We start from the raw sequence: 115343 nt of genomic DNA, 5'->3' as shown, positions 1-115343 counted from the left end.
CGGCCGGTGCGACGGTGACGCCGAAGGCGGCACCGCTGATGACGAGAGCGAGTGAGGTGGAGGCGACGCCGGCGGATCGCCAGGTCGGCAGGTGGTGACGCAGCCCCATGGGCAGACCTCTTCTCCTGGCGGCGCGACCGGGGGTGTGTCGCGCCGGTGGTGAAACGTGCAGGAGACGTTACAAGCTATCGAGGCATCTGAAAACAACGATGCGTTGCGATTGTCGTTCGGGTCTGTGTCCGATCCCGCTCATAGCGGACGAGCCCGTATTCTGTGATCTTGCCGGTGGGTCTGGCGTGCCGCCGTGGCCGGTCGGGTATGGCGGGTCGGTCGGTCCGGCATTGTGCGATTGTCCGGCGTGGTGCGGCGCGGTGGTACCCCGGTGCGCGGAGCCCGATCGACCGGGTAGAGTGAGGCCCGCCTGCGGGTGTAGTTCAATGGCAGAACATCAGCTTCCCAAGCTGACAGTGCGGGTTCGATTCCCGTCACCCGCTCCACACATGGAAGCCCTGGTCAGGACCGATGGTCCCGCCAGGGCTTCCGTTTTGCTCGTAGGCACCAACGGTCGCGCTCTGGCGGTATTGGACATGGCCCCCGGGGCGCCTGGCCGCCCAGACGCCCCGCGGTCCGGTGCGCGGGCTACCCGGCGGCGCAGCTGACGTTGTTGAGCTTGAACGCGATCGGCACCGCGTCGCTGGCCTGCCAGGTGCCCAGGACGCCGAAGACCACCGAGGCGCCCGGTGCCACCAGGGGGTTGTAGCTGGCGTTCTGGGCCGTGACGGTGGCACCGCTCTGCTGGGCGGTGGCGGACCAGGACTGGACGATGTGCTGGTCACCGGGGAAGGTGAAGCTGAGCGTCCAACCGTTGACCGGCACGGTGCTGGTGTTCTTGATGGTGATCTGGGCGGTGAAGCCTCCCGGCCACTCGCTCCCGGTGCGGTAGCTCACGGTGCAGGGCATCGCCGGCGGCGGGTCGATCGGCACCGTGGCGGTCTGGGCGAGCTGGGCGCCGGTGGCGTCTAACCGGGCCGTGACCTCCAGACCGGTGGCCGTACAGCCGGAGGGCACAGAGTAACCCTCGCGCCAGCTGAAGGTCGCGCCCGGATCGACGGTGACCGCCCAGCCAGGCAGCGCGGGGAGGGTCGGGCAGCCGGTGGGGATGCCGGGGGTGGAGCCGACGAACCGGGCGTAGATCGCCGTGCCGACCTGTTGCTGTTGGGCGGTGCAGTTCTGCCCGACGGCCGTGGCGTGGACGGCCTGGCCCGGAACCACCCGCGGCGGGTCGAAGGTGAGCGACTGGATCTGGACGGTACCGGCGCAGGCGTCGGCCGGGACGGTCGCGCCGGCCGGGGCGGTGCCGGCCGGATCGGCCTGCGCCGCCGCTGCGGGGACGGCCAGTGCACCGGCGGCGCAGACGGCGGCCGCGGCGAGGGTCAGGAGCGTACGCAAGAGGGTCCTCCTGGGTGAGCCGGGGGATACGGGTGTCGCCAGTTGACCGCATCAATTAATGTCTGTCAATTGATTTGATCGGCGGATGTCTGTCAATTGACCGGATCGTCGCCGCCGGGTAGCGGGCGATGTGGGCCATGCGGCGGGCGTGGGCGTCCGCCGGTAAAGCTTCAACTACGCCCTACTGGTGTCGCGTGATTCTGGTTGTGTTATGTCCTGTACGCGTCGAGACTGCACCGTCCGCGCTTAGGTTGCACGTGATCTTGCACCGTTCGGACTGATCTTGCGCATCGCCGCCGGCCATCGGGGCTTCGACGGCGACGAATGTCAAGCTGCCAGTGCTTTCAGTTCTTCCAGCACCTCACGCTCGACCTCGGCTAGTGACCTGTGTTCGTCCTCGGCGATCCACTCGGAGAAGGCCACGCTGAAAACCGTCACGCCGGTTTCCGCCGCGAGGACGGCCGCTCGCTCGGCGACGCCGCGCGCCCGCAACGCGCCGGCTACCACCGCCGCGAGCGATGCCCTCTTCAGCAGCTCGCGTTCCAGTAGGCCGGGGTTCGCCATGATGACCGCGTGGCGCTGACGTGACCAGGGCCGTCGTTCGTCGGCGAAGGACTCCGCCGAGACCGCCAGGGCTGCGGTGACCATCTCCAGTGGCGACGCGGACGGCGGGGCCGCGCGCACGCCGTCCAGGAACGCCTGTTGCAGCAGGTCCTGTCCGTCGAACAGCACCTCGCGCTTGTCGGCGAAGTGACGGAAGAACGTGCGCTCGGTCAGGCCGACGCTCTGGGCGATCTCTTCGACGGTCGTCTTCTCGAAGCCTTGTCGGACGTAGAGCTCCAGTGCCGCCATCTGTAGGCGCTGCCTCGCACCTGGATCCCATCGCGCCATGGCGAGAGCATACTGATGACAGTGGCTGACATCATGCTAAGGTGACGACAGCAACTGACATCACCGGGTGTTGGTTGGCCGGCATCAAGAAGGAGATCCATTCATGCGCGTTTTCGTCACCGGGGCATCCGGCTGGATCGGCTCCGCCACCGTCGACGAGCTGCTCGCGGCCGGTCACGACGTCGTCGGCCTCGCCCGCTCCGACACCTCCGCCGCCGCTCTGGAAGCCATGGGCGTCACGGTCCGGCGCGGCGACCTCGACGACCTCGACGGCATCCGCGCGGGCGCCGCGGACGCGGAGGCCGTGATTCATCTCGCCAACAAGCACGACTTCGACAACCCCGCCGTCTCGAACAAGGCCGAGCGAGCCGCGATCGAGGCAATCGGGGACACCCTCGAGGGTTCGGGTCGGCCGTTCCTGTTCGCCTCGGGCATCATCCCGGTCGGCGGTGGTCGTCCCGTCACCGAAGACGATGCCTCCCCGTTCCACGGCCCCGACACCCCTCGCGGCGGCGGCGAGAACCTCGCACTGGACTACCTCGCCCGAGGCGTGCACGTGGTCGGGGTGCGGTTCGCCCCCACCACGCACGGCGCGGGCGACAACGGACTCATGTCCACTCTCGTCGGTATCGCGCGGGAGAAGGGCGTTGCCTGCTACATCGGCGACGGTACGAACCAGTGGCCCGCAGTGCATCGCTCCGATGCCGCCCGCCTCGTCCACCTCGGGCTGGAGAAGGCACCCGCGGGCTCGCTCCTGCACGCGGTCGCCGAGGAAGGAGTCCCGACACGCCAGATCGCCGAGGCGATCGGCCACGCGCTCGACCTGCCCGTCGCCTCCATCTCGGCCGAGAACGCACCAGCTCACTTCGGCTGGATCGGCGGATTCTTCGGCATGGACATCCCCGCCTCCAGTACTCGCACCCAGGAAATCCTCGGCTGGACACCCACCGGCCCCACCCTCCTGGAGGACCTCAACACAGGCGCCTACTCCCACGCCTGACAACCCGACGACGAGACGTAAGCCGTCGTGCGCCTCAAGGGGCAGGGGCCGCCCCTGTACTTCTCCTCGTACCGTGGAGACTGAACCAAGAGAGGTTGGTTCCGGCGTTGCGACGCACCGGCCGATTCAGCGGCCGGGTGCTTCGTCCGGGGACGTCGGCGGCAGAAGATGTCAGGTGTGACGACGTTACGCGCCGACCGGAGTCCGGTGGTTCGCCCCGACATCGGGACGCTGGACTACTACCTGGTCTATCCGGACGGGCCGGGGAGTACGGGTGTCGGGTCGGCTGGAGCAGATCCCCGGACCGGCGGGCGACGGGTCGAAGGAATCCTGGTGGAGGAGTTTCTGCTGGCCGAGGACTGCACCAGCGTTGCCCTCAGCAGCGCCGGCTGGTCGGCCGGGGGCGATGGCTGGTGGAGTTCGGCGTCCCTGAGTCGCGCGATCCGCACCGACGCCCGGCTCCGGTGCCGGGTGGTCGCCGCCCCCCGTCACGAGGCCGCGGTTGCGTACCGCCAACTCAATGACGGCGACCTGCCCGGGGAGGAGACGCTGCGCACCTTCTTCGGCGCCGCCGAGCCCTTGGCGGTGTCCCCTCCACTGCGGCTGGGTGCGGACGAAACCCCACCTGGATTCCACGAGACGCGCGTCTACCGGATCCTGTTCGCCAACGAGCTGACTCCGACCGGGTTGGCGTACCTCGGTGCGACCTGGCGGATGTCGATGCCCGACAGTCCGGGGGAGCATCGGGGTCGGGTCTTCGGCAGCGCACGCCTCCGGGTCGACGGCGACCTCTTCGCCTGGGATCTCCGGCGGATCGGCACGGGCCTGGCCTGGTGCCTGGACGTGACCGTGAACCTTCGCAGCGACCGGACCGATGCCATCGGCCCGGTGCTGCGGAAGCTGACGACCGGGATGCGCTGGCAGGGACTCATCCCGGTCACAACCGAACGCTTCGCCTGACCGCCAGACCCGTCTGACCCGCCGGGATGGGGCTCAGTCGTGGGCGTGCGGATCGAAGCCCTTCGGCGGCCGGTCCAGGAACGAGGCCACCGAGGTGATCCGACCGTCCGCGTCGAAGGCCAGCACGTCGGTTCCCTCGGCGAACGAGTCCTCGCCGACCACGATCTCCCACCGGAATCGGGCGCGGTCGTGGTGGAACTGCGACTCTGCCCGCTGGCGGAGCGCCGCCGCGCCCACGTGGCCGATGAACTGATCGTGGAAGGCGGCCAGCGCCCGCCAGCCGGTGAGTAGGCCGACCGGTGCGCGGTACTCGACGCCGTCGGCGAAGGTTTCCGCCGCGAGCCGCTGTTGGTCGGCGGGGCTGTCCGCGTTCCAGAACCGCAGGTAGTGGTCGAGGGTGTCCGCGTGCCGGGCCTCGGCCGATCCGCTGGTCCCGGCCGATCCACTGGTCCCACTGGTCCCACTGGTCCCACTGGTTCCAGCCGGTTCGGTGGCGCCGGTGGTTCCGGTCGATGTGGTGATGTCGGTGGTGTCGGTCATGAGGGTTCCATCCCTTCCGTCGCAAGTGCCGGGCCGGCCGGCCGGGGTCGGATCCGGCGGCCCGGCAGCGGCGAACGCCGCACCTGGAACCCTGCGGGCCGGACCCGCGCGCTGTCGATTACCTCCGAGGTCATTGCCGAGGCGCGGGCGGGCGGGCAAAAGTGAGGACATGAGCACCACCGAGCCGGTCGGGATCCTGGTACGTCGCTGGCGGGAGCGCCGGGGTCGTTCCCAGCTCGACGTGTCGCTGTCGGCCGAGTTGTCCACCCGGCACCTGAGCTTCATCGAGACGGGTCGGGCGAGGCCGAGTCGGGACATGATCGAGCGGCTGTGTGACGAGCTTGAGGTGCCGCTGCGCGAGCGCAACGCCCTCTACCTGGCGGCCGGGTTCGCGCCGGCCCACCCCGAACGCGCGTTCGCCGATCTGGGCGCGGCGCGAACGGCCGTGGCCGCCGTACTGGCCGGACACGAACCCAACCCGGCGCTGGCCGTGAACGTACGCTGGGAGCTGCTCGCCGCCAACAACGCGATGACCGCCTTCCTGCGGGACGTACCCGAGGAATTGTTGTCGCCCCCGATCAATGTGCTGCGCGCGACGCTGCACCCGGACGGTCTGGCGGGGCGGATCCGGAACCTCGCGCAGTGGCGGGCGCACGTCCTGCGCCGGGTCCGCCGGCAACTCGCGCGGACCGCGGCGTACGGCCTGGCGGAACTGCTGGCCGACCTGGAGGCGTACCCCGATCCGGAGCGGACCGGCGGGTACGACGGCGTCGGCCCGGCCGATGACCTGGTGGTGCCGCTGCGGCTGGCCACCGAGTTCGGCGAGCTGGCGTTGCTCTACACGAGCACGGTGTTCGGCTACCCGCGAGACGTGACCCTCGACGAGATCTCCATCGAGACCTTCTTCCCGGCCGACGCCGCCACGGCGGACGTGCTGCGCGCGATGTCCGCCGCTGCGTGACGCCCCGGGCCGATCGGGGGCTCGCCGCGCTGGCCGGGGACACGCTCGTCCACCTGGACATCCGGGCCGACAACCTGCTGCTGGCCGCCGACGGCACGGTGAACATCGTGGACTGGCCGTGGGCATGCCGGGGTCCGGCCTGGCTGGACACGTTGCTGCTGCTGCTCAACGTACGACTGGGTGGTGGCGGCCACGACACGCACGCGCTGCTGACCCGGTACGCCGCCGGCGCCGGCGCGGACCTCGACGACCTGCTCGGCGCGCTGGCTGGGCTCGGCGCGTACTTCACCGACGTGGCCCGCCGGCCCGCACCGCCCGGTCTGCCCACGGTACGGGCGTTCCAGCGGGCCCAGGCCGATGTGGTGCTGTCCTGGCTGCGCGAGGCAACCAGGGTTCCCGGGGGCCGAGGTGGCCTAGGCTCTCGATCATGCGGGTAGGCATCGTGATCCTCGCGGACCGGCGTTGGGCCGAGTCCCGGCGGCGTTGGCAGCGGGCCGACGAGTGGGGCTTCGACCACGCCTGGACGTACGACCACCTGGGCTGGCGGGACCTGGCCGACGGGCCGTGGTTCGACGCCGTGCCGACGCTGACGGCGGCGGCCGGTGTCACCTCGCGGATCCGGCTGGGCACCCTGGTCGCCACGCCGAACTTCCGGCACCCGGTACATTTCGCCCGCCAGGCGACGGCACTGGACGACATCTCCGCCGGACGGCTCGTACTCGGCCTCGGCGCCGGCGGGATCGGCTTCGACTCGGCGGTGCTGGGTGGCGAGACGTTGCCACCACGACAGCGGGTCGACCGGTTCGCCGAGTTCACCGAACTGCTCGACCGGCTGCTGCGGACCGACGGGGTCACCTGGCGCGGGGACTGGTTCGCGGCGGTGGACGCCCGGAGCAACCCCGGCTGCGTACAACAGCCCCGGGTCCCGTTCGTGATGGCGGCCAACGGTCCCCGGTCGATGCGGCTGGCCACCCGGTACGGGCAGGGCTGGGTGACCACGGGCGCCGGCGGCGACGACCTGGAAGCCTGGTGGCGCTCGGTGGCCGAACTGGCGGATCGGCTCGACGGGCAACTCGCGGCGGCGGGCCGCGACCCGGCCAGCCTGGACCGCTACCTGTCCCTGGACGCCGCGCCCGTCTACTCACTTTCCAGCGTCGACTTCTTCGTCGAGGCCGTGGGCCGGGCCGCCGATCTCGGCTTCACCGACGTGCTGACGCACTGGCCCCGCGAGTCGAGCTGGTACGCCGGTGACGAGGCGGTGCTGGAACGGGTCGCCACCGAGGTACTGCCGACGCTACGCCCCGCACCCACCGCCTAGCCCCGTACCGGGCCACCCGGTACCGGGCCGCCGCGCCCGACCCGCCCCGACCCGCCCAACCCGCCGCGACTGCCCCCCGCCGACCGCCCGAGCCTGGCTGATCAACTGTCCAGCTTGATCCACCCAGGTTCGGCGATACAGGGGTGTCCGAGCGACTCTGACCCCCCGAGTTCGCCGAACTCGGGTGGATCTTCGGTCGGGCGCGGGGGACGGGGATCAGGGGCGGTCGTGGCGGCCGGCGGGTGGGATGTGCGGGAGGTCGGTGAGCAGGGCCCAGCGCTCGTGGTCCCGCCAGGCGCCGTCGATGAACAGGTAGTCCCGGGACAGCCCTTCGTACCGGAAGCCGTGCCGCTGGACCAGCCGGCGGGAGGGCTCGTTGCCGGGCTGGATGTTCGCCTCCAGCCGGTGCAGGCCCAGGTCCTCGAAGGCGAAGCGGATCACCAACGCGAGGCCCGCGCTCAGAAACCCCTTTCCCGCGTACGGGACAAAGGCGCCGTAGCCCAACGACGCTCCTTCGAGCCGGCCGTGGACGATGGTGTTGATGTTGATCGAGCCGGCCAGCTCGCCGGTGTCCCGGGCACAGACCAGCAGCCCTTCCTTGGTCTGCCGGTCGCAACTGGCGACGTACGCGTCGAACGCCTCGGCGGTGTCCGCGAGGGCGAGCCAGGCGCCGTGCAGCCCGGCACTGGCCCGGACGGCGGCGGCGAAGGCGTCCCGGTCGGCGGGGGTGACCCGCCGGATTCCGACCCGGTCGTCGGCGCGCAGGTACTCGGTAGGCATCGCGCGATCGTAGCGACGGCGTACCGCCGGCTAGACGGGCGTAACAAGGTGCCCTTCCTTACAGCTCGGCGGCGTGGAGTAGGCAGGTCAGTCGGAGTTGCTGGGCGGTGGCGGGTGGGCAGCCGCTGACCACCGCCGCCGCCCCGACCGGCTCGGCACCGCGCCAGCGGATCACCTCGTACAGGGCGCGGAGTTGGGCACCGGTCTCCACCCAGTCGTCGACGACCAGCACCCGGTCCCCGGCGCCGAGCCGGGCATCCCGGACGCCGAGCGCGAGCCGGCGGCCGCGGTGGTCCGGCGCCGTCTCGGCCCAGGTGGTCGGCCCGGGCACCGCCCGACCGTCCCGGGGCTTGTGCGCCGGTACGAGGCCGACGCCGAGCGCGACGGCGACCAGCGGGCCGAGGAGCAGCCCGGTGACCTCGGGGGTGACCACGACGGTGGGTCGGGCCGCCCGGTGGGGTGCGGCCAGTGCCGGACCGAGCGCGGCGAGCAGGTCGGGGTCGCGCCACCAGCCGGACGTGTCGCTGACGAGGTGGCCGGAGTTGGCACCGGGATCGATCCACCGGAAGCCTTCGAGGAGGCGTTTCCGCAGCTCAGTGGGCATATGGGCGCTCTGTTCGCATCTGGACACCTGTTTCGGGAGGTCGACCGACCCGGGGTCGGATGATCGGGTACACGTTCAAGGGCAAATGCCACCAAATCGGGGTGATCGGGTTGACCTTCCAAGGGCTTCTCCGGCTACGGTCCGCCGGTCCTTGTAGTCCCAGGAAGGAAGCGGTCCGTGGCTGGTAGGCACTCGTACCCTCGATTCTTCAGGTCCCCCGTCGGCGTCATCAGCTCGGCCGCGGTCGGCGTGGCGCTGGCCGTGGGCGGAACGGTGGGTGCCGTGCAGCTCACCGCCCAGCCGGCCGGGGTGGCGGTGGGCGACCCGACCCCGACCACCTGGTCGGCGGAGCCGGTGCCGTCCGAGGTGTCGGCCAGTACGCTCGCGCCCAGCCCCAGCCCGTCGGCCAGCACCGCCAGCCCCGTACCGAGCCGGTCGGCGCAGCGGGCCTCCCGGTCGAAGACCCGGACCGCCGCCCCGAAGCCGACCGCGAGTAGGAAGAAGGCCCCGGCGGTCACCGTGCTGAGCAGTGGCACCTGTGGCGCGTCGTTCTACGACGAGGGCCAGATGACCGCCAATGGCGAGACGTTCAACCCCGACGCGCTGACCGCGGCCCACAAGACGCTGCCGTTCAACACCCGGGTCCGGGTGACGAACCCGGCGAACGGCAAGTCCGTCACGGTACGAATTAACGATCGAGGTCCATACGTCGATGGCCGCTGCCTCGACCTGTCCCGCGCGGCGTTCGCCGCCATCGCCTCGGTTGACCTGGGCGAACTCACCGTGAAGTACGAGATCCTGAAGTAGGTCCGGTGCCGTCCGGGGTTCCGGCGATGCGCCGGGTGGGCAGAACCGGCTCAACCGAGGGGCCAAACCCGTTCAGTCCGGACGATCCATCAGGCATGCTGTTCGGCGTACACACTCATCCGCCACGGCCGCTGCGCCGGTCGCTCAGTCCTGGGTCCCGTGCCGGTCTCGGCGCGGCCCTCGCTCTGCTCGCCGTCATCTGCGCGATCGAACTGCTCGACCGCAAGACGACCAGCTATCTCGGCCTCGTGGTGGCGGTGCCGTTCCTCGCCGCGGCGTTCGCGGCCTGGCCGGTGGTGCTCGGGGTCGGCGCGCTGGCCACCGTCGCCGGCGTCGGGTTCGCTCTCGCCGGCCGGATGCTCACCACCGAGGTGGTGGTGAACGTGTTCGGGATCGCCCTGGCCACCACGCTCGCCGCGGGCGTCTCGGTGTTCCGGCAGCGGCAGGCCGAGCGGATCGCCGAACTGTCCAAACTGGCCTCCGTGGCGCAGCAGGCGGTGCTGCGGCCGCTCGGTCCGCAGGTGGGCGCGCTGGCGGTGGCGGGCCACTACATCTCCTCCACGGCGGCGGCCGACATCGGCGGTGACCTCTACGAGGTGCTGGACACGCCGTACGGGGTACGCATGATCATCGGCGACGTCCGGGGGAAGGGCCTGGACGCCGTGCGGCTGGCCAGCATCGTGCTGGGCTCGTACCGGCATGTCGCGTACGAGCGGGCCGACCTGCGGGCCATCGTCACCGACCTGGACCGGGCGGTGGCGCGCAGCGTGGGGGACGAGGACTTCGTCACGGCGGCGCTGGTGGAGGAGCGGGGCGGGACGCTGACGATCGTCAACTGCGGCCATCCGGCGCCGCTGCTGCTGCGCCGGGGGTCGGTGATCCCGCTGGAACCGCCCGCGCCGGCGCCGCCGCTGGGTTTCATGCCGGTGGTACGTCCCCGGGTGGAGCGGCTGGAGCCGGGTGACCGGTTGCTGCTGTTCACGGATGGTCTGGGTGAGGCCCGCCGGGACGGGGAGTTCTTCCCCACCGCCGACCGGGCCTGGCGGTTGCTCGGCCACGGCACCGTCGCGGACGGGTTGGCCTCGCTGGAGACCGCGCTGGTGGAGTGGGTGCGCGGCCGGCTCGACGACGACATCGCGCTGGTGCTGATGGAGTACGGCGGCAGCGAGCAGGCGGGGGCTGCCGCGGTACCGAGCTGGGAGGTCGGCGCCGCCGAGGGCTGACCGCTGGGTTCGGTTAGTTAGTGATCCGGGTCACTGTGTAATTGGCGTCACTTTGGTGTGCCGCTTGTCGGGGCCTACCAGTCGGTAATACAGTTCTGGTTACTGACCGGTAACACCTGTCCCGAATCGGGGGGCCAGCGAGCATGACCCACTACAAGAGCAACCTGCGGGATCTCGAATTCAACCTTTTCGAGGTCTTCGGCGTGGAGCGCGCGTTCGGCTCGGAGCCCTACGCGGACCTCGACGCCGACACCGCCCGCAGCATCCTCGCCGAGGTGGATCGGCTGGCCCGGGAGGACCTGGCGGCCAGCTACACCGACAGCGACCGGAACCCGCCGGTCTTCGACCCCGGTACCCACACCGCACCGCTGCCCGAGTCGTTCAAGCGCTCGTTCCGGGCGTTCATGGAGGCCGAGTTCTGGCGGCTCGACCTGCCCGCCGAACTGGGCGGCACCGGTGCGCCGCGAGCGCTGTGGTGGGCACTGGCCGAGCTGGTGCTGGGCTCGAACGCCCCGATCTGGATGTACGCCTCCGGCCCCTCTTTCGCGCACGTGCTGCACGTCGAGGGCACCGACGAGCAGCGGAGGTGGGCCCGGCTCTTCATCGACAAGCAGTGGGGCTCCACGATGGTGCTCACCGAGCCGGACGCCGGTTCGGACGTCGGCGCCGGTCGGACCCGGGCGATCCCGCAGCCGGACGGCTCGTGGCACATCGAGGGCGTCAAGCGGTTCATCACCTCGGGTGAGCACGACCTGAGCGACAACATCATCCACTACGTGCTGGCCCGGCCGGTCGGGGTCGAGGGCAAGGGCGGTCCGGGCACCAAGGGCCTGTCACTGTTCGTCGTGCCGAAGTACCACTTCGACGCCGAGACCGGTGAGCTGGGCGAGCGCAACGGCGTCTACGCCACGAACGTCGAACACAAGATGGGCATCAAGGTCTCCAACACCTGCGAGCTGACCTTCGGCGAGCACGGCACCCCGGCCAAGGGCTGGCTGCTGGGCGACGTACACGACGGCATCCGGCAGATGTTCATGATCATCGAGTACGCCCGGATGATGGTCGGCACCAAGGCGATCGCCACGCTGTCCACCGGCTACCTGAACGCCCTGGAGTACGCGAAGAACCGGGTGCAGGGTGCCGACCTGCTGCGGATGGCGGACAAGGCGGCGCCCCGGGTGACCATCACCCAGCACCCGGACGTCCGCCGCTCGCTGATGCTGCAGAAGTCGTACGCCGAGGGCCTGCGCGCGTTGGTCTGCTACACCGCCACCTGGCAGGACCGGATCAACATCGCCGAGGTGACCGGCGACGAGAAGACCGCCCGGCTCGCCAAGCGGGTGAACGACCTGCTGCTGCCCCTGGTCAAGGGGGTCGGCTCGGAACGCGCGTACGAGATGCTCGGCCACGAGTCGTTGCAGACCTTCGGCGGTTCCGGCTTCCTCCAGGACTACCCGCTGGAGCAGTACGTCCGGGACGCGAAGATCGACACCCTGTACGAGGGCACCACCGCGATCCAGAGCCTCGACCTGTTCTTCCGGAAGATCGTGAAGGACGGCGGCAAGGCGCTGCTGGCGGTGGCCGGCGAGATCCAGGCGTTCATCGAGTCCGAAGGCGGTAACGGACAGCTCAAGCAGGAGCGGCTGGCCCTGGGCAAGGCGCTCGCCGAGTTCCAGACCATCGTCGGCACCCTGACCGGCTGGCTCGGTGAGGCGCAGGGCGGTGAACCGCGGGCGCTCTACAAGGTCGGCCTGCACAGCCGCCGGCTGCTGCTGGCCGCCGGTGACCTGGTGGTCGGTTGGCTGCTCCAGCGGCAGGCCGAGGTGGCGCTCGCGGCGCTCGGCACCGAGGTGTCCGGCCGGGACAAGTCCTTCTACGAGGGCAAGGTGGCGGCGGCCCGGTTCTTCGCCAGCGAGGTGCTGCCGCGGATCGGCGCCGACCGGCGGATCATCGAGTCCGCCACGGTGGATCTCATGGAGCTGTCCGAAGACGCCTTCTGAGCGCGGTTCCTCCCGGATTTTGACTGGCCGGCGGGCGATTGCCCGCCGGCCAGCCGGCTATTCAGCCCTCGCGGCACGGCGGAACCTCCGGGGGTCTCCCACGGAACTCCACGAGACACCCCTGACGGCACCGCGTCCCGCTGCGGAATGACGAGCGGCCCACAGCAAGCAGTCACCGCGCACAGGGGAGTGCAGTACACATGGGTATCGGTAGCGGAATTCTCCTCATCGCGCTCGGCGCGATCTTCACGTTCGCCGTCCGGGCCAACGTGTGGTGGATCGACCTGCGTGCCGTCGGCTGGGTCTTCATGCTGGCCGGCCTGGCCATCCTGCTGATCACCCTGTCCTACTGGCAGGCCCGCAGGCAGCGCGCCCGGACCCTCATCGTGGAGGAGAACCGGCTGTCGCACCCGACCGCCATGATGCCGCCGCCCCCGGACCCCCCACCACCGAACGCCCCACCCTCCTGACCGGTAAGGAAGGGCACCTTGTTATCGCTTTTCGTATAGCAAGGGCCCCTTCTCAACACACCCGGTGCCGAGCCCGAGGCGGCGCTGCGGCCGGGTCCCGGCGCTGGACGGGGACGGTCAGCCGCGGGCGGTGTACCAGCGTTCCAGCCTGGCGTGGTCGGGGGCGAGGTCCGACCAGCCACCGGTGAGCAGGTGGACGGCCAGCCCGCAGGTACGCAGACCGTCCGGGTCGGCGTGGATCGGGTCCAGCACCTCGGAAAGTTCGGAGATGGTGGGATTGTGGCCGACCAGAAGCACCGTCGACACCTCGTCACCACGGCTTCGTAGCAGGTCCAACAGCTCGTCGGGACCGCCGACGTACGCCCGCTCGTCATAGTGGACCAGCGGGCCGAGGCCGGGCACGGCCGGCGGATCGACGGAGCCCCGGCCGGTCAGCGCCGAGGCCGGGGTGTGCTCGCCGGCGTGCGGCGCGGTCATGCCCAGAGCCACGTCGTGCCAGGTCTGCCGGGTCCGCTTGGCCGGTGAGCAGAGCACCTCGTCCGGACGGTAACCACTGTGGTCCAGCCAGGCGCCCGCGGCCGCCGCGTCCGCGTGACCTCGGGCCGTCAACGGCCGGTCGTGGTCGGCGACGCCGTCGGGCCGTTCCGCCTTCGCGTGCCGCAACAGCACGATCCTGCGTTCGGTCATGCGCTCAAGCTTGCCCGATTGCCGATCGAAGTGGATGGGTAAACCCAGGTGTGCCGCAACCTCGCGGGTGGCGGCGACCGGTGACAGCCGGTCAGCTGGACGCCAAGGAGGGCGACAAGTGGGCATCGGTGGAAGTATCTTCCTCATCGCTCTGGGAGCGATCCTCGCGTTCGCGGTGGACGCCGACCTGGGCTTCATCAACATTCACGTGGTCGGCTGGGTGCTCATGCTGGCCGGTCTGGTGGGCCTGCTCCTGACCATGTGGTTCTGGCAGAGCCGCCGCCGTACCGTGGTGGCCACGCCGGTCCGGGAGACGCCCGTCGTACCGGCCCAGGACGCCCGGGTGGTCGAGGAGTACCGCGAGGTCCGCCGCCCGGGGCCGCCGCCGGTCTGACCCCCGTCGCCGTACGTGCTTCGACGGCGACCGGCCAGCGATGCCCGGTCGTCGCCGAGGCGCGTACGGCCACCGGCAACGGAGCCTGGGGGTGCGGCGCCGGTACGAGCGGTCAGGCGAAGAGCGCGAAGTAGATGGCGATGTGGTGGCAGATGGCCGCCACCAGCGTGCAGGCGTGGAAGAACTCGTGGTGGCCGAAGACCGTGGGCCACGGGTTGGGGCGGCGGAGCGCGTAGCAGACCGCACCCACGCTGTACGCGAGTCCGCCGGCCATCAGCAGCACCAGCGCCGTGACGCCGCCGTTGTGCAGGATGTCCGGCAGCACGGCCACGGCCACCCAGCCCAGCGCGATGTAGAGCGGGGCGGAGAGCCAGCGTGGCGCGTGCGGCCAGATCAGTTTGACCGCCACCCCGGCCAGGGCGCCGGCCCAGACGACCGAGAGCAGGATCGAGCCGCCGCGTCCCGGCAGGAGCAGCAGGCAGAACGGTGTGTACGTGCCGGCGATGAACACGAAGATCATGGAGTGGTCGAGCCGGCGCATCACCTGGTAGCCGCGCTTCGACCAGACCCGCCGGTGGTAGAGCGCGCTGGTGCCGAAGAGCCCGCACACGGTCAGGCTGTAGACGGCGCAGGCGACCAGCGGCGTCCAGCCGGGCCGGCTGGACGCGACGGCGCACAGCACGACGCCACACACGATGGCCACGAAGAAGGCGTAGGCGTGCAGCCAGCCGCGCAGCCGTGGCTTGCCGATGTCGACCGGCTTCATCCGGAACGGGGCCGAGGTGGTCACGCCCATCAGGTTACGACACCGTAGGTTACTTAGGAGTAGTGCATTGCGTCACGCGCGCTCCGGCGCGTACCCCTTGGAAAGGGTTCGGGTCGGACGGCGTCCGTGGCGGACTACCGTGCGAAGGCATGGACCTGAACGCGGACCTCGGCGAGGGCTTCGGCGTCTGGCGGCTCGGCGACGACGAGGCGTTGCTCGACGTCGTCAGCTCGGCCAACGTCGCCTGCGGCTTCCACGCGGGTGACGCGCCGACGATGCGCCGGATCTGCCAGGCGGCGGCCGACCGGGGCGTCGCGGTGGGCGCCCAGGTCGGCTACCGCGACCTCGCGGGCTTCGGCCGGCGCCGGATCGAGTACGGCTACGCCGAACTGCGCGACGAGATCATCTATCAGATCGGGGCGCTGGCGGCGTTCTGCCGGCTCGCCGGCACCCGGGTCCGGTACGTGAAGCCGCACGGCGCGCTCTACAACACGGCGGCCGTGGAGGAGCCGCAGGCCGCCGCCGTGGTCGTGGCGGTCAGCGGGTACGACCCGGACCTGCCGATCCTGTGCCAACCCGGCTCGGTGCTGGCCCAGCTCGGAGCCGGCGCCGGACTGCGGGTGGTGGCCGAGGGCTTCGCCGACCGGGGGTACCGACCGGAGGGCACGCTGGTGCCGCGTACCGCCCCGGGGGCGGTCGTCAGCGACACGGCCGAGGTGGTGGAGCGGGCGGTGCGGATGGCCCGGGACGGCACCGTCACCGCCGTCGACGGCTCGACGGTGCCCACCCCGGTGGAATCGGTCTGCGTGCACGGGGACACCCCGGGCGCGGTGGAGCTGGCCCGGCGGGTCCGGACCGCGCTGATCGACGCCGGGCTGCCGGTCCGCCCGTTCGTCTCCTGACCCGCCCTTTGACCGGCGCCCAGCGTGCTTCGGTCGGGGCGCGCGCCGCTGGCGCCCGGCGCGCTGCCTCTTGACGGCCGTTAAGAAGGGGCCCCTGCTATACGAAAAAGCGATAACAGGGGGCCCTTCCTTTCAGCTCAGTCGAGGCCGCGGAGCACCAGCGGCAGCCGGGCCGGGCCGGCGGCGACCACCCGCACCGGCACGCCCCAGTCCTGCCGGGTGAGGTGGCAGGCCGCGTGCTCGGCCTCCGCGTCACAGGTCGCGGCCTGCGCCACCACCTGCAACACCCCGGCCGGTACGTCGGGGTTGACCACCAGCCGCCGGGACAGGTCGGTGCCGCTGCCCGCGCCGTCGAGCAGCAGTTCGGGCGGGGAGGCCGAGACCACCAGCCGGGTCGACGGACCGAAGGACTCGTCCAGCTTCTGCCCGGGCGCCGGGGTGAAGACCACGTCGAGGGTCACCTCACCGCTGGCCAGGTCGGTCGGCGGGCGCTCGGTCCGGTGCCGTGGCCCGTCCACCGTCGCGCCGGTCGCCGCCACCGCACCCGGGGCGAGTCGGCTGAGCCGGTGCGCCGCCGACTCCACCACCAGGATGCCGCCGTCGTCGGTCAGCAGCACGTCGCTCGGCTCGGCCAGCTCGGCCGCGACCGTCGAGACGAGGTTCGTCGCCGGGTCGTACCGCCGGACCGCGCCGTTGTAGGTGTCGGCGACCAGCACCGAACCGTCGGGTAGCGCCGCCACCCCCAGCGGATGCTGGAGCAGCGCCTGGTCGGCCGGGCCGTCCACGTGCCCGAAGTCGAACAGGCCCTGCCCGACGGCGGTGTGCAGCACGCCGTCCTCGACGTACCGCAACGCGCTGGTCTCGCTGTCCGCGATCCACAGCCGGCCGCCGTCCGGCGCCGTCGACAGGCCCGACGGCTGCGCCAGCCAGACGTCCGGCAGCGGCCCGTCGCGCAGCGCCTCCACCGTCGTACCGGCGAAGACCCCGGTGGTGCGCCGTACCGGGTCGAACCACCAGAGCTGGTGGATGCCGGCCATCGCGACGATGACCTTGCCGTCGTACCAGGCCAGGTCCCACGGTGAGGACAGGTCGACGGACAGCGCGTCGTGCGCGTGGTCGTCGACCGTCGACCGCCACTGCCGGCCACTGCCGGCCACCGTGCTGACCTCGCCGGTCGCCAACCGGACCCCGCGCAGGAGGTGGTTCACGGTGTCGGCGACGACCAGGTCGTACCCGGCGATCTCGGCGGCGTGCGGCGGCAGCAGCACCATGCCCTGCGGCTCGGCGAAACTCGCGGTGGCCGGATCGCCGTCGGCCCGGCCACGGTCGCCCGAACCGATCCGGCGCAGCACCGTCTCGCCGTCGGCCGCCAGCTCCACCAGCGAGTGCCGGGCCGAGTCCGAGACCAGCAGGGTGCCGCCGGGCAGCGCCACGACCTTTCCGGGGAACCGCAGCGCCGTGGTCGGCTCCACCGGCGGTACGTACGGACCGTCGCCCCGGCGCAGCGTCCCCTTCGCCTCGTGGGTGCTGATCAGCTCGTCCACCAGCCGGATCAGCCCCTCGGCGTGTCCCTCCCCGGCCATGGTGGCCACCACGTAACCCTCGGGGTCGATGACCGACAGCGTGGGCCACGCCTTGGCCGCGTACTGCTGCCAGGTAACCAGCTCCGGGTCGTCCAGCACCGGATGCGCCACGCCGTACCGTTCGACGGCCGCCGCCAGCGCGGCCGGGTCCTTCTCGTGCTCGAACTTCGGCGAGTGGACGCCCACGACCACGAGCACGTCGCCGTACTTCTCCTCCAGCGGCCGTAGCTCGTCCAGGACGTGCAGGCAGTTGATGCAGCAGAAGGTCCAGAAATCGAGGATCGTGATGCGACCCCGGAGGTCGGCCAGCTTCAGGTCCCGGCCGCCGGTGTTCAGCCAGCCTCGACCCCGGAACTCGGGGGCCCGGACGCGCGGTGTGGTGCTCATGCGGCAAGCCTGCCACGTCCCGGTACGACCGGTTCGGGCCACTCCTGGGGCGGCGGGTCGCGGCTGGCGCTCCCATGGGTGAGAGTGGGCTGATGACCGGGGCGCGGATCGGGAACACGGACGTCGAAGCGACCGTCGCGGCGGCGCGGGCGGGGGACGAGGCCGCGTTCGCCGCGCTGGTCCAGCGGCATCGGCGCGAGCTGCGGGTGTACTGCTACCGGATGCTCGGCTCGTACGACGAGGCCGAGGACCTGACCCAGGAGACGTTCCTGCGGGCCTGGAAGGGGCTTGGCGGATTCGCCGGCCGGTCGTCGCTCCGGGCCTGGCTCTACCGGATCGCCACGAACGCCTGCCTCGATCATCTCGCCGGGCGGGCCCGCCGGGTGCTGCCGCAGCAGCTCGGCGGACCGTCCGACCCGGCCGTGGGGCTGCCGCCCCGACACGACGTACCGTGGCTCCAGCCGTTCCCGGACCGGCTGTGGGAGCCGGCCGCGCCGGCCGACGAGCAGCCCGAGGCCGTGGCGGTGACCCGGGAAACCATGGAACTGGCCTTCCTGGCGACCATCCAACGGCTGCCGCCGCGGCAGCGGGCCGTGCTGATCCTCCGCGACGTGCTGGGCTGGTCGGCGAGGCAGACCGCCGAACTGCTCGGCAGCAGCGTGCCGGCCGCGAACAGCGCGCTGCAACGGGCCCGGGAGACCATGCGGGTGTACCTGCCGGAACACCGGCTGGACTGGACGCCACCGATGCCACCCAGCGAGCGGGACCGGGCGGTGCTCCGGCGGTACATGACGGCGGTCGAGCGCGCCGACCTGACGGCCATGGCCGAACTGCTGGCCGAGGAGGTACGGGCGGCGATGCCGCCGTACCCGATGTGGTTCCAGGGCCGGGACGCGGTGCTGGCCACCCTCGCCCGGAGCTGGGACCCGGACTCGCCGCACTGGGTGGGTCGATTCCGGTTCGTGCCGACACGAGCGAACCGGGGCCCCGCGCTGGCGGGCTACCTGGGCCGGCCCGGCGCGACGGACCCGGCCGGGCCGGCGTACCGAGCGGCTGTGATCTCGGTGCCCCGGATCGAACGCGGCCGGATCGTCGAGCTGACCGCGTTTCACGATCCCGGCCTGTTCGCGGCGTTCGGTCTGCCCGCGACGCTGCCCCCGGCCTGACCGACGACACTGCCCCGGCGTTGGCCGGCACGTCGCCCACGGCGTCGCCGGCCCCGGACCGATGACTTTTTCCGGGCGGCACCGTCTCAACGCGGGTCAACCGAGCACGCTGGAGGTACGCCATGGCCACCCTGTTGTACTCCGCCACCATGTCCGCGGACGGCTTCATCGCCGGCCCCGACGGCGACATGTCCTGGCTCACCGATCATCTGGGGCCGAACCCGCCGATCGACGCCCTGATCGGGCGGATCGGTGCGCTGCTCGTCGGCAACCGTACGTTCGGCGGTGACGACCCGTACCGGGACGACCCGGAGCGGGCGGGGAAGCCGTTCGGGGGTGGCTGGGACGGGCCGCAGTTCGTGCTGACCCACCGGCCTCCACCGACGCCGGTGCCGGGGGTCACCTTCGTGACCGACCTGGCCGGCGGGATCGCGGCGGCCAGCTCGGCGGCCGGTGACAGGTACGTCAACGTCCTCGGCGCCGACGTCGCCCGCCAGTGCGTCGAGGCGGGTCTGCTCGACGAGGTGCTGGTCCTGGTGGCGCCGGTGCTGCTGGGTGACGGGGTCCGGCTGTTCGAGCACCCGGGCGGCGCGCGGATCCGGCTCGACCGGCTGGATCTCACCTCGATGCCGCACGTCACGAACCTGTGGTTCCGGGTGGTCCGGTAGGCCGGGACACGGAGGTGCCGATGCTGTCCAAGGCCCGCGTACCCGGCCGAACGGCGCGGCCCGGCCGAACGGATCGGACCGGTCCGGCGGATCGGGCTGGACACGGCGCGAGCCCGCCCCCACGGGTGGGAGCGGGCTCGCCGGTGGACGTCAGCCGGTGGCGGGTTGCAGGCAGAGCACCTGATCGCCGCCGTTCGGGTCCTTCACCTGGATGTACGGCTGCTTGGTGTCCGGGCAGCGGTCCTTGCTGGCTTCCTTCGCGGTCACCTTGTAGGCACCCGCGTCGCCGCAGTTCGCCGGGGCGGGCGCCCCGCCGGACTGCTTGACGCAGTCGCCGACCGCCGGGTTGTACGGCTTGTCGTCCCCGCCGCCGCTGAACAACCACACCGCGCCGAGCGGGATGACCAGCAACAGGACGGCCGCGGCGAGCACGGCGATCAGGACCCGGCCGTTGCGGACCTGCGCGGGCGGTGGCGTCGGCTCCGGATTGGCGGGGGCCGCCGCCTGGGTGGTGTCCGGTTTGAAGGAGTTGAAGCGGTCCTGATCGGGGTCGCTGACCGTACCGGCGCGACCCGGGGCCGCGTTCGGGCCGCCGAAGCCGCCAGGCCCCCCTGGGCCACCCGGTCCGCCGCCGAAGCCGCCCGGACCACCGGCACCGCCCGGTCCGCCGCCGAAGCCGCCGGGGCCACCGGCACCGCCCGGTCCGCCGCCGAAGCCGCCCGGACCACCGGCACCGCCGCCGAAGGCGGGGCCACCGGCACCACCGGCCGGACCGCCGGGACCAGCCGGCCCGCTGCCGAAACCGCCGGGTCCGTTCGAGCCGAATTCGCCGGGACCGGCGGGCGGGAAGACCGTGGTGCTCGTGGACCTGCCCTCGGGCCCACCGCCACCGCCGGCGGGGCCGTCGAAACCACCGGGTCCCCCGGGGCGGCCAGGGCCGCCGCCGAAGCCACCGGAACCGCCAGCGGGTCCGCCCGGTCCGCCGAAGCCTGGACCGACGGGTGGGAAGGCCGGCGCGGTCCCCGGGCCGCCGAAGGGCGGCGGGCCGTCCCGGAAGTCCTGCTGGTCGCGCGGCCGGTCCGGGAAGCCCAGCCCGTCCGACCGGTCGCCGGGGGCGTCCGGGAAGGCGGGACCGATCCGGGTCTGGTCCACCGGTCGCTGCTCGCCGCGCTCGTCCGGGCGCGGGCCGAAGGGCTGGCCGCCCGGACCACGTCCGCCGGGCTCGAAGGCGGCGGGAGAACCGGGCGGGAAGGTACCCGGGCCGTCCGACTCGTACGGTGCCGGCGCGGCGGCCGAGGCGCGTCGCGGGTCGTTCCGGTCGCTGTCCACCAGGTCGCCGAACGGCGCGGCGGGACCGGCGAACCCGGCGGGCGAGCCGTCGGAGAAACGGCCCGGACCGTTGCCGAGATCTCCCGGCTGGTTGGCGTTGACGTCCTCGTCGTCCTGTCGGCTGCCGTAGGTCGTCGGCCGGCCGTAGACCCCCGGCGCCCGCTGGGCCGGGACGGCCGGGGCCTCGACGTCGGCCGGGGCCTCGTCGGCCGGGTCCGTCTCGGGCGCCGACGGTCGTCCGTACACCCGGGGTTGCGGTGCGGGCCGGGACTCCGGCCGCGCCACGAAGTCGGTGGGTGGCATGACCCGGCTGGCGAGCGGGACGGAGGCGCTGGCGGTGACGGCGATCCCGCCGGGCTGCTCACCCGCGCCGTCCGCCTCGGCGCCGGAGCGCGGCTGTGGCACGGGCGCTCCCGAACCGGGGTGGACCGCCGCCGGCTGCTGCGCGGGTACGTCGAACCCGCCCGACCGGTTGGCCTCGTCGTACGGACCCGGTGGGTCGGCCTGGGGGTAGCCCGACGGTTCGTCGGACGGTCCGGTTGCCCAACCGGGGCGCGGCTCGTCGACGTGCGCGGCGGCCAGCGTCGCCCCCGGCACCCGCGCCTCCTGCGGGGGCAGTGGCACCGCGCCGGCCGGCGTGATGCCGGGGCCGGGTGCCGGCTGATAGACCGGTGCCTGACCGGAGTCACCGCCGGACACCGGCTCGGCCGCCGAGCGCCCGCCGCTGGCCGGGACAAAACCGGACCATGCCTGGTCGTGGGCCGGCGCCGGGAACTCGCCGGAGTCCTGGCTCATCGCGCCGAACGCCATCGAGTCGCCACTGTCCGAGCGGTACGCCTCGTCGGAGCGGTGTTCCCGGCTGCGCTGCGGGAGACCGTCGCCCGAGGTGGAACGCGGATCGGATCCGTCCCCGACCGCGCCGGGTGGCACCTCGGGGGCGGCCGGTTGCGCCGTACCCCAGGATTCACCGGGCGACCAGGCTGCCGCCTGCTCCGCGCCGGCGGCCGGGGGCAGGTCCGCGGTCGCCCAGCGGGGCGGACCGGCCGGCGTCTCGGCGGCGGCTTCCGCGTCCTGGTTCCCGGCGGCGGCGCCCAACTCCGGCGGCCAGGCCTCGTCGTTGGCGCCGGGCGGCGCCCAGTTGGCGGCCGGGCCGGTCGCGGCCGGTGGCCAGTTGACCTCCCGATCCTCGCCGGGGGGCGCCCAGTTGGTCGGCGTGGGCTGCTGGGGCGGTGTCCAGGCGCCCTGGCCACCGCCGGGCTCGCCCGGACCGGTGGCCGGTTCGCCGCGCGGGGTCGGCGTGCGCCACCCGCCCGAGGCGGGGCCGGCCTCGCTGCTGTCCTGCACGCCCCACCGGCCGGCGGGTGCCGGCGCCCAGGCGTCGGGGTTGGACCCGTTGCCGGCCGCCTGGTCGGAACCGTCGAACCGCTGCGACTGATCTTGATCGTCGTACGGGCGCGCCGTCGGGCGCCCGTATGTCGTGCCGTGGCCACCGGGCGCGGGTCCAGCGGCGCCTCGTGCAGCCTCCTCCGGCTCATGACCGGATCGCTGCGGGCCCTCGGACGTCATGCGCGCGCCTCCTTCGCGTGTCGGCCGGGCGGTGCCGAAGGTAACGCCGGCCGCCGACTCTCCCCCCGCACCGTAGCCGGTCCGCCGGCGCGGGGCGCGCGGGGCGGTGCGGGGACGTCAGCCGGTCGTGCCGGCGGATCCGGAACGCCGCCGGGTCCCGCGCGGCCGGGCGGGTGTCGGCCGTGCCCAACCGTACCGGGCGACCAGCCGGGGCGGAATCCCGGTCCGCCGGCTGTTCCGGTGATCAGTGGGTACGTGTTGCCGGGTCGGCGGTCCGGGCCGGAAACCCGATGACCCCGCGCCGGCTGGGCCGGGCGGGGTCATCGAGGTGAGGAGATGAGGAAGGTCTGTGCGCGTCAGCGGAACTGGCGCATGGCAGCCACCATGATCTCGTCGGCGACGGCCGGCGTGGTGGCGGAACGCAGCGCGCGGTCGATGGCCCGAGCGCGGCGGCTGGCGTCCCTGCGGTTACGGATTCGGTTGATCATGCTCATGTCGTGTCCCCCCGGACTGCGGCGTCTCTCTGTTGACACCAGTGTGCCGCATCAGCCAGCGGGAATCCAATGATTATTAGGTGAGCTGGGACACCAGCCGAAGATTCGTTGGTCAACTTGGCGTTCGCGCTGAGTTTTATTCAGTCAACCGAAACGGCCGGTGTATCCGGCGTTCCCGCCGAACACACCGGCCGTTCACCCGGCCCGGACCGATCAGGTCCGGGCCGGCGGCATCGCCGTGGAGATCAGGTCCAGGCCAGCAGCGTCGCCTCCGGGTCGGCCAGGAACGCGCCGATGTCCCGCAGGAACTTCGACCCCAGCTCGCCGTCGATGATCCGATGGTCGAACGAGAGCCCCAGGGTGGTCACCTGGCGGGGCTTCACCTTGCCCTTGTGCACCCACGGCAGCTCGCGGACCGCGCCGAAGGCCAGGATCGCCGACTCGCCCGGCGGCAGGATCGGGGTGCCCGTGTCGACGCCGAAAACGCCCACGTTGGTGATGGTCAGCGTTCCACCGGCCATGTCCGCCGGTGCCGTCCGACCACTCTTGGCGGTCTGCACCAGCGCGGTCATCGCGTCGGCCAGCTCCCGCAGCGAGAGCCGCCCGGCGTCCTTGATGTTCGGCACGATCAACCCGCGCTCGGTCGCCGCCGCGATGCCGAGATTGACGTACTCCTTGACGACGATCTCGTCACCGGCCCACGACGAGTTGACCATCGGATGCCGGCGGACGGCCAGTAGCACCGCCTTCGCGACCAGCAGCAGCGGTGAGACCCGGACGTCCCGCCAGTCGCGCTGGGCGCGCAACCGGTCGAGGGCCTTCATCGAACGGGTCACGTCCACGGTCAGGAACTCCGTGACGTGCGGCGCGGTGAACGCGGACCGGGCCATGTTCTCCGCGGTCAACTTGCGGACCCCCTTGACCGGGATCCGCTGCTCGCGGTCGGTGCCGAAGCTCGGCGCCGTGACCGGAGCGTCGACCTGAGGACCGGCCGGTGCGGCGTTCGTGGCGCCCGCCGTGACCGTCGCGGTGCCCTCGGCCGCCCGCTGTACGTCCTCCCGGGTGACCGACCCGAGCGGGCCGGAACCGGTCAGCGTGGCCAGGTCCACCCCCAGATCCCGGGCCAGCTTCCGGACCGGCGGCTTGGCCAGGACGACCACACCGACCCCGTTCGCGCGGGTCTGCGGGGCCGGAACCGCGGGCGTCGCGCCGGCCCGGTCACTCGCCACGACCCCACGATCAACCGGGGAGCTGGGCTGGGAGACCGGCTGGGAGGTCGGCCCGGCCTTGCGGGGGCGGCGCTTGGCGGCGGCGGTCCGGGGACCGTACCCGACCAGCACCGGGGTCCGCGCCGGAGCGGGACTGCCGAACATGCCCGGCTCGATGGCGCCCTCGGCAGGCGCCAACTGGACCGCGGCCAGCGAGGCGGCCGACGGCGTCGGCAGGTCCGAGTCGGGCTGACCCGTGGTCGTCGCCCCGGCCACCCCGGACCGGTCGGTACGGCCGGGCTCGTCCACCGGCCCGGCACCCGGCTGGGTGTCGATCGCGATGATCGGCGTACCCACCTCGACGGTGGTGCCCTCCTCCTGGAAGATCGCGTGTACCTGGCCGGCCCACTTGGCCGGGATCTCCACCGCGGCCTTGGCGGTCTCGACCTCGACGATCGGCTGGTTCAGCTCGATCGTGTCGCCCACCGCGACCATCCACTTCAGGATCTCGCCCTCGGTCAGACCCTCACCGAGGTCGGGAAGCGGAAACTCCTTGATCCGGGACATCGCGGTCACCATCCGAAGCTGCGGTCGACGGCGTCGAGCACCCGGTCGAGGTCCGGAAGGTACTCCTCCTCCACCCGGGACGCCGGGTAGGGAGTGTCGAAGCCGGTCACCCGCAGCACCGGCGCCTCCAGGGAGTAGAAGCACTCCTCGGTCATCCGGGCCGCGATCTCCGCGCCCAGACCCAGGTTGCCCGGCGCCTCGTGCACCACCACGCACCGGCCGGTGCGGCGCACCGACTCGTACGCCGGGGCCAGGTCCAGCGGGGAGAGCGTGCGCAGGTCGATGACCTCCAGCTCCCGGCCGTCCTCGGCCGCGGCGGTCGCCGCGTCCAGGGCCACCCGGACCATCGGACCGTACGCCAGCACCGTCGCGTCGGTGCCGGCCCGCGCCACCCGGGCCGAGTGCAGCGGGTACGCCCCGGACAGCGGCGCGTCCAGGTCCACCGCGCCCTTCTCCCAGTAGCGCCGCTTCGGCTCCAGGAAGACGATCGGGTCGTCGGAGGCGATGGCCTGCTGGATCATCGTGTAGGCGTCCTGCGGGCTGGCGCAGGTCACCACCTTGAGGCCGGCGGTGTGCGCGAAGTACGCCTCCGGCGACTCCGAGTGGTGTTCGACCGCGCCGATGCCACCACCGAAGGGAATCCGGATCACCATCGGGATCCGGACCTTGCCCTGCGAGCGGTAGTGCAGCTTCGCCACCTGCGACACGATCTGGTCGTACGCGGGGTAGACGAAACCGTCGAACTGGATCTCGCACACCGGTCGGTAGCCCCGGATGGCCAGCCCGACGGCGGTGCCGATGATGCCGGACTCGGCGAGCGGGGTGTCGATCACCCGCTGGTCACCGAAGTCCTTCTGCAACCCGTCGGTGATCCGGAAGACGCCGCCCAACTTGCCGACGTCCTCGCCCATGATCACGACCTTGGAGTCGTTCTCCAGCGCCCGGCGCAGCCCCGTGTTCAGGGCCTTTCCGATGGTGAGGGTCTCGGTGGCCATCAGTGCGCACTCCCCTCGAACGAGTCCAGGTACCGGGTGAACCGTTCCCGCTGCTCGTCCAACTCCGGCGAGCCGTGCGGGTAGACGTGGTCGAACATCGTCACCGGCCGGGGGTCGGGCATGTCGAGGACCCGCTCCCGCAGGTGCACCGCCTCGCGCTTGGCCTGCTCGTCGATCTCGGCGAAGAAGGCGTCGTCGGCGATCTGCTGCCGGGTGAGGAACGCGCGCATCCGCGCGATCGGGTCCTTCGCCTGCCAGGCCTCGACCTCGCTGGCGATCCGGTACCGGGTCGGGTCGTCGGAGGTGGTGTGCGCCCCCATCCGGTAGGTGTACGCCTCGATCAGCGTCGGACCCTGGCCCAGCCGGGCGTTGTCCAGCGCGTGCCGGGTCACCGCGTACGAGGCCAGCACGTCGTTGCCGTCCACCCGCACACCGGGGAAGCCGAAGCCGGCCGCCCGCTGGTAGAGCGGGATGCGGGTCTGCCGCTCCAGCGGCTCCGAGATGGCGTACTGGTTGTTCTGGCAGAAGAACACCATCGGGGAGTTGAACACGCCGGCCCAGACGAACGCCTCGTTGACGTCGCCCTGGCTGGTGGCGCCGTCGCCGAAGTAGGCGATCACCGCCTCGCCGTCCTCGCTGCCGGTCTTGCCGTCCATCGTCACGCCCATCGCGTAACCGGTGGCGTGCAGCGTCTGGGCACCGATGACGATCGTGTACATGTTGAACTTGAACTCGTTCGGATCCCAACCGCCCTGGTCGACGCCACGGAACAGGCCGAGCGGCATGATCGGGTCGATGCCCCGGCAGTACAGGACGCCGTGTTCCCGGTAGGTGGGGAACGCCATGTCCTGCTTCCGCAACGCCCGGCCGGAACCGACCTGGGCCGCCTCCTGCCCGAGCAGGCTCGCCCACAGGCCCAGCTCACCCTGCCGTTGCAGGGCGGTGGCCTCGGCGTCGAGCTTGCGGACCAGCACCAGATCCCGGTAGAGCCCGCGGTACTCGTCGTCGGTGAAGTCGACGCGGTACTCGACGCCGTCCTGCCCGACGACGCTGTCCACCCGTTCCCCGTCGGGGGTCAGCAACTGCACCGGCTCGCTGCTGGGTGCACCGGCCACGGGCCGCTTGGATCGGGATGTGGCCCGCCTGCCGCGGGCCGTGACCCCGGGGTCGCCCTTCGCCATCCGTCTCTCCTGTCGTGTGTGCGCCGGCACCGGGGGTGGCCCGACCGCGCAGTTCTGCGCCGACCCGACTCCTGTCCGGCCGGAGTTCTGGCCCCGCGCCTAGCCCCGGTCCGGGGTTGCCGCGCGGGCTGATCCGGCTCCGCCATGGAACACGAATCGCCTAGCGTCGGCGTCCAGCCGCCCTCCGCCGGGGGTGCGCGAACGGCGCGGCTGCGTCGCCGTTGCCTCCCATATTCGCAGAGGAGGTGAGCGGCCCCACAGATCGGTCTCCCCGGTCCGCCGGCTTCGTCGCCGGTGGAGCCTGTTTACGAGGTACGTCGGAAAGGTCGACAAAACTCGGCACGGTGACACGCTGTGTGGCGATGGAAAACACTGCGTGACTGGGTCAGGCTGACTGGGCCGGGATCACCGCCCGGGACGAGGCCCAACCTTCGTTCCTCCGGCGGGATCGTCGCCTCCGCCGTCGGAAGCGTAGCCCGGCGGCCCGCTCCGCCGACCGAGCCGGACCGGTGTCTTTCCGGCGGTGAGGTTGGCCCAGCACGACGCCCGCGAGGAGTTCAGCCCGTGCCCGACGACCTCGGCCAGCAGCCCGGGCCCGATGACCGGTACCGGCCGCCCGCCCGGCACCGCGGTTCGGGCCTCCTGCCCACGGACCGGCGCGTTGCCGGGGTACACCGCGCGGACGGTCTGGCCGGTCCGGCGCGGCGGTACCTGCTGACCGTGGCCATGCTGGCCGGTACCGCGTCGCTGCCGATCGTCGCGGTGATCAGCGCTGGATCTGCCACCACCACCCGGGACACCGGGGCGGCGACCGGTGGCGGAGCGCCGTTCATCCCGCCCGAGTCCGAGGGACCCGTCGTGGTCGTCCCGCTGCCGCCGACCGTCCTGCCCGGCGGTGCGCCACCCTGGTTCGGAGACGGCAACCGCAGCTCTCCCGCTCCAGCGCCGCGGGTCCCGGCCCGCCCGGCGCCGCCACCCGGCGACAACCGGTACGACCGCCCCGACCGGCCACCGGTGCCACCGGCGCCGGACGTACCGGCCGACCCGACGCCGTCCTGCGACGGCTCGACCCCGCCGGTCGACGAACCCTCGCCATCGTCGACCGACCCATCGCCGTCCCCGCCGGGCCCACCGTCCCCGCCGGCTCCACCGTCCCCGCCAGGCCCACCGCCCTCGCCACCGTCGGCCACCCCCCAGGTGCCGACGCAGGGCAGTCCCCCGCCCCCGACCCCGGGCAGTCCCCCGCCCCCGACCCCGGGCAGTCCCCCGCCCCCGACCCCGGGCAGTCCCCCGCCTCCGGCGAATACCCCCACCGGTAAGCCGGAACCGTCGCCCAGCCTCCCGCCGGCCCCGTCCGCCACCCCAGAGCCCTCACCGGGCCCCACCGGCTTCCCACCGCCCTCACCGTCCCCGACCTGACCGTTGATCATGAAGTTACCGGCCACTTTGGAGATCAAAAAGGCCGCTAACTTCATGATCAACCGGGAGAGGGGGGGAGGGGAGGGGGGAAGGGAGGGTTAGACCCGGTTAGTCGTCGGCTAGGCGTTGGCGGTTGGCTTCGATCCAGGCCTCCAGGGCGTCCGGGTCGTCCGGGTCGACCCCGTCGGCCATCAGTTGCGCCACCGCGGCGGTGGCCGGGCTGCGCCGTTCGCCGGTGGTGTAGAGCCGGACGAACTCCGGGACCATCTCCTCGATGGCCGCGTCGGTCTGCCGGGCCGCCTGGGGTGGCAGCCCACGTCGCCGGCTGGCGTACGCCGCCCACGCCCGCACCACCCGGGGCAGCATGGCGGCGTCGTCCATGTCGAGCACGGCCCGCCGGTGTACCCAGTCCAGCAGGAACAGCCCGGCCACGGCGGGACTCCAGCGCAGCGGGTCCGGCTCGGGGAAGGTGGCCGCGTGGTCCAGCACGAGGCTGAGGCAGAAGTGCAGCGAGGCGAGGTCGCCACCGTCGACCTGGTCGAGGCCGTGTTGGCGGGCCTCGGGCGTGGCGAGGAACTCCCGGACGAGCCGGCTACGTTCCTCGGGCGACAGCGGCTCGGGCTCGGGTACCGCGGCCAGTGGTGGCGCGGGCAGCAGTGCGAGCCGGGCGCCCACCAGGGCCCGGTCGGTGGCCAGGGAGCCCTCGTCGGGCAGTTCGGTCAGCCCGTCCGTGATCGCCAGGTGCCGGCTGACCTCGGCCCGCAGCCGCACCGGGTCCTCGGTGCGGAACCAGGTGAGGTCGTCACCGTCACACATCTGCCGGACCTGTTCGAGGATCCCTTCGGCCGGACCGCCGACGAAGATGTCCTTGGTGATGCCGATGTTGTGGTCGACCAGGGCCACCACCGCGTGCTCCGGTCCGCCCGACTCGGCGTCGGTGTAGGCGAACGTCGCCAGGTACGAGGTCTGGTCGCCGTACACGTCGCCGTAGGCGTAGCTGCCGGTGAGCCGGACCCGTCCGAGTTCGCCGGACCACGGCGGCGCCTGGGCGCCCGGCCGGACCGTGCCGGCACCGGTGGCGTCCGGCACGAGGGCGGCGAAGACCCGGCGGATGGTGGTGGCCGCGGCGGTCCGGCGCCGGCTGGTGGCGGCGAGGAAGTCACCGACGAACCGGCGGACCGCCGCGTTGCGGTCCTCCTCGGCCAGGGCGTAGACGCTTCCCAGCAGAGCCGTGCCCAGCATCTCCGCGTCGAGGGCGGAATCCAGCTTGGTCACGTCGCGAGCGGCGTGCAGCACCGCGTCATAAGGGGTCTGTGGCGTGGCCATGCTTCGACCCTACGCCCGGTTTCGGGCACAGAGCACCAGGAGCGCACCGGGAATGCCGACCCCGAGGGCCAGCGCCAGCAGACCAGCTACCAGGTCCGCCCGCGCCAGGGTGCCGTGCCGGGCCAGGTGGAAGGCCAGATGGACGCCGGAATGAAGCAACACGCCGGACAGCACCACGGCGGTGACCCGACGGTCGGCCAGCCAGGCTGCGGTGAGCAGCAGCGCACCGAGCGTGAGGAACGCCGCGCCGAGGTCGGTCACCAGATGCTCGTTGTACGGCGGATACGCGGCGGTCCAGGCGCGTCCGAAGCCCGGGAAGTTGTCGAAGAACCAGGCCGGGGCGAGGACCGCCGGCCCACCCCAGGAGAGGTACAGGCCGCCGAGCAGCGCCATCCCGGCCCGGACCAGCGTCGAGCGGCCGGACGTCACCGGGCGGACCGGGCCAGCGTCGACGTCCGACCTCATCGAACGTCCCGGACCGGCGTCGACCTGCCGGGCGTCACCGGGCGGACCGGGCCGCTTCGAGGGACTCCCGGGCGCGGGCGTACGCGGCCAGCACCTCCCGGACCGGCCGGATGACGTGGTCGCCGGCGACCTCGCGGACGGCCGCCCGCAGCCGGCGCTCGGCCCGCCGCCGGGCGCGTCGGGCACCCAGACCGATGACCGGCTTCGCCAACGCCGCGATGAGCACGCCGAGCAGCAGACCACCGAGCAGGAGCAGGGTGGGCAGCGGTACGCGGCCGACCATCGGGTAGTCCAGCCGGGGCAGTCCGAGGGCCCGCAGCGCGTACCCGAACACCAGCCAGCCGAGGCCGGCGAAGGCGGCCAGCGTCACCAGCCACTGGAGGCCACCGACCAGGCGCCACCAGACGGGCTTGCGGCTCAGGCCCAGGTCGGTGCCGCCAACGGCGCCGTCCAGGGCGTCCGGTAGGTCGGTCAGCCGGGACCGGGCGGCGCTGGCCACCGCGCCCGGCCAGGGCGCCGGCAGGCCCTGGCCGGCCCGGTCGGCGACCTGGCGTACCGCGAGTCCGACCGCCGAACGCTGCGCCGCGGTGGGATCCGGCACCGAGGTGGCGGCCACCAGGCTCGCCGGGCCGGACTCGTCATCCGGGCCGGTGGGTCCGGGCAGGTGCAGCCGGCGCAGCGGATCGGGCCGCAGCCTGCGCCAGCCGCGTACCAGGGGCCAGCCGGTCGAGCCGGCGGCCCGGTGCCGGTACGCCCGCTCGGTCGCGTCGGCCACGGCCGGCACTCCGGCCACCCCGGCGAGCGCGTCGGTGAGGCCGGGCAGGCTGGCGCGGTCGAGATCGTCAGCGGTCGGCGCCGGGCCCATCATCGCGGTCAGGGCCTCGACCACCGTGTCGGCGTCCCCGGCGAGCCGGCGCAGCGCGGCCTGCCGCTCGCCGACGGTGTGCTCCAGGGTGCCGCGCAGGTCGGTCAGGTCCTCCTGCCGCAGCGCGGAGGTGGCCAGCACCGGCACCCCGGCGAGCCCGTCGCGGTCCAGCAGCCGGCGCAGATCGGCCAGTACCCGGGGGACCTCGGCGGTGGACAGCCGGTCGACCTGGTTGAGCACCACCACGGTGACGTCCCGGTGTCGGTGGAACTCCCGCAGGTAGCTCTCGTGGACCACCCGGTCGGCGTACTTCTGCGGATCGACGACCCACACCACCAGGTCCACGAGCCCCAGCAGGCGATCCACCTCGCGCCGGTGGCTCTGCTGCACCGAGTCGAAGTCCGGCAGGTCGAGCAGGACCAGGCCGTGCAGCGCGGCCTCGTCCGCGGCGTCCAGTGCGCTCTCCCGGACGAACCGGTTCCGGGGCAGCACCCCCAGCCAGTCGAGCAGCCGGATGGCGCCGTCGAGCTGGCCCCAGACGCAGGCGTAGGTCACCCCGGTGGTCGGGCGGCGTACGCCGACCGGGGAGAGGTCGATCCGGGCCAGCGCGTTGAACAGGCTGGACTTGCCGCTGCCGGTGGCTCCGGCCAGCGCCACCACGGTGTGGTCCCGGGACAGCGCCAGCCGGTCGCTGGCGCGTTCGACCAGGGTGTGTGCCGCGCCGAGCCGGTCCTCCGGGAGGTGTCCCGCGACGAGTTCGAGGAACTGGCGTACGGCGCTCACCCGGTCGAGCAGGGCGTCGGGGTCGACCCGGCGGTCACCGCGCAGCGCGTCGCGGAACCGGTCCACGATGTTGCTCACCTGTCGTCTCCCGGCAGGATGAGTGGTGTTTCCCGGGTGAGTCCGGCCCGCAGCCGGGCCTGTTCCACGGTGTCGGCGGCGGAGCGCAGCCGTTCGGCGGACCGCTCGGGCAGGCCGGCCGCCGCGAGTCGGGCGCGGAACCGGGCCGCCTCCGTCGTCAGCAGCTCCTCGGTCCGGGCGAGCAGGTCGGTCCGGGCCCGGGCGGCGAGGGTGCGTACCGCCTGGTCTCCGAAGATCGCCTGGAGGACGACCTGGCCGGCCATCGTGGTGCCGGCGCCGGTGGCCACCTCCAGCCCGGTGGGGATGAACGCCGTCGAGGCGAAGACCGCGATGGTGACGGCGAGTCCCATGGCGTTCACCGCGTACGCGGCGGTACGCGCGACGAAGCGCCGGTCCGCGCCCTCGGCCCGGACCAGCTCCAGCACGCCGCGCTGCCAGTCCCGGACCAGCCGCTCGGCTCGCTCGGCGAAGTCCTCGCCCGGCCGGGCCAACGCCGGTTCCAGCAGTGCGGCGCCCGCCGGATGGGCCTGCCAGCCGGTGTACGCGGCCTCGGCGGCGTCGGCGGCCACCCCGCGGAGCAGGGTCACCAGCTGCGACTCGATGGCGTTCTGCAACTCCCGGCCGGGGGCCGGCCGGCCGGTGACGGCCGCCACCAACCGGTCGCGGAGCCGGCCGATCCGGGCCTCCAGGGTGCGGAACAGCTCGCCGGTGCCGACGAACTCCTGCCACCGGGCCAGCACCTCGCCGCGCAGCAGTCGGCCGTCCTGGACGCCCTGCTCGACGGTGCGCCGGGCGTTGCGGTACGCCCCGGCCACCCGTTCGTCCAGGGTGGCGGCGGCCCGGTCCTGCTCGTCGGCGGCGAGGGCCATCCGCTGGATCGCCGGACCGAGCGCCGCCAGTGCGCCGTCCAGGGTCTGCCGGACCACCGCTGCCCGGGCCTGTCCGTCGGAGGCGAGCCGGTCGAACCAGTCGCGCAGCCCGGCCACGGCCCGCTCGGGCAGCAGGCCCTGGCCGTCGATCGTGGTCTCGGGCAGCACGAACAGGGGCGCGGCGGACAGGTCGTGGTCGGCCAGCATCTCGGCCAGGTGGGTGGCGATCTCCTCGGCCGCGTCGCCGGGCACCCGGTCGAGGACGAGGGCGATCACCGTCCCGCGTTCACGCGCGGTGCGCAGCAGTTCCCAGGGCACCGCGTCCGCGTACCGGGCGGCGGTGGTGACGAACAGCCAGAGGTCCGCGGCGGCCAGCAGTTGGGCGGCCAGGGCCCGGTTGGCGTCGACCACCGAGTCGATGTCGGGGGCGTCGAGGAAGGCCAGGCCCGGGGTCAGGGCCGGCGCCGTCACCAGTTGCAGGGTGTGCGGGTCGTCCCCGGGTTCGCTCGTGCGGGTCAGCCCCGGCAACAGGTCACCCTGCCGGAACCAGGTGGTGTCGGCGGGGCTGCACACCAGCACCGGGGCCCGGGTGGTGGGTCGCAGCACGCCGGCGGCGCTGACCCGGGCCCGGACGAGGCTGTTGACCAGGGTCGACTTGCCGGCGCCGGTGGAACCGCCGACCACCACGAGCAGCGGGGCGTCCAGGCGGGCCAGCCGGGGCAGCAGGTAGTCGTCGAGCTGGCTGACCAGGGCGCGGCCGGTCCGGCCCGCCGCCTCGGTGGAGGGCAGCACCAGGGGGAAAACGGCGTCCCGAGCAGCCGTGCGCAACTCGTCGAGGGCAGCCCGCAGGTCCGGCTGGGCCGGTGCGGCGGTCTGGCCGGCGGAGCGCGGTTCGGGCCCGGTGGGCGGGGGCGCCGTGCTCGGGGCGGTCGGCTCGCCCTGGGCTGTCACGGGTAAAGCGTGCCTGATCTATGCACCATGGACAACCGGACACCCGGAAACGCCGTGGACAACCGGAGAGCACGGAAACGCGGTGGCCAACCGGACGGTGGGGGATGCCGGTCGGAGGCCGGAATATCCGCCCAACGGCGGAAGTTGCGCTTAGGCGACTCAACCTCGACTTGACGATTCCGTTGATCGTGGCACTATTGAGTCCGGTCCACTCAACTTGTGGCGGGTGCGCTGCGGGCGAGGCCCGTCACCTGCTCCAGCAGCGAAGCGAGGAAGCAAACATGGCACGTGCGGTCGGTATCGACCTCGGCACGACGAACTCCTGCGTCAGCGTTCTCGAGGGCGGTGAGCCCACCGTCGTCGCGAACGCCGAGGGCTCGCGGACCACGCCGTCGATCGTCGCGTTCGCCCGCAATGGCGAGGTGCTCGTCGGTGAGGTCGCCAAGCGTCAGGCGGTGACCAACCCGGACCGGACCATCCGGTCGGTCAAGCGGGAGGTCGGCACCAACTGGACCGTCGACATCGACGGCAAGAAGTACACCCCGCAGGAGATCTCCGCGCGGACCCTGATGAAGCTCAAGCGGGACGCCGAGGCCTACCTCGGTGAGCAGATCGCGGACGCGGTCATCACCGTCCCGGCGTACTTCAACGACGCCCAGCGGCAGGCCACCAAGGAGGCGGGCGAGATCGCCGGCTTCAACGTGCTGCGGATCGTCAACGAGCCGACCGCCGCCGCGCTGGCGTACGGGCTGGACAAGGGCTCCAAGGAGCAGACCGTCCTGGTCTTCGACCTCGGCGGCGGCACCTTCGACGTCTCCCTGCTGGAGCTGGCCGAGGGTGTCATCGAGGTCAAGTCCACCAGCGGCGACAACCACCTCGGTGGCGACGACTGGGACCAGCGGATCATCGACCACCTGGTCAAGACGTTCCGTGGCGAGCAGGGCATCGACCTGTCGCAGGACAAGATGGCCATGCAGCGGCTCCGCGAGGCGGCCGAGAAGGCCAAGATCGAGCTGTCCGCCGCGACGACCACCAACATCAACCTGCCGTACATCACGGCCGGTCAGGCCGGCCCGCTGCACCTGGACGTGACGCTCAGCCGCGCCGAGTTCCAGCGGATGTCGCAGGACCTGCTGGACCGCTGCAAGGGCCCGTTCGAGCAGGCCATCAAGGACGCCGGGATCAAGGTCTCGGACGTCGACCACGTGATCCTGGTCGGCGGTTCCACCCGGATGCCCGCCGTCACGGACCTGGTCAAGCAGCTCACCGGCAAGGAGCCGAACAAGGGCGTGAACCCGGACGAGGTCGTGGCCGTCGGCGCCGCGCTCCAGGCCGGTGTGCTCAAGGGTGAGGTCAAGGACGTCCTGCTGCTCGACGTGACCCCGCTGAGCCTGGGCATCGAGACCAAGGGCGGCATCTTCACCAAGCTGATCGAGCGCAACACCACGATCCCGACCAAGCGCTCCGAGGTGTTCACCACCGCCGACGACAACCAGCCGTCGGTGCTCATCCAGGTGTTCCAGGGTGAGCGGGAGATCGCCGCGTACAACAAGAAGCTCGGCACCTTCGAGCTGACCGGCCTGCCGCCGGCGCCGCGCGGCGTGCCGCAGATCGAGGTCAGCTTCGACATCGACGCCAACGGCATCGTCAACGTCCACGCCAAGGACCTCGGCACGGGCAAGGAACAGAAGATGACGATCACCGGCGGCTCGGCGCTGCCGAAGGACGACATCGAGAAGATGATGCGGGACGCGCAGGAGCACGCCGACGACGACAAGCGGCGTCGCGAGGAGGCGGAGACCCGCAACCTCGCCGAGCAGCTCCAGTGGCAGACCGAGAAGTTCCTGGCCGAGAGCGGTGACAAGCTGCCGGCCGAGAACCGCGACCAGCTCAACGAGGCGCTCGGCGACCTGCGCGGCGCGCTCGGCGGCAGCGACATCGAGAAGATCAAGTCCGCGCACGAGAAGCTGGCGCAGGTCTCCCAGCAGGCCGGCTCGCTGCTCTACGCGGCTCAGCAGTCCGAGGCGGGCCAGCAGGCCGGACCGGGCGCGGCGGGTGCCGGCGCCACCGGCGGCCCGACCGGTACGGCCGGGGCCGACGACGTCGTCGACGCGGAGATCGTGGACGAGGACGACAAGAAGTGACGTGTCGGTCCACCGCCCACCAGCAGGGAAATCGAGGCGACCGGTGAACGCGAGAAACACGCCGGATCCGCGAGCCCCGCGGCCGCGAACGGAAGGTAAGACCGCATGACGGACAAGCCACGAGCCGCCGAGGCCGGCACCGCCGGATCGGCGCCGGGTGGCTCCACGCCCGCCGGTGGTGGCGACACCACCGGCGAGCGCGTCGTCATCCGAGACAAGCGCAGGACCGGTACGTCCGCCGGACCGGACGGGTCCGCGGACCAGCCCGGCGACGCCCCCGAGCCCACCGGGGGCCCGGCCGAGGGTGCCGACGAACTCACCCCGGCCACTTCCACCGAGGCTGAGCTGGCCGGTGACTCGGCCGAGCGGGCCGCCGAGGCCGAGGCCGAGGCGGGCGCCACCGTCGGCGGTGACCAGCCGGTGGTCGACGCCCCGGCCGGGCCGGCGGAGGGGTCGACCGGCCGGTCCGGGCCGTTCGGCGCCGAGTTGGAGGCCCTGCGCGCCGAACTCGACGAGCGGACCCGGGATGTTCAGCGGGTGTCGGCCGAGTACGCCAACTACCGCAAGCGGGTGGACCGGGACCGGGGGCTGGTGGCCGAGCAGACCACCGGAACCGTCCTGGTGGCACTGCTGCCCATCCTGGACGACCTGGACCGGGCCCGTGAGCACGGCGATCTGGTGGGTCCGTTCGGCACCGTCGCCGAGCAGCTCACCGCGGCGCTCACCAAGTTCGGGTTGACCGCCTTCGGCGAGAAGGGCGACCCGTTCGACCCGACCCGGCACGAGGCGGTCGCGCACCAGACCTCAACCGAGGTCACCGAGCCGACCTGCGTCGAGGTGATGCGGCGTGGCTACCAACTGGGCGAGCGACTGTTGCGGCCCGCGCTGGTCGCGGTCGCCGATCCGGAATAGCGGAATGCGGGATCACCGGTGCCCGCCGGACCGGTTCACCGGGGCGGCGGGCACCGACGATCCGGGGAGGGAGGTGGACAGATGAGTTCCAAGGACTGGCTGGAGAAGGACTTCTACGCCGCGCTGGGGGTGGGTAAGTCCGCCTCCTCCGATGAGATCAAGAAGGCGTACCGGAAACTGGCCCGGGAGTTGCACCCGGACCGTAACCCGGGCAACGCCGAGGCGGAGAGCCGGTTCAAGACGGTCTCCGAGGCGTACTCCGTGCTCTCCGACGAGCAGAAGCGCAAGGAGTACGACGAGATGCGCTCGCTGTTCGGCTCGGGTGCGTTCCGGCGGAACGCCCGGGCCGGCGCCGGTGGGCCGGGTGGGGTGCCGTTCGACGTGTCCGACCTGTTCGGCGGGGCTGGCGGGCAACCCGGTGCGGGTGGCCGGTTCGGCGCCGGTGGCGGTGGCGGTGGCGGCTTCTCCGACCTGTTCGGGTCGATCTTCAACGGTGGCGGTGCGACCACCCGGCCACGCGGCCCGGCCCGGGGCCGGGACGTCGAGGCGGAGGTGTCGATCGACTTCGCGGACGCGGTCAACGGCGTCACGCTGCCGCTGACGCTGCGTTCTCCGGGTGTCTGCGACGTCTGCCACGGCAACGGCGCCAAGCCCGGCACCACGCCGCGGACCTGCCCGGTCTGTCAGGGCGCCGGAGTGGTGACCCGGGACCAGGGCGCGTTCAGCTTCGCCGAACCGTGCCGGGAGTGCCAGGGCGTCGGGACCATCGTCGACGAGAAGTGCCCGGAGTGCCGGGGCACGGGCGGGGTCACGAAGAACCGCACGATCACCGTACGGTTCCCCGCCGGGGTGGCGGACGGCCAGCGGATCCGGTTGGCCGGCCGGGGCGAGCCGGGAGACCGCGGCGGTCCGCCGGGTGACCTGTTCGTCCTGGTGAAGGTGCGACCGGACGACCTGTTCAAACGCAGCGGCGACGACCTCACGCTCACCGTGCCGGTCACGTTCGCCGAGGCGGTCCTGGGTACGGACCTCCGGGTACCGACGATGGACGGCGCGGTGACCCTGCGGGTGCCGCCGGGTACGCCGAGCGGTCGCACCCTGCGGGCCCGGGGCAAGGGCGTGGTCCGGCGTGACGGCCGGGCCGGCGACCTGCTGGTCACCATCGAGGTGGTGGTGCCGGAACAGTTGTCCGGGGAGGCTCGGGCGGCGTTGGAGACGTTCGCCGAGCAGACCCCGGGGGCGGCCCGGGAACATCTCGACGCCCGGGTGCGTCGTGTCAGTTGAGCGTGCGCGGCCGTCGACGCGGAGGTGATCACGATGGCTGAGGAGTTCATCATCTCGGTCGCCCAGGCGTCCGACGCCAAGGTGCTGATGATCTCGGTGGCGGCCCGGATGGCCGGAATGCATCCACAGACGCTGCGGCAGTACGACCGGCTCGGGCTGGTGCAGCCCGGTCGGGCGGCCGGCGGCGGGCGCCGGTACAGCGCCCGGGATGTCGCCCTGCTGCGCGAGGTGCAGCGGCTCAGCCAGGACGACGGGGTCAACCTGGCCGGCATCAAGCGGATCATCGAGCTGGAGCAGCTCGCCGACGGGTTGCGGCAGCGGCTGGCGCAGGCGCAGGCGCAACTCGCCGAGGCGTACGAGCGGATCGCCCAACTGGAGGCGACCCGGGCGTTCCCGCGCGCCGATCTGGTCCCGACCCGGCGACCCTCGACCGCCCTGGTGGTGTGGCGGCCGGTTCGTCCCGAGGGTCGGGACTGACCACCCGACCGCCATCGATTGACCACGGCCCCCGACCGGTTCTCCGGTCGGGGGCCGTTGATTGTCCAGGAAGACGGGTTTCGCTGCTTTAGCCGATTAGGTGGACTACTCTTTGTTTTGGTCCGAATTGCCTAATCTGGACCAATCGGGGGCACCGCCATGGCCGATCCATTCCAGAAGATGACCGGAAGGGCCCGGAGGACGCTCGACCCAGCCGAAACCGTCGACCAGAGTGTCGCCGACGAGGAGGGTGAGCCGACCGAGGACCGCCACGTCGACCAGGTCGACCACGGTCAGGATCAGGTCCGCGAGCAGGTAGGCCAGGCCGAGGGCCGGCGTACCGGAGGCTGACGTCGGAGGCGGTGACCCGGCGGGCCGGGATCCACGGGGGCTCCCGGCCCGCACCCCTCGGTTCGGCCGGCAGCGATGTCCGGACCGTCCGCCCCGCTGGCGTGGCGTCGGCTACAACCGTCGACCGCTGCGGACCAGACCACCCTCGCACCAGTCGTGATAGTCGAACAGGTGGGGCCGGGCCAGCAGCATCCGGCAGTTGTGCGCCCAGATGAGCATCGGTTCGTCGCCGTCGTGCTCGGCCCGTTCCACCAGCTTGCGCAGCCGACGGCGAGGATGGGCCTTGAAGTTCGTCCGGATTCCGTCGGCCGCGTAGATGTAGAGACAATGCTGGGCGAACCGGCGGGCCGGGCAGGATTGATCCATCGCCAACTCGAACAGGGTCGGCACCAGATGGTCACCGGAGACCAACAGGTCCCAGTCCTGCGGCATCGACTCCAGCGGCACCGAATCCGGGTCGTAGGCCCAGGTGCGTAGCTCGGCGGCGCTCGGGTCGACCGGATTGGCGAAACCGTTGGCCCCCGACTCCTGCACGTTCACCCCGGGGTAGACCTTCCGCTCGTGATAGCGGCGGACACGCGCCGTATCCGGGCACGCACCACTGGCTGTTGACGCGAAACCGTAGCGCGTCCAGCCGGATCTACGAAAGGCCTGCCATGTGCCATTTCATCAACCCGTTACGCCAGTACCGTCCGGGCGGCCTAATCCGTCGCCGGAAGCGGCTCACGCGGGCGGTTGTCGGCCCGCCGCCGTAGCCACAGCTTCACCGCGGGCAGATCCGGCAACCGGCCGAGCAGCGGCCCGGTAACGACCGTGATCAACACGTACGCGGTGGCCAGTGGCGCGAGCCGGGGCTCGACGGAGGACGAGGCGACCGCCAGGCCGGCGATGACGATCGAGAACTCCCCCCGGGGCATCAACCCCAGGCCCGCCCGCAACCGGCCGGGCAGTGCGACGCCGATCCGGCCCGCGGCGAAGTACCCGGTCACCACCTTCGTCACCATCGTCACCACGGCCAGGGCGAACGCCGGAAGCAGCACCGGTGGCATGTCGGCCGGGTTCGTGGCCAGGCCGAAGAAGACGAAGAAGACGGCGGCGAACAGGTCACGCAGCGGCGACAGCAGTTGGGTGGCGTTGTGCGCCACCGGCCCGGACAGTGCGATGCCCACCAGGAACGCACCAACCGCGGCCGACACCTTGAGCTGGGCGGCCACGCCGGCCACCAGCAGGGTGAGCCCGAGCACCCCGAGCAGCAGGGCCTCCGGGTTGTTCACCGGGAACATCGCCGAGATGACGTGCCCGTACCGGGTGGCGATCAACAGCACGAGCACCACGGTGCCGACCGCGACCGCCAGGGCGACGCCACCGCCGAACAGGCCGGTGCCGGCGAGCACCGCGGTGAGCAGGGGAAGGTACAGCGCCATCGCCAGGTCCTCGATGACCAGCACGGAGAGGATCACCGGGGTTTCCCGGTTACCCAGCCGACCCAGGTCGGCCAGCACCTTGGCGATGACGCCGGACGAGGAGACCCAGGTGATGCCCGCGAGGACGACGGCGGAGACCCACCCCCAGCCCAGCAGCAGGGCGAAGGCGGCGCCCGGCAGCGCGTTGAGGGCGGCGTCGACCAGCCCGGCGGGAGCGGCCGAGCGCAGGTTGCCGACCAGTTCACCGGCCGAGTACTCCAGGCCCAGCATGACCAGCAGGAGGATCACGCCGATCTCGGCGCCGGTGGCGAAGAACTCCTCACTGGCGTTCAGCGGGAGCAGGCCGCCGTGCCCGAAGGCGAGCCCGGCGAGCAGGTAGAGCGGGATGGGGGACAACCCGATCCGCCGGGCGAGCCGGCCGAGCAGGCCGAGGCCGAGCAGCAGCGTGCCGACCTCGATGAGCAGGACGGTGATTTCGTGGTGCATCCGCCTCAGCCGTCCGGATCCATCTGGGCGAGAATCCGGGCGACCCCGTCGAGGCCGTCGCGGGTACCGACCACCACGACGACGTCACCGGCGGCGAACTGGAACGACGGGTCCGGCGAGGCGATCACCTCGGCCTCCCGCAGGACGGCGACGATGGAGGCGCTGGTGCGGGTCCGTGCCTTGGTGGCGCCCAGCGGGCGGCCGACGTACCTCGATCCGGCCGGGATGGCGATCTGCTCGGTGAGCAGCCCGGCAGCCTGCTGCCGCAGGCCGGAGAGCTGGCCGAGCATCAGCGAGGCGCCCAGGATGTCCGCGAGCGCCTCGGCCTCGTCGTCGGTGAGTTCGATGTTGGCGAGGCACGAGTCGGGGTCGTCCTGGTCGTAGAGGACCAGATCGCGCCGGCCGTTGCGGTGGCTGACCACCCCGATCCGCCGGCCGGAGCCGGTGATCACGTCGTGGCGTACGCCGATGCCGGGCAGGGCGGTCTGTTCCACACGTACTCGCACCTGGTGAAGGCTACCGTCGCCGGCCAGCGGTCGAGGCCTGACGGAGACGGGCTGGATATCGCGGGGGCCGGTCGGGATCATTTGCGGCATGACCCCGATCCGCCGCCGGGCCGCCGGTGCGCTCGCCCTGGCGCTCCTGCTGTCTCCCGCCGGCTGTTCCGTCGGCAAGGTGCGGCGGCCCGCCGTGCCAGCCCCGTCTGCCGGGCCCAGCAGCACCGGGCCGGTGGTGGCCGTCCACCGGGTCCGGGTGCCGGTGCCCGACGACTACCGGCTCGAGGAGATCGACTTCGTCACCGCCGCCACCGGGTACGCGCAGTTCACCCGTTGTGGCACGCTGACCGGCCCGTCCCGGGTGAGCGAGCCGCTCTGCACGGCGATCCTGCTGGGCACCAACGACGGAGGCTCGTCGTGGCGGCGGATCCACCACCCCCATCCCGAGGCGCGCAGCCACCAGCTGGTGGTCACGTACGGCGGTGACCTGCTGCTGTGGGCGGCACCGGACTGGTACCGCTCCACCGACCACGGACACACCTACCTGCGGGCCACCGACGGCGCGGAACAGCGGCTCCCGGCCGCGTTCCAGGAGAGTCTGGCGCGGTTCCAGCACGACGACTCCCGGCCGGGCGACATCGTGGACTGGCAGGGCGGGCGGGCCCGGCAGTTGCCCTCCCCACCACCGGTCCCGCAGATCAGCTCGGTGGCGTACCGGAACGGGCGCCTGTGGGTGGCGGGACTGGCCGGCGGGCAGCTCGCCGTCGCGCTTTCGACCGACGACGGCCGGTCGTGGCGGCCGACCGCCGTGCCGGGACCGGTGCCGCCGGACATCACCGTGGTACGCCTCCAGGTCGCCCCCGACGGTGAGCCGTGGCTGACCGTCCGGTTCGCCGACCAGGAGCGACCGCCGGCCCTGTGGCGCTACCCGACGCCGTCATCAACACCGCCACCGCCACCGCCACCGGCGGCGCCGTCCCCATCGTCGACGTCTCCGGCGTCGTCGCCCCCATCGCCGGCGTCGCCGGGGACGCTCCCGGCCGAGCCGGCGCCCTGGATCCCGATCCGGACGGCCGGGCTGTCGGCGAGCCGGGCCGAGTTCACGGCGCCGATCGGGGCCGGGATGATGGTCATGTCGGGTTCGGCGGGCAGCGGCCTGGTCGCGGCGGACCGGTACGAGACCATCGACTGGCCGATCCACAACGAGGAGCTGGAGGTGCTGATGGACGGCACCATCCTGGTGCCCGCGCCGAACGGCGACGGACCGGTTCTCGGCACCGGCCGGACGGCCGACCGTACCTGGGACCAGTTCCTGCTCGAACCCTACTGAGGCAACGTCCGACGGTCACGTCCCTGCCGCGCCGGCCCGGACAGCGAGCGGCGCCGAACCGGTCGCACCGCTACCGCCCGGTCGCCGGTTGCCGGTTGCTCCGAACCGTGGACACGATGATGCGATGACCCCCATGCTCCGATCGCGCGCTGCCCGGCAAGCCGACGGGCCACGGGCGGAACGCGGTCGGCGACCGGGAAACCCGCGGTGGTGGACCGTCCGGTTCCGGGTCGCCACCGGGGCCGTCGCCGTGCTGGTCGCGCTCCCGGGCTGTGGCGTCGGTGACGTCCGGCGTACACCGGCCCGGCCCACCGCCGCGGCGCCGTCCGGCGCCGACGACGGGCCGGCCCCGAACCGGCCCTGGCAGGTGCGGACCAACCGGCTTCCGGTACCCGCCGACCCGTCGCCCTGGACCGCGTTGTTCACCAGCGCGGAGGCTGGTTACGCGCTGTTCCAGAGCTGTCCGGCCGGACCTTCCGGTGCCGGGGCGCGCACTCCGGTACGGGAGTGCCCGGGGGTGCTGCTGCGCACCGTGGACGGCGGGCGGCACTGGGAGCGCATCCCGTTGCCGCTGGCCGCGGCCCGGAGGTTCCACCTCTACGCGCGGGGCAACCGGCTGGTGCTGCTGGCCGAACCGCACGGCTGGTACGCCTCGATCGACCGGGGCAGCACGTTCAGCCGCCAGGCCGGTTCGGTCGAGCATCCACCGATGGCGTACTTCGGGACCCTGGGCCGGTTCCAGGTGTGCTGCGAGACGGACGGGCGGGGCCGGGTGGCCGAGTGGACCGCCGACCGGCTGCGGCCGGTGCCCCGGCAGCCGGACGTACCCGGGCTGGACGCGGTGGGCTACAGCGAGGGGCGGCTGGTGGCGACCGGCGTGCAGCGCGGACGGCCGTACGCCGCGACTTCCCTGGACGGTGGTCGGACCTGGCGGTCGACCCCCGTGCCGGCGCCCGGCGAGCCGCTGAGCCGGCTGGAACCGCTGCTCAGTGGCGACGATGTGTGGCTGGTCGGTTATCGCGAGGATCCGCAGTCGTTTCCGGTGGTGTGGCGGTCCGACGGCACCGGCTGGCGACCCGAGCCGGCGAACGGCCACCCGGACCTGGCCTACGGGGTGAGCGCCATCGGCGGTGGCCTGCTGCTGATCCGGGGGTCGGCGGGCCTCGGGGTGATCGGCAACGGGCGGTACGAGCCCGTGAGCTGGCCGACCGCAGACCTCTCGCTGCTGGAGGACGGCACCCTGTGCGGGGTGCCCGACACGTATCCGCGGACCGTCTGGTTGGCGCCCGGTTCCGGCGTTGACCGGCGGTGGATCCAGGTCGAACTCCTTCCCGAGTGACCGGCGTCACGTCCTAGACTTGAGCGGAATAGACTCAAGTCTGGTTGTGTCATTCCCAGTGGACATACCTGACCCGGGGGAGCCATGAACGCCGAACGTCTCACCACCAAGAGCCGCGAAGTCATCACCGGCGCGGTCGCCATCGCCAACCAGCGCGGGCACGCCACCGTCGAACCGTGGCACCTGCTGCTCTCGCTGCTGGACACCGGCGGATCAACCGCGGCCGCCCTGTTGCGGGCCACCGGCGCGAACCCCGCCGACATCCGCCGGGCCGCCGCGCGGGCCGTGGAGAACCTGCCCGCCGCGCGCGGCAGCAGCGTCGCGGAACCCAGCCTGTCCCGCGAGTTCGCCAACGCGATCAACGCCGCCGAGCAGATCGCCCGGCCGCTCGGTGACGAGTACACCTCCACCGAACACCTGCTGGCCGGGCTGGCCAGGGTCGGCGGCGCGGTGGCGAAGACCCTCACCGACGCCGGTGCCACCGAGGAAACCCTGGTGGCCGCGTTTCCCACGGTCCGTGGCGGCGACCGCCGGGTGACCACCGCGGACCCCGAACAGACGTACCAGGCGCTGGAGAAGTACGGCGTCGACCTCACCGAGCGGGCCCGCGAGGGCCGGATCGATCCGGTCATCGGCCGGGATTCGGAGATCCGTCGGGTGGTCCAGGTGCTCTCCCGGCGTACCAAGAACAACCCGGTGCTGATCGGCGAGCCCGGCGTCGGCAAGACCGCCATCGTGGAGGGACTGGCCCAGCGGATCGTGGCCGGCGACGTCCCCGAGTCGCTGCGGGGCAAGAAGTTGGTCTCGCTCGACCTCGGCGCCATGGTCGCCGGCGCGCAGTACCGGGGCCAGTTCGAGGAGCGACTCAAGTCGGTGCTCGAGGAGATCAAGAACTCCAACGGCCAGGTCATCACCTTCCTGGACGAGCTGCACACCGTCGTCGGCGCCGGCAAGGGCGAGGGCTCGATGGACGCCGGCAACATGCTCAAACCGATGCTCGCCCGAGGTGAGCTGCGGATGGTCGGCGCCACCACACTGGACGAGTACCGCGAGCACATCGAGAAGGACCCGGCGCTGGAGCGTCGATTCCAACCGGTGCTGGTCGGTGAGCCGACCATCGAGGACACCATCGGCATCCTGCGCGGGCTCAAGGAGCGGTACGAGGTACACCACGGCGTCCGGATCACCGACGCCGCGCTGGTGGCCGCCGCCGCGCTTTCCGACCGGTACATCGCCGACCGGTTCCTGCCGGACAAGGCGATCGACCTGGTCGACGAGTCCGCCTCCCGGCTGCGGATGGAGATCGACTCCCGGCCCGTCGAGGTCGACGAGATCGAGCGCGCCGTGCGCCGGTTGGAGATCGAGGAGATGGCGCTGGCCAAGGAGCCGGACCCGGCCTCGGCCCAGCGGCTGGAGCGGCTGCGCAAGGAGCTGGCCGACAAGCGCGAACAGCTCACCGCGCTGTCCGAGCGCTGGCAACTGGAAAAGGAGCACATCACCCGGCTGTCCACCGCCAAGGAGGAGTTGGAACGCCTCGGCGGCGAGGCGGAGCGGGCCGAGCGGGACGGCGAACTGGAACGCGCCGCCGAGCTGCGCTACGGCCGCATTCCGGCGTTGCGCGCCGACCTCGCGAAGGCCGAGGAGGAACTGGCCGGGCTCCAGGCCGACGGGGCGATGCTCAAGGAGGAGGTCGGCGCCGACGACATCGCGGCGGTGGTCGCCTCCTGGACCGGCATCCCGGCCGGTCGGCTGATGGAGGGCGAGACCGCGAAACTGCTGCGGATGGAGACCTCGCTCGGCGAGCGGGTGGTCGGCCAGACCGAGGCCGTCGGCGCGGTCTCCGACGCGGTCCGCCGGGCCCGCGCCGGGGTCGCCGACCCCGACCGGCCCACCGGCAGCTTCCTGTTCCTCGGCCCCACCGGCGTCGGCAAGACCGAGCTGGCCAAGGCACTCGCCGGGTTCCTCTTCGACGACGAGCGGGCCATGGTCCGGATCGACATGAGCGAGTACGGCGAGAAGCACTCGGTGGCCCGCCTGGTCGGTGCCCCGCCCGGCTACGTCGGGTACGAGGAGGGCGGCCAGCTCACCGAGGCGGTGCGCCGACGGCCGTACTCGGTGGTGTTGCTGGACGAGGTGGAGAAGGCCCACCCGGACGTCTTCGACGTGCTGTTGCAGGTGCTCGACGACGGCCGGCTGACCGACGGCCAGGGCCGGACGGTCGACTTCCGCAACTCGATCCTGATCCTGACCTCGAACCTCGGCTCCTCGGTGGTCACCGACCTCACGCTGACCGAGGACCAGCGCCGGGAGGAGGTGCTCGCGGTGGTCCGTTCGCACTTCAAGCCGGAGTTCCTCAACCGGCTCGACGACATCGTGGTCTTCGCCAGCCTCGGCGGCGAGCAACTGCGGTCGATCGTGGACATCCAGCTCGACCGGCTGCGCCGGCGGCTGGCGGAGCGTCGGTTGACCCTGGACATCACCGAACCGGCCCGCAACTGGCTGGCCGAGCACGGGTACGACCCGATCTACGGCGCCCGTCCGCTGCGCCGCCTGGTGCAGTCCGCCATCGGTGACCAGCTGGCCAAGGCACTTCTGGCCGGCGAGATCCGCGACGGCGACACCGTCCACGTCACCCTGTCCGAAACCAAGGAAACCCTAACCCTCACCCACCCCTGACCCCCCACCCCCAACCCCTGCGGTTGATCATGAAGTTAGCGGCGATTCTGGAGATCGAATCGGCCGCTAACTTCATGATCAACGCTGCTGGGCGGATGGAACGGGGGGCGGAGGGGAAAGGGAAGGGCATGTTGGGACGAGGTGAGAGGGAACGGGACGGCGTGATCACGGGACGGGACCGGAACGTGGACGAGGCGGTCGAGGAACTGGGCCGGGCGGACACGCTCGCCTTCGGCGGGGTCGGGTTCGCCGGACAGACGCTGCCGCCGACGGCCGCGTACCAGGTGTTGGAGGGTCTGCTGCCCGACCGGGCGGAGGAACTGCGGGCCCGACTGACCGAGGTCCTCGCCAGCGGATCACCCGCCGGAAAGGCGTACGCCGCGAGCCTGCTCGGGCGGTTCGATCCGGCGGCCGGTCGCGCCGCCTGGGAGACGCTCGCCGCCGACCGCAGCGAGATCACCACCTTTGTCGGCTGCGTCATGGACCGCACCACCCTGGGGGAGTACGCCCGGAGCCAACTACACCACGCAGTCACCGACTGACCACTCGATCCGTCCGGGATTCCCCCAGGTGCGCGGGGTTGTTACCGTCTTCGCCCAGCACGGGGATTCGCCCAACACGGGGAATTGGGGGTGGACGGGTGAACGGGACACTGGCCTTCGTGGTGACCGGGCTGGGCTGCCTGGTCGCAGTGGCCGGGATCGTGATCGCCGCGGTTGCGCTGCGGGCCGCCAAGCGGCGTACGGCACCGGCCCGGCCGACCGGCCCCGCCGACCCGTTCCGGCAGCCCGACGACGACGCCGACGCGCTGCGCGGTGACCCTCGCCGGCTGCGGCCCGGTGACATCGTGGAGATCCGCGGCACCTCGTACGGCGTCCGCGGCTCGCTGCACTTCACCGAGGGCGACTGGGGCTGGGCGGAACACCTGCTGGACGACGCCCAGGGGGTCAAGCGGTGGCTGTCGGTGGAGGAGGACCCGGATCTGGAACTGGCGCTGTGGACGGCCGTACCAGGCGCGACCGTCACGCCGGGCCCGGACAGCGTGGCCTTCGACGGCCGGCGGTACGCCAGCGACGAGTCCGGCCAGGCGCGTTACACCGGCACCGGCACCACCGGGCTGAACCCGACCGGATCGGTCCGCTACCACGACTACCGCAGCCCGGACGGTGCGCTGCTGTCCTTCGAGTCCTACGGGGACAGCGCGTCCTGGGAGGTGGCCCGGGGCGAGTCGCTGCGCCGGGCCGAAGTGATGATCTATCCCGGGTCCACGCCGGAGCGGGAGAACTGACCACCCGATGCTGGTCGACCTGGACACCCCGTACGCCGACACCACCGCGGCCGATCTCAGCCTCTCGCTGGACGGTCCGGTCCGACCGGCCCTGCACGTGCTGACCGTGGAGGTGGCCGGTGTCGCCGTCCGGCTGCGCCTGCTCGGCGCCTCCCACCAGGTGCGGATCGACGCGTCCGGCGCGGCCTGGTCCGAGACCGTGGCCTGCCTGCCCGGCAGTCCCGCGCTACCCCGCGAGGTGGCCTCGCGGGACGGCGCGTACCACTTCGCCTCCCGGGTGTTCCGGCTCGACCGGGCCGACCTCGCCGAGCGGGTCGGTGCGCTGCGCCGGGATCTCGCCGACGACCCGGCCGCGCTGGTGGGGGTCTTCCCCGGCGACTCCGACGCGGTCACCGCCCTGCGGGTACGCCCCGCTCCGGCCCCCGGGGTCATCGGCTGGGAGACCTGGCACGCCTATCCGCAGACCGGCGAGCTGGTCCGGACCGAGTCGAGGGTGAACCTGCCGTGACACACCGCAGATGGATCGGGCTCGGCGCCGCGCTGGCCCTGGTGGGGGTGCTGGTCGCCGGGACCGGCCTGTTCTTCGGCACCTTCTCCCCGCGCGGCTACGTCAAGGACCGTTACGCCCGGTCGGCCAGCCACGACATCGGCCGGGACGCCATCGCCTACACCAGTTCCCGGCCGCCGAGCCAGGTGGCGAAGGAGCTGACCGGCGCCTGGCGGCCCGCCGACCGGTACGTCGACCCGAGCGGCTACTACCTGCGCTACGGCGACGACTCGGTGGTCATCCGGCCGCTGGCCGCCGGCTCGCTGATCCTGCTGGAACGCATGACCACGGCCTATCCGCGCTACCACGGCACGGTGGGCTCCGGCTGGGGCTGGAGCCGGGGTAGCACCGTCCGGGGCGGCGGGCCCGGAGCGGGCAAGTAACCACTCATCCCTGGGAGACACCTTGCCGAACCTCGCCACCGACCTGCTGGTGACGCTCGCCTACGGCGTCGTCGGCGTGCTGCTCATGGGCCTCGGCTACCTGCTGGTCGACGTCGCCACCCCGGGCCGGCTCAACCAGCTGATCTGGACCGACCGGAACCGCAACGCCGCCGTGCTGCTCGCCTCGAACCTCGCCAGCGTGGGCATCATCGTGGTCGCCGCCATCGTGGCGAGCGACGACGACTTCAAGGCCGGGATTGTCGGCTGCGCCGCGTACGGGGTGCTCGGCCTGTTGCTCATGGCGGGCGCGTTCCTGCTGCTCGACCTGGCCACCCCGGGGCGGCTGGGTGAGATCCTGGTCGATCCGCAGCCGCACCCCGCGGTCTGGGTCTCCGCCGTGGTCCACCTGGCCACCGGTGCGGTCATCGCCGCCGCGATCAGCTGATGGAGGCCGCGCCCCGGTCGGCCGCCCCAGCAGCCGAGGCCGTCCCGATGGTTGAGGCCGTCCCGGCGGTTGAGTCCGCTCCGGTGGTTGAGGCCGTCCCGGTGGCTGAGGGCGGCGAGGTGGCGCCGGGTGGGCCGATCGCCACCGGTACGTCTCCGGCACGGCTGCGGCGACGACCGGCCCGCGTCGCCGTCCTGGCGGCGGTCTTCGTCTGCGCCGCGTGCGGGCTGGTCTACGAACTCGCCCTGGTCGCCCTGGGTAGCTATCTGATCGGGGACACCGTCGGCCAGGCGTCCATCGTGCTCGGCGTGATGGTCTTCGCGATGGGCGTGGGGGCGCTGGCGGCAAAGCCGTTGCAGTCCCGGGCGGCCCCGGCGTTCGCCGCGGTCGAACTGGCGCTCGCGCTGCTCGGTGGGCTGTCGGTGCTCGGCCTGTACGCCGCGTTCTCCTGGCTCGATCTGTACGCGCCCGCCCTGGTGATCACCGCGTTCGTGCTGGGGCTGCTGATCGGCGCCGAGATCCCGCTGCTGATGGTGCTGCTGCAACGCATCCGGGCGCAGGAGGCCGGCAGCGCCGTGGCCGACCTGTTCGCCGCCGACTACGTCGGCGCGCTGCTCGGCGGGCTGGCCTTCCCGTTCCTGCTGATGCCGGCCCTCGGCCTGCTCCGCGGTGCCCTGGTGGTCGGCGCGGTCAACGCGCTCGCCGGATTGGCGCTGGTCGGCACGGTGTTCCGGCGCGACCTGGGCCGGCGGTCCCGGGTCGGCCTGGCCGCCGGCACCGTCGTGGTCGCGCTGTGTCTCGGGTACGCCTACCGCACGGCCCACGACTTCGAGGTGACCGCGCGGCAGCAGCTCTACCGGGATCCGGTGGTGCACGCGGAACGCAGCCGGTACCAGGAGATCGTCCTGACCCGGGCGGTGGCCGCGCCCGGCCAGACCCAGACCGACCTGCGGCTCTTTCTGAACGGGGATCTCCAGTTCAGCTCGTCCGACGAGTACCGCTATCACGAGGCACTGGTGCACCCGGCGTTGCGCGGGACGCACGGCTCGGTGCTGGTGCTCGGCGGTGGGGACGGGCTGGCCCTGCGGGAGATCCTGCGGTATCCGGACGTGACCCGGGTGACGCTGGTGGATCTCGATCCGGCCGTGGTGCGGTTGGCGCGTACCGAGCCGCAGTTACGGGCCCTCAACCACGCCTCGTTCGACGACCCCCGGGTCCACCTCGTGCAGACCGACGCGTTCGGCTGGCTGCGCGCCGAGACCGGCACCTTCGACACCGTCATCGTCGACCTGCCCGATCCGGACGAGACGGCGACGGCCAAGCTCTACACGGTCGAGTTCTACGCCCTGATCCACGCGGTGCTGGCACCCGGCGCCCGGATGGTCGTCCAGGCCGGCTCGCCGTACTTCGCGCCCCGGTCGTACTGGTCGATCGAGCACTCGATCCGGGACGCCGGGTTCGCGACGGTGCCGTACCACGTCGACGTACCCTCCTTCGGCGACTGGGGATTCGTGCTCGCGGCGCCCGGGACCACGCCGCCCGAGCTGGGGTTGCCGGCGAACGCCCCGGCGCTGCGCTTCCTGGACGCCGACACGCTGCGGCTGGCGGCGACCTTCCCGGCCGACCGACGGCGGTTGGACGTACCGGCCTCGACGTTGCTGCAACCCCGGGTACTGGAGTACAACCGCGCTGAATGGCGCGGTTACTAGGGGCCGTCTAGTCGCGGCCGCTCGTGTGTCAGCCACCGTTTGCCACGGGACGCTGGCAGGGTATCGATAACCCGTTTCGTGGATCTAGGAAGGGAGAGCACGTGTCGGATCCGAGCAGTCCGGGCGCGCCGGCGCCGGTGGCGCGGCCCAGCAGCGTCACCATCTCGACATACCTGTTGTACGCGGTCGCCGCGCTGCAGCTGATCAGCGCGATCGTCGCGCTGTCGGTCATGGGCAAGATCCAGCAGGTGTACAAGGAGGCGTACGCCGGTACGTCCGCGGAGGGCGCCGAATCGATCGCCACGATCAGCGCGGTGTTCGGCGCCATCGTCGCGCTGCTGCTGGCGATCGGCTTCGTGGTGCTGGGCGTGCTCAACAGCCGGGGCAAGAACCCGGCCCGGATCGTCACCTGGGTGCTCGGCGGCATCGGCATCTGTTGCACCGGTTTCGGGGTGGCCAGCTCCGGTCTGACCAACTCGATGGGTGGCAGCAGCAGCGGCGACGCGCCGAGCGCGGCGGAGGTACGGGATCGGCTCAACGACGTGCTGCCCTCCTGGTACGGCCCGATCTCCATGACCCTGTCGGTGCTGACGCTGCTGGCCCTGATCGCGGTGGTGGTCCTGCTCGCGCTGCCGGCCTCGAACGCCTTCTTCCGCAAGCCGAAGCCGGGCTTCGAGCCGCCGACGCCGGGCGCCGGCTACCCGGGCTACCCGCAGAACCCGGGCTACCCACAGAACCCCGGGTACCCGCAGAACCCGGGCTACCCGGGTCAGGAGCCCGGCTCGTCCGCCCCGGGCACCTCGCCGGGATATCCGCAGCAGCCGGGTCCGCGCTCGGACCGCCCGGACGACGAGTCAGGTCCCACGGCGCACTGACGCTTCGGCTGTACGACGTACCGCATGGCGATCCCCCCGGGTAGGTTGCAAACCAACCACAACCCGGGGGGATCGCCCGTGTCGTACCCAGGATCGCTGCCCGTCGCCGTGCCGCGCCGGCGCCGGCCGACCGCCGTGACGGGCGCGGCGCTGCTGCTGACCCTGATGGCCGCGGCCGGCCTCGCGCACGCCCTGACCGGTCTCGCCATTCTCGGCGGCACGGTGGACCGGTTCCGGTCGGCGACCGCAAGCACGGCCGCCAGTGCTCGGCAGTTGGCCACCGTGCTCGTGCTGATCCGGGGCGCCGCCGCACTGGCGACCCTGATCGCGATCGGGATGGCGGTGCTGCTGGTGCTGCTGGCGCTGGGGGTGTCCCAGGGTCGACCGGGGGCCCGGCTGGCCACCTGGGTGGTCAGCGCCGTGGGGCTGCTGCTGGGCTGCGGGGCACTGACCGTGACCATCGTCCAGCGGGTGGTGCCGCTGCGGTTCGGTTCCGACGATCTGGCCGCCGAGCAACTGGTCCGGGCCGCCGCCGAGGCGTACCCGTCGTGGTGGGCCGCCCTGGGCGCGGCGCTCGCGGCCGGACAGGCGCTCGGGTATCTCGTGGTGGCCGCCCTCCTGGCCCTGCCCGCGGCCAACGCCTACTTTCGGCCGGCCGGGCCGGTCCCACCCGCCGGCCCGCCTTCACCGGCCGGGCCGCCGTTCCCGGCGGGGCAGCCCGTGACAGCCGGGCCGCCTGCACCGGCCGGGCAGCCCGTGACAGCCGGGCCGCCGTTCGCGGCGGGGCAGCCCGTGACAGCCGGGCCGCCTTCGCCGGCCGGGTCGACCCGATCGTTCGGCCCGGCTCCGCAACCGCCCCCGACCGAGGTGAGGACCGACAGTGGCAGACGCTGACCCCGTACCCGTGACCGGCGGTGACCCTCCGGGGGCCGCGCGGCGTGGCACCGCCCTGATCACCGGCGCGACCGCCGGGATCGGCGCCGCCTTCGCCCGCCGGCTCGCCGCCGAGGGACGGCCGCTGGTCCTGGTGGCCCGGGACGCCGACCGGCTGGCGGCCTCCGCCGCGGAGCTGACGAGCCGGCACGGTACGCCGGTCGAGGTGCTGCCGGCGGATCTGTCCACCGACGACGGCTGTGCCGCGGTCGAGGAGCGGCTGCGCGCGAGCGTGGCGGCGGTGGACATGCTGGTCAACAACGCCGGCATCAGTCTCAATCGGCCCTTTCTGCGCTCCGGGGTCGAGGACGAGATCCGGCTGCTTCGGCTGAACGTGCAAGCGGTGCTTCGACTCACCCACGCGGTGCTGCCTGGCATGGTGGAACGGCGACATGGGGCAGTGATAAATGTCTCTTCGATAGCCGGCTTTGCCGCACTGATGCCCGGATCAACGTATTCGGCTAGCAAGGCGTGGGTGACCAACTTCAGCGAATCCATCGCGCAGTCCGTGCGCCCATACGGCGTTCGGGTGCTCGCCCTGTGCCCCGGTTACACCCGTACGGAGTTCCACGATCGAGCCGGGATCAACATGTCCAAGACACCATCCTGGATGTGGCTCTCGGCCGACGATGTGGTCGCTGACAGCCTGCGTGACCTGCGGAAAGGCAAGATGATCAGCGTTCCGGCCTGGAGGTACAAGCTGGCGGTCATCGGCCTGCGACACGCGCCTCGAAGATTACTGAACGATGTCGCCCGGGATACTCGGGGGCGGATCGGTCGCGACCGCGGGTAGCCAAAAAGATCGCGAGCCCTCCTTCGATGACCGTCGATTTAGCGACTCGGCTCGATATCTTCAACCTTCCGGTCAGACTGCTGGGGCCGGGCCACTCAATGAGTTCACAGACTGGGGCAGTACCATTCTCGACCATGGGGGACCACGACGACCTGCGTAAATTCATCACCGACCTGGCTGTGGTCCATGGACAGGTGGTGTTGTCCTCGGGTCGTACGGCGGACTGGTACGTCGATCTCCGCCGGGTGACGCTGCACCACGCGGCGGCGCCGTTGGTGGGTCGGGTGCTGCTCGACCTGACCCGGGACTGGGACTACGAAGCGGTCGGTGGTCTCACCCTCGGTGCTGATCCAGTCGCCGGTGCGATGCTGCACGCGGCGGCGGCCCAGGGTCGGGCGGTGGACGGGTTCGTGGTCCGCAAGTCGGAGAAGGCGCACGGTTTGCAACGGCGCGTCGAGGGCCCGGACGTCGCGGGTCGCCGGGTCCTCGCCGTGGAGGACACCTCGACGACCGGAGGGAGTGTGCTCACCGCGATCGAGGCGTTACGCGAAGTTGGCGCCGAGGTCGTGGGCGTGGCGGTTATCGTCGATCGCGGCGCCGGCGACGCGGTGCGAGCCGCCGGACTGCCGTACCGGGCAGCCTATACGTTGGCTGACCTCGGCCTTCTGGCGTAAAAGTTTGCCGATTCGGATCTGCTGATATGCAGGCGGGTCGATGCTGTTGGTGGAAGGATGGAATACGTGGGAACTGCGTTGGCCGAAATGACGATGCCTCAGATCTCGCCGCTTGCCGGCGAGCCGATCGAACGTGCCGACGCCGAGCGGCTGGCGGGTGTGCTCAAAGCACTCGCTGACCCCGCTCGGCTGCGGCTGCTCAGCCTGATCCAATCGGCACCCGAGGGCGAGGCGTGCGTCTGCGACCTCACCGCGCCGCTCGGGCTGTCGCAACCGACGGTGAGCCACCACCTGCGCATCCTGACCGAGGCGGGTCTGCTCGAGCGGGAGAAGCGTGGCGTGTGGGCCTACTACCGGCTGGTGCCGACGGCGATCGCGACGATCGCTGATCTGCTCACCCCGCCGCGCAAGCGCGCCACCAAGAAGGCTCGCTGAGCGACGGGCGGTAGTCTGCCGTCCTTCCGTTCGCGGAGGTGACGTCGGATGACCGCCAGCCGTGCGTCGTGCGTGACACCGGCGGGTGTCGCGTCGCGTCCATGCGACTGCCGTGGTGCCGCCAGCGGGTTGGCGGCACCATCGGCGGTCGCCGACAGTGCCTTTGTGGTGCCCGGACACCCCTCGGGTGGTGCCGGATGGCTCCATGGCGTCCGGAGATCACCTCTCGGCGTCGGCGGTTCCGTCGCGCCTGAGCAACCCTCAGGCCCGGCCGGGCCTCAGGGCAGCTGTCTCTTTGTGCTGCCTGGCTTTCGGCGATCCCTGACCTCTTGGTGACCCCTGGCTTTCCGGGCGTGACCCCTGGCTTTCCGGGCGTGCCTGCTGGGAAGCGAGCGGGCCGTCCGGCCGGCGCCGGATCGACCCCAACCTGAGAGCCCGGCTTGTGGTCCCGAGGTGGGGGGTCAGCGGCCGGAGTCGGGGCGGTATCCCGGACGCTGCGACCGCTCCTCGGCGCCGTCCCGGACCGCTTCCGCGGCACCTACCGCGCCGGACGCCGCCACGATCGTGACCGCCTTGGCCCGGCGGCGTGCCCGCCGGTCCCGGAGGAACTCGACCGCGATCGGCAGCACCGAGATCAGGATGATGACGGCGACGACCGGCAGGATGTACTTGTCGATCTGGTCACCGATGGCGTCGTAGATCTGCCGGGCGAGCAGGTAGCCGATCAGCAGGACGCCGTCCACCCAGAGCACCGCCCCGACGATGTTCCACAGCAGGAACTGCCGGGCCGGCATGCCGAGCACCCCGGCGACCGGGTTGAGGAACGTCCGCACGATCGGGATGAAGCGCGCCAGCACCACGGCCTTGGCCGGGCCGAACTTCCGGAAGTAGTACTCGGCCTTCTCCACGTACTCCCGCTTGAACAGCCGGGAGTTGGGCCGGTCGAACATCCGCCGGCCGTACCGTGCGCCGAAGAAGTGGCCGAGCTGGGCGCCGAGGATCGCACAGATCGGTCCACCGATCAGCAGCCCGACCAGGGACAACCGGGTGCCGTCCCCGAAGATCGCGTCGGCCACCGACGAGGCGGCGACGCCGGCCAGGAACAGCAGCGAGTCACCCGGGAAGAAGAACCCGACGAGCAGGCCGGTTTCGGCGAACAGGATCACCCAGACACCGATCAGACCGAAGGTGTGCAGCAGATCCTTCGGATCGAGCGGGTTGAGCGCCAGACTGTCGGTGAGCGCACGGGTCTTCTCGGCGGTGTCCACGGCCACAAAGGGTACCGGCATCCGCCGGCCGACCGGCCAGGAGTGTTCCTTCCCTCCATCCCCACCGGGCCGATCATGGGCTTTACCGGGGAATTCAAGTTCAAATCCGTCGTAAACCCCATGATCGACGCGGCGGGGAGGGCGGCGGGCCGGGTCAGAGGCGGGGGTCGACCGGCTCGGACTCGCAGGCGAGGATCGCGGACACCAGTTGGTGCCGCCGCCACAGCGGTGCGTCCTCGGCGAGCAGGTCCAGCGCGGCCAGGCCGAGCCCGTGCTCCCGCAGCGCCAAGCCACGTTTGCGACCCAGCGAGCGGCCACGCAGCGCCGCCAGCTGGTCGGGTTCGGTGTACTCGGGGCCGTAGATGATGCGCAGGTAGTCCCGACCCCGGCACTTGATCCCGGGCTGCGCCAGCCGGCCCCGGCCGTCGACGGCGGCCAGGCCGGCGTACGGCTTGACCACCATGCCCTCCCCGCCGGCCTCGGTACGCGCGAGCCACCAGTCCGTCGCGGCGGCCACCTCCACCGGGTCGTCGAGCGGGACGACCCGACGCTCGGTCCGGGTGAAGAACTCCGGATCGGCCGTGTGCAGCCGGTCGGCCAGCGCGAGATGCCAGCCGTGATCGCGGTCCGCGAACGACGTACCCGCCGCCGCCAGCACCGCGAACGGCGCCAGCGTCACCCCGGTGAGCCCGTCGGTGGGCCGGACGTAGGACCGGTAGGCCGCCGCGTACCGCCGCACGTCCGCCGCCCGGCGACGCAGCCGGGCGGTCAACTCGGCAACCGGGACACCCCGTTCGGCGGCCTGTTCGAGCGTGGCGATGGCCGCGGGCAGGGCCGTGTCGCCGGCGGCGGCGACCGGGGCGTACTGCTCGCGGATCAGACCGAGCGCCTTGGCGGACCAGGGCAGCAGTTCACAGTCCAGCAGCAGCCAGCCGGTCGCCAGCTCGGACCACAAACCGGCCCGGTCGATCGCCGAGCGGACCCGGTCCAGCAGGGCACCGCCCAGCGGCTCCGGGAAGAACGGCCGCCCGGTGCGGGTGTGGACCGCTCCGCCGCCCGGACCGAAGGTCTGGTCCGCCGGATCCCGACACACCAGCACGACGGCCCGGGAACCCATGTGCTTCTCCTCGCAGATCACCCGCTCGACGCCGGCTGCCCGGTAGTCGGCGAACGCCTCGGTCGGGTGTTCCAGGAACCCCTCCACCGTCGAGGTGGAGCAGGGCGCCATGGTGGGTGGCAACCAGACCAGCCGGCGCGGGTCGATCGCGAACCGGCTCAACACCTCCAGCGCCGCCGCCGCGTTCTCGGCCGGCACCGTGAGCGAGCCGTACCGGTGTTCGATGTGCCGACGGCCGGTGACATCGGCCAGGTCCAGCACGTCGTCCGGCCGGTGCGGCGCAACGGCTCCGGAACCCGCCGCGCCGACGGCTCCGATGGCGCCGGAACCGCTGCCGGGACCATCCGACCCGGCGGTACCGGTCGGCGTGCCGAGCGGCCGGGCCGGCGGGTAGTACTCCTTGGCGGCCGGGACCGCCACCAGCTCCTTCTCCGGATACCGCAGCGCGGTGAGGGCGCCGCCGAACACGCAGCCGGTGTCCAGGCAGATGGTGTTGTTCACCCACTCCGGCACCGGGGTGGGGGTGTGCCCGTAGACCACCATGGCCGAGCCCCGGTAGTCCCGGGCCCACGGGTAGCGCACCGGCAGGCCGTACTCGTCGGTCTCGCCGGTGGTGTCGCCGTACAGGGCGAAGGCCCGGACCCGGCCCGAGGCGCGGCCCTGATACTCCTGCCTGAGTCCGGCGTGCGCGACCACCAGCCGCCCGCCGTCCAGGACGTAGTGGCTGACCAGACCCTCGATGAAGGCGCCGACGTCGCGGGTGAACTCCGGCGGCTCGGCCGCCAGCTGCGCCAGCGTCTCGGCCAGCCCGTGCGAGACCGTGACGTTGCGGCCGCGCAGCCGGCGTACCAGTTTCTGCTCGTGGTTGCCCGGCACGCACAGCGCGGTGCCGGCGGCGACCATGCCCATCACCAGGCGCAGCACCCCGGGCGAGTCCGGGCCGCGGTCGACCAGGTCACCCACGAACACGGCGGTACGCCCCGCGGGATGCGTCGCGTTCACGGCCCGCCCCTCGGCGTCCCGGTGCAGCGTCCAGCCCAGCCGGTCCAGCAGGGTCGTCAACTCGACCCGGCAGCCGTGTACGTCACCGATGATGTCGAACGGTCCGGTCAGCTCCTTCCGGTCGTTGAACAGCCGCTCGTACCGGATCTCCGCGGCGTCGATCTCGGCGGTGCCGCGCAGCACGTGTACCTTGCGGAAACCCTCCCGGCTCAGCGCGCCCAGCGAGCGGCGCAGGTCCCGCTTCATCCGGCTGATCACCTGCCGGTTGAGCGTCCGGTCGGCGCGGGCCTCGGTCCGGGCCCAGCACAACTCCTCCGGTACGTCCAGCACGATCGCCACGGGCAGCACGTCGTGCTCCCGGGCCACCCGGACCAGCCCGGCCCGGGCGTGCGACTGGAGATTGGTGGCGTCCACCACGGTGAGCCGGCCAGCCTTCAACCGCTTCCCGGCGACGTAGTGCAACACGTCGAACGCGTCCGCCGAGGCGGACTGGTCGTTCTCGTCGTCGGCCACCATCGCCCGGAAGGCGTCTGAGGAGAGCACCTGGGAGGGCGCGAAGTGCCGGCGGGCGAAGGTCGACTTGCCCGAACCGGAGAGCCCCACCAGCGCGATCAGGGCCAGATCGGGAATGTCCAGCCTCATCGGTCCCCCTCCCTGGTGAACGTGGCGAGTTGGGTGGGCGCGCCGACCTCGGCGTCGTCGTCCCCCACACCGGCCAGGACGACCCGGTAGCCGTAGGCGGCGGCCACCCGGTCCGACCAGGCCGCGAACTCGGCCCGGTTCCACTCGAAGCGGTGGTCCGGATGCCGCATCCCGTCGGCCGGCAGACCTGGGTAGCGGACGTTGTACTCGGCGTTCGGGGTCGTCACGATGACGGTCGACGGCCGTGCGTGACCGAAGACCGTCCCCTCCAACGCGGGCAGCCGCTGCGGGTCGAGGTGCTCCACCACCTCCATCAGCACCGCGGCGTCATAACCGGTGAGCCGGTCGTCCCGGTAGGTCAGCGCGGACTGCCACAGCCGGATCCGGTCCCGCTGCCGCTGCGGCAGCCGGTCCAGCCGCAACCGCCGCTCGGCGAGGGCCAGCGCCGACGCCGAGACGTCGGTGCCGACGATCTCGGTGTACCGCCGGTCGCCGAGCAGCGCCGCGAGCAGGGCCCCGCCGCCACAGCCCAGGTCGAGCACCCGGGTCGCGCCGCATCGGGCCAGTTCCGCCAGGACCGCGTCCCGGCGACGGGCGGCCAGCGGCTGCCGGCGCGCGGCGGGCGGGAGCGGAGCGTCCTCGTCGAGCCGTCCGTCGCCGATACCCGCGGTGGCGTCCGACGACCCGTACCTGGTGCCCGGCACCGGTCCCACCGAGTCGTCCTCGACGGTGTCGTCCGCCAACCGCGACTCAGCCAGCCGTGACTCGGCCAACCGCGCCATCGCCGCATCGGCCAGGGCACGCTGGTGCGCCAGGTAGCGGCGGGTGATCACCGCTCGTTCCGGATGGCCGGCCAGCCAGGCCGAGCCGGCCCGGAGCAGCTTGTCGACCTCGTCGGGCGCCACCCAGTAGTGCTTGGCGTCGTCCAGCACGGGCAGCAGCACGTACAGGTGGTTGAGCGCGTCGGCCACCCGGATGGTGCCGGTGAGCGTCAGGTTGACGTACCGGCTGTCGCCCCACTCGGGATGCTCGGCGTCGAGCGGTACGGCGGCAGCCAGCACCGTCCAACCGAGCGGCCCGAACAGCCGCTCCGCGAGTTCCGCGCCACCCCGACAGCGCAGGGCCGGCACCCGGATCTCCAGCGGGATCGCGGTGCCGGCCAACTCGGGCCGGTCCGTCGAGGCGCCCCGCAGCGCCGACCGGAACACCCGGGACAGCGCCGAGACGAGCAGGCTGGACGCCGCGTACGGCCGGTCGTTGACGTACCGGCCGAGGGTGAAGTGTTCCGGTGTGGCCGCCGCCGCTGCCCGCCGGCCCCGGCCACCGGTCAGTCGCCGCGGATCGACATCCAGCAGCAACGCGGCCGTGCAGCGTTCCGGACCGGCCTCCGGATAGAAGACGTACGCCGTGCCGGTGGGCAGCTCGAAACTCTGCGCCCGGTCGGGGTGCTTCACCAGCAGGTAACCGAGATCGGTGGCCGGCCGGTGGGTGGTGGTCAGGGTGAGCAGCACCAGATGATCATCGCAGCATCATCGATGCCCGGTCGTCCCATTTCCGCCGGCCGGCGGTGAGCTGGTCAACGTCCGCCGGCCGGCGGTGGGCTGGTCGACGTCCGCTTGGCCGGCGGTGGGTTGGTCAGCGCTCGTAGTCGTCGTCCGGGCCGACGACGCGGGCCTGCTCCATCGCGTCCCAGTCGTCGACCTCCAGCCCGCGGTGCGGCTCTGACTCCTCCCCGCTCGGGTCGGCCACCGTGGCCTGCTCGACCGCGTCGGTCTCCGGCGCCTCCGGGTCGCGTTCGTCCGGAGTGAGGTGGTCGCCGGGGGCGAAATCCTCGTCTGGCTGGGTCATCCCGACTCCTTGCCGCCGATTGCGGAACCGTCACCACACCGTACGGGCTGTTCCTGTTGCCCGCCGGTCGACTCTCCTGCCCACTCGGGTCGGACCGAAACCGCGTCGGTCGGTGATTTGTCCGTTCACCGTGGCGTACAGGTGCCAGGATGGGAGCGTGGCCTTCCTGATCCGACTCGTGATCAACGCGATCGCGCTGTGGGTCACCACGCTGATCGTCTCCGGCATCGACGTCACGGCGCGGACCGCCGGTGGCAAGGCCGGGACGATCCTGGTGGTGGCGCTGATCTTCGGCGTGGTCAACGCCGTGTTGAAGCCGATCATCCGGGTGGTCGGGTGCGTGTTCTACATCGTCACCCTCGGGCTGTTCGCGCTGGTCGCCAACGCACTGCTGTTCCTGCTGACCGGCTGGATCGCCGACCAGTTCGACCTGCCGTTCTCCGTCGACGGTTTCTGGCCGGCGTTCTGGGGAGCGATCGTCATGGCGATCATCAGCTGGCTGATCAGCATCGTCATCCCGGACCACTCCCGGCAGGACTGACCGGGCCAGGCCACGGGAGTGGGACGTACCCCGGTCGGTTGTCCCCGGTCCGGCGGCCTGCGGGATACTGCCCGCACCGGACAGCGCGGTCAGGCGCACAAGGCGAGAGACAGCGGCCCGCCGGGGCCGACAGCGGTTAGTAAGGAGCGTTCGAGATGCCCATCGCTTCGCCCGAGGTGTACGCGGAGATGCTCGACCGGGCCAAGGCAGGCCGGTTCGCGTACCCAGCGATCAACGTGACGTCGTCGCAGACCCTGAACGCCGCGCTGCGCGGCTTCGCCGACGCCGAGAGCGACGGCATCGTGCAGGTCTCCACCGGTGGCGCCGAATACCTGTCCGGGCCGACCATCAAGGACATGGTGACCGGGGCCGCCGCGTTCGCCGCGTACGCCCGCGAGGTGGCCAGGAACTACCCGGTCAACATCGCCCTGCACACCGACCACTGCCCGAAGGACAAGCTGGACAAGTTCGTCCGGCCCCTCATGCAGCTCTCGAAGGAGCGGGTGGCCCGCGGCGAGGAGCCGCTGTTCCAGTCGCACATGTGGGACGGCTCGGCCGTGCCGGTCGCGGAGAACCTGGACATCGCCAGCGAACTGCTGGACCGGGCCGCCGAGGGCAAGATCGTGCTGGAGATCGAGGTCGGCGTCGTCGGCGGCGAGGAGGACGGCGTCGAGAACGCCATCAACGACAAGCTCTACACCACGGTCGAGGACGGCCTCGCCATGGTGGAATCGCTCGGGCTGGGCGAGAAGGGCCGCTACATGGCGGCGCTGACCTTCGGCAACGTGCACGGCGTCTACAAGCCGGGCAACGTCAAGCTGCGGCCCGAGGTGTTGAAGGACATCCAGGACGCGGTGGGCGCCAAGTTCGGCAAGGACAAGCCGCTCAGCCTGGTCTTCCACGGCGGCTCCGGCTCGCTGCTGTCGGAGATCCGGGAGTCGCTGGACTACGGCGTGGTGAAGATGAACATCGACACCGACACCCAGTACGCCTTCTCCCGCCCGGTCGCCGACCACATGTTCCGCAACTACGACGGCGTGCTCAAGATCGACGGCGAGGTCGGGAACAAGAAGCTGTACGACCCCCGGGTCTGGGGCAAGGCAGCCGAGTCCGGCATGGCGGCCCGGGTCGTCGAGGCGTGCGAGGCGCTCCGCTCGACCGGCACCAAGCTGGGCAAGTAGTCGGCGGGTAGCACGTCCGGGTCGGGATCAGATCCTCGGGAGGCGGCCGGTGAGCAGCCGGACCGCCTCCCGGACGTCGTCGGTGACCTGGACCAGTGCGGTCAGGTCACCAGCGCGGGCACCGGCCAGCAGCGGGCGTAGCAGCGTCTCCACCGGCAGCGTCCGGGTCCAGTGGTCCCGGCCCAGGAAGACGTACGGCCCGCTGGGGCCGTCGGTGCCGTAGAACGTCTTCGTCGCCGCCTGGAACACCTCCTGCACCGTCCCGGCCTGTCCGGGCGCGAACACGATGCCGCCCCGGGCCAGCCGCAGGATGGTGTCCTCGCGGATGGCGTTCGAGAAGTACTTGGCGATCCGCCCGGCGAAGAGGTTGGCCGGCTCGTGGCCGTACAACCAGGTGGGGATCGCCAACCCGCCACGCCGGGCCCAGTCCGCCGGCGGCACCGCCGGGACCGGCGTCGTGGCCGCCGCCGGCACCACCTCGGCGGGGCGGGGCGCCGGCACCTCCGCCGGCGCGGTCGTGGCGACGCGGGCGGACGGCCCGGAACCGGCGGGGTCGGCCGGGGCGGCCGGGAACGTCGCCCGTACCTCGATGGCCGCCGCCGTGTACCGGAGGTGGTCCGTGAAGTCGGGCGCGGTGGCCAGCAGGTCGATCGCGGCGGTGAGTTCCGGGACGGTCCGCCCGGCGAGGTAGGAACCGAGGTTGGCGGCCTCCATCACCCCGGGCCCGCCGCCGGTGACGACCAGCCGGTCGGCCCGAGCCAGCGCCCAACCCAGCGTCGCCGCCATCCGGTACGCCGGTTCGCCGCGCCGCACGGCGTGACCGCCCATGATGCCCACCACCGAGGCCGGGCCGTGGACGGCCAGCCAGGCGTTGGTGGCGTCGGCGAGGGCGTTGTCGATCCCATGGTCGTGCAGCCGCTGGGCGAGGGCCTCCCGGACCGGTGGCAACGCTCCACCCATGGCCCGGAAGTGCGCGTAGACCCGGGTGTCGTACATCGTGTCGAAGCCGCCCTCGGTGAACCCGGCGGTGAGGTCCTCGGCGGTGTAGAGCCGGGCCGGCTGGGTGGGGTACGGCACCTCCCGGAACGGCGGCACCACGTGCGCGCCGCGCCGGACCACCGCGGCCTCGACCTCCGGGTCGGCGAACCGGCACCCCACGAAGAGCGTGTCGGTGAGGTCGACGGCGGACAGGTCGGGACACGGTTCGAGGTCGAGTCGCAGCCCCTGCAACGTCAGCCCGGCCAGGCTGCCGGCCCGCAGATGCGGTTCCAGCTCGGCTCGGGACTCGATCTCGGTGGGAGTGGTGTCGGGTGGCTCCACGACATCCGGGGGCGGTGGGGTGGGCACCCAGCCATCATGCCGGGCCTGCCCGACCGGCCGGTTCCACCCCCGCCGACCGGCTGCGCTCCGCTGGGCTCGGCGCTCCGGTCTGCCCGCCCCGCCGGCTGGCTCCGTCCGTGCCGCCTGGTTTTTCCCGGCTGGCTTCACCGACACCGGTCGGCGACGCGGCGGAGATGACGAGAGCCCGGCGACGAGGCGCCGGGCTCTCCCTGCCGGGTCCTGGGGAGGCTCCGGACCTCTAGTTCTAGTCCACGGACCCGCCCACCGCACCGGCCGTACCGGGCGGAAGGACTCGACCGTTCAGACACCTCACCCAGCGCCCCGGTGTGGCTACCGCCGGTCGGGGCAGGTTGAATGGGCCGATGCAGAACCTTTTGCCCGAGCCGCCGGCCACGCTCCTGCCGAGCGACAGTGCCGCGGAGGCCGCACTGGCCGAGGCCGACCAGCAGGATTCCGACGAGGCGTACGCCGCCGCGGCCGCGGCTTTCCCGGGCTTCAGCGCCGCCTGGGCCGCGCTGGGCGCGCGGGCGATGGCCGAGGGCCAGGTCGTCGCCGCGTACGCCTACGCGCGGACCGGCTATCACCGGGGACTGGACCAGCTGCGCCGCAGCGGGTGGAAGGGGCACGGGCCGGTGCCCTGGTCGCACGCGCCCAACCGAGGCTTCCTGCGCTGCCTGTACCTGCTGTCCCGGGCCGCCGGCGAGATCGGTGAGTCGGACGAGGCGGCCCGGTGCGCGCAGTTCCTCCGGGACTGCGATCCCGCGGCCGGCGACGCGCTCGCGGGTAGCTGAGCCCACCCCACCAGCCGGCCCGGCCCCGCCGTACCGGCCAACCGTCCGTCCCCGGTAGCCCGAGCCCGGTCCCGGTGACCGGGAGCGGGGCCCGGGCCACCGGGGACCACGGGGTTACAGACCTTCGGCCACCGATGCGGCGATCTTGAGCCAGGCGTCCCGGGTGGCGGCGGAGAGGTGCCCGTACCGCATGGGTTCGCCGGTGTCGATCAATCGCTCGTACGGGGCGAGCAGCACCGCCCGGGTGCGGGCGGCGAAGTGCCGTTCGATCGCCGGCAGGTCGATCTCCTTGCGGGACGGCGGCATCGACACCACGGTCACGGCCTGCCGGACCAACCGGTGCCGCCCGCTCTGCTCCAGATGGTCCAGCATCCGGGCCGCCGTCTCGGCGGAGTCGTTCCGGGCCGACATCGTGATCAGCAGTTGGTCGGTGGCGTCGATGGCCGCCTGCCAGTTCTGCGCCCGGACGTTGTTGCCGGTGTCCACGAAGATCAGCTTGTAGAACCGGCTGACCACCTCGCGGATCTCGCCGAAGGCCCGCGCGGTCAGCATCTCGCCGCCGGTGGCGGACTCGTCCGAGGCGAGCACGTCGAACATGCCCTCACCCTGTGCCCGGACGTACTGGGACAGGTCCCCGATCCGCCCGTGCGCACCCTGGAACTGGCCCAGATCCCGCAGCAGGTCACGCACCGTACGGGAGTGGAAGTCCTGCTGGGCCCGCATGCCCAGGGTGCCCTGGGTCTCGTTGTTGTCCCAGGCCAGGACGTACCCGCCGCGTTTCTGGCCGAAGGTCATCGCCAGCAGCAGGATCGCCACCGTCTTGCCGGCACCGCCCTTGGGGTTGACCACGGTCACCTGGCGCAGCCCGCCGAAGTTGCGACGGACCATCTCGACGTCGTGCTTGATCTCCTGCTCGTGCCGGCTGGGTGCGAGCCGGACCAGGCCCAGCTTGTTGACCGCCGCCCGCACGCCCATCGTGGCCACCGGGTCGGCCGGCCGGACCGCCCGGCGCTGGGCGAATTCCTCGGCGGTGGGGATGGACTGGTCGGGCGTCCACGGCGCGTCGTCGTACGGATCGGGGGTTCCCGGCCCACCGGGCCCCGGGGCGTACGGCGACGGCGCGACCGGGCCGGCGGGTCCGGGGGGCGCCGGATAGGCCGGGGGGACGCCCTGAGCGCCCGGCCCCCAGGTCTGCGGGGGCGGGTGTGGCGGTGCCCAGCCCGGGTGCGGCGGGTACGGACCCGCCTGCGGGCCCGGCTCCACCTGCTCGTCCGGCGGTCCCTCCGGCAGGGGCACCGCCGGACCGTCCACGATCGGCGGCCGGGGTACCGGTGGCAGCGGTTGGGCCGGACCGGCCCAGTTCGGCTGGCCGGTGGTCGGGGCCCAGCCCGGTTGGGCGGCCCAACCGGGCGGTGGCGGGGGCGCGTCGCCGGGCCACGGCGCGGGTCCCGAATCGGAGACCGGCGGTCGGACGGGCGGCTGCGCCCACGGCGAGGGCTGCTCACCGGGCCGGATCGGTTGCCCGCTCGACGACTCGGGTCCGGCGCCCGGGTCGTCCATTGTGAACGGCTCGTCCAGGTCGACCCGGCCGGACCGGCGGGAGCCGTCGGGTCCGGCCGGCTCACCGGGGTCGTAACCGGCGTCCACCGGTCCGGGGCCGCCCGTGGCGACGCCGGGCGGACCGAGCGGGACCGAACCAGCGGGTCCGAAGGACGGTCCGGGGCCGCCCGGCCCGAAGGACGGGTCGGACTCGCCGGGTCCCGGAACCGGGCCGGGTCCGCCGGCTCCGGACGCCGGCCAGTCGGTTCCCGGAACCGGGCCGGGTCCGCCGGCTCCGGACGCCGGCCAGTCAGATCCGGCTGGCGGCCCGCCCGCGTCGGGTCCTGCCGGACCGTCGCGGTGCGGGGTGATCACCGGCCAGGCCCGGGTGGCCATGTCGCCGACCGCGGCCGGACCCGGCCCGGGCGGAACCGGGGCGCCCGGAACGGGCGGGACCGGTATCCCCGGCAGGGCCGGCCCAGGCCCGGGTACGTCGGGTGATCCCGGCACGGCCGGTACGACTCCGGGTCCGGGTTGGGCGGACGGTCCCGGCATGGCCGACGGCGCTCCGGAGCCGATTCCGGGTGGCGGTCCCGGCACCGCCGGCACGGACGCACCGGAGACCGGGTCGACGGTCTGACCGGCCACCCACGGCGGCAGCGGTTGAGTGGTGGACCAGGTCGCCCCGGGATCCGCTTCGCCGCCCGGCGGACCCGGTGGTGCCCCGGGATGTGCCGGCACCCCCTGGGGACCCTGCTGGAGCCAGGAGGGCACCGACTGCGGGCCGGCGAGCGGCGGGTTCGGCGGTCCGGTCTCGACCGGCGGTGGTGACGAACCGCGGTGGGCGTCCCAGGCCTCCGGATCGGTCTCCTCCTCCGGCGGCCAGAACGGCTCGCCGGCGCGTCGCGGATCCGATCCGCCCTGGCCCGGCACGTACACCCTGTCGTCGTGCGCCACGGATACCTCCCCCATCTCCCATGCCGAGGATATGCCCGTCCGGCAGTCCCGGTCGGATCACGATCGACCGGGTCCACCGATCGACATCGACCGGCCGGTTCCGCCCGCCCGGCTACCCGGTTGGACCCGGGTCGTAAACGGCCCAGGCACCGGGCTCGATCCACCAGGACCGCTTCCGGGTCAGCTCGCCGGCGACGCCGTCGTCCAGGAAGGACACCGTCTCGGTACGCGGGTTGACACCCACCGCCCGGCCTCGGGCCCGGCGTACCTCCAGGCGTACCCGCCGACGCCGGGACCAGCGGGCGCGGGCGACGACCGGCAGCACCACGGCCACCTCGATCAGGCCGTCCGTGGGGTCCGCGGCGGACAGCAGCGGGATCCCCTCGACCTCGGCGTATCCGCCCGCGTTGCCGACCACGCAGGCGAGCATCGGCTCGTCCCCGGCGGATAGCACGGCGTCGTCCACCTCGACCCGGCCCCGCCACGGCCGGGGTGCGCCGTGCTCGTCCGCGCCGCCCACCAGAACCCCGTCGAGGGTGACCGAACCGCCGTCGTTGCGGAGCAGGTCGAGCCGGCGTACCCGGTCGGCCAGCACCGCCTCGGCCACCGCCGCCGGGCTCCGGGGCAGACCCAGCTGCCCGATCAGGTCGGTCGGGGTCGAGCCGGACCCGCCCGCCGGGTCGAGCGGAAGCAGTCCGATGGGCGGCAGGTCCGGAAGGGTGCGGTTCTCGGCCAGGTCGGCGGGCCGGCGGCTGGGCGGTGGGGCGTACCGGCGAACCATCCGGCGCAGCACGGTGCGTAACTGACCGTCACTGGCTGTCGCGACGATCAGTCGGGTCTTGGCGTCCTCGTCGGGCCAGGTGAGCCCGTCCGGGCGGGGCGGCCCGTCCAGCCGGGTCAGCACCGCGTCGATCTCCGCGTCCGACCGGGCGGTCACGGTGGTCACCCGCGCGCCGGCCGCGGTGAGCGCGTCCGCGCAGGTCAACACGGGTACGCGCGGCGTGTCCGCACACCGGTCGCCGGCCTCGCCGGCAGCCGCCCCGCAGCAGGAGTCGCCGCCGCAGCCCGCCGAGTCCGGACGTTCGGAGTCGAGGGTGAGCAACACCACGTCGTACACGGCCGCGGGCCTCCTGCCTCCTTGGTCCGGCCGCTGCGGCTCGGACCATGACTAGTTGTTAACCTGACTGACCGGGCTTGCCGCGCGGTCGCCACCTGGGCACCCGAGCCCCTTGGAGGCGGGTTTCACGATGCCAGCGATCGTGCTCATCGGGGCGCAGTGGGGCGACGAGGGCAAGGGCAAGGTTACCGACCTGCTCGGCGACCGGGTCCACTACGTCGTCCGCTACTCGGGCGGCAACAATGCCGGCCACACCGTGGTGACGCCGGACGGCGAGAAGTACGCCCTGCACCTGATGCCCTCGGGCGCGCTCTCCCCGAGCGCGAAGATCGTGATCGGCAACGGCGTGGTGGTCGATCCCAAGGTGCTGCTGGAGGAGATCGACGGCCTCGCGGCCCGGGGCGTCGACGTCTCCCGGCTGCGCATCTCCGGCGACGCGCACCTGATCATGCCGCACCACCGGGCACTGGACCGGGTGGTCGAGCGCTACCTCGGGTCGTCCCGGATCGGCACCACCGGTCGGGGTATCGGCCCCGCGTACGGCGACAAGGTCGCCCGGATGGGCATCCGGGTCCAGGACCTGCTGGACCCCGGCATCCTGCGCAAGAAGCTCGACCTCGTGCTGCGGGAGAAGAACCAGACGCTGTTCAAGGTCTACAACCGCAAGGCGATCGACGTCGACGCGGTGACCGAGGAATATCTGGAGTACGCGGCCCGGCTGCGGCCGTACATCGCCGAGACCCGGGCGATGCTCTGGGACGCGCTGGACCGGGGCGAGAACGTGCTGCTGGAGGGCGCCCAGGCGACCATGCTGGACATGGACCACGGCACGTACCCCTTCGTCACCTCGTCGAACCCGACGGCCGGCGGGGCGTGCGTGGGCGCGGGCATCCCGCCGACCGCGATCGACCGGGTGATCGCGGTGAGCAAGGCCTACACCACCCGGGTGGGCGCCGGTCCGTTCCCCACCGAGTTGTTCGACGCGAACGGCCAGCACCTGCGCAAGATCGGCAACGAGTACGGCACCACCACCGGCCGGGAGCGGCGGTGCGGCTGGTTCGACGCGGTGGTGGCCCGGTACTCCTGCCGGCTCAACGGCGTCACCGATCTGGTGGTGACCAAGCTGGACGTGCTCACCGGGCTGGACAAGGTGCCGATCTGCGTCGGGTACGAGATCTTCGGCGAGCGGGTCGACGACATGCCCATGACCCAGACCGACTTCCACCACGCCAAGCCGGTGTACGAGGAACTGGACGGCTGGTGGGAGGACATCTCCAAGGCCCGTGACTGGGCTGAACTGCCACTCAACGCCCGCCGCTACGTCGAGCGGATCGAGCAACTCTCCGGCGCCCGGATCAGCATGCTCGGCGTCGGCCCCGGCCGCGACGAAAACATAATCCGCCACCCCCTCCTCTAACCCCTTCCTTCCCCCCTCCCTCCCTCCCTCCCTCCCTCCCTCCCTCCCTCCCTCCCTCCCACCCCTCCCGGTTGATCATGAAGTTAGCTGCCAGTTTGATCTCTCAATCGACCGGTAACTTCATGATCAACCAGGCTCGGTCGTGTCGCGCGGGCTGAGTTATCCACAGGGGGTGGGGGTTATCCACAGGGGGTTCTCGACGTGATCGGCGGCAGCGTCCAATGTTGCGGCGATGGAACGTACGGGGATCCTGCGCCGGCTGGCCTTGGCTCAGGACGGGTTGGTCACCCGCGACCAGGCGGTGCGGGCGGGGTTCAGCCGTCACGAGATCGATCACCTGGTTGGTGCGGGCCGATGGCGCGCCATGGCCCGAGCCGTCTATCTGCCCTTTCCTCGTGACGGCAGCGATCGGTCCGGCGCTGTCACGGAGGCTCGGCGGCAGCGGATCCGCGCCGCGCTGGTCTCGTTCGGTTCCCCGGCGCACGCCGTACTGTCGACCGCCGCGGAACTGCACGGCCTCGCCGGGCTACCGGAGACGGAACAGGTCCATCTCGCGCTGCCGGCCCGGGCAGCCCGGCCATCCCGGATCCGGGATCGGGCGATAGTGGTACACCAGCTCGAACATGAGTCGGACGATCTGACCGTGGTCGCCGGGTTGCCGGTCACCACCGCTTCGCGCACCGTCGCCGAACTCGCGCTTCGGTTGCCGCGGTACCAGGCGGTCGCGGTCCTGGACTCGGCACTCAACCGGTGCCTGCTCCGTCCGGAGGAACTCCCTTCGATGCTCGTGCGCCTACGCGGCCGGCGTGGAGTCGTGGCGGCTCGGAGACACATCGCCGAGGCGGACGGCCGCGCGCAGTCACCGCTGGAGACCCGGGTCCGGTTGCGCTGTGTCGACGGTGCCGTGCCACCGGACGTCCTCCAGTTGGACGTACGCGACAACGACGGTTACCTGCTGGGAGTGGGTGACCTGGCCTGGCGTGCCGCCCGGTTGATCGCCGAGGCGGACGGTCGTGGCCCACACGGGACACCGGACGCGATCTTCGCCGACCGTCGCCGGCAGAACCGGATCGTCAACGCCGGCTGGACAATCCTCCGATTCACCTGGGCGGACACCCTCCGGCCGGACTACATCCCGTACGTGGTGCGACAAGCCCTGTCGGTCGCCCCGCGCTACCCCCGGCGATGAGGTCGATGGCCGCGCTACACGCGGTACGGGCCGCGATTGATCATGAAGTTAGCGGTCAATTCGGAGATCAAACTGGCAGCTAACTTCATGATCAACGGGGTGGGGGGAGGGGGTGGGGGGAAGGGGGAGGGGTGGGGTTCAGGGGGTGGGATGGGTGGGTGGTGGAGTGGGGGGTGGGGGTGGGTGGGGCCGTAGGATGCGGGGTTGTGCGGGTACTTCTTCTCGGCGGGGGTGGGCGGGAGCACGCCCTGGCCCTGGGCCTGGCCGCTGACCCGGCCGTCGAACAGCTGATCGCGGCCCCCGGCAACCCCGGTATCGCCGCCGTCGCGCAGTTGCGCGAGGTGCGGCCAACCGATCCGGCAGCGGTCGCCGCGCTGGCGGTGGAGACCGGCGTCGATCTCGTGGTGATCGGCCCCGAGGCGCCGCTGGTGGCCGGCGTGGCGGATGCGGTACGTGCCAAGGGCATCGCGGTGTTCGGCCCGAGTGCCGCGGCGGCCGCCATCGAGGGCTCCAAGACGTTCGCCAAGGAGATCATGACGGCGGCCGGAGTGCCCACGGCCCGCGCGCGTACCTGCTCCGACGCCGCCGAGGTGGCCGCCGCACTGGACGAGTTCGGCACGCCGTACGTGGTGAAGGACGACGGCCTGGCCGCCGGCAAGGGCGTGGTGGTGACCGACGATCGGGAGATCGCCGAGCGGCACGCCGCCGAGTGTGGCCGGGTGGTGATCGAGGAACACCTCGCCGGCCCTGAGGTGTCGCTCTTCGTGGTCACGGACGGCACGGCTGCTGTGCCGTTGCTGCCGGCCCAGGACTTCAAGCGGATCGGCGACGGCGACACCGGCCCGAACACCGGCGGCATGGGGGCGTACGCGCCGCTGTCCTGGGCGCCCGCCGGGCTGGTCGACGACGTGCTGGACCGGGTGGTCGGGCCGACCCTGGCCGAGTTGCGCCGCCGGGGCACCCCGTTCACCGGCCTGCTCTACGTGGGGCTCGCGCTCACGGCGGCCGGCCCCAAGGTGATCGAGTTCAACGCGCGGTTCGGCGATCCGGAGACCCAGGCGGTGCTGGCGCTGCTCGACACGCCGCTGGCCGGCCTGTTGCACGCGGCGGCCACCGGCACGCTGGCCGCGCACCCGCCGCTGCACTGGCGGCCCGGAGCGGCCGTCACGGTGGTCGTCGCCGCGGACGGTTATCCCGGTACGCCTCGCACGGGGGACCCGATCACCGGTGCGGACCGGCCCGGCGTCATCCACGCCGGCACCGCCCGCTCCGCCGACGGCAGCCTGGTCTCCGCTGGCGGTCGGGTGCTGGCCTGTACGGCTGTCGCAACCGGCCTGGTGGCTGCCCGGGACGGTGCGTACGCGCTGATCGACGGGATCGAACTGCCCGGCGCCCAGTACCGGCGGGACATCGCACTGGCCGCCGCCGAGGGCCGGATCACGCTGCCCGGCTGACCCTCGACCCGCCTCGCGGCCTGCGGGCCGTGTCTGGACCGGAGGGCGACCGGTTCGAGCCAGCGGGTTGAGCGGATCGGGTCGGCGAGGGTGACCGGTTCGGGTCGGTGAGGGTGACTGGTTCGGGTCAGCGGGTTGAGCGGAGGATCAGTCGGTCGATGACCCTCACGCCTTGACCTGGCCTGCCACCATCGTTTTGACGAGCGAGCCGGAATCGACGGCGAGCATTGCCGGTCGGCGGGGAGGGACGGGCCATGGGCGGGTTCCTCGGCGCGGTCCTCGAATTCCCGACCGTACTCTCCACGTTCCTCCTGGTGACCGTCATCGGCTACTGGCTGCTGGTGTTGACCGGTGTGCTCGATCTGGGCGACGCGGATGGCGGTGCCGGCGCGGATGGCGGTGCCGGTGGGGACGGGGGCGCTGGCGGGGAGGACGCCGGTCACGGCCTGGCCGGTGGGCTGGCCGCGGTGGGCCTGAACGGTCCGCCCACCAGCGTGGTCCTCTCGCTGTTCATCGCCCTCACCTGGTTCGGTTGCCTGGTTGCCGACGTACCGCTGGACCGGGCCGCCCTCGGCGCCGGCCCGCGCTTCGGACTCGGCCTCGTGGTCCTGCTGCTGGCGCTCTGCGCGGCCTGGCTGGTCTGCCGGGTGGCGGTGGTGCCGCTGCGCCGGCTGTTCCTGGCCGGTTCGACGGATCGTCGCCTGGCCTTCGTCGGCCGGCTCTGCGTGATCCGGACCGGTCGGGTGACCGCGGACTTCGGCCAGGCCGAGGTGACCGCCGCCGACGGATCCAGCGCAGTCGTCCAGGTGCGACAACCCGGGGCCGAACCGCTCGGTGCCGGCAGCCCCGCGCTGATCTACGACTATGACGAGGTGGGCGAGTTCTTTCTCGTGATGCCCGCCGAACCGGTGATCGATCCCTCGCTCCGGTCCCCGATGTAGGCCATCAGGACCCGGCGGTCGTGACCCCGACGCACGAACGTCCCGGACCGCGTACTCCAAACCGGAAACATCCCGACCCGCGCTGCCCAAAATGATTCGAAGGGAGGAGTGCGCGGAAATCCCGGGCGCCTGCCGCCCGCCGCGCCACCATCATGGACGTCATCACCACCGGCCTCGGCATCCTGCTGGCCGTCGTCCTACTCATCCTGATCTGCCTGGCCATCCTGGTCAGCCGCCTGTTCCGCAAGGTCGAGCAGGGCAAGGCCCTGATCGTCTCGAAGGTGCGCCGGGTCGATGTCACGTTCACCGGCGCGGTTGTGCTGCCGGTCCTGCACAAGGCCGAGGTGATGGACATCTCGGTGAAGACCATCGAGATCGCCCGGACCGGCCAGGAGGGTCTGATCTGCCGGGACAACATCCGGGCGGACATCCGGATCACGTTCTTCGTCCGGGTCAACAAGACCGTCGAAGACGTCATCAAGGTGGCCCAGGCGATCGGTACCGCCCGGGCGAGCGACCAGAACACCCTCCAGGAGTTGTTCAACGCCAAGTTCTCCGAGGCGCTCAAGACGGTGGGTAAGCAACTCGACTTCGTGGACCTCTACACCAAGCGGGACGAGTTCCGGGACCAGATCATCCGGGTCATCGGCACGGACCTGAACGGGTACAGCCTCGAGGACGCCGCCATTGACTTCCTGGAGCAGACCCCGATGGCCCGGCTGGACCCGGGCAACATCCTGGACGCCCAGGGCATTCGCAAGATCACGGAGTTGACCGCGATCGAGCACGTGCGGACCAACGAGTTCCAGCGCAACGAGCAGAAGGAGATCACCCGGCAGAACGTCGACGCCCGGGAGGCCATCCTGGAACTCGAACGCCGGCAGGCGGACGCCGAGGCCAAGCAGCGCCGCGAGATCGAGACGGTCCGGGCCCGTGAGGAGGCCGAGATCAGCCGGGTACGCGCCGAGGAGCGGCTGCGGGCCGAGGCCGCGAACATCCGTACCGACGAGCAGTTGGGCATCCAGAACGAGAACCGGGCCCGGGAGATCGCCGTGGCCGAGAAGAACCGGGAACGGGTCATCGCCATCGAGGCCGAGCGGATCGAGAAGGACCGCATGCTCGAGGTGATCGGCCGGCAGCGGGAGACCGAGCTGTCCACGATCTCCAAGGACAAGGAGGTGGAGGCCGAGAAGCGGGCCATCGCCGAGGTGGTCCGGGAGCGCATCGCGGTGGAGAAGACCGTGGCCGAGCAGGAGGAGAACATCAAGCGGCTGCGGGTGGTCGAGGAGGCCGAGCGGACCCGCCAGGCCGTCGTCATCCAGGCCGAGGCCGAGGCGCAGGAGCACCTGGTCAAGGACATCAAGGCCGCCGAGGCCGCCGAGGCCGCCGCGAAGTTCAAGGCCCGCGAGGAACTGGTGCTGGCCGAGGCCCGGCAGCAGGCGGCCGAACTGGACGCCCGGGCCAAGATCCGGCTGGCCGAGGGGGCGCAGGCCGAGGCCGCCGCGGCGGGGCTGGCCGAGGTGCAGGTCAAGGAGCGCAGCGCCGAGGCGATCGAGAAGGTCGGTCGGGCCGAGGCCACGGTGGAACGGGAGCGTGCGCTGGTCGCGGCCGACGCGGTACGCGAGAAGCTGAAGGGCGAGGCCGAGGGTCTGACCGAGAAGGCGGCCGCGATGGCGGCGCTGGACGATGCGACCCGCGAACACGAGGAGTACCGGCTGCGGCTGGAGCTGGAGAAGGAGGTCCGGCTGGCCGGCATCGACGTGCAGCGGCAGGTGGCCGAGGCGCAGGCCAGCGTGGTCTCCGCCGGCCTGGCCAAGGCCAACATCGACATCGTGGGCGGGGACAGCGTCTTCTTCGACAAGCTGCTCGGCTCGATCAGCCTGGGCAAGAGCGTGGACGGCTTCCTCAACCACTCCGACACCGCCCGTACCCTGGCCGGACCGTGGCTGGACGGGAAGAGGTCGTTCACCGACGACCTGACCCGGATCCTCGGCTCGTTCAACAGCGCCGACGTGCAGAACCTCACCCTGTCGGCGTTCCTGCTCCAGCAGATCAAGACCGGCGGCGCCGAGGCCGGCAAGCTGCGCGAACTGCTCGACGCCGCCCGCAAGCTCGGCGTCGCGGACGCCCCGATGGCCGCGCTGACCGGCGCGGTCCAGCCGGCACCGGCTGCGGACGTGCGCCGGTGACGGCTCCGGAAACCGCGCCCACCGCCGGACCAGCCGCCCAGGCCGGTCCGGCGGGATCCGCCGGCGTACCCGGTCCGGCGGGATCCGCCGGCGTACCCGGTCCGGCGGGATCCGCCGGCGTACCCGGTCCGGTGGGATCCGCCGACGCGTCCGGGGTGGACGCGGGCAGTTACGAGGTGTTGCGGAATCGGCTCGCCGACCGGGCTGCCGAACTGGCTCGGCGGGCCGAGCGGCTGAACGCCGAGCGGACCGCACTGTTCGGCGGCACCGAGCTGCGGTTGCTGGGCACCGAACGGATCCGGACCCGGCACAACTGCGTACCCCGGGACATCGTGCCGGTGGGCGGCCTCATGCTGTTCGGCTACAACGTCTTCATCGGACTGAAGCCCGAGACCGAGGTCGACGACGTCTTCTCGCTGCACCGGTTCGTCCGGGAACCGAAGCCGGCGGCATCCGACGAGGGCTCGGCGGGCGCCGCCGGTGCCGGTGTCGCGACCGGGACCGGCGGCGACCCGGAGGGTACGGCCGAGGCGTTCCGGTTCGACGACGTGGACGCCGACGAACTGCCCGGCCTGCTGCGCCACCCGCAGTTCGAGCGCGACTTCGCCGAGCTGTACCGCTACTACCGGCAGACCCGACTGCTGCAACTGCGCCGGCTCGACGGCCGGCTGCTGGCGGTCTTCCAGACCGGCGAGCGCACCGACGACATCCGGGTGCTGCGCTGGACCGTCGGCACCGACGGTATCCCCGACTATCTCGACAACCGGGGCGAACGGGAACACATCTTCCCGCCCGGGCACGACTTCGTATGGATCGCCACCACCCGCGAGGACCACGTCCTCGGCCGGCACCCGCACGTGTCGATCCAGGGCAAGGTGTTCGTCGAGACGGTCGGCGGCACCCTCACGGTCAAGGTGGAGAACAACACCGAGACCGGCGAGGGCGTGTACAGCGAGCCGGTGGACGAGCCGTTGCAGAGCCTCGCCGACGCCGACATCGAGTACGCGCTGGTCGGCCCGCTGATCCTGCTGCGGCTGCGACCGTACCGGGAGACCGCCTGGCGTTATCTCGTGTTCAACACGCTCACCGCCGACGTGGTCCGGCTGGACGGCATCGGGATGGCCTGCCAGCGGCTGCCGGAGGACCACGGGATCATCTTCCCGGGCGGCTACCACCTGGCCACCGGCGTGAGCCGGACCTTCGACGCGGACACCACCGACCTGGAGTTCGAGCGGGTCATCCGGTCCGGAAATGGGGAGGACGTGCTGTACGTCTTCCACGCCCGCGCCGAGGGCCGGTCGCTGCTGCTGCCGTACAACGTGATCCGCAAGGAGGTCAGCACGCCCATCGTCGGGCACGGCTACTCGCTGTTCCCCGACGGCACCCTGGTGGTGTTCCGGGCCACGTCGGCGGAACCGACCCGGGTACACCCGATGCAGATCTGGCGCACGCCGTACCTGTCCGACGCGTACGCCGCGGCCCAACCGGTCGGCACCGGACCGCTGGAGCGGGTCGGCAACGCGGACCTGGTGCGGGGCATCTCCGACTGCCTGTCGGTGACCCGGCTGGTGTCCGAGACCACCCCGGCCACCGCGGTCTTCGAGACGCTGATCGCGGCCTGCACCCGGATCTTCGACCACTACCACTGGCTCGCCGACGCCGAGTTCGGCAACCTCGCCGAGCCGCTGGCCGAGGTGCGGGCCACCGCCCAGCAGGTGCTGGACGAGTTCGAGGCGGTCCAGTCGCTGACCGCGCACGCCGCCGGGCAGGTGGACGCGACCGCCGAGGAGATCGCCGCGCTGGCCCGTCGGGTCGCCGGCGCCGCGCCGCTCACCGCCGACGAGTGGGTACGCCAACTCGCCGCGCTGCGCCAGGCGCAGGGCCGTCTGGTGACCCTGCGTGATCTGCGGTACGTCGACCTCGCCCGGGTCGACGAGCTGGCCGGGCGGCTGACCGGGGAGATCGACACGGCCGGGCGGCGCGCGGTGGAGTTCCTCGGCCGCGACGACGCCTTCACGGCGTACCGGTCCGAGGTGGCCGAGCTGACCACCCGGGCGCAGCGGCTGAGCGCGGCGGCCGAGGCCGAACCGATCCGGGACCGGCTGACCGAACACACCGACGGGTTGCAGACCCTCACCGAGGTCGTCGGCGCGCTCGACATCGCCGACGCGGCCGTGCGGACCGGCATCCTGGCCCGGGTGGCCGAGGTGCTGGGCGGGGTGAACCGGGCCCGGGCGGTGCTGGACGCCCGCCGCCGGGAGTTGCTCGCGGTCGAGGGCCGAGCCGGCTTCGCCGCCGAGTTCGCGCTGCTCGGCCAGGCTGTCACCGGGGCGCTGGCCGCGGCCGACACCGCCGAGCGGTGCGACGAGCAGCTCGGCCGGCTGCTGCTGCGGGTGGAGGACCTGGAGTCCCGGTTCGGTGAGTTCGACGATTTCCTCACCGAGCTGGCCACCCGGCGTACCGACATCTACGAGGCGTTCTCGGCCCGAAAGCAGGCGCTGCTGGACGAGCGCGCCCGGCGGGCCGACCGGATCGTCTCCTCGGCCGAGCGGATCCTGGTCAGCGTGCATCGGCGGCTCGTCGGGCTGGGCTCGGTCGACGAGGTGAACACCTACTTCGCGGGCGACCCGATGATCACGAAGCTGCGGTCGGTGGTCGAGGAACTGCGTACCCTCGGCGACCCGGTCCGGGCGGCCGAGCTGGACGGCCGGCTCCGGGCCGCGCGCCAGGAGGCCGGGCGGGCCCTGCGGGACCGGCTCGACCTGTACGCCGACGGGGGCGCCACGATCCGGCTGGGCCGGCACCGGTTCGCGGTGAACAGCCAGCCGATCGACGTGACGCTGGTGCCGCAGGACGGTCGGCCGATGGTGGCCGTCACCGGCACCGACTACCGGCGGGCCGTTCCGGGTGGCGCCCTCGGTGCTGACCGCGACCTCTGGACCCAGCCGCTCGTCTCGGAGTCCGCCGAGGTGTCCCGGGCGGAGTACCTGGCCAGCTCGATCCTGGCCGAGGCGGAATCCGGCGGTCCCGGCCCGACGTGCGACGCGCTGTACGAGGCCGCGGCCGACCCGGACCGGCTCCGCGAGCTGGTCCGGGTTATCGCCGAGACCCGGTACGACGAGGGCTACGAGCGGGGCGTCCACGACCACGACGCGGCGGCGCTGCTCGGTGCGTTGTTGCGGTTGCGTGCCGGCGCCGGGTTGCTGCGGTACCGGCCGGCCGACCGGGCGGTCGCGCAGCTGTTCTGGCGGTACGGCACCGACGAGCCGGCCCGGACCGGTTGGACGATGCGGGCAGCCTCGCTGGCCCGGGCGCGCTCCCGGTTCGGCCGACCGCCGGTGGGCCCGGACGCCATCGACGAGCTGCGGACCGAGCTGGCCGAGGCGGTCGGGACGTTCCGCCGGGAGAACCACCTCACGGGGCCCGGCACCGGGGGTGAGCGGCAGGCGGCTGAGTACCTCGTCGAGGAGTTGGCGGCGGCGCCGGTCCGGTTCGTCACCAGTGCCGGGGCACGGGCCCTGGTGGACCGGTTCCGGCAGGCCCTCGGCGGTCCGCAGGCCCCGGCCGCCAAGGAGTTCGACGACGACCTGCGCGGGCTGACCGACCTCGCGGCCCGGCACCAGTTGGTGACCGCGTGGTTCGGCGGGTTCCTCGCCCGCACCGTTCCCACGGCCGGTGCGGGAGCCGGCGGCGGGTCAGGGCCAGCGGGCGGCTCCGGCCCGGCGGCCGGCGCGGCGGTACCGTTCACCGCCGCCGACCTGCCGGAGGCGGTGGCCCTCGAACTGTGCGGCGCCGAGCTGCCCCGGCACGACTCGGCGGCGGCGCTGACCGAGACGGTTGACGGACTGCTCGGCACGCACCCCCGGATCTCCGGTGGCCGGTTGACCGTCCGGCTGGACGAGACGCTGGACCGGACCCGGCGGTTCCGGACCGAACGGGTCCCGGCGTACCGGGCGTACCAGCGGCGCCGCAACGAGCTGGTGGCGGCCGAACGGGACCGGCTGCGGCTGCCCGAGTACCAGCCGAAGGTGCTCAGCGCGTTCGTCCGCAACCGGCTGCTCGACGAGGTGTACCTGCCACTGATCGGCGACAACCTGGCCCGGCAACTCGGCGCGGCCGGCGACACAGATCGGGTCGACCGGTCCGGCCTGCTGCTGCTGATCTCGCCGCCGGGCTACGGCAAGACCACCCTGATGGAGTACGTCGCCAGCCGACTCGGCCTGGTCTTCGTGAAGGTCAACGGTCCGTCGCTCGGCTCCGGTGTCACCTCGGTGGACCCGGCCGAGGCGCCGAACGCCACCGCCCGGCAGGAGGTCGAGAAGATCTCGCTCGCGCTGGAGATGGGCAGCAACGTCCTGCTCTATCTCGACGACATCCAGCACACCTCGCCGGAGCTGTTGCAGAAGTTCGTCTCGCTCTGCGACGCACAGCGCCGGATGGAGGGGGTCTGGGACGGGCGCACCCGCACGTACGACCTGCGCGGCAAGCGGTTCGCCGTGTGCATGGCCGGCAACCCGTACACCGAGTCGGGGCAGCGGTTCCGGGTGCCCGACATGCTGGCCAACCGGGCGGACGTGTGGAACCTCGGCGACGTGCTCTCCGGCCGCGAGGAGGTGTTCGCGCTCAGCTACCTGGAGAACGCGCTCACCGCCAACCCGGTGCTCGCGCCGCTGGCCGGTCGGGACCGGGGCGACCTGGAGTTGCTGCTCGCGCTGGCCCGGGGTGACGACTCCGTCCGGCCGGACCGGCTCAGCCACCCGTACCCGGCGGTGGAACTCGACCAGATCCTCGCGGTGCTGCGGAAGATGGTGCGGGTCCGCGAGACCGTGCTGGCGGTCAACCGGGCGTACATCGCCTCGGCCGGGCAGGCGGAGGCGTCCCGCACCGAGCCGCCGTTCCAGCTCCAGGGGTCGTACCGGAACATGAACAAGCTGGCCGAAAAGATCGTCCCGGTGATGGACGACGAGGAGCTGGCGGCGGTGATCGACGACCACTACCTGGGCGAGGCACAGACCCTGGCGGCCGGCGCCGAGGCCAACCTGCTCAAGCTGGCCGAGTTACGCGGTCGGCTCACGCCCGAGCAGGCCCGCCGGTGGACCGAGGTGAGGGCCGGGTACCAGCGGGCCCGCGCGCTGGGTGGGGCCGGCGACGATCCGGTGGACCGGGCCGTCGGCGCGCTGGGCCTGCTCGCCGACCGCGTCGGCGCCGTGCAGACCGCCATCGAACGCGCGACCAGATGAAAGGAAGGGCCCCTTGTTATCGCTTTTTGTATAGGAAGGGGCCCTTCCTGACGCCCGGATGCAGTCGAGCCGGGCGGTCCTGGCCTTGTCAGGCGCGCAGCATCTCCGCCACCGCGAACACCAGCTCCAGCGACTGCTCGGCGTTCAGTCTGGGGTCGCAGGCGGTCTCGTACCGGCCGGCCAGATCCGCGTCGACCAGTTCCTGGGCGCCACCGAGGCACTCGGTGACATCCTCGCCACAGAACTCCAGGTGCAGACCACCCGGGTGGGTGCCGAGCGCCCGGTGGACCTCGAAGTAGCCGAGCACCTCGTCCATGATCCGGTCGAATGAGCGGGTCTTGTACCCGTTCGACGACTCGTGGGTGTTGCCGTGCATCGGATCGCACTGCCACACCACCCGGTGCCCGGCCGCGGTGACCGCCTCGACGATCGGCGGCAACGCGTCCCGCACCTTCTGGTTGGACATCCGGGCCACCAGGGTCAGCCGGCCGGGGACGTTCTCCGGGTTCAGCTTCTCGCACAGCGCCAGGACCTGGTCGGGTCCGTTCCGGTCGCTGATCTTCACGCCGATGGGATTCGCGATCCGGGACGCGTAGTCGATGTGCGCGCCGTCGAGCTGCTTGGTCCGCTCGCCGATCCACAGCATGTGCGCGGAGAGGGCGTACGGCCGGCCGTTGACCACCCGGGTCAGCGCCCGGTCGTACTCCAGCGCCAACGCCTCGTGCGAGGAGTAGACGGTGGTGGTGCGCAGCGCCTCTTCCCTGGCCAGACCGCACGCGGCGACGAAGGCCATCGCCCGCTCGATCTCCCCGGCCAGGTGCGCGTACCGCCGGCCGGCGGAGGTGTGCCGGGCGAAACCCCGGTTCCAGTCGTGTACGGCGTTCAGGTCCGCGAGGCCGCCGGCGAGGGCCGCCCGCAGCATGTTCATCGCCGCGGAGCTGTTGGCGTACGCCCGGATCATGCGCTGCGGGTCGGCCACCCGGGCCTCCGGGGTCGCCTCCAGGCTGTTGATCATGTCGCCGCGGTAGACCGGGAGACCGAGGGCGTCGAGTTGGGCGCTGCGCGGCTTGGTGTACTGGCCGGCGACCCGGGCCACCTTCACCACGGGCAGCGATGCCCCATAGGTCAGAACCACCGCCATCTGCAGCATCACGCGGGCGTTGGCCAGGAGATGATCCTCGGTGTTGTCGGTGAACGTCTCGGCGCAGTCGCCACCCTGCAACAGGAAAGCCCTGCCGTCGCAGACGTCCGCGAGCTGTGCGCGCAGCTTCACCACCTCGTGCGCGCCGACGATGGGCGGTACCTCGGTCAGGGCCTTGGCGACCTGATCCACCTCGCTGGGGTCCGGCCACGGCGGCGTGTGCGCCCGAGGCAGCCCGCGCCACACGTCCAGCCCGAGTGCGGCCTCATCACTCGAACCGTACGCGTCGGAAGGGTCTTGTTGGATTGACACCTCGCCATCGTATTGGCGACGCCCCCCGCCGTCGGTCGCGATTACCATCTCGTGGAATTCCACGCTCAGGTCTCCGCCCGGCCATCGACGGGCCAGTGGACCCGATCCGCCTCGCGCCAGGTGGCGCGCTCCTGGACCCGATCCGCCTCCCGCCAGGTGGTGCGTCCCTCGACCAGTAGGGCATCGACGGCCAGCAGTTGTCCGTCGGCCGTCGCCAGCCGTTCGCGGGCGTCCCGGGGCAGTGCGACGGGCGAGCCGCTGGCCAGCGGCAGCAGGTGCAGGGTCACCGTGGAGCCGGCGTGGACCCCCGCGTCACGCAGGCTGACGATCCAGTCGGACCCGTCCCAGAAGCGGTCGGTGACCGGACGGCCGTCCACCCGGAGCTGGCCGACGTCGCCGGCCCAGCCGATCCGCAGATGTACGTCGAGCCACGGATCGGCGATCCACCCGGGCAGCGGTACCCGGTAGACGGCGGCCAGTTCGTCGAAGATCTCCGGGGTGGGCGCGGACTGCCGCCCCTCGAACGTGCCGTAGCTGACCGGCACCGCGCCGGCGCCGGTCCGGACAAGTTCGGCCGGCACCCGCTCGACCGGCCCGGCGGCCTTGACCCGGTCGGTCGGCGGCTGTCCAACCGCCGTCCGGATGGCCGGGGCCTGCTCCGGGCCGGGTGGGCCGCCCCGCATCGGCAGCTCGACAAAGGCACCCCGGGCGGGGTCGTAGACCCGTACGTCGGGAGCCGGCGCCCCGAACCGGCCGGCCGGGCCGTACGCCTCGATCCGGCCGTCCGGGCCCCACGACAGCTCGGTCGGGCTGAGCAGCAACCGCCGCTCCGGACCGTCCTCGCAGACCCAGACCTCGGCGGCGACGCTGGCGGGCAGGACCAGCAGGTCCAGCCGGCCGCCGGCGTGGAGCCGGATCGGCGTCAGACCCGGTCGGACGGTGGCGGCGACGCCGCCGACCGAGCAACTGACCGCGATGCCGGGGTCGGCGAGCAGCACCAGGGTGGGTGCCTCGCCCGGGAGCACCGTGAGCGCGGACGCCGTGGCCCAGTCCAGGCGTACGCCACCGATGGTCAGCCCGAGCGGCCACCGGGCCAGGGTGCCGGTCGGGATGTCGACCGGCCGGTCGGGCAGCACGATCTGCTCGCGATCGAGCACCACCCGGAACCGGGCGCCGGGACAGGTCGGCAGCGGCACGTGCGGCTGGTGCCAGGCGATGAAGAGAAAGCCGCTGGTGCCGTCGCTGCGCAGCGCCCACCGTAGGGTGCGGTCGTCCTCGATCCCGGCCGGGCGGATCTCCGGCAGGCTGGACGGCATTTCGGCGAGCGCGGCGCCGAACGCGGCCAGGAAGGCGTGCTGACGGCGCAGTTCGGCATGGCTGCCGGCGAGCAGACCGGCCTCGCCGATCGGGGCGTGGAAGTCGTAACCCAGCCGGGGCAGGTCGTTGGGGTAGCCGGTGGCGTGCGACTCCTGGGTGCCGTGCACGCCTGCCGGGTTGGTGCCGCCCGCATACATGTAGTAGCCCTGCCAGGCGGAACCGTTGCCGATCTTGCAGTGGGCGATGGCCGCGACGTCCAGGGCCGTCGGCAGCGGCCGGCGATGGTAGGCGGTGGCCATCCCGCCGCCCAGTTCGCAGGTGGCCGGCGGGAACAGCGGTGCCGGGGTACGTGGCGGAGCCGGGTCGGCGCCACCGGCGCGCGGCTGCGACCGGCGTACGTCGGCACCGATGCCGGGATCGTCCCAGATGTGGGAGAAGAAGTAGTGGGCCCGGAAGGTGGGGTCCCAGGGTGCGTCGGCGTCCACCCAGAACCCGTCCCCGTAGCCGCCGTAGAGCGGCAGGACCTCCTCGGGTGGCAGTTCGGCGCCTCCCCACGCGGTGGCGGTCCACAACGGCGCGGACATGCCGGCCTCACGAGCCAGCCGCTTGAGCGTGAGCAGATGGCCGGGCTGGTCGTAGAGTTCGTTCTCCAGTTGGATGCCCAGCACCGGTCCGTCGGGACCGCAGCGACCGCCCAGGGCGGTGGCGAGTTGACCGAACCATTCCCGGACCAGGGCGAGATAGGCCGGGTCGTCCGTGCGGTGCCGGACCTCGGCCCGCTGTACCCAGTCGGGAAAGCCGCCGTTGCGGGTCTCGCCGTGGCACCACGGGCCGATCCGCAGGATGACGTCGAGACCTTCGGCGATCGCCTCGTCGACGAAGGCGGCGACGTCGAGGTTGCCGGTGAAGCAGGGCTGGCCGGGACGCTCGACGTGGTGCAGCCAGAAGACGTAGCTGGCGGCCACCGTGATGCCACCGGCCCGTAGCTGTCGCAGCCGTTGCCGCCAACGGTTCCGGGGCAGTCGGCTGTAGTGGATCTCGCCGGAGACCGGGATGGTCGGCACGCCGTTCCGGATCAGGTGGCGGCTGGTCAGCGAGACACCCGGCCGCTCGTCCTCGGTGTTGCTCATCCGTGGCCGGCGTAGCGGCTCCGACCAGGGACGGTGCCGGACGGCGAGCAACTCGGTGGGCACGGCGTCTCCTCTGCGACGAGTCTGCGACGAGCAGGACGGGCCGGGCTGGGCCCGGATGGGCGGGACCGCGACGGACGGACCGGGCGGGGCTGACGGTCCGGCGGTCGCCCGTCCGCCACCGGCCGCCGGACTGTAACCGGTCACAGGTGGGCGGCCCGCACGATACCCCGAGTTAACCCGGAAGACGCAAGGACTTGACAACTGGGTCGACGGCTATCACTGTAACCGGTCACAGGTCCCTGCTTGGTGACGTACGTCTCTGCCTGGTGGTGACCCCGGCTGCGCCCTCCGCCGCCGGCCGATCGAGGAGGACGGATGAACAAGGCAGTTCTGCCGGTCGCCGGAGCGCTGGCCGCCGCACTACTGATGACCGCCGCGTGCAGCGATTCCGGCGACTCGGGCGCCGACGGCGGCAGCACCCCGGGTGGGAAGGTCGAACTCACCTACTGGAGCTGGGCGCCGAACATGGACAAGGTCGTCGAGGGTTGGAACTCCGCCCACCCCGACATCCACGTGACGGTGAACAAGCAGGACGGCGGCGATCCGGCCGTTGTCAAGCTGCTCACCGCGATCAAGGCCGGCAGCGGTGCTCCCGACGTCATGCAGGCCGAGTACCAGAAGATCCCGACCCTGGTCTCGGCGAACGCGGTCGCGGACATCGCCAGGGAAGCCGGTGGTCTCAAGGCGAAGTTCTCCGAGTCCGCCTGGAACGCCGTCACCCTCGGCTCCGAGGCCGTCTACGGCGTCCCGCAGGACTCCGGGCCGATGATGTTCTACTACCGCTCCGACGTGTTCGACTCACTCGGCCTCAAGGCGCCGGCCACCTGGGACGACTACGCGGCGGCGGCCCGGAAGGTCCACGCGGCGAACCGCAGGCAGTACCTCGGCACCTTCTCGGCCAACGACCCGGGCTGGTTCGCCGGACTCTCCCAGCAGGCCGGCGCCTCCTGGTGGGGCGTGCAGGGTGACGCCTGGACCGTCTCGATCAACGACGCCAACACCCAGCGGGTCGCCCAGTACTGGGGTGGCCTGGTGCAGGAGGGGGCCATCGACAACAAGCCGATGTACACCCCGGAGTGGAACGCCGCCCTCAACGACGGCACCCAGGTGGGTTGGCTCAGCGCGGTCTGGGGGCCGGGCGTGCTCGCCAGCAGCGCGGCCAGGACCAAGGGCAGGTGGAAGGCCGCGCCGCTGCCGCAGTGGGACACCACCAGGCCGGCCAACGGAAACTGGGGCGGCTCGGCCACCAGCGTCACCAGCCAGAGCAGGCACAAGGAGCAGGCCGCCCAGTTCATCGCGTGGCTCAACACCGATCCGGCGGCGGTCAAGGCACTGGCCGCGACGGCCAACGTGTACCCGGCCTCGATCGACGCCACCACGACGGCCCTGACCTCCCCGCCGGCCTTCTTCGCGAACCAGGCGGACTTCTACGCCATCGCGGCCGAGGCCAGCAAGGTCACCAACCCGTTCACCTACGGTCCGGACGTCAACGTCGCCTACAGCGCCTACAACGACGCCTTCGGGAAGGCGGCCCAGTCGAAGCAGGCGGCGGCCTTCACCGAGGCGCTGACCTCGATGCAGCGGACCACAACGGACGACATGAAGAACGCCGGCTTCAAGCTCGCCGGCTGATCCACCCGTCGCGGTGCGGCGCCGGACCACCGGCCGCCCTGGCGCCACACCGCGACGGCGCCGGACCGCGACGGCACCGGACCGTGATGGCGCCGGACCGCGAATCGCCCGCAGCACACCCGGGAAGGTGACGACGTGCCGGAGTCTCCCAGCACCCCTGGTACGCCCCGTGGCGCCGGCCGCGTCGGCCGACCCGCCGCCGTGCCGTACTCGTTCCTCGCGCCGGCCTTGGTGCTGTTCGTCGCGTTCTTCGCGGCGCCGATCGGCTACACCGCGTACCTGAGCCTGCGTCGGGTCAGGATCAGCGGGCTGGGCCTGGGCCCGGGTTCGCGTACCGAGGTCTGGGCCGGCCTGCGGAACTACACCCGGGCGCTCACCGACCCCGAGTTCCTGCCCAGCGTCTACCGGATCGGGGCGTACGGGCTGATCGTGGTGCCCACCATGCTCGGCCTGGCCCTGCTCCTGGCCCTGCTGCTGGACGCCGGCCGGACCCGGGTGGGCGGCTTCGCGCGTATCTCGATCTTCCTGCCGTACGCGGTGCCCGCGGTGGTGGCCTCACTGCTCTGGGGTTTCCTCTACCTGCCCCGGGTCAGCCCGTTCGGCGATCTCCTCCAGGGTGTCGGCATCGCCCCGCCCGACGTGCTCGCCGGCTCCTCGGTGCTGTGGGCGGTGGCCAACATCGCGGTCTGGGGTGGCACCGGCTTCAACATGATCGTGATCTACACCTCGTTGCGGGCCATCCCCACCGACCTGTTCGAGGCGGCCCGGCTGGACGGCGCGTCGGAGAACCAGATCGCCTGGCGGATCAAGATCCCGATCGTGCTGCCGGCGCTGATCATGACCTTCGTCTTCTCGCTCATCGCGACGCTCCAGGTCTTCGCCGAGCCCATGACGCTGCGCCCGCTCAGCAACACCATCTCCACCACGTGGACGCCGCTGATGAAGGTCTACCGGGACGCCTTCACCCGCAACGACGTCTACTCGGCGGCGGCCACCTCGGTGGTCATCGCGCTGGTGACCTTCGTCGTGTCCTTCGGCTTCCTGAAGCTCGTCGGGTCCCGCGCCTTCAACCAGGAGGACTGAGCATGGCCATCTCGACAGTGGCCCCGACGGTAGGCGGAGCGACGGCGGCGGCCCCGACCGACCGGCGCCGGTCACGCCGACGGGTCAGCCCGGCCGCCACCGTCCTGTTGCTGCTGGGCGCGCTGTACTGCCTGTTCCCGGTGATCTGGGTGCTGATCGCCTCGACGAAGAGCGCCGGGGAGCTGTTCTCCACCTTCACCCTGTCGCCGAGTACCCACCTGTTCGACAACATCCGGGAGCTGAGCGCGTACCGAGGTGGCCTCTACTGGCGCTGGATGGCCAACACCGTCCTGTACGCGGGCATCGGCGGGGCGGCCTCCAGCCTGGTGTCGGCAATGGCCGGTTTCGCGCTCGCCAAGTACACGTTCCCCGGCCGGTCGTTCGTGTTCAACCTGATCCTCGCCGGCGTGCTGGTGCCCAGCGTCGTGCTGGCCATCCCGCAGTATCTGCTGCTCGCCAAGGTCGGCCTGACCAACACCTACTGGTCGGTGCTGCTGCCCAGCATCATCAGCCCGTACGGGATCTACCTGTGCCGGATCTTCGCTGCCGCGGCCGTACCCACCGAGGTGATCGAGGCGGCCCGGGTGGACGGCGCCGGCGACTGGCGCACCTTCGGCCGGGTCGCCCTGCCGATGATGCGCTCCGGGCTGGTCACCGTCTTCCTGTTCCAGTTCGTCGCGATCTGGAACAACTTCATGCTGCCCTTCATCATGCTCGGCGACGACCATCTGTATCCGGTCACGGTCGGATTGAACGGGCTGCTCAACCAGGGCGCGTCCCAGCCCGCCATGTATACGTCGGTGGTCACCGGGGCGCTGCTGTCGATCATCCCGCTCGTCGCGCTCTTCCTCGGTCTGCAACGCTACTGGCGGGTCGACCTGGGCGCCGGCGCGGTCAAGGCGTGACGACGAGATGGGAGGCGGAAGACATGGCGAAGGCTATGATCCAACCCGTGCCGACCTCGCCCGGTACGGGGCGCAAGCGGCCCACCATCCGCGACGTGGCGCGCGAGGCCGGGGTCTCTTACGCGACCGTCTCCCGAGTTCTGAACGGCCGGGAGTGGGTGAGCCCCGAGGCGGTCCGGGCCGTGCGGGAGGCCATCGCCCGGACCGGCTACACGGCGAACCAGCACGCTCGTTCGCTGGCCACCGGCAGGTCCGGTTCGATCGCCTTCCTGCTCACCGAACCGCAACACCTGCTCTTCGAGGACCCCAACTTCTCGGTGCTGCTGCGCGGGGTGGCGCAGGCACTCTCCGACCGGGAACTGACGCTGCTGCTCATGATCGCCTCGACCGCCGAGGAGCGGAACCGCACGGTGGCGTACCTGTCGGGTGGCCACGTCGACGGCGTGCTGCTGGTCTCGCCGCACTCCGGCGATCCGCTGCTCAGCCAGCTCGTCCGGGCCGAGGTGCCGATCGTGGCCTGCGGCCGGGTGCTCGGCTACGAGCAGGTGATCAGCTCGGTGGCGGCGGACGACCGGTCCGGCGCCCGGTCGGCGGTGGAACACCTGATCGCGGCGGGCTGCCGGCGGATCGCCACGATCACCGGTCCCCCGGACACCTCCGGCGGGGTGGACCGGTTACGGGGCTACACCGACGCGCTGGCCGCGTCCGGTATCCCGGTCGAGCCGGCGCGGATCGGGCACGGCGACTGGAGCCGGGAGAGTGGCGCCGCGGCCATGCGGGAACTGCTGGCCCGGGCCCCCGACCTGGACGCGGTCTTCGCGGCCTCGGACGCGATGGCCGCGGCCGCCCTGCCGGTGTTGCGGGAGGTGGGCCGCGAGGTGCCCGGGAACGTCCGGGTGGTCGGCTTCGACGACTCCGGGCTGGCCGCCACGCTGGACCCGCCGCTGACCACCGTCCGGCATCCCCTCGATCGGATCAGCGAGGAGATGGTCCGGTTGCTCGTCGACGTCATCGCGGGCCGTACCCCGCTGTCCATCACGGTGCCGACCAGCCTGGTGATCCGGGCATCCTCGCCCGCACCGGAATAGGGTCCGTTCGCCGGTCGGCCCGCCCCCAGACCCGTCCGGCAGCGCCGCCGGGCGTCCGCCCGTCCCCACCGGGCGACACCTCGCCCGTCCCCACCGGGCGTCGCATCCCTTCCCCACGTGAAGGAGCGCCATGAAACCGTCCCTCAGGGCAGCGCTGGCCACGGTCGTACTCCTGGCTCCGCTGGCCCTCGCCACCCCCGCCCACGCGGCGAACACTCTCAGCATGCTCGGCGCGGACGTCTCCTCGCTGCAGCGCAGCCTCGACCTCGGCGCCAGGTACTACGCCGCGTCCGGTGCGCAGGCCGACCCGTACGACATCCTCCGCTCGAAGGGGGTCAACTACCTGCGGCTGCGGGTCTGGAACAACCCGGCCAGCGGCTACAACAACAAGGCCAAGGTGCTCCAGCAGGCCAGGTCGATCAAGGCCAAGGGCTTCAAACTGCTCATCGACTTCCACTACTCGGACACCTGGGCCGACCCGGGCAAGCAGTACCCGCCCGCGGCCTGGGCGTCGCACTCGCTCAGCCAGTTGCAGTCCGACGTCTACAACTACACCTACGACGTCTGCACCTCGCTCAGGGCGCAGGGCACCACGCCCGACAGCGTGCAGATCGGCAACGAGATCAACGTGGGCATGCTGTGGCCGAAGGGCCAGGTCGTGAACAACGACTTCGGCCCCCTCGCGAGCCTGCTCAAGCAGGGCTACAACGCCACCAAGGCGTGCAACTGGGGAACGCAGGTGTGGATCCACACGGCGGACGCGGACAGCGACGCGCACGCCCGCTGGTTCTACGACGGGATCCGCGCCCAGGGCGTGCCCTGGGACGTCACCGCGCTGTCCTACTACTGCATGTGGCACGGCACGCTGGCCAACCTGTACAACGTGATCGCCGACGTGAGGTCCCGGTACGGCAAGCCGGTGGTGATCGCCGAGACGGCGTACCAGTTCACCACGGCGGACGCCGACGGCGAACCGAACTCGATCCCCGGCACCGCGCTCTGTGACGGCATCCCGGCCACCTGGCAGGGGCAGGCGCAGGAGTTCAGTTGGGTGCAGAACACGGCCCGCAACGCCGGCGCGGTGGGGGTCTTCTACTGGGAACCGACCTGGTACGCGATCAGGGGGAACGGCTGGGACCCGGCGAACATCAACGGGACCGGGGATGGTTGGGACAACATGGCCGTCTTCGACTGGACCGGGCACGTGAACCCGAACCTGTACTGGACCCCGTAGGTCCCGGCACGACCGGCCCGGCGCTGTCCCGCACAGCGCCGGGCCGGGCCACCGGACCCGCCCGCCGGGCCGGACCAGCCGCCGTCCCGGGTCCAGAACGGCGGCTGGCGCTGGGCGGCGCCGGGGTCGGGCCGGGGTTCGGCCTACGACAGCGCCAGGGCGGCCCCGATGATCCGCTGGACCACCGCCGGCTGGCCGTTGCCCTTGGCGTCGGTGGAGGTCACCGAGTACGCCAGCCGGAACGCGCCGTCCCGGCTGGCCGCGATGGCGGCCAGGTAGCCGTACCGGGATCCGGTCTTGATCCACAGCGTGCCGCCGTCCGGCAGCCGGTACGCCTGGAGCCCGACGCTGTACGTGGCCGGGCCGCCCTCGACGTCGTCGACGGCCGGCACGGTGAACATCTCGGCGAGCTGGGCCGGCGGCACCACCCGGCCGCCGAACAGGGCCGCCGTGAAGCTGTCCAGGTCGGCGACGGTCGAGATGATGTTGCCGGCGGCCGGGGTGAAGGTCTGACTCCAGTTCGTCACGTCGACCAACTCGGTCCGCCCGTCCCGGTCGACGGCCTGGTAGCCGTGCGCGTGCGGGCCGAGGATCCGCGGGTCGGCACCCGGGGCGTAGGTGCCCCGCAGGCCGAGCGGCCGGGCGATCCGCCGTTCCAGTTCCACCGCGTACGGATGCCCGCTGACCTTCTCGACCAGCAGGCCGGCCACGATGTATCCGGCGTTCGTGTAGTGCTGCCGGGTTCCCGGCTCGAACTCGCGGGGGTTGTCGCTGGCGAGCCGGACGAGCTGCTCGGCGGTCCACCGGTCGTACCGGTGGTCCAGCCACCAGTCGAGGTCGCCCGGATCGGTGACGCTGGGCAGCCCGCTGGTGTGATTGAGCAGAGTACGCACCGGTATGGCGGGATAGTCGGCCGGCAGCAGACCCGGCAGGTAACGCTGCACCGGCGCGTCGAGGTCGACCCGGTGTTCGGCGGCGAGTTGCAGCACCATCGCCGCCGTGAAGACCTTGGTCACGCTGCCGATCCGGAACCTGCCGTTCGGCGGTACGGGCGTGGTCGAGCCGAGCCGGGCCACCCCGGAGCGTCCGGTCCAGCAGCCGGAAGAGGTGCGGATCCGCACCTGCGCGCTGGTCACCTCGGCGTCGGGCAGCCCGGCGATGGCCGCTGCCATGCCGCTCGGGTCCAGATCACCCGTGGGGCAGGCAACCGGGGCGGGGCGGGCGGGGCGGCCGGCGGCGTGGGCGGGAGCGGTGGCGCCGGCGACGAGCAGCGCGCCCAGCGTGGCGGCGGCCAGCGGCCGGCGGAGATTCGTGATCTTCATACCGTCCAGCGTGCCGGCGAGGGCCGCCCGATCGGATCCGGCGGATGCCCCCAATGGTCCCGCATCCCAGCCCCTAGGGTCTGCGGTCGCGCAGTTCCCGGACCAGCACCTTGCCCGTGGCGTTGCGCGGCAGGTGGGACACGAAGAAGACGTCCCGGGGGATCGAGAAACGGGCCCGGTAGTGCCGGACGTACTCCCGGACGGCGTCCGCGTCGAGGGTCTCGCCGGGCCGCAAAGCCAGGTAGGCGACCAGCCGTTGGCCGTACTCCTGGTCCGGCACCCCGACGACCGCGACCTCGCGGACCTGCGGCAGTTCGGCGAGCAGGTTCTCCACCTCGGACGGGAACACGTTCTCGCCCCCGGAGACGATCATGTCGTCCTGCCGGCCGTCGACGAACAGCAGGCCGTTCTCGTCGAGGTGACCCAGGTCGCCGGTGTCCATCAGCCCGCCCCGGTTCTCCCGTGCGCTGCCCGAGGTGTAGCCCTCGAACAGCATCTCGTTGCCGACGAAGATCCGCCCGACGTGCCCGCGCGGGACGGGGTTGCCGTGCTGGTCGAGGATGGCCAGCCGGGTGCCGTGCGGCGGCCGGCCGGCCGCGTGTGGGGCGAGTCGCAGGTCGGCCGGGGTGGCGATCGAGGCCCAGGAGACCTCCGTGGAGCCGTACAGGTTGTAGACCACATCGCCGTACAACTCCATGAACCGGGTGGCGAGCCCGCCGGGCAGCGCCGACCCGCTGACGGCCACCACCTTGAGCGGTGGCCGGGTCGCCGGCGGCGGGACCTCAAGGAGGCGTTGCAACATCACCGGTACGGCGAACAACGCGGTGCAGCGGTGCTGTTCGACGGCCCGCAGCGTGGCCACCGGATCGAACCGGCGGTTCAGCACGATCGTGGCGCGCAGCGCGAACGAGACCTGGAGGGCGGCGTAACCCCAGGTGTGGAAGAGCGGTGCGGCGATCAGCATCCGATCGTGGACGTGCAGCGGGATGCGGTCGATGATGGACACCAGCGGGCCGAATCCGGTCGGGTTGCGCCGTTGGGCGCCCTTGGGCGTACCCGTGGTTCCGGAGGTCAGCACCACGGTCCGGCCCTCCCTGGCCGGCGGCCGGAGCGGTTCCGGCGGTGCGGTCGCGATCAACTCCTCGTGCCGGCGCTCGTCCACCCGGTGGATGTGCGCCGGCAGGCCGACCAGGCGGTCGACGAACTCGGCGTCGTGGATCAGGACCCGCAGGTCCTCCTCCTCGGCGACGACCGTGAGCTGCGAGCCGGACAGTCCGGTGTTGACCAGCACCGGGTCGGCGCCGAGGAGGGACGCCGCCACGGTCGCCTCGATGAGGCCGCCGTGGTTACGGCAGAGGATGCCGATCCGCTGGCCCGGCGCGACGCCGAAGACGCTGCGCAACGCGCGGGCCAGCCGTTCGGTGCGGCTGAGCAGGGTCGCGTACGTGACGCTGCCGTACCCGTCGTCGATGAGCGCGATCCGGTCCGGGTCCCGCGCCACGGCCTGGCGCAGCTCACCGGCGAGCCCGAACCCCCACTGGCGCAGCGTACTGAGCTGGGATGCGACCCGGATGGGCGATCCCGGGTTGAGCATGCCGCGACGGGTCAGAGTGGCGACGATGAACGGCAGGTCCACGGTTGTCCTCGGGTCAGTGGTGGATCAGGGGCCTTCCCTAACGTGAATCGGTGACAGGGGGTTGATTGTTACGTCAGTGAATCTGTCGGCCGGAGACGGCTCGGGCGATCACCAGTCGTTGGATCTCGGAGGTGCCCTCGAAGATGGTGTAGATCTTGGCGTCCCGGTACCAGCGTTCGACCGGGTGCTCCCGGAGGAAGCCGGCCCCGCCGAGGATCTGCACGGCCTTCTCGGTGACCGACACGGCCACCTCGCCGGCCTTGAGCTTCGACATCGAGCCCTCGCCCGCGGTGAACGGCCGGTTGTTACGGCCCATCCAGGACGCGCGCCAGACCAGCAGCCGGGCCGCGTCGATCTCGGTCCTCATGTCCGCGAACGCGAACGCCACGGCCTGGTTCTCGATGATCGGCCGGCCGAACTGGATGCGGTTGCCGGCGTACTCCAGGGCGTACTCGTAGGCGGCTCTGGCGACCCCGATCGCCTGCGCGCCGACGGTCGGGCGGGACAGCTCGAAGGTCCGCATGGCGGCCTGCGTCGACGCCCGCTGCCCGGAACGGGCCCGGGCCAGCCGCTCCTCCAGGGCCTCCCGCCCGCCGAGCAGGCAGGATCCGGGAACCCGGACATCGTCGAGGAAGACGTCCGCCGTGTGCGAGGAGCGTAGGCCCAGTTTCTTGAGCTTGCGGGTGGCGGCCAGGCCCGGGGTGCCCGGCGGGATCACGAACGCGGCCTGGCCGCGTGACCCGAGCGACGGATCCACGGAGGCGGTCACCACGTGTACGCCGGCGATACCGCCGTTGGTGGCGTACGCCTTCTGCCCGTTGAGCACCCACTCGTCGGTGGCCTCCTGGTAGACCGCCCGGCTGCGCATCGCGCCCACGTCGGAACCGGCCTCCGGTTCGGTGGTGCAGAACGCCGCCACGGCGGGCTCGTCCACGGTGCCGAAGCACTGCGGTACCCACTCGACGAGCTGGTCCGGCGTACCGGAGCCGTAGATTGCGGCGACCGCGAGGGAGGTGCCGAAGATGGACAGGCCGATGCCGGCGTCACCCCAGAACAGTTCCTCGCTGGCGATCGGCAGGGACAGCCCGGTGGGGTCGGCCCAGCAGTTGGCCAGGAACTCGAAGCCGTACAGGCCGATCTTGGCCGCATCCTGGATGATCGGCCACGGGGTCTCCTCGCGGGCGTCCCACTCGGCGGCGGCCGGGCGCACGACCTCGCTGGCGAAGCCGTGTACCCAGTCGCGCAGATCCCGCTGTTCCTCCGTCAGGTCAAGCGAGAACTCGACCATCGGTCAGGCCTTGGGGATGTCGAAGAGGTTGGCGATGTTGGCGGCGAGCCCGAGGTCACCCTTGGCCTTCAGTTTGCCCGTCATGAACATCATCACGGGGTTGGCGCCACCGGAGACGATCTTGAGGAATTCGACCGGACCCATGGTGAGCGACAGCTTGGGGTCGCGCTGCGGAGGTTCCGAGACCGTGCAGGTGCCGTTCTCGACGACCACCTCGTAGGTGTCGCTGCCGCCGTCCGGGCGGCCGGTGATGTTCCAGTGGATGACGGCGTTGGTCGAGCCCGCCCGGTCGGCGCGGAACAGCGACGGCATCCGGCCGAAGACCTCGCTGAGGACCTTGCCGCGATCCTCGCCGGCCATCACCTCGGCGATCCTGGCGTCCGGGGTCGACTTGACCAGCTGGGCGAACTCCTTGGGGCCGACTGAGGCGAATGTCGCCGGGTCGAATTCGGTCATGGTTGCACCTTCCGGGAAACGGACTTGGTTACTCCGGCGTAACCCTACGCATGAGTAGGTATGCTCGCAAGGATGCCGACCACCTTCAAACGGTTACCCAGAGCCGTCCGCGAGCAACAGATGCTCGACGCCGCGGTCAAGGTCTTCTCCCGGCACGGCTACCACGCCGCGAGCATGGACGAGATCGCCGAGGTCGCCGGCATCAGCAAACCGATGGTGTACGCCTATCTCGGCGCCAAGGACAAGCTGTTCACCGCCTGCCTGCACCGGGAGGGCACCCGGCTGATGGAGGCCATCGCCGCCGCCGTGGAGCCCGACCTGCCCGCCGACGAACAGCTCTGGCGCGGACTGCGGGCGTTCTTCCGGTTCGTCGGCGCGCACCGGGACGGCTGGGCGGTGCTCTACCGGCAGGCCCGGGGCGAGCCGTTCGCCGAAGACCTCGCCGCGATGCGCGCCCGGATCGTCGAGGTGGTCGCCGGAATGCTGGATCGGGCACTGGCCGCCCGCACCCCGGCACCCGGAGTCCTGAACGCCCCGATCGCGGACGCCTCGGCCGGACCGGCCGCGGAGGGCCCGCCTCCGGCCGCCCCGGGCCCGGCCGCCCCGGGCCCGGCCGCCCCGGGCCCGGCCGCCCCGCCTCCGGCCGCCCCGGGCCTGGCCGCCCCGGGCCTGTGTGGCCAGGGCTCGGACGGACCGGCCACGGACGGACCGGCCACGGACGGACCGGCCACGGATGGACCGGTGGATCGGAGCCGCGAGGTCCGTGCGACAGACCTGGAGATCATGGCGTACGCACTGGTCGGCGCCTCCGAGTCGGTTGCCGACTGGCTCGCCGACCACCCGGAGGCCGACCCCGAGCAGGCTGCCACCCGGATGATGAACGCCGCCTGGCTCGGTGCCGGTCAGCTCTTCGACGGCCAGCGCTGGCGTCCCGCCGCACCTCGCTGAGCCCGCCGGCTCTTTACGGACCGTTGTGGATCGGCGTCGCCTTACCCACGACGGCGAGATCTTGGACGGAAACCGTTCGCAACGAACGGTTTCCGTCCAAGATCTCGCCGAAGGGCTGGAATTGACCTTGACTTCAAGTGCACTTGAAGTCGCAGGCTGTCCGGAGCCGGAGCCGGAGCCGGAGCCGGAGCCGGAGCCGGAGCCGGAGCCGGAGCCGGAGCCGGAGCCGGAGCCGGAGCCGGAGCCGGGTGGTCCGGTGCCGACGGGACCCGGATGCGGGTCGGTTGGAGACGGGGGAGCGAACATGCGCGCGGTGTGGTTGACAGCCTTTGGTGGGCCGGAGGTGCTGGTCCCGGGGGAGGCGCCCGAGCCGGTGGCCGGGCCGGGTCAGGCGTTGGTGGACGTGGCGTACGTCAACGTCACGTTCGTCGAGACCCAGTTCCGGGCCAGCGGGTTCGGACCGTTCCGCGGGGAGCCGCCGATGATTCCGGGAAACGGGGTCGGCGGGGTGGTGACGGCCGTCGGCCCGGGCATCGACGTGAACCTGATCGGCCTGCGGGTGGTCACCGGGACCGGGGGTTCCGGCGGGTACGCCGAGCGGGTCGCCGTACCCGCCGAGGGGTTGTTCGTGGTGCCGGACGGGCTGCCGCTGGACGTCGCCGTCGCGACGCTGTCCGGCGGACGTACCGCGATGATGCTGGTGGCCGAGGCCGGGCTGCGGCCCGGGGAGCGGGTGCTGGTGGAGGCCGCGGCCGGGGGTGTCGGGTCACTGCTGGTGCAGTTGGCCCGGGAGGCCGATGCCCGGGTGGTGGGCGCGGCCGGCGGTCCGGCCAAGGTGGCGGCGCTGTGGGATCTCGGTGTCGACGTGGTGATCGACTACCGGGAGCCGGACTGGGCGGATCGGGTCCGGGCCGAGGTCGGCGAGTTGGACGTGGCGTTCGACGGCGTCGGCGGCAGCATCGGCCGGGCGGCGTTCGAACTGCTCGACCGGGGCGGTCGGCTGGTCAGTTTCGGCCTGGCCAGCGGCGGCTGGACGGACGTGCCGGCCGAACTGGCCGCCGAGCGTGGGGTGCGGCTGATCCGGCCGTCGGCGCCACCGGAGCGGCTGCGTACGTACACCGAGCAGGCGCTGGCGGCCGCCGCGGCCGGGCGGCTGCGTCCGCTGATCGGGCAGCGGTTCCCGCTGGACCGGGCGGCCGACGCGCACGCCGCCCTCGGCGCGCGGCAGACCATGGGCCGGACGCTGCTGGTCACCGGGCTGGCCCGTTAAGAAGGGACCCTTCCGCTACGAAAAGCGATAAGAAGGTGCCCTTCCTTTCAGCTCAGGGTGCCGGCCAGGTGGGGGCGGCCGGAGGTCGCGTCGTGCAGCGCGAACAGCCAGCCGTTTGCCGTGCCGGCCGCGCCAGTCGCGCCAGTCGCGCCGGTCGCGCCAGTCGTGCCGGTCGCGCCGATCGCGGTGTCGGCGGTGTTGGGAGCGTCGGTGCGGCTGACAGCGGTGGGGGTGGAGCCGGCGGCGGACCTGGCGGCGTTTTTGGCGGGCGTTGCGCTGAAAGCCACGGTCGAGGGCAGCGGCAGCGGCAGCTTGAAGGTCACCTCCACCGTGTACGCCTCCGGCAGCCGGCCGGCGAACGCGGCCAGGCAGCGGGCCTTGCTCCACATCCCGTGCGCGATCGGCCGGGGAAAGCCGAGCAGCCGGGCACCCAGCCGGGAGGTGTGGATCGGGTTGCGGTCACCGGAAACCCGGGCGTAGTCCGTACCCACCCGGGGCTCGACCCGCCACCGGGCGGCCGGGGTCGGCGGCGCGGACCGGTCCCGCCGCTCGGGCTGGTCGGACCGCTCGGGCTGGTCGGGTCGGTCGGATCGCGTACCGGGGTCGCCCTTGTGGCGCCCGTCGCGCCGGTCGCCGGAGCCGCGTTCCCGACTCAGGTACGTCGACACGTCGCGCCAGACCTCGGTACCGTCCACCGAGGCGGTGGCCACCACGTCCAGTTGCCTTCCCCGGTCGTGTGGCCGTAGGTCGACGGCCCGGACCGTCAGGTCGAACCGTTCGCCCGCGTCCAACGGCCGACACACGGTGATCCGGTTGGCCAGGTGTACCAGGCCGACCATCGGGAACGGGAAGTCCGGCGCGGTCATCAACCGCAGCGCCAGCGGAAACGCCATGACGTGCGGGTACGTCGCCGGCAGCCGGTCGCCCACCGGAAAACCACAGACCCGGTTGTACCCGGCCAACCGGTCCCGGTCGACCGGCACGTCCCGAACCAACAGCTCGACATCGGGCAGTTCGGTATCGGGCAGGGCCACGTCGGGCCGGTCGACGTCGGGCGGTTCGGTGTCGGGCAGAGCGGTGCCGCGTGGCGTACCCGCACCGGTGCGGCGGCCGGCCCGACGTGTGGCGCCGCCGACGCCCGGCACCAGGGTCAGGGCGGCCCGCCGGTACAGCGGGCCGGTGGCGGGCATCGTCGGAAGTTCCAGGATGGGCATGATCACGCCCCCAGCAGGCTCTGCCCGCACACCCGGATGATGTTGCCGGTGATCCCGCCGGAGGCCGGGCTGCCGAGCCAGGCCATGGTCTCGGCGACGTCCACCGGCAGGCCGCCCTGGGCAACGCTGTTCATCCGCCGGCCCGCCTCGCGCAGCATGAGTGGGATCCGGGCGGTCATCCGGGTCTCGATGAAGCCGGGGGCGACCGCGTTGATGGTGATCTCCCGCTCGGCCAGGATCGGTGCCATCGACCGGACCAGGCCGATCACCCCGGCCTTGCTGGTGGCGTAGTTGGTCTGTCCCCGGTTTCCGGCGATGCCGGCGATCGAGGAGACGCCGACCAGCCGGCCGCCGGGACGGATGAGGTCGCGGTCCAGCAGAACGTCGTTGATCCGCTCCTGGCTGGACAGGTTGACGTCGAGCACGGAGTCCCAGCGGTCCGGGTCCATTCGGCCGAGCGTCTTGTCCCGGGTGATGCCGGCGTTGTGCACCAGGATGTCGAGCTGCCCGTGCCGGTCGGCGACGTACCGGGCCAGCCGGTCGGGCGCGTCGGCGGAGGTCAGATCGAGTTGTACCGCTTCGCCCCCGACCGCGTTGGCCACCCGGGCCAGCTCGTCGCCGGCGGCTGGGATGTCCAGCGCGAGCACCCGGGCGCCGTCCCGGGCCAGCACCCGGGTCAGCTCGGCGCCGATGCCCCGGGCCGCCCCGGTCACCAGCGCCACCCGGCCGGCCAGCGGCCGGTCCCAGTCGGCGGGCGCGGTCGCCGCGCCGGTGCCGACCCGGATCACCTGCCCCGAGACGTACGCGGAGCGACCGGAGAGCAGGAAGCGCAGGGTGGATTCCAGGCTCACCGGGTTGGCTTCCCGGTCCAGGTAGACGAGTTGGCTGGTGCTGCCCCGGCCGAACTCCTTGCCGAGGCTGCGGGTGAGCCCCTCCAGGGCGCGCTGGGCGGTCGCCTCGCGTGGGCTCCCGCACACCTCGGGTGGGGTGCCCAACACGATCACCCGGCCGCTCGGGGTGAGGCTGCGGGCGTACGGGTGGAAGAAGTCGTACAGCGCACGCAGGCCGGTCGAGTCGGTGATACCGGTGGCGTCGAAGATCAGTGCTCCGTACCGGCCACCTGGGCTGGCCACCTCGGCCACGTTGGCCGCCGGGTCGGCGTCGGTCGCTTGGCCGATCCCGACGGCCGCCCCGGTCGCTTGGCTGACTCCGATGCCTGCGTCGGTCGCGTGACCGGCTCCGATGCCCGCCCCGGCCGCTTGGTCGACTCCGATGCCCGCGTCGGCCAGGACGTGTCGTACCGGCTCGGACAGCCGGCCGCCCGGGGCGGCGCCGAGCAGGGCCGGACCGGGCAGCAGCGGATCGCCCGGCCGGTAGCGGCGCAGCCGGGGCGGATCGGGCAGGCCGAGCCGCTTGACGAGCGCGCGTCCGGGTCCGGAGTGGGCGAAGCTGGCGTACCGGTCGGTCATAGCCGTAGCCTACTGGCGAGTAGCTTGTTCGCAAGCCCGCCGCGAGTCGAAGGAGGCCGGATCGTGCAGGAAGCCCGTCGCGTCGCGATCATCGGAGGCAACCGGATCCCGTTCGCCCGCTCGAACAGCCGGTACGCCCGCGCCTCGAACCAGGACATGCTGACCGCCGCCCTGGACGGGCTGGTCGCCCGGTTCGGCCTGGCCGGGCAGCGGATCGGCGAGGTCGTCGCGGGCGCGGTGCTCAAGCACTCCCGGGACTACAACCTGACCCGCGAGGTGGTGCTCGGTTCGCGGCTCGACCCGCACACCCCGGCGTACGACCTCCAGCAGGCCTGCGGTACCGGCCTGGAGACCGTGATCGGCGTCGCCAACAAGATCGCCCTCGGGCAGCTCGACGTCGGCATCGCCGGTGGCGTCGACACCACCTCGGACGCCCCGCTCGCGGTCAACGAGGAGTTCCGGCAGACCCTGCTGCGGATCAACTCGGCGCGCACCCTCGGCGCCCGGCTGAAAGCGGCCACCGCGCTGCGCCCGCAGCACCCGTTCAAGCCGGAGATCCCGCGCAACGCGGAACCCCGGACCGGCCTGTCCATGGGAGACCACGCGGCCGTCACGGCCCGACGCTGGAACATCGACCGGCAGGCCCAGGACGAACTGGCGCTCGCGTCCCACCAGCGGCTCGCCGCCGCGTACGAGCGCGGGTTCTTCGACGACCTGCTCACCCCGTACCTCGGATTGCAGCGCGACCAGAACCTGCGCGCGGACACCTCCCTGGACCGGCTCGGGGCGCTGAAGCCGGTCTTCGGTGCCCGGGGCGCGGACGCCGCCACCGCCACCATGACCGCCGGCAACTCCTCGCCGCTCACCGACGGCGCCTCCACCGTGCTGCTCGGGTCCGAGGATTGGGCCGCCGCGCACAACCTGCCGGTGCTGGCCTGGTTCCGGGACGCCGAGACGGCCGCGGTCGACTTCGTGCACGGCGACGAGGGTCTGCTGATGGCCCCCGCGTACGCGGTCCCCCGGCTGCTCGCCCGGACCGGCCTGACCCTGCGGGACTTCGACTTCTACGAGATCCACGAGGCGTTCGCGTCGCAGGTGCTGGCCACCCTCGCCGCCTGGGAGTCACCCGAGTTCTGCAAGGAACGGCTCGGCCTGGACGAACCACTCGGCCCGATCGACCGGGCGAAACTCAACGTCAACGGCTCGTCGCTGGCCGCCGGCCACCCGTTCGCCGCCACCGGCGGCCGGATCGTGGCCACCCTGGCCAAGCTGCTCGCCGAGCAGGGCAGCGGGCGCGGGCTGATCTCCATCTGCGCGGCCGGCGGCCAGGGCGTGGTCGCCATCCTCGAACGCTGACCCGGCGCCCGGCGCCCGGGCTGTCGGCCGGTGCCCGGCGCCCGGGCTGTCGGCCGGTGCCCGGCGCCCGGGTCGTCGGCCGCGCCGCCCGCCCCTGGTGGCGGGGTCAGGCGAACTGGCCGGCCAGTCCGGCGTACGCGTCACGCAGCGCGGCCAGTCGGTTCCGGCGCAACCGGCCGGGCTCGTGTGCCAGCGCCGCGCGCCCGCGCTCGCTGCTGACGGCGCTGGTGGCTATCTCGTCCGCGCCGGATGGCAGGAACTTGAGCACCTCGTCGAGCGCGGCGGAGGCCCGGATCAGCGCGGCTCGGGCCCGCTGCCGCTGATCACCTGGCGCGGCCGCGGGATCGGCGGGCACCGTCGAGGCGTACGCGTCGGCGACCCACAGCCACTCACCCGGGTCGAGCAGCTCGGAGGGCTCAGCGCCGCCGTAGCTGAAACGCCCGTCGGCGGGCGGCGGGACGATCTCGGCGGGCAGCCGGAACAGGAACTCGCGTGGCTGTCCGCACCCGGTGCAGTCCCCGGTGTACCGGCTGGCCAGGCTGCCATCGTCCAGCGTGACCACGGCGCTGTTCCGGGCGAACCCGACCGCTCCGCACTCGTGTGGATGCAGGTCCATGTACAGGTGGGCTTCCGCACTGGTACGGGCGAGAGGCGGGACCATGCGCACCACCGTACCGACGCGGCGCGATCCGGAGGACCCCGGTCGGACGTTCGTCGCCAGGTCCGGGCTGAAGGGATCTGGCCGGACCCGAAAATGTGCAGAGTTGTTGTCGCTCTGACGACAACAACTCTGCACACTTTGAGCCTCGTGAACGTGTCATAGGGTTGCGTGGTGCCGATTCCCGAATTCGTCCTGGCGTTGCGCGCGAAAATCGGCCACGACCCACTGCCGCTGTCCGGAGCGACCGCGGTGGTTCTCGACGACCAGGATCGGGTGCTGCTGGTCCGGCGCTCCGACGACGGCAGGTGGACCCTGGTCACCGGTTGCCTGGAGCCTGGCGAGCAACCGGCGACGGCCGCCGTACGCGAGATCCAGGAGGAGACCGCCGTCACCGCCCGGGTGGAACGGCTGGTCAACATCGAGGCGTTCGACCTGTCGGTCGGGCCCAACGGGGATCAGGTGTACTGGCTGAACGTCACCTTCCGGTGCCGGGCGATCGGCGGAACCGCGCGGGTCAACGACGACGAGTCGACCGAGGTCGGGTCGAATTGGTGACGTGGCGGGGCGGCGCGCTACCTTGAGGCGGCCCGAGTCTGACCCGTACCGCCTATCGGCTGAAAGCGCAGTTCGCGGACATGATGAATGAAATCTCCGAGAAGCAGGCCGCCGGATCCGCGACGCCAGCTCCTCCCGGCGCTGCGCACGACGGCCAAGGCCCGATCGACGCCGGGCGTGCCGGTGAGCGGCCGACAGGTGCCGGGCACGACGACCAGGAGCCGGATGGGTCGGCCTCCCGCCCGACGGTGACGAGCAGCGGGTTCTTCGCCGACGCCTCCAACTTCGAGCTGCGGTTCGTGCCCGACTATGAGCGGATCAGCGAGATCGTGGCCGCGCTGCGGGTGCTCGGGCTGCGCGTCGTGCTCACCAGCGGGACCTTCGACATCCTGCACGAGGGCCACTCGATGTACCTGGAGGCGGCGCGCCAGTTCGGCGACTTCCTGATCGTCGGCGTCGACAGCGACGAGAAGGTCCGCCGCCGCAAGGGGGTGTGGCGGCCAGCCGTACCGGAGTTGGAACGGTTGCGGATGGTGACCCACCAGCGCGGGGTCGGGCTGGTCACCACCAAGCCGGCCGACGAGCCGCGATGGTCGCTGATCAAGGCGGTACGCCCCGACGTGCTGGTCGCGACCGCCGACACGTACGACCCGGAGGAGATCGCCGAGCTGGAGGCGAAGTACTGCGGTCGGGTCGAGGTGCTGGAGCGGATGGCCACCGTGAGCACGTCGGCGCGGCTGCGGCTGCTCCAACTCGGGCTGGAGAAGCGCATGTCGCAGCGGCTCTCCGAGCGGCTGCCGGACCTGCTCCAGGATGTCTTCGACGAGATCGACGACGCCCGGGACGACGACGCCCGGGCAGACGACGCCCGGGACGGTGACGGTCGGGCCGGTATGGGACGGACCGACGACAGCCGGTGAAGCAGCTCCTGTTGTACCTTCCCGTCCTGCACGCCGGCTACGAGGGGTTCCTCGACCGGCACGGGGACGCCGCCGAGATCCTGCTGCTCGGTACCAGCTTCGCCGATGATCATCCGGCGCTCCGCAAGGACATCCGGGCCCTGGCCCCAGAGACCGCCGCACGCTATCTCGCGGCCAGCGGCCGGCCGCCGGTCCAGGTGGTACACCGGGACGAGCTGCCGGGTGCGATCAAGGCCGACATCCTGGTCGTACCGGATGAGGAGATCACTCGTGACCTGGTGGCCCGGCACGACCTGGCCGCCGGGCGGACCGTGCGGTTCGAGCGGACCTTCCTGCGCTGGGATCGGCCGTGGAGCCAGGCCCAGCGGCTGGCCGGGTACGACGGCGAGGTGACCGCCGACGAGTTGTCGGTGCGGTTGGCCCGGCGCGCGGCGGACGCGGGGGCGCTCAGCTCCGACTGGTGGCGCCAGGTCGGCGCGGTGGCCGCCCGGGACGGCGAGGTCACCGATGTCGCGTTCAACCGGCATCTGCCCACCGAGTACGCCCCCTACATTGACGGTGATCCGCGCAACGAGTTCCGCCGGGGCGTACGGCCGGATCTGTCCACCGCGATTCACGCCGAGGCCGTGCTGGTGGGCCGCGCGGCGCGGGACGGGGTGGCCCTGGCCGGCGCGGACCTGTACGTGTCGACGTTCCCCTGCCCGGCGTGTGCCCGGCTGGTGGCCGAGGCCGGGTTCCGATCCTGCTACTTCGCCGGCCCGTACGCGCTGCTGGACGGCGACGCGGTGCTACGGGCGGCCGGCGTGCGGCTGTGCTGGGTCGACCTCGGCGAGCAGCCGGGCTGACGACTCGTCGACCTAGGTGTCCCGGGCGTCCGGTCCGGGCAGTCGTGCCTCGGCCACCGGGTCGGGCCGCTGGCTGAGCTTCATCCGCACCGGGCGGTGGTCCGGGTCGTCGACATCGCCGACCACGACGTGTACGTGGACGTGTTCGATGGTGGCGCCCGTCCGGGCCGGGTCGCCGTTGCGGGAGCCGAGACCGTAGTAGGTCAGCCCGTGCCGCTCGCGTACCCAGGCCAGCGTGGCCCAGAAATCGGCCTGGGCCTCGGCCGGCAGATCAAGCAGATCACCGACGTGAGCGTGCGGGACGAGCAGCAGGTGCAGCCGGGTGCCGGCGTACGGGAACTCGTTGGGGGTGACCGTCCAGTGCGCCGTGCGGTGCAGGATCTGCTGATCCGGGTCGCGCTCCAACTCCGCCGGGCAGAAGACGCAGATGCCCGCCGCCTCCAGCCGGAGCATGTCTTCCAGTTGGGCGGTGGACCGGGAGTTGCTCAGGTGGTAGAGCGGCACATCAGGCTCGCTCGTACGTCTCGATCGTGTACGGCAGCGCGTCGTCGTCGACCCGTTCGGCGGCGACCCGGGTGAAGCCGGTCAGCCAGCCGGCCGGCATGACGGTGTCCCCGGCCACCCGGGCGTGCACCCGGGTCAGGTAGATCCGCGTCACCTCGGGCAGCGCCTGCGCGTAGATCTCGGCGCCACCCATCACGAAGCACTCGTCGTGGCCGGCGAAGGCCGCGATGGCCCGCGCCGCGTGCAGCGCCGCCGGGACGTCCGGCTGGATCAGCATGCCGTCGTACCGGGGCAGCCGGGTGTTCCGGGTGACGACCACGGTGAGGCGGCCGGGCAGCGGTCGACCGAGCCGCCGGATGATGGACTCGTGGTTACGGCGGCCGGAGACCAGTACGTGGCCGGCGGTGCGCGCCTGGAACCGGCGCAGGTCGGTGCGCAGATGCCAGGGCAGGTCGCCGTCCGCGCCGATCACGTCGTCCTCGTCGGCCGCCACGATCAGCGAGATCGCCACCGTCGCCCCGGCCCGCGCGGGCGCCGGTGAGCTGAGGGAGGCTGTCACGGGGACACCGGGATCCGGCCGAGGCCGGGGTGCGGGTCGTAGTCGGCCAGCTCGAAATGCTCGGCCCGGAAGTCGTGGATGTCCTGCACGCTCCGACCGGCGTCGGTCAGCCGTACCGTGGGCAGCCGGCGGGGCTCGCGGCGGGTCATCGCCCGGGCCTGCTCGATCTGGTCGGCGTACACGTGCGCGTCGGAGATGGTGTGGTAGTAGACCCCGGCCGGGATGCCGGTGAGCTGCTCCAGCATGAGCAGCAGCGCCGCGTACTGGACCATGTTCGAGGGTACGCCCACCGGCACGTCACCGGAGCGCTGGAACATGTGCAGGTGCAGCCGCCCGCCCAGCACCCGGACGTGTACCCAGCCGTGGCAGGGCGCGATGGTGGTCCGGGGCCGCTTGCCGGCGCCCCGCACCTGGTACTGCGGGATCCACGGCGACACGAAGTGGGTGCGGTCGTTCGGCAGCTCGCGTAGCTGCTCGACGAGGTGTTCGAACTGGTCGAACCCGTCGCCCTCGATGGTCGGGAAGTCGTGGAACGCGCCGCCGTACGAGCCGGGGCCGAGATCCTCGGGCGGCAGGCCACGCGCGGCGGTCTTCTCCGGCGTGGCCCACGGCCCCCACCAGTCGCAGCCGAACTCGGCGAACTCCTTCAGCGTCGTGGCCCCGTTGATGAACGCGCACAGCTCGCCGACGGCCTTGTGCCAGAACGACGCGATGCTCCGTTCGGTGATCACCGGGAAGCCGTTCGCCAGGTCGAACCGCAGGGTCTGCTGCATCAGCGTGAGCGCGACCGGACCCTGCCGGGTGGGCACCTCTTCGCCGGTGTCGAGGATCCGGGCCAGCAGGTCCCGGTACTGCGCGTCCGGGGTCCGCTGGTCCAACGGTCGGTAGTGCACCGGTCACCTCCTCGCCGTGGCCGCCGCGCGCGGCCACCGCACGCGGTTGTGGGCCGCGCCGGCCATGCTAACCGCCCCGACCTGTGCCGGACCGCGGGCCCGCCGGCTGGGTCAGTCGCCGCGGGCCCGCCGGTTGGGTCAGTCGCCGCCGAGCAGGTGGGCGAAGTCGGTCGTCAACGCGAACGGGTCCGGCGGGCTCGCCGGTTCGCGTCCAGCGATCAGCTCGGCCAGTTCGCCGGCCGCGCGCTCGATCCGGTCCCGCAGCGGACCGCCGGCCGTACCGCCGGCCCAGTCCTCGGGGGCCGCGAACACGGCGGTCGGCACGGTGCTGGACCGCAGGTGGCTGAACAGCGGTCGGACCGCGTACTCCAGCGCCAGCGAGTGCCGGGCCGTGCCGCCGGTCGCGGCGAGCAGCACCGGCCGGCCGGCGAGGGTCCCCTCCTCCAGCGCGTCGAAGAAGGACTTGAACAGCCCGCTGTACGAGGCGTTGAAGATCGGGGTCACCGCCACCAGCCCGTCGGCGCCGGCCACCGCCGCCACCGCCGGCCGCAGCGCGGCCGGCGGAAAGCCGGTGAGCAGGGCATTGGTCAGGTCGTGCGCGTGTTCCCGCAGGTCGACCGCGTGGACGTCGACCTCCACCTCCCGGCCGGCCAGCGCCGTGCGGGTGGCCGCGCCGAGCTGGTCGGCCAGCAACCGGGTCGAGGACGGCTGGCGCAGCCCACCCGAGACGACCACGAGGCTGCGCCGGCTCATCGGGTCACCCCGCTGGTCACCCCGGACCCCGCGCCGTCGGCCGCGCCGCTGTCCGCCGTTGCGGCGTCGGCCGTATCGGCGGCACCGGCGTCGCGGACCGTGCCGGTCGCGTCGGACGCAGTCGCGGCGCGGGCGGCCAGCAGGGTGGCGTGGGTGGGTGCGTCGGGCACCCCGGGCGCGCGCCGGGCCGCGAACTCCCGCCGCAGCACGGGTACGACCTCCTCGCCGAGCAGGTCGAGCTGCTCCAGCACCGTCTTCAGCGGCAGACCGGCGTGGTCGACCAGGAAGAGCTGCCGCTGGTAGTCGCCGACGTACTCGCGGAAGCCCAGCGTGCGGTCGATCACCTGCTGCGGGCTGCCCACGGTCAGCGGGGTCTCGGCGGAGAACTCCTCCAGCGACGGGCCGTGCCCGTACACCGGCGCGTTGTCGAAGTACGGTCGGAACTCGCGTACGGCGTCCTGCGAGTTGCGTCGCATGAAGACCTGGCCGCCGAGGCCGACGATGGCCTGTTCGGGCGAGCCGTGACCGTAGTACCCGAACCGTTCCCGGTACAGCGCGACCATCCGCTGGGTGTGCTCCTTGGGCCAGAAGATGTGGTTGGCGAAGAAGCCGTCACCGTAGTACGCGGCCTGCTCGGCGATCTCGGGACTGCGAATCGAGCCGTGCCAGACGAACGGCGGTACGCCGTCCAGCGGCCGGGGCGTCGCGGTGAACGACTGCAACGGGGTGCGGTACCGGCCCTTCCAGTCGACCACGTCCTCCCGCCAGAGCCGGTGCAGCAGCGCGTAGTTCTCGATCGCCAGCGGGATACCGGCCCGGATGTCCTTGCCGAACCACGGGTAGACCGGCCCGGTGTTGCCACGGCCCAGCGTCAGGTCGACCCGGCCGTCGGCCAGGTGCTGGAGCATCGCGTAGTCCTCGGCGATCTTCACGGGGTCGTTCGTGGTGATCAGGGTGGTGGCGGTGGACAGCAGCAGCCGCTCGGTCCGCGCGGCGATGTAGCCGAGCATGGTGGTGGGTGACGAGGGTACGAACGGGGGGTTGTGGTGCTCGCCCGTGGCGAAGACGTCGAGGCCGACCTCCTCAGCCTTGCGGGCGATGGTCACCATCGCCTTGATCCGCTCGCCCTCCGACAACGCCCGGCCGGTGGTGGGGTCGGTCGTCACGTCACCGACGGTGAAGACGCCGAACTGCATGACCTGCTCCTCACGCCCGTCCCGGGACCGATGTCCCGGGCACGTAGCCGGAAACATACTTGACGCGTCAACTATTCCGGGATCGAGCGGTGACCGCGAACCGGGCGGCGCGGGCACCTGTGGTTTCCTGGACCGGTGACCTCACCGGGTGGTTTCGACGATGATCCGGACGGCTGCCAGCGGGGACGCCCCGGCTGTCCGGAGGCGGGGCTGCGCCGGTGCGCCACACCGCCCGGCGTACCCGCTCGGGTCGGCTCGGCCGTGACCTTGGGTGGCGCCGCTCGGGTCGGCTCGGCCGCGTCGGTGGACGGTGGCGCTTGAGGCCGCTGGACGGCGCGGCCGGGGTTGCGCGCGGTTGGCCGGAAAGGGATCCCCACCGCGATCGCTTTCCGGCCTCCCGCACCACCCCCGTTGTTCCTGATCATCAGGCTACGCTGCCAGGCGCTCGCGACACAACAGATGTTTAGCCTTTTCGCCAGATCTCAACATGCGTTTATCGTTTGTGTCGGGACCGCCGTGACCGGCGGCCCGCGGTTCGACCGGTAGGGGTGATCATGGTGGGGAACCTGCCGCGCAATCCGCGACGGACGTTGGCGGACAAAATCAACGAACTGTTCGTCACCTTCCGGCCGGGGCCAGCGGAGGTGGGGCGGGGCCGTCCCGGACGCGAGTACTACAACAGCGAGATCGCCGACCGGATCAACCGGCCGGGTCCCATCGCCGATCGGATCCGGGACATCGTCGGGGAACCGGTCACGATCAGCGGCGCCTACCTCGGCGAACTGCGCCAAGGCAAGGCTACTGACCCGCGGCTCAGTCACCTGAAGGCACTCGCCATCGCCTTCGGGGTATCCACCTCGTATCTTGTGGACGACGATGATGAGACGGTCGCCGATACGGTCAGCGCGGACCTGCGGCGGCTCGGTCAGATGCGCCGGCTGGGCGTACAGCAGGTCGTCCTCCGGGACGTGCTGGGCCGCAGCGGCCTGTCCGGCCGGAGCCAGGACGCCATGACGGCGATCTTCGAACAGTTGCTCGAGATGGAGGGGATCAGCGATCGTGGTGACGGCGAGACCACGCCGCCGGACGGGTCGCTCCCGCGCGAAGACTGATCCCGGCATCCACCGACCAGGACGGTGAACGGATGCGTGCCGCACGACTGCGTCGACGCTGCGCCCGACTGGTCGACGACCTCGACCTGCCCCGGCACCCCGACATCGATCAGCTCTGCGCGGCGGTCGGCGCCCGGACCGACCGGCCGGTACGGCTGGCTCGAATGGAGATGCCGCCCGACCTGCCCAGCGGCGTGGTCGTGGTGACCCCGTCGCTGCTCGGCGTCTTCATCGACGCGCTGGCCGAACCCTGGCTCCAGGACGGCATCGCCTGCCACGAACTGGCGCACCTCATGCTCGGCCACCACCTGCGACCGCTGGACGACCCGGAGATCACCCGGCGGGTCCTGCCCACCATCGAGCCGTGGGCGGTCCAGCGGGCGCTCGCCGGGAGTGAACCCCGCACCCTCGCCCGGACCTGCTACGACGGGCCGACCGAGCGCGAGGCCGAGGCGCTCGGCACCGAACTGTTCGGCCGGCTCAGCCCGTGGCCGACGGAGCAGACCTGGGACGTACCCCCCGGATCGGCCCGGGTCATCACCCGGATCGAGCGCGCTCTCGGGGACAACGGGTGAACGGGATCCTCTACCCGGTGGCCGCCGCAGTCGCCTGGTCGGCCCTGCTCTACCGGCTCCGGCGCGGCCTGCGCCAGGACCCCCGCGACCCGGCGCTGTACGCCGTCTGCACCGCGTTCGCGCTGATGGGCCTCGTCTTCACGATCTCCACGCCGGTCGTCTGGCAGTGGCTGGACCGGGCGGCGGGCGTGTCGAACCTGTCGCTGCTGGTCAGCCAGAGCGGGGTGATCGCCTTCTCCGGCACGATCCAGTGTCTGATCATCTTCTGGACCCATCCCGCGGCCGTCGGTTGGCACCGGGCGCGCTGGCGACTGCTCTGGGTGCTGTGCGTCCTGGTCACCATGGCCGCCCTGTTCGCCGCCGTACCGCCGCGCCCCGAACAGTCACACGTCGCCGCGGCGACCTACGCCGACGACCCGACGTACCGGATCTATCTGGGTTGCTACCTGGCCATGGTGGCCCTCGGGGTGGTGGACATCATCCGGCTCTGCCTGCCGTACGCCCGGGACGCCGGACGTACCTGGCTGAGCCGCGGCCTGCGGCTGACCGCCGCGGGCGCCGCGCTCGGCCTTGTCTACTGCGCGCTGCGGGCCGGCACCATGGCGACGGCACAGCTCGGCCGGGACCAGCACCGCTGGGAGTTCCTGGTACCCATCACCGCGTCGACGGGCGCGCTGCTCATCATCGTCGGCCTGACCCTGCCCGCCCTCGGCCCGCGGCTGTCCAGGGTGACGACCTGGATGGCCCGGCGCCGGGCGCATCATCGACTCCACCCGCTCTGGGAGGCGGTGGCCGTCACGATGCCCGAGGTCGTCCTCGACCGCGAGGGCCGGTGGAGCCGGGTCGCCGGCTGGGACCTGGACCGCCGGCTCCGCCGCCGGGTCATCGAGATCGGTGACGGGATCCGCGGCGTGCGGGACCACCTGGCCGAGCCCGGCCCGGACGGCGACCAGGGCGACGACCAGGACCCGGCGGTACGGTACGCCGGCCGGCTGCGGGCGGCGCTGATCGCGTACGAGGTCCAGCGCCGATCCCAACTGGAGGCCGCACCGCCCGCTTCGCCGGACGACCCCGCGGCGCTGGCCGAACCACGCCGACGGGCCAGGTGGGACGCCTGGTTGGCCCGGCTGCCCGCGCCGGCGCCGTACCCTGATCCGACCTCGTACCGCGATCCGGCCACGATGTCGGAGCCGGCCGTACCGGATCCTTCGGATTCGCCAGGTGGCTCGGTTCCGGACGGTCCGGGCCCGGCGGTCCCGGACGGTCCGGGTCAGGCAGCCGCGGCCGGCGACGCGATGCCAGCCGGTGGGTCGATCTCGGCGGACTCGGCCGGCGGGCCGGGTCCGGCAGGCCCAGCCGGCACCCGGGATTTCGCCGCCGAGGTCACCTGGCTGGTCGCCGTCGCGAGGGCGCTGCGCTCCTCCGGTGCCGCGGCCGCGGTGGCCGAGGCCCGACTTGTCGACAGGGAACGGAGCTGACGCCATGCCCACGCCGATCGAGACCATTGTCGCTGACCCGCACGGCGCCTTCGCGGCGCTGCGGGAGCGTGCTCCCGCACATCCCGTCGAGCTGCCGGACGGATCACCGGTCTGGTTCGTCAGCCGCTACCGGGACGTCCGTCCGCTGCTGGCCGACCCGCGCCTGTCCCTGGACAAACGCACCGGCAAGGGTGGCTGGCAGGGCTTCTCGTTGCCTCCCACGCTGGACGCGAACCTGCTCAACATGGACCCGCCGGACCACACCCGGATCCGCCGGCTGGTGTCCCAGGCGTTCACGCCGCGTCGGGTCGAACGGTTGCGCGAGCGGATCGCCGCGGTGGCCGGGCGGCTCCTCGACGGGCTGCCCGCCGGAACCGTGGACCTGATCGGCGGGTACGCCGGTCCGCTGCCGGTCGTGGTCATCTGCGACCTGCTGGGTGTCCCGGCCGACGGGCGGGCGGAGTTGCGCGACTGGACCGGTGCGATGCTCAGCCCGCCGCCGGACGACCCGGCCGCCGCGGGTCGGGCCGTACTGGCCATCGAGCGTTTCCTGCTGGACCTGGTCCGTGCCCGCCGCGCCGCACCGGGCGATGACCTGCTGACCGCCATGATCGCGGCGCGGGACGCGGACGACCGGCTCAGCGAGGACGAACTCACCTCGTTGGCCTTCCTGATCCTGTTCGCCGGCTACGAGAACTCGGTCCACCTGATCGGCAACTGCCTGCTCAACCTGCTGCGCGACCGGGAGGCGTACGACCGGGTCCGGGCCGAACCGGCGTTGACCGCCCGGGCGGTTGAGGAGACGCTCCGGCTGGAACCGCCGGCGACGCTCGCCATCCGCCGGTTCGCCACGGTGGACCTGCCGGTCGGGGACACCGTGATCCCGGCCGGCGCCACGGTGCTGCTCGGTATCGCGGCCGCCAACCGTGATCCGGAGGTGTTCGACGAACCGGACCGGTTCCGGCTGGACCGGGTGGACAATCCGCACGTCGGGCTCGGGCACGGCCCGCACTACTGCCTTGGCGCACCGCTCGGGCGGTTGGAGGCCGAGGTCGCGGTCGGGGCCTTCGTCCAGCGGTTCGGGACGGCCGAACTCGACACACCGGCCGGGGTGCCCTGGCGGCCGTCGTTCCGCAGCCGGGCGCTGCGGGCGCTGCCGGTTACCCGTTGACCGGCGAGGGCGGTCGGTTAACAAGGGCCCTTCCTATACGAAAAGCGATATCAGGGGGCCCTTCCTTTCCGCTCAGCGTTCCGCCGCGAGTACCGCCAGCACGTCCTCGTCGGTGAGTTGCGCGAAGTCGACGTACCACTGCCCGACGGCCTGGAAGTCCGGTGGTGTCCGTAGGCACACGACCAGGTCGGCGTCCGCCGCCAGCGCCTGGTGCGCCTGCGGGGCACAGACGGGCGCCGCGAAGACGAGCCGGCCGGGCCCATGGGTACGGAGCCAGCGGAGCGTGGCCCGCGCCGTGACCCCGGTGGCCACCCCGTCGTCGACCACCACGACGCTCCGACCGGTGACGGCGGCGATGGGCCGCCCGTCCCGGTAGCGCCGCACCCGGCGGGCCACCTCGGCCCGCTCCCGGTCCACCGTCGCCGCGAGGTCGGCCTCGGTGATGCCCAGGTAGCGGAGCGAGCGTCCGTCGAAGACCGGCGGTCCGTCCTCGGCGAGGGCGCCCACCCCGAACTCCGGTTGCTCCGGCGCACCGATCTTGCGGCTGACCGCGATGTCCAGCTCACCGCCCACCGCCCGCGCCACCTCGGCGGCCACCGGCAGACCCCCGCGGGGCAGCGCGAGGACCAGTGGCGGCGGCTGTTCGGCGCCAGCCAGGGCGTGGCGTACCGGCGCCGCGAGCGCCACGCCCGCCGCCACCCGATCGCGGAACCGCTCCTCCGGCATGTCCGGGACCTCCTGGACCTGGTACGTCGCACCGACGTACCCGCTATCGCGCCGGCCTACCGGTCGGCGGACGGATCCGTGGTTAATCGCGGCGCAGCCGGGTACCGCCGGGCCATGCCGCCGCGCGTGACGACCCCCAACCGCACGGCCCGCCCGGACGGCAGGGACGGCAGGGACGGCAGGGACGGCAGGGACGGCAGGGACGGCAGGGACGGCAGGGACGGCAGGGACGGCAGGGACGGCAGGGACGGCAGGGACGGCAGGGACGGTACGGCCCGCACGGCGCGCACTGGCACGGATCGCCGGAGAGGAGAAGGCCGTGCGGCTGCGGCGTAGCGATCCGGGCAGACCCGGATACCGGCGGCAGCGCCGGGGACGGGGCTTCTCGTACGTCGACGCCGCGTCGCGGCCGCTCGGCGCCGACGAGGTGCAGCGGATCAGGGATCTGGCGATCCCGCCCGCCTGGACGCAGGTGTGGATCTGTCCCCACCCCAACGGGCACATCCAGGCCACCGGCGTGGACGCGGCCGGACGCAAGCAGTACCTGTACCACCCGCAGTGGCGTACCGAGCGCGACGAGGCCAAGTTCGACCACGTGCTGGAGGTGGCTCGGCACCTTCCCGACCTGCGCAAGCGGGTAGAGGTTGAGCTGGCCGAGCGAGGCCTGGGCCGCGCCCGGGTCCTCGCCACCATCACCCGGCTGCTCGACATGGGCATGTTCCGGGTCGGCAGTGACGAGTACGCGGTCGGTGAGGAACCGACGTTCGGGCTGGCCACCCTGCGGCCCGAGCACGCCCACCGGCGCGGGGACTGCATGGTCCTGGAGTTTCCGGCGAAGGGCGGAGTGGAGCAGGTCCGCCGGATCGCCGTCCCCGAGGTCTGCTCGGTGTTGCGGGCACTCCGGCAGCGTCGCCGAACCGAGGACCGACTGTTCGGCTACTGGGCCGACCGGCAGTGGCGGGACGTCCACGCCGACGACGTCAACGGCTACCTGCGGGAGGCCAGCGGCACGGAGATGACCGCCAAGGACTTCCGTACCTGGCATGCGACGGTCCTGGCGGCGCGCCGGCTGGCCGAGGTGGGACCGGTCCGGGCCGTCACGGCCCGGCGCCGAGCCGTCGCCGGGGTGATGCGTGAGGTGTCCGAACTGCTCGGCAACACCCCGGCGGTGGCCCGGGCGTCGTACGTGGATCCGCGGATCGTCGACCTCTACTCCGACGGCAGGACGCTTCGACCGGTGGCCGATGCCGACGCCACGACGGAGGAATTGGAGACCGCGGTGCTGGAGCTGCTGTCGGCGGACTGAGATGGGGCGGACCGGGATCAGCGTCGGTGTGGGAGTCCGAGTGAGGGCGGTCCGCCCGCCGGCCGAGATTCTTCCGGGTGTGACGCGCGACGCCGCCGGCCGATTTGACGTTCGTTCGTCGGGCCGCGTAACTTTCTCTCTGCCCACGGGAACGGACGAGGCGGCGCGAAAGTGCCGACGAGGCCGTCGCGGGCCAATCCTTCAGGCTTTCCCCACGGGTGACCGTGGCGGGAGCCTGGACGGTGGTCAGGTGACAGAGCGGCCCACGGGCCGGTTTGGCCACACCGGATCCATCGGGTAGGGTTGCCGGTCGGCGGGCAGCCGGGCGAGCGTACGGAGCGATCCGAGCGCGGCCGGTCCTGTCGAAATCCTCGCAGGTGTTCGGGGCGGTTGATGACCGTCCGGATCATTGTGGGGTGCGTTGCCGGGTGGAATTTGGTGGGTCAAACCGGGAGGAACCGGATTTGACACAACGAAAGCCACCGAGTAACGTAGTAGAAGTGCCAAGCGGGAAACCGCAAGGCAAAGAACGGAACGGCAAGCCCCGAGTTGGCAGTCGGTGAATCGGCTGGTTTCTTGGTGTGTGGTTGTTCTTTGAGAACTCAACAGGGTGTTTGATAAGCCAGTGCCAATTTTTGCCTTCTGTGGCTGGTCTGACTGATGGTTTTGTGCTGTTGGTTGGATTCTGGTTGTGGGGGGTTTCTTGGCGAATGTTTTTTGTTTGCCGGGTTTTGCTGTTCGACAAGTTTTTGTTGGAGAGTTTGATCCTGGCTCAGGACGAACGCTGGCGGCGTGCT

The 115343-nt window shown here is 72.1% G+C and carries 100 protein-coding genes, 1 tRNA gene and 1 pseudogene (1 of these 102 running past the window's edge); 58 read left to right on the top strand and 44 right to left on the bottom strand.

Translation table 11 applies throughout. The annotated features are described in order from the left end of the window. Positions 1–109, bottom strand: partial view of a zinc metalloprotease gene (locus tag ACXN5W_RS08150; RefSeq protein WP_473157552.1) — the 5' portion only. The gene continues 872 nt to the left of window position 1, outside the view; only the first 109 of its 981 coding nucleotides appear in the window; the start codon lies at positions 107–109; its stop codon lies off the left edge, out of view. Positions 110–423: 314 nt separating this feature from the next. Between ACXN5W_RS08150 and ACXN5W_RS08145 the strand changes: the two genes are divergently transcribed. After that, positions 424–497, top strand: a tRNA-Gly gene (locus ACXN5W_RS08145). 142 nt (positions 498–639) lie between these two features. Here ACXN5W_RS08145 and ACXN5W_RS08140 read toward each other — a convergent pair. Next, the gene (locus ACXN5W_RS08140; protein ID WP_473157551.1) at positions 640–1449 is read right to left on the bottom strand and encodes a cellulose binding domain-containing protein; all 810 of its coding nucleotides are present in this window, start codon (positions 1447–1449) and stop codon (positions 640–642) included. A 327-nt stretch (positions 1450–1776) separates the two neighbouring features. Continuing rightward, complete coding sequence (locus ACXN5W_RS08135; RefSeq protein ID WP_473157550.1) at positions 1777–2301, bottom strand: TetR/AcrR family transcriptional regulator; 525 nt, start codon at positions 2299–2301, stop codon at positions 1777–1779. Positions 2302–2443: 142 nt separating this feature from the next. Between ACXN5W_RS08135 and ACXN5W_RS08130 the strand changes: the two genes are divergently transcribed. Beyond that, positions 2444–3340 (top strand): SDR family oxidoreductase, encoded by an 897-nt coding sequence (locus ACXN5W_RS08130; RefSeq protein WP_473157549.1) that lies wholly within the window; start codon positions 2444–2446, stop codon positions 3338–3340. A 177-nt stretch (positions 3341–3517) separates the two neighbouring features. Continuing rightward, positions 3518–4300 (top strand): hypothetical protein, encoded by a 783-nt coding sequence (locus ACXN5W_RS08125; protein ID WP_473157548.1) that lies wholly within the window; start codon positions 3518–3520, stop codon positions 4298–4300. Between the two features lie 33 nt (positions 4301–4333). Here the strand turns inward: ACXN5W_RS08125 and ACXN5W_RS08120 are convergent, their stop codons facing one another. Continuing rightward, complete coding sequence (locus ACXN5W_RS08120; RefSeq protein ID WP_473157547.1) at positions 4334–4840, bottom strand: isomerase; 507 nt, start codon at positions 4838–4840, stop codon at positions 4334–4336. 169 nt (positions 4841–5009) lie between these two features. Between ACXN5W_RS08120 and ACXN5W_RS08115 the strand changes: the two genes are divergently transcribed. The 3 genes and pseudogenes from ACXN5W_RS08115 (at position 5010) to ACXN5W_RS08105 (ending at position 7119) form a co-directional block, all read left to right on the top strand. Beyond that, on the top strand, positions 5010–5801 hold the full coding sequence (locus ACXN5W_RS08115) for a helix-turn-helix domain-containing protein (protein ID WP_473157546.1): 792 nt from the start codon (positions 5010–5012) through the stop codon (positions 5799–5801). Between the two features lie 8 nt (positions 5802–5809). Further along, positions 5810–6238, top strand: a pseudogene (locus ACXN5W_RS08110) (aminoglycoside phosphotransferase family protein); the annotation flags it as partial. Then, positions 6229–7119 carry an LLM class flavin-dependent oxidoreductase gene (locus tag ACXN5W_RS08105; RefSeq protein WP_473157545.1) on the top strand — a complete coding sequence of 297 codons (891 nt, stop codon included), beginning with the start codon at positions 6229–6231 and terminating at the stop codon, positions 7117–7119. The pseudogene ACXN5W_RS08110 and the gene ACXN5W_RS08105, both read left to right, overlap by 10 nt. A 216-nt stretch (positions 7120–7335) precedes the next feature. On the opposite strand, the gene ACXN5W_RS08100 is transcribed toward ACXN5W_RS08105, so the two are convergent. Both ACXN5W_RS08100 and ACXN5W_RS08095 read right to left on the bottom strand, forming a co-directional pair. After that, on the bottom strand, positions 7336–7899 hold the full coding sequence (locus ACXN5W_RS08100; RefSeq protein WP_473157544.1) for a GNAT family N-acetyltransferase: 564 nt from the start codon (positions 7897–7899) through the stop codon (positions 7336–7338). Between the two features lie 58 nt (positions 7900–7957). Beyond that, complete coding sequence (locus ACXN5W_RS08095; protein WP_473157543.1) at positions 7958–8503, bottom strand: phosphoribosyltransferase family protein; 546 nt, start codon at positions 8501–8503, stop codon at positions 7958–7960. A 177-nt stretch (positions 8504–8680) separates the two neighbouring features. Between ACXN5W_RS08095 and ACXN5W_RS08090 the strand changes: the two genes are divergently transcribed. From ACXN5W_RS08090 to ACXN5W_RS08075, 4 genes are all read left to right on the top strand, one after another. After that, the gene (locus tag ACXN5W_RS08090; protein ID WP_473157542.1) at positions 8681–9310 is read left to right on the top strand and encodes a septal ring lytic transglycosylase RlpA family protein; all 630 of its coding nucleotides are present in this window, start codon (positions 8681–8683) and stop codon (positions 9308–9310) included. A 95-nt stretch (positions 9311–9405) separates the two neighbouring features. Continuing rightward, positions 9406–10533: a PP2C family protein-serine/threonine phosphatase gene (locus ACXN5W_RS08085; RefSeq protein WP_473157541.1), complete on the top strand. Its 1128-nt coding sequence runs from the start codon at positions 9406–9408 to the stop codon at positions 10531–10533. A gap of 143 nt (positions 10534–10676) precedes the next feature. Then, positions 10677–12533, top strand: coding sequence for an acyl-CoA dehydrogenase (locus ACXN5W_RS08080; protein WP_473157540.1), 1857 nt, complete (start codon positions 10677–10679; stop codon positions 12531–12533). A 200-nt stretch (positions 12534–12733) separates the two neighbouring features. Beyond that, complete coding sequence (locus tag ACXN5W_RS08075; RefSeq protein WP_473157539.1) at positions 12734–13003, top strand: DUF6458 family protein; 270 nt, start codon at positions 12734–12736, stop codon at positions 13001–13003. A gap of 117 nt (positions 13004–13120) precedes the next feature. Here ACXN5W_RS08075 and ACXN5W_RS08070 read toward each other — a convergent pair whose 3' ends face one another. Beyond that, the gene (locus ACXN5W_RS08070) at positions 13121–13690 is read right to left on the bottom strand and encodes a SixA phosphatase family protein (protein WP_473157538.1); all 570 of its coding nucleotides are present in this window, start codon (positions 13688–13690) and stop codon (positions 13121–13123) included. Positions 13691–13808: 118 nt separating this feature from the next. On the opposite strand from ACXN5W_RS08070, the gene ACXN5W_RS08065 reads away from it, so the two are divergent. Beyond that, positions 13809–14084 (top strand): DUF6458 family protein, encoded by a 276-nt coding sequence (locus ACXN5W_RS08065; protein WP_473157537.1) that lies wholly within the window; start codon positions 13809–13811, stop codon positions 14082–14084. Positions 14085–14196: 112 nt separating this feature from the next. On the opposite strand, the gene trhA is transcribed toward ACXN5W_RS08065, so the two are convergent. Then, the gene (gene trhA, locus ACXN5W_RS08060; protein ID WP_473157536.1) at positions 14197–14874 is read right to left on the bottom strand and encodes a PAQR family membrane homeostasis protein TrhA; all 678 of its coding nucleotides are present in this window, start codon (positions 14872–14874) and stop codon (positions 14197–14199) included. A gap of 125 nt (positions 14875–14999) precedes the next feature. Here trhA and ACXN5W_RS08055 point away from each other — a divergent pair, with 125 nt between their 5' ends. Further along, complete coding sequence (locus ACXN5W_RS08055; protein WP_473157535.1) at positions 15000–15752, top strand: LamB/YcsF family protein; 753 nt, start codon at positions 15000–15002, stop codon at positions 15750–15752. Between the two features lie 137 nt (positions 15753–15889). Here the strand turns inward: ACXN5W_RS08055 and ACXN5W_RS08050 are convergent, their stop codons facing one another. After that, on the bottom strand, positions 15890–17722 hold the full coding sequence (locus ACXN5W_RS08050) for an NHL domain-containing thioredoxin family protein (RefSeq protein WP_473157534.1): 1833 nt from the start codon (positions 17720–17722) through the stop codon (positions 15890–15892). 92 nt (positions 17723–17814) lie between these two features. On the opposite strand from ACXN5W_RS08050, the gene ACXN5W_RS08045 reads away from it, so the two are divergent. Next, complete coding sequence (locus ACXN5W_RS08045; RefSeq protein ID WP_473157533.1) at positions 17815–18888, top strand: sigma-70 family RNA polymerase sigma factor; 1074 nt, start codon at positions 17815–17817, stop codon at positions 18886–18888. 122 nt (positions 18889–19010) lie between these two features. Beyond that, the gene (locus ACXN5W_RS08040) at positions 19011–19556 is read left to right on the top strand and encodes a dihydrofolate reductase family protein (protein WP_473157532.1); all 546 of its coding nucleotides are present in this window, start codon (positions 19011–19013) and stop codon (positions 19554–19556) included. Positions 19557–19706: 150 nt separating this feature from the next. On the opposite strand, the gene ACXN5W_RS08035 is transcribed toward ACXN5W_RS08040, so the two are convergent. The 9 genes from ACXN5W_RS08035 to ACXN5W_RS07995 all read right to left on the bottom strand — a co-directional run bounded on the left by ACXN5W_RS08035 (position 19707) and on the right by ACXN5W_RS07995 (position 33652). Next, positions 19707–22451 (bottom strand): LppU/SCO3897 family protein, encoded by a 2745-nt coding sequence (locus ACXN5W_RS08035; protein WP_473157531.1) that lies wholly within the window; start codon positions 22449–22451, stop codon positions 19707–19709. 356 nt (positions 22452–22807) lie between these two features. Continuing rightward, positions 22808–22945 carry a hypothetical protein gene (locus ACXN5W_RS08030; protein ID WP_473157530.1) on the bottom strand — a complete coding sequence of 46 codons (138 nt, stop codon included), beginning with the start codon at positions 22943–22945 and terminating at the stop codon, positions 22808–22810. Between the two features lie 245 nt (positions 22946–23190). Next, a complete protein-coding gene (locus tag ACXN5W_RS08025) occupies positions 23191–24720 on the bottom strand; it encodes a dihydrolipoamide acetyltransferase family protein (protein ID WP_473157529.1) in 1530 nt (509 codons plus the stop codon). 5 nt (positions 24721–24725) lie between these two features. After that, positions 24726–25715 (bottom strand): alpha-ketoacid dehydrogenase subunit beta, encoded by a 990-nt coding sequence (locus tag ACXN5W_RS08020; RefSeq protein ID WP_473157528.1) that lies wholly within the window; start codon positions 25713–25715, stop codon positions 24726–24728. Next, positions 25715–26896, bottom strand: a complete 1182-nt coding sequence (gene pdhA / locus ACXN5W_RS08015) for a pyruvate dehydrogenase (acetyl-transferring) E1 component subunit alpha (protein WP_473157527.1) — start codon at positions 26894–26896, stop codon at positions 25715–25717. The genes ACXN5W_RS08020 and pdhA overlap by 1 nt, the downstream gene beginning before the upstream one ends. Before the next feature lie 1527 nt (positions 26897–28423). Continuing rightward, complete coding sequence (locus ACXN5W_RS08010; RefSeq protein ID WP_473157526.1) at positions 28424–29641, bottom strand: hypothetical protein; 1218 nt, start codon at positions 29639–29641, stop codon at positions 28424–28426. A 9-nt stretch (positions 29642–29650) separates the two neighbouring features. Continuing rightward, complete coding sequence (locus ACXN5W_RS08005; protein ID WP_473157525.1) at positions 29651–30106, bottom strand: hypothetical protein; 456 nt, start codon at positions 30104–30106, stop codon at positions 29651–29653. A gap of 34 nt (positions 30107–30140) precedes the next feature. After that, on the bottom strand, positions 30141–31832 hold the full coding sequence (locus ACXN5W_RS08000) for a GTPase (protein WP_473157524.1): 1692 nt from the start codon (positions 31830–31832) through the stop codon (positions 30141–30143). Further along, on the bottom strand, positions 31829–33652 hold the full coding sequence (locus tag ACXN5W_RS07995) for an ABC transporter (RefSeq protein WP_473157523.1): 1824 nt from the start codon (positions 33650–33652) through the stop codon (positions 31829–31831). The genes ACXN5W_RS08000 and ACXN5W_RS07995 overlap by 4 nt, the downstream gene beginning before the upstream one ends. 281 nt (positions 33653–33933) lie before the next feature. Between ACXN5W_RS07995 and dnaK the strand changes: the two genes are divergently transcribed. From dnaK to ACXN5W_RS07970, 5 genes are all read left to right on the top strand, one after another. Then, on the top strand, positions 33934–35796 hold the full coding sequence (gene dnaK / locus ACXN5W_RS07990) for a molecular chaperone DnaK (protein WP_473157522.1): 1863 nt from the start codon (positions 33934–33936) through the stop codon (positions 35794–35796). Between the two features lie 105 nt (positions 35797–35901). Further along, entirely contained in the window at positions 35902–36708 is an 807-nt protein-coding gene (locus tag ACXN5W_RS07985; RefSeq protein ID WP_473157521.1) for a nucleotide exchange factor GrpE, read from the top strand. Between the two features lie 81 nt (positions 36709–36789). Then, positions 36790–37992: a molecular chaperone DnaJ gene (gene dnaJ, locus ACXN5W_RS07980; RefSeq protein WP_473157520.1), complete on the top strand. Its 1203-nt coding sequence runs from the start codon at positions 36790–36792 to the stop codon at positions 37990–37992. A gap of 33 nt (positions 37993–38025) precedes the next feature. Then, positions 38026–38469 (top strand): heat shock protein transcriptional repressor HspR, encoded by a 444-nt coding sequence (locus tag ACXN5W_RS07975; RefSeq protein ID WP_473157519.1) that lies wholly within the window; start codon positions 38026–38028, stop codon positions 38467–38469. 159 nt (positions 38470–38628) lie between these two features. Beyond that, complete coding sequence (locus tag ACXN5W_RS07970) at positions 38629–38820, top strand: hypothetical protein (protein WP_473157518.1); 192 nt, start codon at positions 38629–38631, stop codon at positions 38818–38820. 111 nt (positions 38821–38931) lie between these two features. Here ACXN5W_RS07970 and ACXN5W_RS07965 read toward each other — a convergent pair whose 3' ends face one another. The 3 genes from ACXN5W_RS07965 to ACXN5W_RS07955 form a co-directional block, all read right to left on the bottom strand. Further along, the gene (locus ACXN5W_RS07965) at positions 38932–39360 is read right to left on the bottom strand and encodes a hypothetical protein (RefSeq protein ID WP_473157517.1); all 429 of its coding nucleotides are present in this window, start codon (positions 39358–39360) and stop codon (positions 38932–38934) included. A 161-nt stretch (positions 39361–39521) separates the two neighbouring features. Beyond that, positions 39522–40730 carry a cation:proton antiporter gene (locus ACXN5W_RS07960; protein ID WP_473157516.1) on the bottom strand — a complete coding sequence of 403 codons (1209 nt, stop codon included), beginning with the start codon at positions 40728–40730 and terminating at the stop codon, positions 39522–39524. A gap of 5 nt (positions 40731–40735) precedes the next feature. Beyond that, entirely contained in the window at positions 40736–41236 is a 501-nt protein-coding gene (locus ACXN5W_RS07955; RefSeq protein ID WP_473157515.1) for a cation:proton antiporter regulatory subunit, read from the bottom strand. An 88-nt stretch (positions 41237–41324) separates the two neighbouring features. Between ACXN5W_RS07955 and ACXN5W_RS07950 the strand changes: the two genes are divergently transcribed. From ACXN5W_RS07950 to ACXN5W_RS07885, 14 genes are all read left to right on the top strand, one after another. Beyond that, entirely contained in the window at positions 41325–42557 is a 1233-nt protein-coding gene (locus tag ACXN5W_RS07950; protein WP_473157514.1) for a beta propeller repeat protein, read from the top strand. Between the two features lie 124 nt (positions 42558–42681). Next, positions 42682–43896 (top strand): beta propeller repeat protein, encoded by a 1215-nt coding sequence (locus ACXN5W_RS07945; protein ID WP_473157513.1) that lies wholly within the window; start codon positions 42682–42684, stop codon positions 43894–43896. An 84-nt stretch (positions 43897–43980) separates the two neighbouring features. Then, positions 43981–46572 carry an ATP-dependent chaperone ClpB gene (gene clpB / locus ACXN5W_RS07940; RefSeq protein WP_473157512.1) on the top strand — a complete coding sequence of 864 codons (2592 nt, stop codon included), beginning with the start codon at positions 43981–43983 and terminating at the stop codon, positions 46570–46572. Between the two features lie 128 nt (positions 46573–46700). Next, a complete protein-coding gene (locus ACXN5W_RS07935; protein ID WP_473157511.1) occupies positions 46701–47114 on the top strand; it encodes a hypothetical protein in 414 nt (137 codons plus the stop codon). Positions 47115–47212: 98 nt separating this feature from the next. After that, positions 47213–47860, top strand: a complete 648-nt coding sequence (locus ACXN5W_RS07930) for a DUF4178 domain-containing protein (protein WP_473157510.1) — start codon at positions 47213–47215, stop codon at positions 47858–47860. Positions 47861–47867: 7 nt separating this feature from the next. Then, the gene (locus ACXN5W_RS07925; RefSeq protein WP_473157509.1) at positions 47868–48368 is read left to right on the top strand and encodes a DUF2617 family protein; all 501 of its coding nucleotides are present in this window, start codon (positions 47868–47870) and stop codon (positions 48366–48368) included. Further along, positions 48365–48790, top strand: coding sequence for a DUF4247 domain-containing protein (locus tag ACXN5W_RS07920; protein WP_473157508.1), 426 nt, complete (start codon positions 48365–48367; stop codon positions 48788–48790). The genes ACXN5W_RS07925 and ACXN5W_RS07920 overlap by 4 nt, the downstream gene beginning before the upstream one ends. Positions 48791–48812: 22 nt before the next feature. Next, complete coding sequence (locus ACXN5W_RS07915; protein WP_473157507.1) at positions 48813–49235, top strand: DUF350 domain-containing protein; 423 nt, start codon at positions 48813–48815, stop codon at positions 49233–49235. 137 nt (positions 49236–49372) lie between these two features. After that, positions 49373–50944: a polyamine aminopropyltransferase gene (locus tag ACXN5W_RS07910; protein ID WP_473157582.1), complete on the top strand. Its 1572-nt coding sequence runs from the start codon at positions 49373–49375 to the stop codon at positions 50942–50944. 101 nt (positions 50945–51045) lie between these two features. Continuing rightward, on the top strand, positions 51046–51819 hold the full coding sequence (locus tag ACXN5W_RS07905; RefSeq protein ID WP_473157506.1) for a hypothetical protein: 774 nt from the start codon (positions 51046–51048) through the stop codon (positions 51817–51819). A 78-nt stretch (positions 51820–51897) separates the two neighbouring features. Further along, positions 51898–52713, top strand: a complete 816-nt coding sequence (locus ACXN5W_RS07900) for a hypothetical protein (RefSeq protein WP_473157505.1) — start codon at positions 51898–51900, stop codon at positions 52711–52713. Between the two features lie 10 nt (positions 52714–52723). Then, positions 52724–53545, top strand: coding sequence for an SDR family NAD(P)-dependent oxidoreductase (locus ACXN5W_RS07895; RefSeq protein WP_473157581.1), 822 nt, complete (start codon positions 52724–52726; stop codon positions 53543–53545). 134 nt (positions 53546–53679) lie between these two features. Continuing rightward, complete coding sequence (locus ACXN5W_RS07890; RefSeq protein ID WP_473157504.1) at positions 53680–54219, top strand: phosphoribosyltransferase family protein; 540 nt, start codon at positions 53680–53682, stop codon at positions 54217–54219. A gap of 57 nt (positions 54220–54276) precedes the next feature. Beyond that, complete coding sequence (locus ACXN5W_RS07885) at positions 54277–54654, top strand: ArsR/SmtB family transcription factor (RefSeq protein WP_007073957.1); 378 nt, start codon at positions 54277–54279, stop codon at positions 54652–54654. 461 nt (positions 54655–55115) lie between these two features. Here the strand turns inward: ACXN5W_RS07885 and ACXN5W_RS07880 are convergent, their stop codons facing one another. From ACXN5W_RS07880 to ACXN5W_RS07865, 4 genes are all read right to left on the bottom strand, one after another. Continuing rightward, a complete protein-coding gene (locus ACXN5W_RS07880) occupies positions 55116–55943 on the bottom strand; it encodes a DedA family protein (protein ID WP_473157503.1) in 828 nt (275 codons plus the stop codon). Positions 55944–56076: 133 nt separating this feature from the next. Then, on the bottom strand, positions 56077–58683 hold the full coding sequence (locus ACXN5W_RS07875) for a polynucleotide kinase-phosphatase (RefSeq protein ID WP_473157502.1): 2607 nt from the start codon (positions 58681–58683) through the stop codon (positions 56077–56079). After that, positions 58680–60194 (bottom strand): 3' terminal RNA ribose 2'-O-methyltransferase Hen1, encoded by a 1515-nt coding sequence (locus tag ACXN5W_RS07870; RefSeq protein ID WP_473157501.1) that lies wholly within the window; start codon positions 60192–60194, stop codon positions 58680–58682. The genes ACXN5W_RS07875 and ACXN5W_RS07870 overlap by 4 nt, the downstream gene beginning before the upstream one ends. 124 nt (positions 60195–60318) lie before the next feature. Beyond that, the gene (locus ACXN5W_RS07865; protein WP_473157500.1) at positions 60319–60531 is read right to left on the bottom strand and encodes a hypothetical protein; all 213 of its coding nucleotides are present in this window, start codon (positions 60529–60531) and stop codon (positions 60319–60321) included. Positions 60532–60688: 157 nt separating this feature from the next. Between ACXN5W_RS07865 and ACXN5W_RS07860 the strand changes: the two genes are divergently transcribed. Both ACXN5W_RS07860 and fbaA read left to right on the top strand, forming a co-directional pair. Beyond that, positions 60689–61072 carry a phage holin family protein gene (locus ACXN5W_RS07860; protein WP_473157499.1) on the top strand — a complete coding sequence of 128 codons (384 nt, stop codon included), beginning with the start codon at positions 60689–60691 and terminating at the stop codon, positions 61070–61072. 155 nt (positions 61073–61227) lie between these two features. Next, complete coding sequence (gene fbaA / locus ACXN5W_RS07855; protein ID WP_473157498.1) at positions 61228–62253, top strand: class II fructose-bisphosphate aldolase; 1026 nt, start codon at positions 61228–61230, stop codon at positions 62251–62253. Between the two features lie 27 nt (positions 62254–62280). On the opposite strand, the gene ACXN5W_RS07850 is transcribed toward fbaA, so the two are convergent. Further along, the gene (locus ACXN5W_RS07850) at positions 62281–63600 is read right to left on the bottom strand and encodes an LOG family protein (protein ID WP_473157497.1); all 1320 of its coding nucleotides are present in this window, start codon (positions 63598–63600) and stop codon (positions 62281–62283) included. Positions 63601–63956: 356 nt separating this feature from the next. On the opposite strand from ACXN5W_RS07850, the gene ACXN5W_RS07845 reads away from it, so the two are divergent. Further along, the gene (locus ACXN5W_RS07845; protein ID WP_473157496.1) at positions 63957–64385 is read left to right on the top strand and encodes a DUF3151 domain-containing protein; all 429 of its coding nucleotides are present in this window, start codon (positions 63957–63959) and stop codon (positions 64383–64385) included. 114 nt (positions 64386–64499) lie between these two features. Here ACXN5W_RS07845 and ACXN5W_RS07840 read toward each other — a convergent pair whose 3' ends face one another. Together ACXN5W_RS07840 and ACXN5W_RS07835 are read right to left on the bottom strand one after the other, a co-directional pair. Beyond that, a complete protein-coding gene (locus tag ACXN5W_RS07840) occupies positions 64500–66320 on the bottom strand; it encodes a MinD/ParA family ATP-binding protein (protein ID WP_473157580.1) in 1821 nt (606 codons plus the stop codon). A gap of 673 nt (positions 66321–66993) precedes the next feature. Beyond that, complete coding sequence (locus ACXN5W_RS07835; RefSeq protein ID WP_473157495.1) at positions 66994–67998, bottom strand: diacylglycerol kinase family protein; 1005 nt, start codon at positions 67996–67998, stop codon at positions 66994–66996. Positions 67999–68128: 130 nt separating this feature from the next. On the opposite strand from ACXN5W_RS07835, the gene ACXN5W_RS07830 reads away from it, so the two are divergent. The 6 genes from ACXN5W_RS07830 (at position 68129) to ACXN5W_RS07805 (ending at position 80428) form a co-directional block, all read left to right on the top strand. Next, positions 68129–69415: an adenylosuccinate synthase gene (locus ACXN5W_RS07830; protein WP_473157494.1), complete on the top strand. Its 1287-nt coding sequence runs from the start codon at positions 68129–68131 to the stop codon at positions 69413–69415. A gap of 232 nt (positions 69416–69647) precedes the next feature. Beyond that, a complete protein-coding gene (locus ACXN5W_RS07825; protein WP_473157493.1) occupies positions 69648–70604 on the top strand; it encodes a hypothetical protein in 957 nt (318 codons plus the stop codon). Positions 70605–70810: 206 nt separating this feature from the next. Then, positions 70811–72058 carry a phosphoribosylamine--glycine ligase gene (gene purD, locus ACXN5W_RS07820; RefSeq protein ID WP_473157492.1) on the top strand — a complete coding sequence of 416 codons (1248 nt, stop codon included), beginning with the start codon at positions 70811–70813 and terminating at the stop codon, positions 72056–72058. A 254-nt stretch (positions 72059–72312) separates the two neighbouring features. Continuing rightward, positions 72313–72999, top strand: a complete 687-nt coding sequence (locus ACXN5W_RS07815) for a hypothetical protein (protein WP_473157491.1) — start codon at positions 72313–72315, stop codon at positions 72997–72999. Between the two features lie 152 nt (positions 73000–73151). Then, the gene (locus ACXN5W_RS07810; RefSeq protein WP_473157490.1) at positions 73152–75188 is read left to right on the top strand and encodes a flotillin family protein; all 2037 of its coding nucleotides are present in this window, start codon (positions 73152–73154) and stop codon (positions 75186–75188) included. Beyond that, on the top strand, positions 75185–80428 hold the full coding sequence (locus ACXN5W_RS07805) for a DNA repair ATPase (protein WP_473157489.1): 5244 nt from the start codon (positions 75185–75187) through the stop codon (positions 80426–80428). The genes ACXN5W_RS07810 and ACXN5W_RS07805 overlap by 4 nt, the downstream gene beginning before the upstream one ends. An 88-nt stretch (positions 80429–80516) precedes the next feature. On the opposite strand, the gene ACXN5W_RS07800 is transcribed toward ACXN5W_RS07805, so the two are convergent. Together ACXN5W_RS07800 and ACXN5W_RS07795 are read right to left on the bottom strand one after the other, a co-directional pair. Beyond that, complete coding sequence (locus tag ACXN5W_RS07800) at positions 80517–81881, bottom strand: class II 3-deoxy-7-phosphoheptulonate synthase (RefSeq protein WP_473157488.1); 1365 nt, start codon at positions 81879–81881, stop codon at positions 80517–80519. A gap of 65 nt (positions 81882–81946) precedes the next feature. Continuing rightward, positions 81947–84391, bottom strand: a complete 2445-nt coding sequence (locus tag ACXN5W_RS07795; RefSeq protein ID WP_473157487.1) for a beta-galactosidase — start codon at positions 84389–84391, stop codon at positions 81947–81949. Positions 84392–84706: 315 nt separating this feature from the next. Between ACXN5W_RS07795 and ACXN5W_RS07790 the strand changes: the two genes are divergently transcribed. From ACXN5W_RS07790 to ACXN5W_RS07770, 5 genes are all read left to right on the top strand, one after another. After that, positions 84707–86023, top strand: coding sequence for an ABC transporter substrate-binding protein (locus ACXN5W_RS07790; RefSeq protein WP_473157486.1), 1317 nt, complete (start codon positions 84707–84709; stop codon positions 86021–86023). A gap of 135 nt (positions 86024–86158) precedes the next feature. Then, the gene (locus ACXN5W_RS07785) at positions 86159–87106 is read left to right on the top strand and encodes a carbohydrate ABC transporter permease (protein ID WP_473157485.1); all 948 of its coding nucleotides are present in this window, start codon (positions 86159–86161) and stop codon (positions 87104–87106) included. 2 nt (positions 87107–87108) lie between these two features. Beyond that, complete coding sequence (locus tag ACXN5W_RS07780) at positions 87109–88011, top strand: carbohydrate ABC transporter permease (protein WP_473157484.1); 903 nt, start codon at positions 87109–87111, stop codon at positions 88009–88011. A 35-nt stretch (positions 88012–88046) separates the two neighbouring features. Then, a complete protein-coding gene (locus ACXN5W_RS07775) occupies positions 88047–89099 on the top strand; it encodes a LacI family DNA-binding transcriptional regulator (protein ID WP_473157483.1) in 1053 nt (350 codons plus the stop codon). Positions 89100–89229: 130 nt separating this feature from the next. After that, positions 89230–90333 (top strand): glycoside hydrolase family 53 protein, encoded by a 1104-nt coding sequence (locus tag ACXN5W_RS07770; protein ID WP_473157482.1) that lies wholly within the window; start codon positions 89230–89232, stop codon positions 90331–90333. A 143-nt stretch (positions 90334–90476) separates the two neighbouring features. On the opposite strand, the gene ACXN5W_RS07765 is transcribed toward ACXN5W_RS07770, so the two are convergent. The 4 genes from ACXN5W_RS07765 to ACXN5W_RS07750 all read right to left on the bottom strand — a co-directional run bounded on the left by ACXN5W_RS07765 (position 90477) and on the right by ACXN5W_RS07750 (position 95035). After that, the gene (locus ACXN5W_RS07765) at positions 90477–91655 is read right to left on the bottom strand and encodes a serine hydrolase domain-containing protein (RefSeq protein ID WP_473157481.1); all 1179 of its coding nucleotides are present in this window, start codon (positions 91653–91655) and stop codon (positions 90477–90479) included. A 73-nt stretch (positions 91656–91728) separates the two neighbouring features. Then, entirely contained in the window at positions 91729–93291 is a 1563-nt protein-coding gene (locus ACXN5W_RS07760; protein WP_473157480.1) for an AMP-binding protein, read from the bottom strand. 73 nt (positions 93292–93364) lie between these two features. Then, positions 93365–94579 carry an acyl-CoA dehydrogenase family protein gene (locus tag ACXN5W_RS07755; protein ID WP_473157479.1) on the bottom strand — a complete coding sequence of 405 codons (1215 nt, stop codon included), beginning with the start codon at positions 94577–94579 and terminating at the stop codon, positions 93365–93367. A 3-nt stretch (positions 94580–94582) separates the two neighbouring features. Continuing rightward, a complete protein-coding gene (locus tag ACXN5W_RS07750; RefSeq protein WP_473157478.1) occupies positions 94583–95035 on the bottom strand; it encodes an SCP2 sterol-binding domain-containing protein in 453 nt (150 codons plus the stop codon). A gap of 72 nt (positions 95036–95107) precedes the next feature. On the opposite strand from ACXN5W_RS07750, the gene ACXN5W_RS07745 reads away from it, so the two are divergent. Both ACXN5W_RS07745 and ACXN5W_RS07740 read left to right on the top strand, forming a co-directional pair. Then, positions 95108–95983, top strand: coding sequence for a TetR/AcrR family transcriptional regulator (locus ACXN5W_RS07745; protein WP_473157477.1), 876 nt, complete (start codon positions 95108–95110; stop codon positions 95981–95983). A 304-nt stretch (positions 95984–96287) separates the two neighbouring features. Next, positions 96288–97253, top strand: coding sequence for a zinc-binding dehydrogenase (locus ACXN5W_RS07740; RefSeq protein ID WP_473157476.1), 966 nt, complete (start codon positions 96288–96290; stop codon positions 97251–97253). 47 nt (positions 97254–97300) lie between these two features. On the opposite strand, the gene ACXN5W_RS07735 is transcribed toward ACXN5W_RS07740, so the two are convergent. Further along, a complete protein-coding gene (locus ACXN5W_RS07735; protein WP_473157579.1) occupies positions 97301–98467 on the bottom strand; it encodes a MaoC family dehydratase in 1167 nt (388 codons plus the stop codon). 2 nt (positions 98468–98469) lie between these two features. After that, complete coding sequence (locus ACXN5W_RS07730; protein WP_473157475.1) at positions 98470–99936, bottom strand: 3-oxoacyl-ACP reductase; 1467 nt, start codon at positions 99934–99936, stop codon at positions 98470–98472. Between the two features lie 63 nt (positions 99937–99999). On the opposite strand from ACXN5W_RS07730, the gene ACXN5W_RS07725 reads away from it, so the two are divergent. Continuing rightward, positions 100000–101292 carry an acetyl-CoA C-acetyltransferase gene (locus tag ACXN5W_RS07725; RefSeq protein ID WP_473157474.1) on the top strand — a complete coding sequence of 431 codons (1293 nt, stop codon included), beginning with the start codon at positions 100000–100002 and terminating at the stop codon, positions 101290–101292. Positions 101293–101398: 106 nt separating this feature from the next. Here ACXN5W_RS07725 and ACXN5W_RS07720 read toward each other — a convergent pair whose 3' ends face one another. After that, positions 101399–101953, bottom strand: a complete 555-nt coding sequence (locus tag ACXN5W_RS07720) for a hypothetical protein (protein WP_473157473.1) — start codon at positions 101951–101953, stop codon at positions 101399–101401. Between the two features lie 171 nt (positions 101954–102124). Here ACXN5W_RS07720 and ACXN5W_RS07715 point away from each other — a divergent pair, with 171 nt between their 5' ends. The 3 genes from ACXN5W_RS07715 to ACXN5W_RS07705 all read left to right on the top strand — a co-directional run bounded on the left by ACXN5W_RS07715 (position 102125) and on the right by ACXN5W_RS07705 (position 104273). Further along, positions 102125–102508: an NUDIX hydrolase gene (locus tag ACXN5W_RS07715; protein WP_473157472.1), complete on the top strand. Its 384-nt coding sequence runs from the start codon at positions 102125–102127 to the stop codon at positions 102506–102508. A gap of 83 nt (positions 102509–102591) precedes the next feature. After that, positions 102592–103428, top strand: a complete 837-nt coding sequence (locus tag ACXN5W_RS07710; protein WP_473157471.1) for an adenylyltransferase/cytidyltransferase family protein — start codon at positions 102592–102594, stop codon at positions 103426–103428. Beyond that, on the top strand, positions 103425–104273 hold the full coding sequence (locus ACXN5W_RS07705; RefSeq protein ID WP_473157470.1) for a deoxycytidylate deaminase: 849 nt from the start codon (positions 103425–103427) through the stop codon (positions 104271–104273). Before ACXN5W_RS07710 ends, ACXN5W_RS07705 begins: the two co-directional genes overlap by 4 nt. Before the next feature lie 12 nt (positions 104274–104285). On the opposite strand, the gene ACXN5W_RS07700 is transcribed toward ACXN5W_RS07705, so the two are convergent. The 5 genes from ACXN5W_RS07700 to ACXN5W_RS07680 form a co-directional block, all read right to left on the bottom strand. Next, the gene (locus ACXN5W_RS07700) at positions 104286–104777 is read right to left on the bottom strand and encodes an HIT family protein (RefSeq protein ID WP_473157469.1); all 492 of its coding nucleotides are present in this window, start codon (positions 104775–104777) and stop codon (positions 104286–104288) included. A 1-nt stretch (position 104778) separates the two neighbouring features. After that, a complete protein-coding gene (locus ACXN5W_RS07695; RefSeq protein WP_473157468.1) occupies positions 104779–105336 on the bottom strand; it encodes a dihydrofolate reductase in 558 nt (185 codons plus the stop codon). Further along, on the bottom strand, positions 105333–106229 hold the full coding sequence (gene thyA / locus ACXN5W_RS07690) for a thymidylate synthase (RefSeq protein ID WP_473157467.1): 897 nt from the start codon (positions 106227–106229) through the stop codon (positions 105333–105335). Before thyA ends, ACXN5W_RS07695 begins: the two co-directional genes overlap by 4 nt. 138 nt (positions 106230–106367) lie before the next feature. Next, positions 106368–106982 carry an FMN reductase gene (locus ACXN5W_RS07685; RefSeq protein WP_473157466.1) on the bottom strand — a complete coding sequence of 205 codons (615 nt, stop codon included), beginning with the start codon at positions 106980–106982 and terminating at the stop codon, positions 106368–106370. Then, entirely contained in the window at positions 106979–108178 is a 1200-nt protein-coding gene (locus ACXN5W_RS07680) for an LLM class flavin-dependent oxidoreductase (protein WP_473157465.1), read from the bottom strand. The genes ACXN5W_RS07685 and ACXN5W_RS07680 overlap by 4 nt, the downstream gene beginning before the upstream one ends. A 554-nt stretch (positions 108179–108732) precedes the next feature. Here ACXN5W_RS07680 and ACXN5W_RS07675 point away from each other — a divergent pair. From ACXN5W_RS07675 to ACXN5W_RS07660, 4 genes are read left to right on the top strand one after another with little or no spacing between them, the layout of a single operon-like run. Then, positions 108733–109290 carry a helix-turn-helix domain-containing protein gene (locus ACXN5W_RS07675; protein WP_473157464.1) on the top strand — a complete coding sequence of 186 codons (558 nt, stop codon included), beginning with the start codon at positions 108733–108735 and terminating at the stop codon, positions 109288–109290. A 32-nt stretch (positions 109291–109322) separates the two neighbouring features. Next, positions 109323–109865 (top strand): hypothetical protein, encoded by a 543-nt coding sequence (locus tag ACXN5W_RS07670; RefSeq protein WP_473157463.1) that lies wholly within the window; start codon positions 109323–109325, stop codon positions 109863–109865. Beyond that, positions 109862–111343: an MAB_1171c family putative transporter gene (locus tag ACXN5W_RS07665; RefSeq protein WP_473157462.1), complete on the top strand. Its 1482-nt coding sequence runs from the start codon at positions 109862–109864 to the stop codon at positions 111341–111343. Before ACXN5W_RS07670 ends, ACXN5W_RS07665 begins: the two co-directional genes overlap by 4 nt. A gap of 4 nt (positions 111344–111347) precedes the next feature. Next, the gene (locus ACXN5W_RS07660) at positions 111348–112514 is read left to right on the top strand and encodes a cytochrome P450 family protein (protein WP_473157461.1); all 1167 of its coding nucleotides are present in this window, start codon (positions 111348–111350) and stop codon (positions 112512–112514) included. A 72-nt stretch (positions 112515–112586) separates the two neighbouring features. On the opposite strand, the gene ACXN5W_RS07655 is transcribed toward ACXN5W_RS07660, so the two are convergent. Then, positions 112587–113240 (bottom strand): phosphoribosyltransferase, encoded by a 654-nt coding sequence (locus tag ACXN5W_RS07655; protein WP_473157460.1) that lies wholly within the window; start codon positions 113238–113240, stop codon positions 112587–112589. 319 nt (positions 113241–113559) lie between these two features. Between ACXN5W_RS07655 and ACXN5W_RS07650 the strand changes: the two genes are divergently transcribed. Then, positions 113560–114546, top strand: coding sequence for a DNA topoisomerase IB (locus ACXN5W_RS07650; protein ID WP_473157459.1), 987 nt, complete (start codon positions 113560–113562; stop codon positions 114544–114546). 602 nt (positions 114547–115148) lie between these two features. On the opposite strand, the gene ACXN5W_RS07645 is transcribed toward ACXN5W_RS07650, so the two are convergent. Next, positions 115149–115343 (bottom strand): hypothetical protein (locus ACXN5W_RS07645; protein WP_473157458.1); only part of this gene is annotated, 195 nt, incomplete at its 5' end.

This window comes from Plantactinospora sp. A48, assembly GCF_055793945.1.
The sequence above is the reverse complement of the archived record's forward strand: the minus strand, read 5'-3'. Positions and strand labels throughout refer to the sequence as shown.

Coding starts and splice junctions, on each gene's coding strand:
- dnaJ (WP_473157520.1), top strand. CDS start 36,790: ATGAGTTCCAAGGACTGGCTGGAGAAGGACTTCTACGCCGCGCTGGGG.
- ACXN5W_RS08085 (WP_473157541.1), top strand. CDS start 9,406: ATGCTGTTCGGCGTACACACTCATCCGCCACGGCCGCTGCGCCGGTCG.
- ACXN5W_RS07825 (WP_473157493.1), top strand. CDS start 69,648: ATGGAACGTACGGGGATCCTGCGCCGGCTGGCCTTGGCTCAGGACGGG.
- ACXN5W_RS07675 (WP_473157464.1), top strand. CDS start 108,733: ATGGTGGGGAACCTGCCGCGCAATCCGCGACGGACGTTGGCGGACAAA.
- ACXN5W_RS07765 (WP_473157481.1), bottom strand. CDS start 91,655: ATGAAGATCACGAATCTCCGCCGGCCGCTGGCCGCCGCCACGCTGGGC.
- ACXN5W_RS07660 (WP_473157461.1), top strand. CDS start 111,348: ATGCCCACGCCGATCGAGACCATTGTCGCTGACCCGCACGGCGCCTTC.
- ACXN5W_RS08130 (WP_473157549.1), top strand. CDS start 2,444: ATGCGCGTTTTCGTCACCGGGGCATCCGGCTGGATCGGCTCCGCCACC.
- ACXN5W_RS08030 (WP_473157530.1), bottom strand. CDS start 22,945: ATGAGCATGATCAACCGAATCCGTAACCGCAGGGACGCCAGCCGCCGC.
- ACXN5W_RS08050 (WP_473157534.1), bottom strand. CDS start 17,722: ATGAGCACCACACCGCGCGTCCGGGCCCCCGAGTTCCGGGGTCGAGGC.
- pdhA (WP_473157527.1), bottom strand. CDS start 26,896: ATGGCGAAGGGCGACCCCGGGGTCACGGCCCGCGGCAGGCGGGCCACA.
- ACXN5W_RS07950 (WP_473157514.1), top strand. CDS start 41,325: ATGACCCCGATCCGCCGCCGGGCCGCCGGTGCGCTCGCCCTGGCGCTC.
- ACXN5W_RS07810 (WP_473157490.1), top strand. CDS start 73,152: ATGGACGTCATCACCACCGGCCTCGGCATCCTGCTGGCCGTCGTCCTA.
- ACXN5W_RS07975 (WP_473157519.1), top strand. CDS start 38,026: ATGGCTGAGGAGTTCATCATCTCGGTCGCCCAGGCGTCCGACGCCAAG.
- ACXN5W_RS08100 (WP_473157544.1), bottom strand. CDS start 7,899: ATGCCTACCGAGTACCTGCGCGCCGACGACCGGGTCGGAATCCGGCGG.
- ACXN5W_RS07945 (WP_473157513.1), top strand. CDS start 42,682: ATGACCCCCATGCTCCGATCGCGCGCTGCCCGGCAAGCCGACGGGCCA.
- ACXN5W_RS08010 (WP_473157526.1), bottom strand. CDS start 29,641: ATGGCCACGCCACAGACCCCTTATGACGCGGTGCTGCACGCCGCTCGC.
- ACXN5W_RS08080 (WP_473157540.1), top strand. CDS start 10,677: ATGACCCACTACAAGAGCAACCTGCGGGATCTCGAATTCAACCTTTTC.
- ACXN5W_RS07735 (WP_473157579.1), bottom strand. CDS start 98,467: ATGCCCATCCTGGAACTTCCGACGATGCCCGCCACCGGCCCGCTGTAC.
- ACXN5W_RS07985 (WP_473157521.1), top strand. CDS start 35,902: ATGACGGACAAGCCACGAGCCGCCGAGGCCGGCACCGCCGGATCGGCG.
- ACXN5W_RS07685 (WP_473157466.1), bottom strand. CDS start 106,982: ATGAGCCGGCGCAGCCTCGTGGTCGTCTCGGGTGGGCTGCGCCAGCCG.
- ACXN5W_RS08115 (WP_473157546.1), top strand. CDS start 5,010: ATGAGCACCACCGAGCCGGTCGGGATCCTGGTACGTCGCTGGCGGGAG.
- ACXN5W_RS07710 (WP_473157471.1), top strand. CDS start 102,592: ATGAATGAAATCTCCGAGAAGCAGGCCGCCGGATCCGCGACGCCAGCT.
- ACXN5W_RS08045 (WP_473157533.1), top strand. CDS start 17,815: ATGACCGGGGCGCGGATCGGGAACACGGACGTCGAAGCGACCGTCGCG.
- ACXN5W_RS07935 (WP_473157511.1), top strand. CDS start 46,701: ATGTTGGGACGAGGTGAGAGGGAACGGGACGGCGTGATCACGGGACGG.
- ACXN5W_RS07680 (WP_473157465.1), bottom strand. CDS start 108,178: ATGCAGTTCGGCGTCTTCACCGTCGGTGACGTGACGACCGACCCCACC.
- ACXN5W_RS07865 (WP_473157500.1), bottom strand. CDS start 60,531: ATGACCCAGCCAGACGAGGATTTCGCCCCCGGCGACCACCTCACTCCG.
- ACXN5W_RS07750 (WP_473157478.1), bottom strand. CDS start 95,035: ATGACCGAATTCGACCCGGCGACATTCGCCTCAGTCGGCCCCAAGGAG.
- ACXN5W_RS08135 (WP_473157550.1), bottom strand. CDS start 2,301: ATGGCGGCACTGGAGCTCTACGTCCGACAAGGCTTCGAGAAGACGACC.
- ACXN5W_RS07790 (WP_473157486.1), top strand. CDS start 84,707: ATGAACAAGGCAGTTCTGCCGGTCGCCGGAGCGCTGGCCGCCGCACTA.
- ACXN5W_RS08120 (WP_473157547.1), bottom strand. CDS start 4,840: ATGACCGACACCACCGACATCACCACATCGACCGGAACCACCGGCGCC.
- ACXN5W_RS07740 (WP_473157476.1), top strand. CDS start 96,288: ATGCGCGCGGTGTGGTTGACAGCCTTTGGTGGGCCGGAGGTGCTGGTC.
- ACXN5W_RS07845 (WP_473157496.1), top strand. CDS start 63,957: ATGCAGAACCTTTTGCCCGAGCCGCCGGCCACGCTCCTGCCGAGCGAC.
- ACXN5W_RS07780 (WP_473157484.1), top strand. CDS start 87,109: ATGGCCATCTCGACAGTGGCCCCGACGGTAGGCGGAGCGACGGCGGCG.
- ACXN5W_RS08105 (WP_473157545.1), top strand. CDS start 6,229: ATGCGGGTAGGCATCGTGATCCTCGCGGACCGGCGTTGGGCCGAGTCC.
- ACXN5W_RS07775 (WP_473157483.1), top strand. CDS start 88,047: ATGATCCAACCCGTGCCGACCTCGCCCGGTACGGGGCGCAAGCGGCCC.
- ACXN5W_RS08055 (WP_473157535.1), top strand. CDS start 15,000: ATGGACCTGAACGCGGACCTCGGCGAGGGCTTCGGCGTCTGGCGGCTC.
- ACXN5W_RS08040 (WP_473157532.1), top strand. CDS start 19,011: ATGGCCACCCTGTTGTACTCCGCCACCATGTCCGCGGACGGCTTCATC.
- ACXN5W_RS07890 (WP_473157504.1), top strand. CDS start 53,680: ATGGGGGACCACGACGACCTGCGTAAATTCATCACCGACCTGGCTGTG.
- ACXN5W_RS07875 (WP_473157502.1), bottom strand. CDS start 58,683: ATGAGGCTGGACATTCCCGATCTGGCCCTGATCGCGCTGGTGGGGCTC.
- ACXN5W_RS07885 (WP_007073957.1), top strand. CDS start 54,277: ATGGAATACGTGGGAACTGCGTTGGCCGAAATGACGATGCCTCAGATC.
- ACXN5W_RS08075 (WP_473157539.1), top strand. CDS start 12,734: ATGGGTATCGGTAGCGGAATTCTCCTCATCGCGCTCGGCGCGATCTTC.
- dnaK (WP_473157522.1), top strand. CDS start 33,934: ATGGCACGTGCGGTCGGTATCGACCTCGGCACGACGAACTCCTGCGTC.
- ACXN5W_RS07755 (WP_473157479.1), bottom strand. CDS start 94,579: ATGGTCGAGTTCTCGCTTGACCTGACGGAGGAACAGCGGGATCTGCGC.
- ACXN5W_RS08020 (WP_473157528.1), bottom strand. CDS start 25,715: ATGGCCACCGAGACCCTCACCATCGGAAAGGCCCTGAACACGGGGCTG.
- ACXN5W_RS08095 (WP_473157543.1), bottom strand. CDS start 8,503: ATGCCCACTGAGCTGCGGAAACGCCTCCTCGAAGGCTTCCGGTGGATC.
- ACXN5W_RS07830 (WP_473157494.1), top strand. CDS start 68,129: ATGCCAGCGATCGTGCTCATCGGGGCGCAGTGGGGCGACGAGGGCAAG.
- ACXN5W_RS07730 (WP_473157475.1), bottom strand. CDS start 99,936: ATGACCGACCGGTACGCCAGCTTCGCCCACTCCGGACCCGGACGCGCG.
- ACXN5W_RS07925 (WP_473157509.1), top strand. CDS start 47,868: ATGCTGGTCGACCTGGACACCCCGTACGCCGACACCACCGCGGCCGAT.
- ACXN5W_RS07970 (WP_473157518.1), top strand. CDS start 38,629: ATGGCCGATCCATTCCAGAAGATGACCGGAAGGGCCCGGAGGACGCTC.
- ACXN5W_RS08025 (WP_473157529.1), bottom strand. CDS start 24,720: ATGTCCCGGATCAAGGAGTTTCCGCTTCCCGACCTCGGTGAGGGTCTG.
- ACXN5W_RS07670 (WP_473157463.1), top strand. CDS start 109,323: ATGCGTGCCGCACGACTGCGTCGACGCTGCGCCCGACTGGTCGACGAC.
- ACXN5W_RS07960 (WP_473157516.1), bottom strand. CDS start 40,730: ATGCACCACGAAATCACCGTCCTGCTCATCGAGGTCGGCACGCTGCTG.
- ACXN5W_RS08070 (WP_473157538.1), bottom strand. CDS start 13,690: ATGACCGAACGCAGGATCGTGCTGTTGCGGCACGCGAAGGCGGAACGG.
- ACXN5W_RS08035 (WP_473157531.1), bottom strand. CDS start 22,451: ATGACGTCCGAGGGCCCGCAGCGATCCGGTCATGAGCCGGAGGAGGCT.
- clpB (WP_473157512.1), top strand. CDS start 43,981: ATGAACGCCGAACGTCTCACCACCAAGAGCCGCGAAGTCATCACCGGC.
- ACXN5W_RS07815 (WP_473157491.1), top strand. CDS start 72,313: ATGGGCGGGTTCCTCGGCGCGGTCCTCGAATTCCCGACCGTACTCTCC.
- ACXN5W_RS07880 (WP_473157503.1), bottom strand. CDS start 55,943: ATGCCGGTACCCTTTGTGGCCGTGGACACCGCCGAGAAGACCCGTGCG.
- ACXN5W_RS07720 (WP_473157473.1), bottom strand. CDS start 101,953: ATGGTCCCGCCTCTCGCCCGTACCAGTGCGGAAGCCCACCTGTACATG.
- ACXN5W_RS07840 (WP_473157580.1), bottom strand. CDS start 66,320: ATGGCCACCCGGGCCTGGCCGGTGATCACCCCGCACCGCGACGGTCCG.
- ACXN5W_RS07770 (WP_473157482.1), top strand. CDS start 89,230: ATGAAACCGTCCCTCAGGGCAGCGCTGGCCACGGTCGTACTCCTGGCT.
- ACXN5W_RS07655 (WP_473157460.1), bottom strand. CDS start 113,240: ATGCCGGAGGAGCGGTTCCGCGATCGGGTGGCGGCGGGCGTGGCGCTC.
- ACXN5W_RS08005 (WP_473157525.1), bottom strand. CDS start 30,106: ATGAGGTCGGACGTCGACGCTGGCCCGGTCCGCCCGGTGACGTCCGGC.
- ACXN5W_RS07745 (WP_473157477.1), top strand. CDS start 95,108: ATGCCGACCACCTTCAAACGGTTACCCAGAGCCGTCCGCGAGCAACAG.
- fbaA (WP_473157498.1), top strand. CDS start 61,228: ATGCCCATCGCTTCGCCCGAGGTGTACGCGGAGATGCTCGACCGGGCC.